General features: G+C 59.8%; 85 protein-coding genes, 2 tRNA genes, 2 pseudogenes and 1 riboswitch (1 of these 90 only partly in view). Of the genes and pseudogenes, 31 read left to right on the top strand and 58 right to left on the bottom strand.

Annotated features, from left to right (window positions below; all coding sequences use genetic code 11):
• A partial coding sequence (locus GVI59_RS11705) for an efflux transporter outer membrane subunit (RefSeq protein WP_242013067.1) occupies positions 1–1,523 on the bottom strand: 1,523 nt, incomplete at its 3' end.
• A 179-nt stretch (positions 1,524–1,702) separates the two neighbouring features.
• On the opposite strand from GVI59_RS11705, the gene GVI59_RS11700 reads away from it, so the two are divergent.
• Both GVI59_RS11700 and GVI59_RS11695 read left to right on the top strand, forming a co-directional pair.
• Complete coding sequence (locus GVI59_RS11700; protein ID WP_173574393.1) at positions 1,703–2,341, top strand: TetR/AcrR family transcriptional regulator; 639 nt, start codon at positions 1,703–1,705, stop codon at positions 2,339–2,341.
• Between the two features lie 162 nt (positions 2,342–2,503).
• Positions 2,504–2,896 (top strand): YidB family protein, encoded by a 393-nt coding sequence (locus tag GVI59_RS11695; protein WP_173574392.1) that lies wholly within the window; start codon positions 2,504–2,506, stop codon positions 2,894–2,896.
• 126 nt (positions 2,897–3,022) lie between these two features.
• Here GVI59_RS11695 and GVI59_RS11690 read toward each other — a convergent pair whose 3' ends face one another.
• The 5 genes from GVI59_RS11690 to GVI59_RS11670 all read right to left on the bottom strand — a co-directional run bounded on the left by GVI59_RS11690 (position 3,023) and on the right by GVI59_RS11670 (position 8,668).
• The gene (locus GVI59_RS11690; protein WP_173574391.1) at positions 3,023–3,877 is read right to left on the bottom strand and encodes an aldo/keto reductase; all 855 of its coding nucleotides are present in this window, start codon (positions 3,875–3,877) and stop codon (positions 3,023–3,025) included.
• 326 nt (positions 3,878–4,203) lie between these two features.
• The gene (locus GVI59_RS11685; RefSeq protein ID WP_173574390.1) at positions 4,204–4,650 is read right to left on the bottom strand and encodes a DNA polymerase III subunit chi; all 447 of its coding nucleotides are present in this window, start codon (positions 4,648–4,650) and stop codon (positions 4,204–4,206) included.
• Between the two features lie 8 nt (positions 4,651–4,658).
• Positions 4,659–6,125 carry a leucyl aminopeptidase gene (locus tag GVI59_RS11680; protein WP_173574389.1) on the bottom strand — a complete coding sequence of 489 codons (1,467 nt, stop codon included), beginning with the start codon at positions 6,123–6,125 and terminating at the stop codon, positions 4,659–4,661.
• Between the two features lie 154 nt (positions 6,126–6,279).
• Positions 6,280–7,323, bottom strand: coding sequence for an MYG1 family protein (locus GVI59_RS11675; protein WP_173574388.1), 1,044 nt, complete (start codon positions 7,321–7,323; stop codon positions 6,280–6,282).
• A gap of 187 nt (positions 7,324–7,510) precedes the next feature.
• Complete coding sequence (locus GVI59_RS11670) at positions 7,511–8,668, bottom strand: MFS transporter (protein ID WP_173574387.1); 1,158 nt, start codon at positions 8,666–8,668, stop codon at positions 7,511–7,513.
• A 404-nt stretch (positions 8,669–9,072) separates the two neighbouring features.
• Here GVI59_RS11670 and cysQ point away from each other — a divergent pair, with 404 nt between their 5' ends.
• The 12 genes and pseudogenes from cysQ to GVI59_RS11610 all read left to right on the top strand — a co-directional run bounded on the left by cysQ (position 9,073) and on the right by GVI59_RS11610 (position 22,963).
• Entirely contained in the window at positions 9,073–9,864 is a 792-nt protein-coding gene (gene cysQ / locus GVI59_RS11665; RefSeq protein ID WP_173574386.1) for a 3'(2'),5'-bisphosphate nucleotidase CysQ, read from the top strand.
• Between the two features lie 181 nt (positions 9,865–10,045).
• The gene (locus GVI59_RS11660) at positions 10,046–11,080 is read left to right on the top strand and encodes an L-threonylcarbamoyladenylate synthase (RefSeq protein ID WP_173574385.1); all 1,035 of its coding nucleotides are present in this window, start codon (positions 10,046–10,048) and stop codon (positions 11,078–11,080) included.
• Positions 11,077–11,619: a hypothetical protein gene (locus GVI59_RS11655; RefSeq protein WP_173574384.1), complete on the top strand. Its 543-nt coding sequence runs from the start codon at positions 11,077–11,079 to the stop codon at positions 11,617–11,619. The genes GVI59_RS11660 and GVI59_RS11655 overlap by 4 nt, the downstream gene beginning before the upstream one ends.
• Positions 11,620–11,869: 250 nt before the next feature.
• Positions 11,870–13,297, top strand: a complete 1,428-nt coding sequence (locus GVI59_RS11650) for an FAD-binding oxidoreductase (protein ID WP_173574405.1) — start codon at positions 11,870–11,872, stop codon at positions 13,295–13,297.
• A 231-nt stretch (positions 13,298–13,528) separates the two neighbouring features.
• Positions 13,529–15,046: a replicative DNA helicase gene (locus GVI59_RS11645; protein WP_173574383.1), complete on the top strand. Its 1,518-nt coding sequence runs from the start codon at positions 13,529–13,531 to the stop codon at positions 15,044–15,046.
• Positions 15,047–15,369: 323 nt separating this feature from the next.
• The gene (locus GVI59_RS11640; RefSeq protein WP_173574382.1) at positions 15,370–16,113 is read left to right on the top strand and encodes a nuclease-related domain-containing protein; all 744 of its coding nucleotides are present in this window, start codon (positions 15,370–15,372) and stop codon (positions 16,111–16,113) included.
• A gap of 298 nt (positions 16,114–16,411) precedes the next feature.
• On the top strand, positions 16,412–17,212 hold the full coding sequence (locus GVI59_RS11635) for an SDR family NAD(P)-dependent oxidoreductase (RefSeq protein WP_173574381.1): 801 nt from the start codon (positions 16,412–16,414) through the stop codon (positions 17,210–17,212).
• 531 nt (positions 17,213–17,743) lie between these two features.
• Positions 17,744–18,688 carry an alpha/beta hydrolase gene (locus GVI59_RS11630; protein WP_173574380.1) on the top strand — a complete coding sequence of 315 codons (945 nt, stop codon included), beginning with the start codon at positions 17,744–17,746 and terminating at the stop codon, positions 18,686–18,688.
• Between the two features lie 375 nt (positions 18,689–19,063).
• Positions 19,064–20,809, top strand: coding sequence for an oleate hydratase (locus GVI59_RS11625; RefSeq protein WP_173574379.1), 1,746 nt, complete (start codon positions 19,064–19,066; stop codon positions 20,807–20,809).
• Positions 20,810–20,819: 10 nt separating this feature from the next.
• Positions 20,820–21,172: pseudogene (locus GVI59_RS19050) on the top strand (transposase); the annotation flags it as partial.
• 91 nt (positions 21,173–21,263) lie between these two features.
• The gene (locus GVI59_RS11615) at positions 21,264–21,800 is read left to right on the top strand and encodes a heme NO-binding domain-containing protein (RefSeq protein ID WP_173574377.1); all 537 of its coding nucleotides are present in this window, start codon (positions 21,264–21,266) and stop codon (positions 21,798–21,800) included.
• The gene (locus tag GVI59_RS11610; RefSeq protein WP_173574376.1) at positions 21,797–22,963 is read left to right on the top strand and encodes a GGDEF domain-containing protein; all 1,167 of its coding nucleotides are present in this window, start codon (positions 21,797–21,799) and stop codon (positions 22,961–22,963) included. The genes GVI59_RS11615 and GVI59_RS11610 overlap by 4 nt, the downstream gene beginning before the upstream one ends.
• 177 nt (positions 22,964–23,140) lie before the next feature.
• On the opposite strand, the gene GVI59_RS11605 is transcribed toward GVI59_RS11610, so the two are convergent.
• The 5 genes from GVI59_RS11605 to GVI59_RS11585 form a co-directional block, all read right to left on the bottom strand.
• Positions 23,141–24,451, bottom strand: a complete 1,311-nt coding sequence (locus GVI59_RS11605) for a c-type cytochrome (RefSeq protein ID WP_173574375.1) — start codon at positions 24,449–24,451, stop codon at positions 23,141–23,143.
• A complete protein-coding gene (locus GVI59_RS11600; RefSeq protein ID WP_173574374.1) occupies positions 24,448–26,226 on the bottom strand; it encodes a GMC family oxidoreductase in 1,779 nt (592 codons plus the stop codon). The genes GVI59_RS11605 and GVI59_RS11600 overlap by 4 nt, the downstream gene beginning before the upstream one ends.
• A 65-nt stretch (positions 26,227–26,291) precedes the next feature.
• Positions 26,292–27,023, bottom strand: coding sequence for a gluconate 2-dehydrogenase subunit 3 family protein (locus GVI59_RS11595; RefSeq protein WP_173574373.1), 732 nt, complete (start codon positions 27,021–27,023; stop codon positions 26,292–26,294).
• Positions 27,024–27,097: 74 nt separating this feature from the next.
• Positions 27,098–29,131, bottom strand: a complete 2,034-nt coding sequence (locus GVI59_RS11590) for a lysylphosphatidylglycerol synthase domain-containing protein (protein ID WP_408736618.1) — start codon at positions 29,129–29,131, stop codon at positions 27,098–27,100.
• A 94-nt stretch (positions 29,132–29,225) separates the two neighbouring features.
• Positions 29,226–30,881, bottom strand: a complete 1,656-nt coding sequence (locus tag GVI59_RS11585) for a lysine--tRNA ligase (RefSeq protein WP_173574371.1) — start codon at positions 30,879–30,881, stop codon at positions 29,226–29,228.
• 143 nt (positions 30,882–31,024) lie between these two features.
• On the opposite strand from GVI59_RS11585, the gene GVI59_RS11580 reads away from it, so the two are divergent.
• The 5 genes from GVI59_RS11580 to bfr all read left to right on the top strand — a co-directional run bounded on the left by GVI59_RS11580 (position 31,025) and on the right by bfr (position 37,686).
• Positions 31,025–32,578: a DegQ family serine endoprotease gene (locus GVI59_RS11580; protein WP_173574370.1), complete on the top strand. Its 1,554-nt coding sequence runs from the start codon at positions 31,025–31,027 to the stop codon at positions 32,576–32,578.
• A gap of 152 nt (positions 32,579–32,730) precedes the next feature.
• Positions 32,731–33,093 (top strand): winged helix-turn-helix domain-containing protein, encoded by a 363-nt coding sequence (locus tag GVI59_RS11575; RefSeq protein WP_173574404.1) that lies wholly within the window; start codon positions 32,731–32,733, stop codon positions 33,091–33,093.
• Between the two features lie 71 nt (positions 33,094–33,164).
• On the top strand, positions 33,165–34,721 hold the full coding sequence (locus GVI59_RS11570; RefSeq protein WP_173574369.1) for a glucan biosynthesis protein: 1,557 nt from the start codon (positions 33,165–33,167) through the stop codon (positions 34,719–34,721).
• Complete coding sequence (gene mdoH, locus GVI59_RS11565; RefSeq protein WP_408736617.1) at positions 34,697–36,862, top strand: glucans biosynthesis glucosyltransferase MdoH; 2,166 nt, start codon at positions 34,697–34,699, stop codon at positions 36,860–36,862. The genes GVI59_RS11570 and mdoH overlap by 25 nt, the downstream gene beginning before the upstream one ends.
• A gap of 338 nt (positions 36,863–37,200) precedes the next feature.
• Positions 37,201–37,686 carry a bacterioferritin gene (bfr, locus tag GVI59_RS11560; protein WP_010667055.1) on the top strand — a complete coding sequence of 162 codons (486 nt, stop codon included), beginning with the start codon at positions 37,201–37,203 and terminating at the stop codon, positions 37,684–37,686.
• A 110-nt stretch (positions 37,687–37,796) separates the two neighbouring features.
• Here the strand turns inward: bfr and GVI59_RS11555 are convergent, their stop codons facing one another.
• The 3 genes from GVI59_RS11555 to GVI59_RS11545 all read right to left on the bottom strand — a co-directional run bounded on the left by GVI59_RS11555 (position 37,797) and on the right by GVI59_RS11545 (position 41,491).
• Positions 37,797–38,432, bottom strand: coding sequence for a hypothetical protein (locus GVI59_RS11555; RefSeq protein ID WP_173574368.1), 636 nt, complete (start codon positions 38,430–38,432; stop codon positions 37,797–37,799).
• Positions 38,433–38,757: 325 nt separating this feature from the next.
• A complete protein-coding gene (locus tag GVI59_RS11550) occupies positions 38,758–40,929 on the bottom strand; it encodes a ComEC/Rec2 family competence protein (protein ID WP_173574367.1) in 2,172 nt (723 codons plus the stop codon).
• Positions 40,930–41,050: 121 nt separating this feature from the next.
• Entirely contained in the window at positions 41,051–41,491 is a 441-nt protein-coding gene (locus GVI59_RS11545) for a hypothetical protein (RefSeq protein ID WP_232878598.1), read from the bottom strand.
• A gap of 172 nt (positions 41,492–41,663) precedes the next feature.
• On the opposite strand from GVI59_RS11545, the gene radA reads away from it, so the two are divergent.
• Positions 41,664–43,061: a DNA repair protein RadA gene (gene radA / locus GVI59_RS11540; RefSeq protein WP_173574366.1), complete on the top strand. Its 1,398-nt coding sequence runs from the start codon at positions 41,664–41,666 to the stop codon at positions 43,059–43,061.
• Between the two features lie 100 nt (positions 43,062–43,161).
• Here radA and GVI59_RS11535 read toward each other — a convergent pair whose 3' ends face one another.
• From GVI59_RS11535 to GVI59_RS11490, 10 genes and pseudogenes are all read right to left on the bottom strand, one after another.
• A complete protein-coding gene (locus GVI59_RS11535) occupies positions 43,162–43,977 on the bottom strand; it encodes an OmpA family protein (protein WP_173574365.1) in 816 nt (271 codons plus the stop codon).
• 113 nt (positions 43,978–44,090) lie between these two features.
• The gene (locus tag GVI59_RS11530) at positions 44,091–44,918 is read right to left on the bottom strand and encodes an inositol monophosphatase family protein (protein WP_173574401.1); all 828 of its coding nucleotides are present in this window, start codon (positions 44,916–44,918) and stop codon (positions 44,091–44,093) included.
• Positions 44,919–45,010: 92 nt separating this feature from the next.
• Positions 45,011–45,577 carry an elongation factor P gene (gene efp / locus GVI59_RS11525; protein ID WP_010666201.1) on the bottom strand — a complete coding sequence of 189 codons (567 nt, stop codon included), beginning with the start codon at positions 45,575–45,577 and terminating at the stop codon, positions 45,011–45,013.
• Between the two features lie 398 nt (positions 45,578–45,975).
• Positions 45,976–46,049: transfer RNA gene (locus tag GVI59_RS11520), tRNA-Pro, on the bottom strand.
• Between the two features lie 369 nt (positions 46,050–46,418).
• A pseudogene (locus GVI59_RS19540) lies at positions 46,419–46,644 on the bottom strand (MerR family transcriptional regulator); the annotation flags it as partial.
• 65 nt (positions 46,645–46,709) lie between these two features.
• Positions 46,710–47,003 carry an integration host factor subunit alpha gene (locus GVI59_RS11510; protein WP_099348530.1) on the bottom strand — a complete coding sequence of 98 codons (294 nt, stop codon included), beginning with the start codon at positions 47,001–47,003 and terminating at the stop codon, positions 46,710–46,712.
• 93 nt (positions 47,004–47,096) lie between these two features.
• A complete protein-coding gene (locus tag GVI59_RS11505) occupies positions 47,097–48,062 on the bottom strand; it encodes a beta-ketoacyl-ACP synthase III (protein ID WP_173574363.1) in 966 nt (321 codons plus the stop codon).
• A 114-nt stretch (positions 48,063–48,176) separates the two neighbouring features.
• On the bottom strand, positions 48,177–49,277 hold the full coding sequence (gene plsX, locus GVI59_RS11500; protein WP_173574362.1) for a phosphate acyltransferase PlsX: 1,101 nt from the start codon (positions 49,275–49,277) through the stop codon (positions 48,177–48,179).
• A gap of 78 nt (positions 49,278–49,355) precedes the next feature.
• Positions 49,356–49,559, bottom strand: coding sequence for a 50S ribosomal protein L32 (gene rpmF, locus GVI59_RS11495; RefSeq protein WP_010666207.1), 204 nt, complete (start codon positions 49,557–49,559; stop codon positions 49,356–49,358).
• 151 nt (positions 49,560–49,710) lie between these two features.
• Positions 49,711–50,286, bottom strand: a complete 576-nt coding sequence (locus tag GVI59_RS11490; protein ID WP_173574361.1) for a YceD family protein — start codon at positions 50,284–50,286, stop codon at positions 49,711–49,713.
• Between the two features lie 213 nt (positions 50,287–50,499).
• On the opposite strand from GVI59_RS11490, the gene GVI59_RS11485 reads away from it, so the two are divergent.
• A complete protein-coding gene (locus GVI59_RS11485; RefSeq protein WP_173574400.1) occupies positions 50,500–51,024 on the top strand; it encodes an outer membrane protein assembly factor BamE in 525 nt (174 codons plus the stop codon).
• 78 nt (positions 51,025–51,102) lie between these two features.
• On the opposite strand, the gene GVI59_RS11480 is transcribed toward GVI59_RS11485, so the two are convergent.
• Genes GVI59_RS11480 through def form a run of 5 tightly spaced genes read right to left on the bottom strand, consistent with a single transcriptional unit; the run spans position 51,103 to position 54,988 of the window.
• Positions 51,103–52,467, bottom strand: a complete 1,365-nt coding sequence (locus tag GVI59_RS11480) for a sensor histidine kinase (protein ID WP_173574360.1) — start codon at positions 52,465–52,467, stop codon at positions 51,103–51,105.
• An 8-nt stretch (positions 52,468–52,475) separates the two neighbouring features.
• Positions 52,476–53,216, bottom strand: coding sequence for a response regulator (locus GVI59_RS11475; protein ID WP_173574399.1), 741 nt, complete (start codon positions 53,214–53,216; stop codon positions 52,476–52,478).
• A 4-nt stretch (positions 53,217–53,220) separates the two neighbouring features.
• Entirely contained in the window at positions 53,221–53,778 is a 558-nt protein-coding gene (locus GVI59_RS11470; protein WP_173574359.1) for a MarR family transcriptional regulator, read from the bottom strand.
• Positions 53,775–54,437, bottom strand: a complete 663-nt coding sequence (locus GVI59_RS11465) for a ubiquinone biosynthesis protein COQ9 (RefSeq protein ID WP_173574358.1) — start codon at positions 54,435–54,437, stop codon at positions 53,775–53,777. The genes GVI59_RS11470 and GVI59_RS11465 overlap by 4 nt, the downstream gene beginning before the upstream one ends.
• On the bottom strand, positions 54,434–54,988 hold the full coding sequence (gene def, locus GVI59_RS11460; RefSeq protein ID WP_173574357.1) for a peptide deformylase: 555 nt from the start codon (positions 54,986–54,988) through the stop codon (positions 54,434–54,436). The genes GVI59_RS11465 and def overlap by 4 nt, the downstream gene beginning before the upstream one ends.
• A 231-nt stretch (positions 54,989–55,219) precedes the next feature.
• Between def and rpsU the strand changes: the two genes are divergently transcribed.
• From rpsU to trxA, 3 genes are all read left to right on the top strand, one after another.
• On the top strand, positions 55,220–55,423 hold the full coding sequence (rpsU, locus tag GVI59_RS11455; RefSeq protein WP_010666215.1) for a 30S ribosomal protein S21: 204 nt from the start codon (positions 55,220–55,222) through the stop codon (positions 55,421–55,423).
• A 143-nt stretch (positions 55,424–55,566) separates the two neighbouring features.
• Positions 55,567–55,767, top strand: a complete 201-nt coding sequence (locus tag GVI59_RS11450; protein WP_173574356.1) for a hypothetical protein — start codon at positions 55,567–55,569, stop codon at positions 55,765–55,767.
• Positions 55,768–56,137: 370 nt separating this feature from the next.
• The gene (trxA, locus tag GVI59_RS11445; protein WP_173574355.1) at positions 56,138–56,464 is read left to right on the top strand and encodes a thioredoxin TrxA; all 327 of its coding nucleotides are present in this window, start codon (positions 56,138–56,140) and stop codon (positions 56,462–56,464) included.
• A gap of 352 nt (positions 56,465–56,816) precedes the next feature.
• Here the strand turns inward: trxA and GVI59_RS11440 are convergent, their stop codons facing one another.
• The 7 genes from GVI59_RS11440 to GVI59_RS11410 all read right to left on the bottom strand — a co-directional run bounded on the left by GVI59_RS11440 (position 56,817) and on the right by GVI59_RS11410 (position 69,140).
• A complete protein-coding gene (locus GVI59_RS11440) occupies positions 56,817–58,193 on the bottom strand; it encodes a glycosyltransferase family 4 protein (RefSeq protein WP_173574354.1) in 1,377 nt (458 codons plus the stop codon).
• 164 nt (positions 58,194–58,357) lie between these two features.
• Positions 58,358–59,497, bottom strand: a complete 1,140-nt coding sequence (locus GVI59_RS11435) for a hypothetical protein (protein WP_173574353.1) — start codon at positions 59,495–59,497, stop codon at positions 58,358–58,360.
• 111 nt (positions 59,498–59,608) lie between these two features.
• Positions 59,609–62,830, bottom strand: a complete 3,222-nt coding sequence (locus GVI59_RS11430; RefSeq protein ID WP_173574352.1) for a glycosyltransferase — start codon at positions 62,828–62,830, stop codon at positions 59,609–59,611.
• 6 nt (positions 62,831–62,836) lie between these two features.
• The gene (locus tag GVI59_RS11425; protein WP_173574351.1) at positions 62,837–64,651 is read right to left on the bottom strand and encodes a tetratricopeptide repeat protein; all 1,815 of its coding nucleotides are present in this window, start codon (positions 64,649–64,651) and stop codon (positions 62,837–62,839) included.
• A 158-nt stretch (positions 64,652–64,809) separates the two neighbouring features.
• A complete protein-coding gene (locus GVI59_RS11420; protein ID WP_173574350.1) occupies positions 64,810–66,258 on the bottom strand; it encodes an HlyD family type I secretion periplasmic adaptor subunit in 1,449 nt (482 codons plus the stop codon).
• Between the two features lie 3 nt (positions 66,259–66,261).
• Positions 66,262–68,385 carry a peptidase domain-containing ABC transporter gene (locus GVI59_RS11415; RefSeq protein WP_194299113.1) on the bottom strand — a complete coding sequence of 708 codons (2,124 nt, stop codon included), beginning with the start codon at positions 68,383–68,385 and terminating at the stop codon, positions 66,262–66,264.
• A gap of 323 nt (positions 68,386–68,708) precedes the next feature.
• Positions 68,709–69,140, bottom strand: a complete 432-nt coding sequence (locus GVI59_RS11410; protein WP_173574349.1) for a hypothetical protein — start codon at positions 69,138–69,140, stop codon at positions 68,709–68,711.
• Between the two features lie 244 nt (positions 69,141–69,384).
• On the opposite strand from GVI59_RS11410, the gene metH reads away from it, so the two are divergent.
• Both metH and GVI59_RS11400 read left to right on the top strand, forming a co-directional pair.
• Entirely contained in the window at positions 69,385–72,900 is a 3,516-nt protein-coding gene (gene metH, locus GVI59_RS11405; RefSeq protein WP_173574348.1) for a methionine synthase, read from the top strand.
• A gap of 306 nt (positions 72,901–73,206) precedes the next feature.
• On the top strand, positions 73,207–75,438 hold the full coding sequence (locus GVI59_RS11400; RefSeq protein WP_242013066.1) for a multicopper oxidase family protein: 2,232 nt from the start codon (positions 73,207–73,209) through the stop codon (positions 75,436–75,438).
• A gap of 191 nt (positions 75,439–75,629) precedes the next feature.
• Here the strand turns inward: GVI59_RS11400 and GVI59_RS11395 are convergent, their stop codons facing one another.
• The 5 genes from GVI59_RS11395 to GVI59_RS11375 form a co-directional block, all read right to left on the bottom strand.
• The gene (locus GVI59_RS11395) at positions 75,630–77,165 is read right to left on the bottom strand and encodes an amino acid permease (RefSeq protein WP_173574347.1); all 1,536 of its coding nucleotides are present in this window, start codon (positions 77,163–77,165) and stop codon (positions 75,630–75,632) included.
• A gap of 99 nt (positions 77,166–77,264) precedes the next feature.
• Positions 77,265–78,704 (bottom strand): FGGY family carbohydrate kinase, encoded by a 1,440-nt coding sequence (locus GVI59_RS11390; RefSeq protein WP_173574346.1) that lies wholly within the window; start codon positions 78,702–78,704, stop codon positions 77,265–77,267.
• On the bottom strand, positions 78,701–79,900 hold the full coding sequence (locus GVI59_RS11385; RefSeq protein ID WP_173574345.1) for an NAD(P)/FAD-dependent oxidoreductase: 1,200 nt from the start codon (positions 79,898–79,900) through the stop codon (positions 78,701–78,703). The genes GVI59_RS11390 and GVI59_RS11385 overlap by 4 nt, the downstream gene beginning before the upstream one ends.
• On the bottom strand, positions 79,893–81,305 hold the full coding sequence (locus GVI59_RS11380) for an NAD(P)/FAD-dependent oxidoreductase (RefSeq protein WP_173574344.1): 1,413 nt from the start codon (positions 81,303–81,305) through the stop codon (positions 79,893–79,895). The genes GVI59_RS11385 and GVI59_RS11380 overlap by 8 nt, the downstream gene beginning before the upstream one ends.
• Positions 81,306–81,604: 299 nt before the next feature.
• The gene (locus tag GVI59_RS11375; protein ID WP_173574396.1) at positions 81,605–82,327 is read right to left on the bottom strand and encodes a DsbA family protein; all 723 of its coding nucleotides are present in this window, start codon (positions 82,325–82,327) and stop codon (positions 81,605–81,607) included.
• A gap of 650 nt (positions 82,328–82,977) precedes the next feature.
• Here GVI59_RS11375 and GVI59_RS11370 point away from each other — a divergent pair.
• Complete coding sequence (locus tag GVI59_RS11370; protein WP_173574343.1) at positions 82,978–84,318, top strand: MFS transporter; 1,341 nt, start codon at positions 82,978–82,980, stop codon at positions 84,316–84,318.
• Positions 84,319–84,484: 166 nt separating this feature from the next.
• Here the strand turns inward: GVI59_RS11370 and GVI59_RS11365 are convergent, their stop codons facing one another.
• The 12 genes from GVI59_RS11365 to rfbB form a co-directional block, all read right to left on the bottom strand.
• Positions 84,485–86,851 carry a phosphocholine-specific phospholipase C gene (locus tag GVI59_RS11365; protein WP_173574342.1) on the bottom strand — a complete coding sequence of 789 codons (2,367 nt, stop codon included), beginning with the start codon at positions 86,849–86,851 and terminating at the stop codon, positions 84,485–84,487.
• An 808-nt stretch (positions 86,852–87,659) separates the two neighbouring features.
• Positions 87,660–91,040: an MFS transporter gene (locus GVI59_RS11360; protein WP_173574341.1), complete on the bottom strand. Its 3,381-nt coding sequence runs from the start codon at positions 91,038–91,040 to the stop codon at positions 87,660–87,662.
• A 358-nt stretch (positions 91,041–91,398) separates the two neighbouring features.
• The gene (gene crcB, locus GVI59_RS11355) at positions 91,399–91,812 is read right to left on the bottom strand and encodes a fluoride efflux transporter CrcB (RefSeq protein ID WP_173574340.1); all 414 of its coding nucleotides are present in this window, start codon (positions 91,810–91,812) and stop codon (positions 91,399–91,401) included.
• Between the two features lie 33 nt (positions 91,813–91,845).
• Positions 91,846–92,664 (bottom strand): universal stress protein, encoded by an 819-nt coding sequence (locus GVI59_RS11350; RefSeq protein ID WP_173574339.1) that lies wholly within the window; start codon positions 92,662–92,664, stop codon positions 91,846–91,848.
• A 193-nt stretch (positions 92,665–92,857) separates the two neighbouring features.
• Positions 92,858–92,935, bottom strand: a riboswitch (Fluoride riboswitch).
• 360 nt (positions 92,936–93,295) lie between these two features.
• A complete protein-coding gene (gene rho, locus GVI59_RS11345) occupies positions 93,296–94,591 on the bottom strand; it encodes a transcription termination factor Rho (protein ID WP_173574338.1) in 1,296 nt (431 codons plus the stop codon).
• A 183-nt stretch (positions 94,592–94,774) separates the two neighbouring features.
• A complete protein-coding gene (locus GVI59_RS11340; protein ID WP_173574337.1) occupies positions 94,775–95,335 on the bottom strand; it encodes a hypothetical protein in 561 nt (186 codons plus the stop codon).
• Positions 95,336–95,352: 17 nt separating this feature from the next.
• Positions 95,353–96,330 (bottom strand): magnesium transporter CorA family protein, encoded by a 978-nt coding sequence (locus tag GVI59_RS11335; protein WP_173574336.1) that lies wholly within the window; start codon positions 96,328–96,330, stop codon positions 95,353–95,355.
• Positions 96,331–96,957: 627 nt separating this feature from the next.
• Positions 96,958–97,875, bottom strand: a complete 918-nt coding sequence (locus tag GVI59_RS11330) for a glycosyltransferase family 2 protein (protein ID WP_173574335.1) — start codon at positions 97,873–97,875, stop codon at positions 96,958–96,960.
• Positions 97,876–97,978: 103 nt separating this feature from the next.
• The gene (rfbD, locus tag GVI59_RS11325) at positions 97,979–98,884 is read right to left on the bottom strand and encodes a dTDP-4-dehydrorhamnose reductase (RefSeq protein WP_173574334.1); all 906 of its coding nucleotides are present in this window, start codon (positions 98,882–98,884) and stop codon (positions 97,979–97,981) included.
• A complete protein-coding gene (rfbC, locus tag GVI59_RS11320; RefSeq protein WP_173574333.1) occupies positions 98,881–99,441 on the bottom strand; it encodes a dTDP-4-dehydrorhamnose 3,5-epimerase in 561 nt (186 codons plus the stop codon). Before rfbC ends, rfbD begins: the two co-directional genes overlap by 4 nt.
• Before the next feature lie 109 nt (positions 99,442–99,550).
• Positions 99,551–100,429, bottom strand: a complete 879-nt coding sequence (rfbA, locus tag GVI59_RS11315) for a glucose-1-phosphate thymidylyltransferase RfbA (protein WP_173574395.1) — start codon at positions 100,427–100,429, stop codon at positions 99,551–99,553.
• 51 nt (positions 100,430–100,480) lie between these two features.
• Positions 100,481–101,539 (bottom strand): dTDP-glucose 4,6-dehydratase, encoded by a 1,059-nt coding sequence (gene rfbB / locus GVI59_RS11310; protein ID WP_173574332.1) that lies wholly within the window; start codon positions 101,537–101,539, stop codon positions 100,481–100,483.
• A gap of 178 nt (positions 101,540–101,717) precedes the next feature.
• Here rfbB and GVI59_RS11305 point away from each other — a divergent pair, with 178 nt between their 5' ends.
• From GVI59_RS11305 to GVI59_RS11295, 3 genes are all read left to right on the top strand, one after another.
• Complete coding sequence (locus GVI59_RS11305; RefSeq protein WP_173574331.1) at positions 101,718–103,898, top strand: hypothetical protein; 2,181 nt, start codon at positions 101,718–101,720, stop codon at positions 103,896–103,898.
• Entirely contained in the window at positions 103,895–104,596 is a 702-nt protein-coding gene (locus GVI59_RS11300) for a histidine phosphatase family protein (protein WP_173574330.1), read from the top strand. Before GVI59_RS11305 ends, GVI59_RS11300 begins: the two co-directional genes overlap by 4 nt.
• 120 nt (positions 104,597–104,716) lie before the next feature.
• A tRNA-Gly gene (locus GVI59_RS11295) sits at positions 104,717–104,791 on the top strand.
• Between the two features lie 241 nt (positions 104,792–105,032).
• On the opposite strand, the gene GVI59_RS11290 is transcribed toward GVI59_RS11295, so the two are convergent.
• Positions 105,033–105,665 (bottom strand): glutathione S-transferase family protein, encoded by a 633-nt coding sequence (locus GVI59_RS11290; RefSeq protein WP_010516374.1) that lies wholly within the window; start codon positions 105,663–105,665, stop codon positions 105,033–105,035.
• Positions 105,662–106,231, bottom strand: coding sequence for a hypothetical protein (locus tag GVI59_RS11285; RefSeq protein ID WP_010516376.1), 570 nt, complete (start codon positions 106,229–106,231; stop codon positions 105,662–105,664). Before GVI59_RS11285 ends, GVI59_RS11290 begins: the two co-directional genes overlap by 4 nt.
• Positions 106,232–106,445: 214 nt before the next feature.
• On the opposite strand from GVI59_RS11285, the gene GVI59_RS11280 reads away from it, so the two are divergent.
• A complete protein-coding gene (locus GVI59_RS11280) occupies positions 106,446–107,372 on the top strand; it encodes a LysR family transcriptional regulator (RefSeq protein ID WP_010516378.1) in 927 nt (308 codons plus the stop codon).
• On the opposite strand, the gene GVI59_RS11275 is transcribed toward GVI59_RS11280, so the two are convergent.
• The 3 genes in view from GVI59_RS11275 to trbG are tightly spaced (each overlapping or abutting the next) and all read right to left on the bottom strand, a layout consistent with a single transcriptional unit that may run on beyond the window.
• A complete protein-coding gene (locus GVI59_RS11275) occupies positions 107,335–107,595 on the bottom strand; it encodes a DUF2274 domain-containing protein (RefSeq protein ID WP_010516380.1) in 261 nt (86 codons plus the stop codon). The genes GVI59_RS11280 and GVI59_RS11275 overlap by 38 nt on opposite strands.
• A complete protein-coding gene (locus GVI59_RS11270; RefSeq protein ID WP_010516382.1) occupies positions 107,592–108,794 on the bottom strand; it encodes a TrbI/VirB10 family protein in 1,203 nt (400 codons plus the stop codon). Before GVI59_RS11270 ends, GVI59_RS11275 begins: the two co-directional genes overlap by 4 nt.
• Positions 108,791–109,529 carry the 3' portion of a P-type conjugative transfer protein TrbG gene (gene trbG / locus GVI59_RS11265; protein WP_029329730.1) on the bottom strand. Its footprint extends 263 nt past the window's final position, so the window shows 739 of its 1,002 coding nt (coding positions 264–1,002); its start codon lies off the right edge, out of view; its stop codon occupies positions 108,791–108,793. The genes GVI59_RS11270 and trbG overlap by 4 nt, the downstream gene beginning before the upstream one ends.

The raw sequence follows: 109,529 nt of genomic DNA, 5'->3' as shown, positions 1-109,529 counted from the left end.
CCACCACCAAGAGCCCCATACAGACGAACAACATCAACCGATTCCTGCTCAATCCCGCCAGCCAAAGCCTGGGAACTCCCAAAAAAACGACGCTCCGAATCTAATACACGCAGAAAGCTGTCCATCCCGTGACGGTAACGCTCCAGGGTCAGTTCATAGGCGCGCTGGTCCGCCGCCTTCTTCGCCGCCAGCTGATCCGTCCGTTGCCCGTCCTTCGTGAAAGCGGTCAGGGCATCGTCCACGTCTTTCCACGCCGACAGCACCGTCTTGCGATACTGGATAGCCGCCGCCTTCTGGCTGGCCTTCTTCAGCTCAAGCTGTCCCGCGAGACGCCCACCCTGAAAAATTGGAATCGTAATGGTCGGTCCCACATTCCATGCTCGCGCATTCCACAAGCCCAGATCCCGGAAAGAGAACGACTGCATGCCGAAGCTCGCGTCGATCGTGACCCGTGGATAGAAATCCGCGATCGCCTGCCCCACTTCCGCTGTCGCAGCATGAAGCTCGTCACTGGCCGCGCGAATGTCCGGGCGGCGCTCCGCCAGTTCGGACGGCAGCCCCACCGGCACACGAGGCGGAACCGGCTGGAACTCCGTCGGCGTGGAAAGTTCCGCATCCAGACTCCCCGGCGGCGTTCCCATCAACAGACTGACCGCGTTGATCTCCAGCTTGGCTTCCTGCTCCAGCTGGGGAATCTGGGCCTGAATGGCCTCCAGCTCCGATCGCGCCTCTTCCTGATCAAGCTCGCTGACAAGACCATGCTGGTAGCGTGACGTGCTCAGTTCCAGCACACGCTGCGCATCGTCCCGATTGTGCTGCAGAATCGCGAGCTGCTTCTGCGTCCCGCGCAACGTCATGTAATCACGCGCCAGATCGGCCTCACGCGCGATCAGCAACGAACGACGCTGCTCAGTGCTTTCATCAAGATAGGCCTGAGCCGCCTCATACTGGCGGCGCACACGTCCCCAGAGATCGACTTCCCATGTCGCATCCACGCCATCGCGCCAGCGATCAAGCAAAGGAATGGTCGCGTTGCTGGCGTTCTGATCCAGAAGATCCCCTATCCCGCCGCCAGTGCTCTGAGCGATATGGGACACGATTCTACGGAGATTCTGGGAGCTGTACTGCGCCCGCGCATAGGAACCGGAAGCGCTCAGGGCCGGGAACCGCTCGGCTCCAGCCAGAACAAGCTGGGCTCTGCTTTCGGCCAGCTGGGCCGTGCCGCGCTGCACATCGAGGTTATCTGTCGCAAGCCGTTTTTCGAGGGATGTCAGCTCGGGGTCCTGGAAAACATTCCACCAGTTCACATCCGGCGCATCCGGAATCGTCACGCTGCCCTTGCTCCCCGCCTGCGCAATCTTCCACGCTGGCGGGGTCCATGTCTGGGGCTTCTTATAGTTCGGCCCGACCGCGCAGCCTGACAACAGAAGAACAAGACCGGTCAGAACCTGCTTCGATTTCGCCGTGCGCAACCACATAGATACTCTTACCCCCGCAGCCCATCGCAATACCGTGATGGACATTCTCCACTTCCCTCGGGCGGCCTCCCTCTGGCAGCCACCCTCGTCTGACGATCCCGTTTCGCCCCTGTCGCCAGCGGCGCTACCTTGACGCTGACCGAACCGATCGGTCAGCATGCACCCTATCGGCTTTCCCTAAGGCGTCAATCACGCCTGCATACCCCATGGCATTAGAGAAGATCATGAAAGACCAGGACACGTGCTCACCAAGACAGTCCGGGGATGCTTCATCCGCCAAACGGGAGCAGATCCTGAAGGGAGCCCACGAAATTTTCGCGGAATACGGCTATGAAGGCGCCAGCATGTCCGTCATCGCCCGCCATGCGGGCGTCTCGAAAGGCACGCTTTACAACTACTTCGACAACAAGGCCGAACTCTTCACCGCCGTTGTCAAACAGAAAGCGGAGAGAGATCTCCCTGCCGCCTTCCACCCGGTCAACGCCCATCTCCCCCCACGGGAGACGCTGCACGCTCTGGCCCGCTCGACCATCGCGCTCATCATCGCGCCAACCGCCCTCGCGCTTTATCGCGTCATTATTTCAGAAGCCCGGCATTTTCCTCATCTAGCCCAGACGTTCTGGGAACATGCGCCCGCCATCTGCATCGACACGCTGGCCAGATGGCTGACGGAGCGGACCGAAAAAAACGAACTCAATGTTCCCGATCCGATGTTCGCTGCGGAGCAGTTCTACACTCTGTGCCAGACCCGCATCGTCACACGTCGCCGCTTTGAACTGCCAGTTTCCACAACGGATGCCGACATTGACCGCATAGCGGACGCAACCGTCACCATGTTTCTGGCAGTTTATTCTGCAAGCTGAAATTTTTGTCATATGAGGATGGCGACTGAACTCCAGACGCCTCCATTCGTTCAGTGTTCAGACAGACAAGCGGCTCTGCATCCTGTCAGTACTTTACACAATAAATTCCATCCGACAGAAACAGTGACGTCCGCTTGCCGATTACGGTCAAAGGAGACTGTCATGACCAAGAGAATGGACGACAATCTGCCCGGCGGTCTGAATGACGCCGTTGATTTTCTGACACGCGCCCACAGCGACAACTCCGGGCTTGCCTCGGCAGTGAGCGAATATATGGGCAAGGAAGGCGCTCCCGGCATTCCCGAAGTTCGCAGACGCGCTCACGAAGCGGGCCTTGATGACCTTCTTCAGGGATGGCGCGACGCCATCAGCAAGACACCCGCCAGAAAAGCGGATATCAAAACGCTGATTCCGCAGGATGTCATAAGCAGATTCGCCAAGGAAACGGGTCTTTCACCGGACGCCGTGGTGACAGGTCTTGCCTCCGTCGTTCCCGGCATTGTCTATCGCAACGCAAAGCAGGCGCGTGAGAAACCAAAACCACTCGCCATGTAAAAACGCTGCCATATTCACGAAACGACTGACAGAGAGCCTTTCCGGCCTGAAGAACATTCTTCAGGCCGGAAACTGCCCTGCGTTACAGGGTGGGATCAGAGTCTTTCTGCTTTTCCCCTGCCCGTTTCATATAACTTCCAGAGGAACCTTCTTTCCGGGAGGGGGAAACGCCTTGTCCAGCGCAGCAAGGTCATCATCGTTCAATCTGATTTCCTGAGCGGCGATATTCTCAAGAAGATGCTTTTTCGACCCTGCCTTGGGGATGGCGATAAGGGATGGCTGACGCAGGACCCATGCCAGCGCGATCTGTGCGGGTGTCGCCGGTCCCTGACTGGTTGTGTGCTTTCGGGCAATTTTCGCCAGCACATTGTCCTTCAGCATCCCGCCCCCCTGACCGAGCGGTGAGTAAGCCATCGTCACCGCCTGACGGGTACGGTCTTCTTCCAGAAGATCGAATTCGATTCCACGATGGCTCAGGCTGTAAAGAACCTGATTGGCGACACAGTTTTCACCATGGTCGGTCAGCTCCACCTTTTCCATATCGTCCGTATCGAAGTTCGAGACACCCCAGCTTCTGATCATCCCGCGGTCACGTAATTTCTCGAAGGCTTCAAATGTTTCCTCAAGAGGAACGCTTCCCCGCCAGTGCAGAAGATAGAGATCCACGTAATCGGTGCGGAGCCGCTTGAGAGAGTCAGTGCAACTCCGAAGCACGCCTTTGGCGGACGCGTTCGAAGGCAGCACCTTGCTGACAAGAAAGACGTCGTCCCGCCGCTTCTCTATCGCTTCTCCGACGACGCTTTCAGAGCGGCCGTTACCATACATTTCAGCCGTATCAATCACGCGCAGACCGGCATCCAGACCGGCCTGAAGACTGGCGATTTCATCGCTCCGCAGAGAGACATCGTCTCCCATGTTCCATGTTCCCATGCCCAGCGCCGGGACCTCAATGCCACTCTTGAATCTGACCTTGCGTGTCATGACATGTTCCTTTCGGAGAAACAGCCTGCGACATTCATCATGCGGGATTTGCGCCCGTGTCGCAGCCTGCCGCTCGCAATCCGTTTTTATATTCTCTGGAAAGATACAACGCAGCAAAACAACAAATGATCCATTGCAGACGAAAAACTCTGTTGCAGAGCTGCTGGCTGGTTTTTACAAACCTTACTAAAAAGAAAAGTTTCCGGATGTTGTATTTTTTCGAAAAATCCATGTTTTCTAATGATTTTTCGGAAAAATCTTTACCAATAACTTTTTCTGTATTTCGAGGATGGTTTGCAGAACAATGCTTTGGCGCAACAAAACTCTCAGCGCGCCCTTGTCCAGCCTTTAGCTTCCTGTTTCCAGTAAGCCAGCGTGTGCCCGGCGTCACGTAACGCCACCCAGCGCACACGCGCCGCCGCGACAGCCGCCTCATCCTGTCCGTCGAACAGATCGAACACGCGCTCGAACGGCTCCAGAGAAAGAACCTCGTTCACGCCGGTAAGAAACAGAAAATTTGCCCCGTTAGGGACATCGTCACCCGCTGTAATCCACACGGGCTGACGTTCAGGATATTTCCCGCCCGTCGCCGCGTGAGGGAGCCAGACCGGCTCGGGCACTTTCCACAACGCCTCATCAAGAGCGGCAACCGCCTCCGGGTCACCGCATCTGACGACCGCCCTCCTGCCCGCATCCAGCGTCCGGCCAAGCAGCACCGGCAACGCTTCAAACGCCCCGGTGCGTGTCAGATGGTAGAAGCCGACTTCGGCCACCGGGTCCGTCAGCCTTCGAACTGACGCACGAACCGGTCAAGCAGACGCACGCCGAAACCGGAAGCGCCTTTCGGAGAACCGTTCTTCGCCTTCGTCGCCCAGGCCACGCCAGCGATGTCGAGATGCGCCCACGGCGTCTCACCCACGAAGCGCTTGAGGAACTGCGCCGCCGTGATGGAGCCACCCGCACGACCGCCCCCGATGTTTTTCATGTCGGCAATGTCGGACTTGAGCTGTTTGTCGTATTCCTCGCCCATCGGCATCCGCCACAGCTTTTCTTCGGTGGCGACGCCGGCGTCCGTCAGCTTCCCGGAAAGCGTGTCATCGTTCGAGAACAGGCCCGCATATTCGTGACCCAGACCAACGATGATCGCACCCGTCAGCGTGGCCAGATCGACCATGTAGCGCGGCGAGAACGTCTCACGCGCATACCAGAGCACATCGGCCAGAACGAGACGGCCTTCGGCATCGGTGTTCAGCACTTCGATGGTCTGGCCGGACGCGCTGCGCACCACGTCGCCGGGACGCTGCGCGTTACCGGAGACCATGTTCTCGACGACACCGATCAGACCGACCGCATTCACCTTCGCCTTGCGCCCCGCCAGCGCGGCCATCAGACCGGTGACAACGCCCGCACCGGCCATGTCCCACTTCATATCTTCCATGCCAGCGGCAGGCTTGATGGAAATGCCGCCGGAATCGAACGTCACGCCCTTGCCGACAAAGGCCAGCGGTGCGGAGTCATCACCAGCGCCGTTCCAGCGCATCACCACCATGCGGGGCGGATTGTCACTGCCCTGCGCGACACCAAGCATGGAGCCGAACTTCAGCTTCTCAAGCGCGGGAACGTCGAAGACTTCGACTTCGACGCCGAGTTTCTTCAGTTCCTCGGTGCGTTTGGCGAATTCAACCGGTGTCAGGACATTGGCGGGCTCGCTGACCAGATCGCGCGTCAGGGTTACACCCTTCGCCACAGCTTCCCAGCCAGCCCATGCCGCTTTCGCACCGGCCACATCCCTGGTCAGAATGGCGAGGGAAGCCAGCTTCGGCTTGTCGTCCTTTTTCTCCGTCGTGCGGTAGCGATCGAAGCGATACAGGCCGAGCGACGCGCCGAGCGCCACATGCACCGCCAGCTTCGGATCAAGCGCCGCAGTGGAGATTGCGCCCTGTGCGTGCATGGCCACTGCCTGCGCCGCCGTGCCGCCCGCCTGCTCGGCAGTGGTTTCGGTCAGGCTGTCCTTGTCGCCAAGCCCCACCAGCACGACGCGCTCCAGCTTCGCACCCGGAGCCAGCACCACGCAGGTCGCGCCGCGCTTGAATGTGAAAGACGCCGCTTCCGCCGCACGGGTCAGCGCCCCGCCGGTCGCCTTGTCCACAGTGGCGAAAAAGTCGGACCGGGCCGCATCGGCAAATTCCGGCAGCGCCAGAGCGCCACCTGTAGGGAGAGCGAGGTCGGAGAAGCTGATCTCTGTCACGTTGACGCCTTTTCCTTGTCTGACAGGCGCGACGACGGACCGGTTCCGCTGCCCCACCCGGAGCTATCCGCTGTTAGAGGTAGCGAGGGGGACGGTGGTTGGCAACGGCTGGCGTCGCCTCCCCCCATCTCCTGCGGATTTATTGAGCAGAAACTCAGGCAGGCTTGCCAGCCTTGAGTGCCTCGTCGATCTGCAACGCCAGCTGCGCCATTTTCAGTGCGCCTTCACGGCTACCGGCTCCGCAGATGAACCGGGCCGGATGCGCGAACACGGCGTCAGGCACACCCGACACTTTCGCCAGTTCCGATTTTTCCAGACCGCCCCATGCCTCCGGCAGGGAGACGCGCTGACCGAAATCTCCGCGTGTCGGCGGAATCGCCTTGACGTTCCACTGACCGTTATTGGTCGGCGACACCACGTAGACCACCGGCAGATCGTTCTCGAAGATCATCTTTTCGGTCGGCATGCCTGTGTCCATCAGCAGGATGCGCTTGTCCTCGGCTTTCGCATACGCCTCCATCACCCGACTGGCCGCTTTGAGGCTGGCGCGCACGCGGTCCATGGAATTGACCAGATGCGCCGCGACAGCACCGGCGGCATTGGCGAAACCGGTGGTTTCCTTCGTCTTTGCGACGTCTGCTCCATAAAGCTCGGTCGTATCCCACGGCGGGTTGCAGGCCGAGACGATGTCCGCCAGCGAGAGCTTGCCCATCTTGGCCACGCCGTTGTCATCCAGATCGACGGGAAGGATCAGCGACTTGTCGAGAGTCTGCCAGATCGACGCCACTTCGGCTTCACTGACCGGCTTCTTCAGGACCGTGCCGAGAATGTTGCTGATCGCGGCCTTGCCGTAATCCTTCCACAGCAGCCCTGCGGCGCTGTAGGGCGTACCATCCTCACGCAGCGGCTTGACCCGCATGTGGTGATCGTAGCGGCCCTTGGGGGGCGCATACTCACCACCGACATCAAACACGATATCCGCAGCCTGAATGTCTTCCGGGTTACGCGAGCGCACGAAGGTGAGGCGTCCGCCCTCGCCACCATTCAGCACGCGGTCGCGCAGATTTCCCTCCGGCTCAAGCGCGTAATGCAGAATCACATACCCCAGCGTCTCATCCGTGTGGAAATTCCCGGAGTGGGTCAGAGCCCGAACGGGGGAAGCCTGCTGATCCAGACCGATGGGAGTATGTTCTGACATGAAAAAATCCGCTGTAGCCGAAAATAGTTTTAGAACCTGATCCGTTCAGACCGCTTCCGTCCGAACCAGAAACAGTCTCTCAGATCATGGTCCGCGTGGTGTTTCCGCGAACCCGCACGTCGAGCCCGCACGTCGAGACAGTGCAAACCTGAGCGCCTCTCATGCCGCACGGGGGACCGTTGCACAATCAGCTTCGTGCGGAAATGACCTGCAACGTCAGCGCTCCTGCCGCCATCAACCCGCCAAACAGCGCAACCGCACTCCACCCGCCGATGACCCACGCCGCCGAAGCGCCCGCCGCGCCGGTTGCGCCGCCGAGAAACATCACACCCATGAAAAGCGTATTGAGACGGGAACGCGCTTCAGGCCGTAAGGCGTAGACAATGTGCTGATGCGAGACGAGCGCGCTCTGCACCGCGAAGTCCAGCAGGATACAGCCGACAACCAGCCCGGCCAGAGACAGCCACGCGCCAAAAAGCACCCACGACAGAAGCGTGAGGATGGTCCCCGCCAGAATGGCCCGATGTGGACCGTGCCGATCGGCAAACCGCCCGGCGAGAGGGGCCGCCAGAATCCCCACAGCCCCGACGATCCCGAACAGTCCTGCGGATTCTGCGCTCAGATTGAAACGCGGCTCCTGCAGGTGAAGCGCCAGAATGGACCAGAAGACCGAGAATGTTCCGAACAGCAGCGCCTGCGTGAAGGCCGCCAGTCGCAGGGCCGGAAACTCCCGCCAGAGATGCGCCAGAGACGCCATGAGGCTGGCGTAGCTGTGCTGCGTGTCGGGGCGGCTGTAGGGCAGCAGCAGACGCATGACCGCGCCAGCCCCCAGACTCAACGGCACGCCCAGCCAGAACATCTCACGCCACCCCGCGTGATCCGCCACGAATCCGGCCAGCGTCCGGCTGAGCAGGATGCCGCACAGCAGCCCGGACATGACCACGCCCACGACCGCACCGCGCCGTTCCGGTGGCGCAAGATGCGCCGCAAACGGCACGATCTGCTGCGCGACGGTCGCGGCGGCTCCGATCAGCAGCGAGCCAAGCAGCACGATCCCGGCCCCGGGGGCAATGGCTGTCAGTGCCAGCGCGGCAGCCAGCAGCACGAACTGCCAGACAATCAGTTGCCGGCGTTCCAGCAGATCTCCCAACGGCACCAGCGCGAACAGCCCCAGCGCATAACCAAGCTGCGTGGCCATGGGAACGAGCGCCGTAAGACTGCTCGGCATCGCCCGTTCCATGACGCCCAGCATCGGCTGATTGTAATAGATACTGGCGACGGCGAGACCGGTGGCGGCCGCCATGGCGAGAGTCATCCCGCGACTGGGGGAAGAAGAGGCGGTCATATGACTTCCTGAAAGGAACCGGGGCGTCCGTATAGCAGGCTGTCGGAACGATTTTACAGACAATCGCCCTGCCCTGTTCTTTTTGTGAAGAGGTTCAGAAAGCGGTCTTCCTCCAACCCATTTAAGAAATCAGGGTCAAGAGGGCTGCGTCATCTTGTGAGGTTCGGAGCGAAATCCTGAAAAGCCGATATACGCACCATCCCACATGGACAGGGACCGAACCAGTTTTCTCGCCGCCCGCCACTGAGCCGACGTCATTAAACAGAGACAACAGACAACGGACGCCGCGTCTGAAACGGCTGGGCCGCCGGACCGTTTCCTGCTCACACCACGAAGGACAGATTGAGACCGGTGGTCACCAGATAATCAATTGCGCCTTCACTTCTGAGGAGTAAGAAAGAGCTATGACGCTTTCCAACTCTCCGGTCTCTGACGCCGCGCTCCTCGCCCTCGCTCTCCGTCTCGCCCGTGAGGCCAGCGACATCATCAACGCCATCCGGGCCAAGGGCTTCGTGACCACCACGAAGTCGGACCGCTCTCCGGTGACGGAAGCCGATCAGGCGGCGGAGAAGCATATTCTGACAGGACTCCGCGCCGCAGCACCCCATATTCCGGTGATTGCGGAAGAAGAAATGGCGGCGGGCATCCGCGTGAAAGGCGGCACGGAATACTGGCTGGTCGATCCACTGGACGGCACGCGGGAATTCGCTGCCGGACGTGACGACTTCACGGTGAATATCGGTCTGGTGCGGGATGACCGGGCGGTGCTGGGCGCCATGGCTCTCCCCGCTTACGGGCAGTTCTACACGGGCGGCGAAGGGCTGGGCGCGACGCGCTACGATGCTGACGGCGAACATGCGATCCATGTCCGCCAAGCGCCGAAGGACGGGCTGGCGGTCCTCGCCTCCCGCCATCATGGCGATGATCCGGCGCTGGCGAAGTTTCTGGGCGAACGCCCCATCGCCTCGCTGGGCAATATCGGCTCGGCCGTGAAGTTTGTCCGCGTAGCCGAGGGCGTGGCTGATTTCTACCCGCGTCTCGGCCCGACAATGGAATGGGATACGGCAGCGCCTCAGGCGATTGTGGAAGCCGCAGGCGGAAAGGTCATGCTGCTCGATGGTAGCGGTCCACTTCGCTACAGCAAGCCTGGCTGGAAAAACCCGTTCTTTGTCTGCACGGGCGACCTTGACGACTGAAACGACGGAGCCGTCACGCTCCACCGCCAGCTTTCCTGTCGCAGGATGGCCCGATTGGATGACAACCATGGTCCCAGCAGGATGGGAAAAGAGCGTGCGCCGGGGTGACAGACGCCTGAAATCCAAACTGGCTGTCTGTCGCCATTCCATGATAAGTCGACAGCCTCATCTGAGGAGCCGTATGACCGACCGCCTTGTATCCGATGACGCAGAGCAGCCCGAGGGCCTGATCCGCGCCGCAGAGCTTCTGCGCGACGGTCGTCTTGTCGCGTTCGGAACGGAGACGGTCTACGGTCTTGGCGCGGATGCGACGAACCCTCTCGCCGTGGCCCGTATCTTCGAGGCCAAGAACCGCCCCCGGTTCAATCCGCTCATCAGCCATTTTCCAGGTGCTGATGACGCCTTCAGACATGTCGTCGCAACGCCGCTGGCCCGTAAGCTGGCAGAGCATTTCTGGCCCGGCCCGCTGACTCTTGTGCTGAAACGTCGTGACGACGGTGACATCTGCGACCTCGCCGCTGCCGGTCTGCCCACAGCGGCTGTGCGTGTTCCGGCGCAGAACACCGCGCTCGCGCTCCTGCGCGCTGTGGGACGACCGGTCGCTGCCCCCTCCGCCAATCCTTCCGGCGCGGTGAGCCCTTCTGACGCCGGGCATGTGATGGATGGACTGGCTGGTCGCATTGACGCCGTTCTTGATACCGGCCCGTGCGCCGTCGGCGTGGAAAGCACCATTCTGGACCTGTCCGATGACACACCGCGCCTGCTCCGTCCGGGCGGCGTTACTGTCGAAGATATCGAAGCCGTCATCGGCCCGGTGGACCGCCATCATGAAGCGCAGAAAGCGAACGCCCCCGTCGCTCCCGGCATGCTGACCTCGCACTATGCGCCCGGCCTGCCCGTGGTTCTGGACGTGCAGTCAGTGCAGCCCGCTGACGCGCTTCTGGCGTTTGGCCCCCCGCTGAACGGCGCACGCGTGACGTGGAATCTCAGTGAAACCCGACGTCTGGATGAAGCGGCCTCGCGGCTTTTCGCGGGTCTGCGTTATCTCGACCAGCAGGGAACGCAGGCCGGATGCAAAAGGATCGTCGTGCAACCGATCCCTGAAACGGGTCTCGGCCTCGCCATTCGTGATCGTCTCGGTCGGGCAGCCGCACCGCGTCCGGCTGCCGATGCCTGTCAGGACGCCCCCTCGACACAGGAGCATCACGTCGCATGAGCGACTCGTTTGATCCGAAAGAGCTGAAAGTCCTCTCCGATATTCTTGCTCTTGTACTGGAAGAACAGACCGGCCAGTCTGAAGCCGCTCTTTCCGCCCTGCGTGCGCGGGCGCAGCGCAACAAGATCACCGGCGGTGCGCTCAAGAACCTTTTTACAGCCATTGCGCCCAATCCTCCGAAACGGGCCAGCACGGCGTCCCCACGCCCTCGTGCTTCCCGTTCCGCAGCGGCTGGGGACGTTCAGCTGGAACGGCAGCGTGTGCGGGAGCTTTCAGAGAATCTGAACCGGCTCGACATGGAGCTCCGCAACGTGCGGGCGTCCAACGCGTCGCTGAAGGCCGAACTGTTTCTGACCCAGCAGGCCAGAGCTGAAACCCAGAGCCTGCTGGTGGCCGCGCAATCAGCCACGCATACCCGGTTCGGACTGATCGGCATGGTGCTGCTGGTCGGCTGTATTGCCGGGGTCGCGGGCGGCGAACTGTTTCACTCGCTGAAACCCGCCCCGCATCATGTCCCCAATGCCGTCTATCTTCACTAGAGGGCATGACACGCGTTATCTTGTCCGCATCCCCGTTGACGAGGGCGGTTTCATCTTTTTCTGGAAGAAAAGGATGCGCAAAGACTTTTGTTTATCAGGAAGGCAGTTTGCAGTCCGATTATGTCACCTTCTGATCTGATAAAGGTTTTTGGTTCTTTTTTCGAAAAAGAATAGGAAACAGCATTCATTTCAGTTCTGGTTCCTTCAGAACTGCGTAACACCCTTCAGGCCCATATCCGGACGAACCCACATGACCAGTCTTCCTCCCGCCCTGCTCGCCGCACTGGAAAAGGCCCTCGGCCCCGGCGGCCTGCTGACGGACGCCAGCGACATGGCCCCGTTCCTGACGGACTGGCGCTCCCTGTTCCACGGCAAGGCCTGCGCCGTCGCCCGCCCCGCCAGCACCGAAGCCTGTGCCGAAGCCGTCCGGCTGTGCGCGGAGCATAACGTCCCCGTCGTGCCGCAGGGCGGCAACACCAGCATGGTCGGCGGCGCGACCCCGGATGGGACAGGTCACGCACTGGTCATCGTCACCAGTCGCATGAACAGGGTGCGGGAGATCGACCCGATCGACAACACGATGGTTGTGGAAGCGGGCGTGACGCTGAAAGCTGCGCAGGATGCCGCGACCGCAGCCGGACTGATGCTGCCACTGTCCATTTCCTCGGAAGGCTCGGCCGAAATCGGCGGCGTGCTGGCCACCAACGCGGGCGGCAACAACACGGTGCGCTACGGCAACGCCCGCGAACTGGTGCTGGGCCTCGAAGCCGTGCTGCCGGACGGTCAGGTGCTTGATGTCATGCGACGCCTGCGCAAGGACAACACCGGCTACGCACTGCGCCAGCTTTTCATCGGCTCGGAAGGCACGCTCGGCCTCATCACTACCGCCATCCTCCAGCTTCAGCCGAAGCCGAAATCCGTCGAGGCCGCCCTCTGCGCCGTCGCGGACGCCAAGGGCGCGCTGGCCCTGTTCTCGGCCTTCCGCAACACCGAGCCCAGCGCCATTCAGGCGTTCGAGTTCATGTCCGGTCTGAGCATGAACCTCGTCAACACGCTGATCCCCGACGCCTCGCTGCCGCTGTCCGAACCAGCCCCCGCCTACGTGCTGGTGGAACTGGCCAGCCCGCGTGAGGGCGGCGCGCTGCGCGACCTGATGGAAGAAGTGCTGGGCAAGGCCTTCGAGGACGGACTGGTCAGCGACGCCGTTCTGGCGGAAAGCGAGACACAGCGTCTGGCCTTCTGGAAACTGCGCGAGGAGCATGCCGAGGCGCAGAAGCGCGCCGGCGCCTCCGTGAAGAACGACGTCTCCGTGCCGCTCTCCGCCATCCCGACCTTCATCGACCGCGCCACAGCAGCCTGCGAGACGCTGATCCCCGGCATCCGCGTCGCCCCGTTCGGCCATATCGGCGACGGCAACATCCACTTCAATCTCGTCCAGCCGGAAGGTGCGGATGGCAAGGCGTTCCTCGCCCGCGATCACGAGATGATGGACACCGTCGCCAACATCGTGAAGGAGCTCGGCGGTTCCTTCTCCGCCGAGCACGGCGTCGGGCAGCTCAAAACCTACATGATGCCAGCCTGGCGCGGCGGTGCCGAACTGGACATGATGCGCCGCATCAAGGGCGCGGTGGACCCGGAAGGGATCATGAACCCGGGCAAGATTTTCCCGGCGGCGTGATGCCTATTGCGTGGCGGTCGTTGCCGCCACCGGGGGCCTGCGGCCCTTTCGGGCTGCGGGCTCGATCCCGGGCAAATCACCAGAAACCTGTGTTTCTCCTCCGCGGATTACTGTGAAACAGCTTCTGAAACAAACTGGCTCAAGCGACACGATTTCATCTGATGTCGGATCAGCATTCCCGGTTCAAGACTGTGCGCTTCCGTCCCCGGATGATAAACAGGCGGGGTGAACATGATTGATGCCCCCGATTCCTCCGCTCCTCCCGCTGACGGCGCACTCCTTGGTGTTTCGCTGCGTCAGCCGCCCTCCAATGTGGACGCCGAACAGGCGCTCCTTGGCGCGCTGCTGACCAACAACAAGGCCTACGACCGGGTCTCAGACTTTCTGACCGGCGCGCATTTCGCCAACCGGGTGAACGGCGCGATCTATGACGCCATCGCCAAGCGTATCGAAGCCGGGATGCTGGCCGATCCGGTCACGCTGCGCGCCACACTGGAAAATTCGGGCATCCTCGATGAGGTTGGCGGACTTCCTTACCTCGCCCGACTGCTGACGGCGACGGTCGGCATCATCAACGCTGGCGATTATGGACGGGCGATTCAGGACGCCTGGATTCGTCGTCAGCTGATCGACATCGGCGAAACCATCGTCAACAGCGCCTTCGGGAGCACCGATCTCGGTGGACAGGACCAGATCGCCGCCGGTGAAGAACAGCTTTTCAGACTGGCCACCGACAAGGGGCAGGATGGCGGCTTCACGGGTTTTGACCGGGCGCTCGCCTCTGCCATCGAAACCGCCGAAAAAGCTTTCCGCAACGAAGGCGATGTGTCGGGCCTCACCTCCGGCCTGCGCGACTTCGACAAGAAGACCGGCGGGCTGCATCCGTCCGATCTGCTGATCCTCGCCGGCCGTCCCGCCATGGGCAAGACCGCGCTCGCCACCAAGATCGCCTTCTCCGCCGCCCGCGCCCTGCTGAACGCCGCACGGGAAAAGGGCGAAGGCGTGCAACCGGAAGGCGCTGTCGCGATCTTCTCGCTCGAAATGTCATCCGAACAGCTAGCCACCCGTATTCTCTCCGAGCAGGCTGAGGTCTCCGGTGAGCGCATCCGTCGTGGCGATATCGGGCAGAAGGAATTCGACCGGTTCGTGCGAGTCAGCCGCGAACTGACCCAGCTTCCGCTGGTGATCGACGACACCCCCGCCATCTCGCTATCGGCCATGCGTACGCGCTGCCGCCGCCTGAAACGGACCAAGGGACTGAGCCTCGTCGTGGTCGATTACCTCCAGCTCATGCGGCCCGCCGTCGGAACGCGCCCCGACAATCGCGTGCTCGAAATCTCGATGATCACGCAGGGCCTGAAAGCCATCGCCAAGGAACTGGAAGTGCCGGTCATCGCGCTCTCCCAGCTGTCCCGTCAGGTGGAAAGCCGCGAGGACAAGCGCCCGATGCTCTCCGATCTGCGTGAATCAGGTTCGATTGAGCAGGACGCCGACGCCGTGATGTTCGTCTATCGTGACGAATATTATCTCCAGCAGCGAGAACCAAAAGAAACGGCCTATGACTCGTCGGACAAATATCAGGCAGCTCTTGAAGACTGGGGCCGCAAGATGGAACTGGTCCACAATAAGGCGGAACTGATTCTTGAGAAGCAGCGTCATGGCCCGACAGGCACCGTGCAGCTTTACTTTGAAGGCCAGTACACGCGCTTTGCGGATCTGGATACGGTTCACGAGGATTATGGACGGTAAACAACAGGGGTTCCTGGGCATCCCTTTTTTCAAAAAGGGATGCCTTCTGAGGATTTTTAGAAAATCTTCTTTATAATTCTCCCAATGTTTGAATGAGGAATGCTTTACATCAAGCTGATTTTACCCAAAGTCATTCTGACTCCACGCCAGACTTGGTTGCCGCGCAAACAAAAACAGAATACTCACGGAAAGAATTATAATCTTTCTGGTGATATATGCCGGCTTTCATAGCATTACTGATCGCAGTTTATATAATATTCCAATATTTTCACCAGATTGTAGAAACTGGTCTCATCATCCTTGCGGGTTTCATCGCTTACAGGATGCTGACGAAGCTGTCAGCAAAACCCCCGACTCATAACAAGTCTTTTACCTCCTATAAGCCCCCGACGTCCTACTCTTCTCCACCACCAACTGAACCAGACGGAGACCTTCTCTCCGATCTCAGCGATGACGAACCTCCACAGGAAGCGTCCGTCCAGTCCGTTTCAGACGCTTTCGAAAATGAACAGGCCATTGCCAAAGGTCTGGAAGGCGAAAGACGGGTCAACCGCATCCTGCAAACACTCGGACGCCCCTATCTCTCCAACGTTTACCTCAGAGATGAACGGGGCACCCTCACACAGATAGATCATCTGGTAAAAATGCATTGGGGAATTGTCGTTATCGAAACCAAGACTTACGGTGGATTTGTTTCAGGCACAGCCAATCCCGACACATGGAAACAGAGTTTCAGAAAATTTGGAAGCCGGAAATATTATCTGTTCCAGAATCCTTTTCGTCAGAATTACCGTCACGTGTGTGTTGTGCAGCATGTTTCCGGACTGCAAAGGAACGTCTTTTCCCATGTCGTTCTAGCAGGTGACGCCCGAACCAGCCTTTTCATCCATAAACAGGTCATCCGCCTGCGCAGACTGAAGACTGAACTACAGAAACGACCAGAAAAGGCGCCTCACATAGACTACAAAGATCTCGATCTGGCATGGAACAGATTAAAACAGCAGGCAAAAGCCAATCGGGGGTGCGAAGCAGAACACCTTGCCTCTCTTCAGTCACGATCTTTCTGATCTGACTGACGCAACCCTTTAACGCGTCAGACGATTATACTGATTGTAGATACAAACTTTCAGCATATGGTTTGCATGTGTGAAGTAAACAGCACCACACCATGATCGCGCAACCTGCCTTGATGAATCATTCAGCAGGTCTCCAATTCGACAGAGTGACGGAGTGACGGATTCTCACGTCGTCTGACATCTGCCCATGCCAACATGCCGAGCCGCTGCATGTGTTTCCTTATGACAGCGAAACTCTATGCTGTAACCAATGGGTTTCGAATTTCCAATCCTGAGAAAAGGAACCGATATGAGTAAAGAGAAGCGTTTTGACGGACAGGTTGCTTTAGTGACTGGCGCCGCCGGCAACATTGGACTGGCGACAGCCAAACGTCTGGCGCAGGATGGCGCCGATATCGTGCTGCTCGATATTGCAGCGGATAAACTTGAAGAAGCACGGAATAAAGTCAGTGCTTTTGGCACGAAAGTTGAAACCGTGACATGCGATGTGACGGATTACAAAAGCGTCGAATCCGCGGTGATCTCCGCGGAAGACAAGATGGGTCCTATCGCGCTGCTCTTCAACAATGCGGGCTATCAGGGGACTTTCACCCCGGTGCAGAATTACGATCCTGAAGACTTCACCAAAGTCATTCAGATCGATCTGATCGGCGCATTCCATGTATTGCGCGCCGTATCGGCACGAATGGCGGCTCATCGGTTCGGGCGCATTGTCAACACATCAAGCATGGCCGGCCTGCAGGGGCCACCCAACATGGTGGCATATGCCTGCGCGAAGTTCGGCATCGTTGGTCTGACACAAACCGCATCGAAAGACCTTGCTCCACATGGTATCCGCGTAAACGCCATCGCGCCCGCTTTGATGGGACCGGGGTTCATGTGGGACCGTCAGGTTGAACTTCAGGCGAAGGCTGGCAGCCAATATTTTTCGTCAGATCCTAAAGAAGTCAGCGATGCGATGATCAAAGGCGTCCCGATGCGTCGCCTGGGCGATATACCCGAGATTCCCGGTGTTGTATCGTTTCTGATGAGCGATGATTCCAGCTACATGACGGGTGTCACTCTGCCGATTTCGGGTGGAATCTTATAAGCTCGCGCTTGGTTTTGAAATGAAGTGAAGACCTGATTTCTCTTTTTACCCGTTTTGGGCTGGTGGCGCTGATCTTCAAAAATAGCGGCACTCACCGATGGACATTGTCCAGCTGTAATTCAGCGCTTTTCTGATCTGGGCACAATGCGTGAGGATTATAGGCGTAAAAAGAAAGTTTTGGATGTCCCTTTTTAAAATGGGACATCCTCTGAAGCTTTTTATGACTTTCCAATTTTTTTGTGAGAGTTTTTCAATACAACCTATTTTATATAATAATATTCAGTTTCGTATATTTATACCTACAAAAAAATCATCCCAAGTCCAATAAGCAGGTGAGCTGTCCATTGCGACAACATCACTCCTACGCACCATCGATCATTTCCAAGGCGATTGCACAGTCTCCCGCAGCACATCAAGTAAAGCTCAAACTCCCAAAAACCGGGGCAATTCACTTTGTTGTAGGGGCACTGTCGCCCTCCACACCAGCTCCCTATGATCCTGCGATCCGCAAGAGAACTGGAGCCCTTCACGATGACTACCCTTGATCTGGTCGATGCGCAGCAGCGCGACATAGTGGCTTCATTTCCCACCTTCGATCCTGCACACGGCGATCTGAAGGATTTCCGCCGCGATCTGGTTGAAGGGACGACAGCTCTCCTACAATCCGCGTCGGTCGATTTTGAGGAACGGACGATTCCGGGGCCAGACGGCGCTCCTGATGTCCGTGTCATCCTGTTCCGCCCGTCCAAAACCAGCGGAACAACACCTGCCATCCTATATGTTCATGGCGGCGGGATGATCGCTGGCACACCGGACATGCAGGCCGGACTGCTGAGCCAGCGGGCGGCGGAAACAGGCGCGCTGATCGTCTCTGTCGATTATCGGCTTGCGCCGGAGACGCCCTTTCCGGGTGGGCTGGAAGATGTCTACGCCGCTCTGGTGTGGCTTCATGACCATGCGGGTGAACTGGGTGTCGATCCTGATCGCATCATGGTCATGGGTGACAGCGGGGGCGGCTGCCTTGCGGCAGCTACGGCGCTTCTGGCGCGAGATCGGGGCAAGATCAAACTGCGCGCCCAACTCCTGATTTACCCGATGCTTGATCTGCGCACCGGTGGAGCAGACGCCCCCTCTGATGATCCCAGGACAGGAGAGTTTCTGTGGACACGTGCCCAGAACCAGCATGCGTGGGCCGCCGTGCGTGGAGACCTGACAGCAGATGATGCGGGATTTGGCTATCTGTCGCCCGCTTTCATGAACGATTTATCGGGCCTGCCGGCAACATTCATCCTTACTGGCGCTCTGGACCTGTTTCGTGATGAAGATGTGACCTATGCGCATCGCCTGTGGCAGGCAGCCGTCCCGACCGAACTGGTTGTCTATGCAAATGCGGTGCATGGCTTCGATCTGCTTCCGTCCGCTCTTGCCCAGCGGGTACGTCACGATGTGGTGGAAGCTGTGCGTCGTCTGTTGTGATACGAACAAACCCTGAAAAGGGATAACTCCGTCCCTTTTTCACACAAAACGATATGCCATATTTCCAGCCTTCTTCAGCAGACGCACAGCTCATCATGGATGCCTGAATCGCCGTAATTCACGCAACCAGTGCTTGTCACAGCAGATGACCGTAACGCAGCTATCAGGGCATCCGAGGCGCGACGAGAACGGCTTGAGAGAGGAAGTCGAGGACTTTCGAAAGAAGCATATCTCCCATGACCGCCAATGATCGTATCCACGTGAATTTGACGCATATCAAAGACATCAATCGTCAAAAAGCTGCGTATATTCGGAAGAACTCTCTCCCCGTCATATCGATCGGGCCGTTATCGGCTCTGAAAGACACAGCACGCCATGAGATACGCCCACAGCAATTTCGAAGCCTTCGCCCGCCCCGCAAAGCCGGAAGGCGTGGAAAACCGATCTGCATGGATCATCGGCGGCGGACTGGGCGGCATGGCGGCGGCAGCGTTTCTCATCCGCGACGCCCAGATGACGCCTTCGAATATCACAATTCTCGAAGCATCGGATGCCGACGGTGGAGCGCTGGACGGAACTGGCGATGCCGAGACCGGCTGGCTGATCCGCGGTGGTCGGGAGATGGAAGAACAGTTCCGGTGCCTGTGGGATCTGTATCGTTCGATCCCTTCTCTGGAAGTGCCGGACGCCTCGGTTCTTGATGAATTCTACCACCTCAACCGCGTCGATCCCAGCAGCAGTCCCGTCCGGGCAATGTGCGGCAAGGGCCAGCCCCTGCCGGATCGGGACAGCCTGACGCTAACCGGAAAGGCGCGGCGGGAGATCATCGCGCTCATTCTCGCGGATGAGGAGAAGCTCGCGGGCAAGACCATTAGCGACATGCTGTCCACCGACTTCATGAAATCCAATTTCTGGCTGTTCTGGCGTTCGATGTTCGCCTTCGAGCCCTGGCACAGCGCGATCGAGATGAAGCGCTATCTCGCCCGCTTCGTGCATCAGATCCTTGGACTGAAAGACCTGCACACACTGAAATTCACCAAATACAACCAGCAGGAATCCCTGAGCAAACCGCTGGCCACATGGCTCATCGATCAGGGCGTCGTGTTTCGCCACGGTGTGCGGGTGACGAATGTCGCCATCGATATGTCGGGCGGGAAGAAAGTCGCAACCCATATCGACTGGCTGGAAAGCGACACGAAAGCAGGCGTCGATCTCAGCCCGGATGAGCTGGTTTTCGTCACCAACGGTTCCATGGTGGAAAATTCCAGTTGGGGCGACCATCATACCCCCGCGCCGATCGATACGACCATCAGGAACGGCAGTATCTGGCAGTTGTGGCGTAACATCGCAATGCAGGACCCGGCGTTCGGGCGTCCGGATGTGTTCTGCGGCGACACCACAAAATCCCGCTGGCTGTCTGCAACTGTCACAACACAGGATGCGCGCATTCCCGACCTCGTGCACAAGGTGACGGGTCGTGACCCATTCTCCGGACGCACGGTAACCGGCGGTCCGATCACCATTCAGGATTCCGCCTGGCTGATGAGCTGGGTTGTCAGCCGCCAGCCGCATTTCAAGGGCCAGCCAAAAGGCCAGATGGTGGCGTGGCTCTACGGACTGTTCAGTGATGTGCCCGGTAATTACGTCAAGAAATCGATGCAGAACTGCACCGGCGAGGAGATCACGCAGGAATGGCTGTTCCATATGGGCGTTCCCACCGACCAGATCGACGATATGGCGGCCAAGGGCGCGATCACGCATCCCTGCATGATGCCTTTCATCACGGCGCAGTTCATGCCGCGCTCACCGGGAGATCGCCCGAAAGTGGTGCCGGACGGCAGCGTCAATCTCGCCTTTCTTGGTCAGTTCGCCGAAACCCCGCGCGACACCGTGTTCACCACGGAATATTCCGTCCGCACGGCGATGGAAGCGGTCTATACGCTACTCGATGTCGATCGGGCCGTTCCGGAAGTTTTCGGCAGCGTCTACGACATTCGGATGCTGTTGCAGGCGGCGGCTGAATTGCGGGATGGGAAAAAGGTACCAGCCTCGGGCTTATTGCGTCATCTGACGGATGGAACGGAGGTTGATGATCTGCTGGAGCGTTATGGGCTGATTTGAGACCTGGTCCGAAGCGTTTTTCCGGATTGTGGATTTTGTGGTTTTCCGCCCTGATCTGGACAAGACTCTGGTCTCTGCGGAGAGGATCAAAGACAGTCGTCCGCTCTTGAGCCGGTGTTGATGTTCGGACTCCTGATGATCCAGACGCTGAACACTCTCTCCGACGAACAGACGGAATATCTGATCAACAATTGCCTGTCTTTCATGCGTTTTCTCTATCGCGGGCTGCCGGACCGTATGTCTGATCCCAAAACGATCTGACTGTTTCGTGAGCGTCTGACACAGATCGGGGCTATTGCAATTCTGTTCAGGCACTTAGACGCATCCCTGCGGAACGCCGGTTATCTGCCGATGTCAGGACAGAATACCGAGAAGATCGGTGCGCTTAACGGGTTGTGAAGACAATGGGATTACCCACATCGTAAATTGTCATCGCGGTCAGATCGGAAGCATCATGAAAGGCATAGTCTTCAATCTTCTGGAGGACGTGGTCAGCGAACAACTCGGCTTCGACACCTGGGAGTTCCTTTTGGAAAAGGCCGGGGTGGATGGTGTGTATAGTTCTTTGGGCAACTATCCGGATGAAGATATGCTGGCCCTTGTGAGCGCGGCGGCGCATCGTCTGAAGATCTCTGAAGGCGAGGTGTTGCGCTGGTTTGGTGAGCAGGCGATGCCCCTTCTTAAGAAAACCTATCCCGAACTGTTCGAGCAGTTCTCCACTGCGCGGACGTTCATCCTATCCGTCAACACAATCATCCATCCTGAAGTGAGGAAGCTCTATTCCGGAGCTCACTGTCCATATTTCCATTTCACGGAACAGCCGGACGGGGCGCTGGAAATGCGCTACCAGTCCTCCCGTCACCTTCTCGATCTCGCACATGGCTTCATTCTTGGAGCAGCCGATATCTGGCATGAAAACGTCTCCGTGGAGCGTTACCCACCCGGCTCCCCGAAAGAGAATGACATGACCATCCGCTGGCAGGGCCCATGAACCACCCGACAGCGGACGAAACAGACATCGACTACAAGACTCTCTACCTCCAGTTGCGCAAACGCTTCGAGAGGGAAAAGCGCATCCGTCGCGAGGCGGAGCAGATTGCCGAACGCGGTCTGCGCGAACTCTATAGCCTGAACAACCAGCAGAAACTGCTGGAGATGATCGTCAGCTGCGCCAATACGACCTCCTCCGCCACCCGTGTGCTTGAAGTTACGCTGGAGGAAACCTGTCGTCGCATGGGGTTCACGGGCGGCGTAGCGTTCATCCGACGCGAGGATGGGAATTATGACCGGGTTAATCCTACTTTGTGCTTCCCGGATACGCTTTCCTCACGGCAGGCGCTGCTCGACGCCTGCCGGGCTTCGCGACTGTTCGAAGCGGACGGGCTGGCCTTCCAGATCAAACGTCAGCAGAAAATCGTAAGCTGGGAAATCGACTCGCCCGAACATGCAATCGGAGCAGGCCTGCATCATGGGTTGGGCCTGCCTGTCATTGCAGGTGGGTCTGTCGATGTCCTCATCCTGTTTTTCTCATGCAAGGAAGTGAAAGCGGAAGAACCAATCGTCGGCCTGTGCATGAACATCGGCGGCCATATCGCCCGCGTGATTGAACGGGAAAAAGCCGAGCGTAAGCTTCGGTATGACGCGACTCATGACGCCCTGACCAACTTACCCAACCGTACGCTCTTCATTCGAACCGTCACCGATATTCTGGCGACATGGAAAACCACCGTCACGCCACCAGCGGTCTGTCTCATCGATCTCGATCATTTCAAACACATCAATGATACGGCTGGCCATCTGGTGGGTGACCGAGTGCTTTGTCTGGCAGCTCAACGTCTGAGCCACACGCTCGCGGACCATCCTGCGCATATGGTAGCCCGTCTGGGCGGCGATGAATTCGTGATCCTCTTTTACGGCGAAACATCACCTCATGAGGTCATAACCGCGACAGAAAAGGTGTGCGACGACCTTCGACGACCTTTCGAAATAGAAGAGCGTCCTTTGACCTCGACCGCCAGCATCGGCCTCGCCTTTTGGTCTTCGCGTTATGAAAACGTCTCCTGCATGCTGAAAGAAGCCGATCAGGCCATGTATGAGAGTAAAAGAGCGGGGGGCGGTCGTGTGACCCTCGCCCGCCCTGTGAACCCAGCCTGATAAAAGCTGCTCATCGTCAGTCATCGCCGATAAGGCTTATGGCGTCGCTCCTCTTATCGAAAAGCTCGAAAAACGACAGATCTCACCGGTTGCTCCGTCAAAGAGAAACCGACGCAATCCCGAATGTCGCGTTTCAAAGCCAAGTCCTGCCTCCTATTTACAGAACGAATCTCCCCCTCAATTAAGCGGCATCTTCGCCCCACCCGCTCCACTTCCTTTCGGCGTCCGCTTCCGCACTGCCTCCACATCCACCGCCGCCGCATCATTCCCCCATGCACCACGGATAAAACTCAGCACATCCGCCATCTGCTGCTCGGACAGCACATGCGCATAAGGCGGCATCACGAATGCGGAAGGCGCGTTATGTGAGGCAGGGACGATCGCCCCCTTGTAGAGCAGCGTGATCAGAGAGTCGGGCTGCTCGTCCATCACCACCGGATTTCCGGCAAGCGGTGGGAAAACAGAGGGATAGCCGCGTCCATCATCACGATGGCAGGCGGCACAGTGATCGACATAGACCCGCGCTCCGCGAGCGCTGACATCCCCACGCCGCAGCGCGGTTTCCGTAGCCGCGTCATACTTCCATACGGGGTCAGGTGTTTTCCGTGCCGGCAACGAACGTAGATAGCGGGCGATGGCGTGCAGATCATCGTCGGTCAGATACTGCGTGCCATGCTCGACGGCGTCCGCCATGCCCCCGAAAGCCGATCCCTCCGAAGCTCGGGCTCCACGCAGGAAAGCCACGATGTCATTCTCCGACCATCGTCCCAGACCGGTCCGATTGTCCTGACGTAGCGACGGCGGATGCCAGCCATCCACCGAACCGCCGCCTGACAGGTAAAGGTCGCCATCCGCTGCGGTAAGAGCCTTTTCCTGCAGGCTCAGGGCGCGCGGCGTGTGACACGCACCGCAATGCCCCGCTCCCTCCACGAGATAGGCGCCACGGGCAAGAACCGGGTCGGGAAAGGAGCGCTGCGTCGTCTTCGCCGCGGCCTGATGAGGCGCAGGCGAAAACATCCCGCGCCACAGGGTCAGCGGCCAGCGCATGGACAGCGGCCAGACAATCGTGCTGGCGGGCGGCGTCGTGGCCACCGGCTTCACGCCATAACGAAAATAGACGAACAGCGCATGGACATCCGCATCCGTCAGGCGGGCGTAAGACGGAAACGGCATGGCCGGATACATCGACGCCCCATCCTTCCGCACGCCTTCTCGGATGGCGCGGGAAAACTGCTCTTCCGTGTCACCGCCAATACCGTGATCCGGATCAGGCGTGATGTTGGGGCTGTAGATACGGCCCATCGGCAGGTCGAACGGCACTCCGCCCGCAAAGGGAGCCTGCCCCCTGACGGAATGGCAGGCTGCGCAGTCCGCCGCACGGGCGACATATTCGCCCTGCCGGATCAGGTCATCGGACGGCGTAGCAGCATGGGCTGACGCAACGGGCGGAAAGACAGCCAGACAGAGCGCGAAACGGAGCCCCCTCATACCCGCACCAGCGGGCCGGGCGATTTCAGATAGGTCGTGCGGATATGGTGCGCTGACCAGTAAGCGAGCGCCGCGACCATCCCGGTCGGGTTGTAGCCCATCCCCTGCGGGAAGGCGTTGGAGCCGATAACGAACACATTCGGCACGTCCCAGCTTTGCAGATAGCGGTTGATCGCGCTGGTGTTGGGATCGTCGCCCATCACCGCGCCGCCGCCCAGATGGGTCGTCTGATAGATCCGCGTGTCGAATGGCTTGCCGGGTTCCAGCATGCCGAGTTCGTATTTGGTGGCTCCGAGCGCCTTCATGATCGGCTCGATCTGACTGACCACATAGCGGTTCATGCGGATATCGTTGTCCTGCCAGTCGAACGTCATGCGCAGCAGCGGCTGGCCGTAAGCATTCTTCCATGTCGGATCGAGGTCGAGAAACACATCGCGATAGGCCATGTTACTGCCATGCGCGTCGATCGCCATCGCGTGCCGGTAAGTATCAACCAGCGCCTTCTTGTAGCCCGCACCCCAGCGCGGCGCGTCCTTGCCGCCACCGATCGTGGAGGCGGCGATCGGTTTGACACCCGCCTGATTGACCCAGACCGGGGAGCCGCCGACAAAGCCGTGCGGCCCGTGGTCAAAATTCATGCTGTTGAAATCGTCGATGGCCACGCCACCGCCGCCCGTGCCGATGAACTGATTGGTGAATGTGTTCTCCGGCAGCCAGGCGCGGGACGTGGTGATGGTCTGATAGACGAAATTACGCCCGACCACGCCTTCGTTCTTCTGCGCGTCATAGGGTTTGCCGACGCCCGACAGCAGCATGAGATGCACGTTGTGGAACTGGAAGGCCCCGAGCACGACAAGGTCCGCCGTGATCGTCACTTCCCTGTTCGAATCGAGATCGAGGTACGTCACACCCGTCGCCCGCGTCTTCGTGCTGTCGAGATCGACCCGCATGACATGCGCCCGCGTGATCAACGTAAAGTTCGGGTCTTTCCGTAGAACGGGAAGAATATTCACGTTCGGCGAGGCCTTGGAATACATGTAGCAGTCGTAACCGCTGCAATAGCCGCAGAAATTGCACGGTCCCATCTGCGCGCCATACGGATTGGTATATTGCCGGGACGCATTGGCGGCCGGCAGCGAATAGGGATGATACCCCGCCTCGCCCGCCGCCTTGCGGAAGAGATTGGCCGTATAGACGTCCTTCAGCGGAGGCAGCGGGAAATCATCGGAGCGGGACGGCGCGAACACGTTACCATTGCCGACGACCTTGCCGTTGACCTTGTAAGCCTCGCCCGATGTGCCGAACACCTTTTCGGCCTTGTCGAAAAACGGCTCCAGTTCGTCATAGGTGACGCCGTAATCCTGAAGATTCATCCCTTCCGGAATGAATTTCTGACCATAGCGGGCGATGACGCTGCTGCGCAGAGCAAGATCGTCGGGAGCCGCGCGGAAATGCACGCCGGACCAGTGCAATCCCGCTCCGCCCACGCCTTCACCCGGCAGAAACGCTGAAAGCTGGCGGTAAGGCAGCGCCGTCTGGCCGATTTTATTGCGGATGGTGACGGTGGTGCGCGACAGATCCTGAAACAGCCGATGGCGGATCGCGCCGCGCAGTTCGTCAATGGAGTCCGGATACGCGCCCTCGACCGCTGTCGCACGGTCCGGGCCTCGTTCCAGCATGACGACTTTCAGTCCCGCTTCCGTCAGTTCCTTGGCCAGAATCGATCCAGCCCACCCCGCGCCGACCACAATGGCGTCGGCGTTCTTCGTAGTCATGCGGTAACGGGCTCCGTTTTGTCAGGCAGGGGACGGGCGGGGGAAAAGGAACGCAGCGGCACGGATCAGGCTGTCTCGCCGCTGATCGACACGCTGCCCAGCGGATAGGCCGGGCCATACTGGTCCACCCAGTCCATGAAATCCGCGCGAGCGCCGGGGAAACCGAGCATCACCCACCCCCCCAGATGACGGTTGCCGCCATGGATCGGGTCAGAAAACGCGCCTTCCATCGTGTTGGTTCGCAACTGTTCGAAGAAAATGCCCGCCGTCAGGGTCTCGCCAAACATGATCGGCAGCTTTTCGAACGCTGTCAGCACCTCGATCTGGGTGGGATGATCCAGATCCGCAAAAGCGTTTCCGTGATGATCGCGGCAATAACGGTCTGCTCCCGCAATCCCGAGCCGGTAGATCTCGCGAGGCGCATAAGGAAGCTGATAGCCGAGATTGGCTGGCCCCTCCCTGAAAGGCCCGCTCATGAACCAGAGACCGCCGCGACCGTAGGGCGTGTCCATCTGGCGGTCGATGAAACCGACGACACCAAGAGCTTTCGCTCCCGGTCCGGTCTCGTCTTGTGGAAAAAGCTGCTCGGTCGCGGCTTCCAGAAAACGCCATTCATCAGGCGTGAAATAACGCGGCGTGTAGGTCTGCGCCGCTTCCGCCGCAATGGCCTGCCGCCAGTCAGCAAATTCGTCTGCTGTCCAGAAAGCGGCTGTTCCCGCGAGCGCCATGAGAAAATGCCGCCTGCTCATACCGGGTGGGACCGGCAGTTTCTTCGGTGTGTCGTTCTGAACACTCATGATGCCGCACACTGTCACATCCCTGACACAGAGTGCAAACCATCAGTCCGGAAAAGAAACGACCCCGCCGGGAATCAGTCGACCGATCTGGGTGGCTTGCGTCCTGCCCTGCGCCCGGTCAGAAGCGCCCTGACCAGACCGATCTGTTCGGAAGGACAGCTGACATACAGGCCGGGCATGCCGTCCAGCGGCCAACTGACCAGCCCGATATCGTCATAGATCGGCAGGAAGACTTCACCTGTTCCCCAGAACACAGGCTGAAGCCCCTCCTGCAACGCCAGATCGCGCAGACGCCAGATCACGGACGGCGCATCCGCGTCATCGCCCGCCGGATCACCCAGCCCAATCACAAAATTGCCGCGCCGCCGGAACGGGATGGCGGCTGTTCCGGTCTCACCGGCCACCATGCCATGCACGACCCCGCCCGGCACAGCCGGGATGGCGTGATCCAGACTGTAATACCACTCGGCGTTTTTCTCGTTCCAGGGCCGCACAATCACGCGGCCCGGACGGGCCAGACTGGCGATGACCAGCAGGGCGAGCGCTCCCGCCACCGTCACGATCCAGCGGGCGTGGCTACCCTCCGGAACAAAAAGCTGCCACCAACTGTCCGTCGCCTCGCGGTGCGTGCCGATGAGCAGCGCGCAGCCGATCAGTAGGATCAGTGAGAGGATCGTGGTGAAGGACAGGGGTTCACTCAGCAGACGGGCGTGCCGGTAATAGCAGCGGCGGAACGGTGCGACGAGAAACGCCGAGAAGCCGAGCACAATCGAAACCGCCGGTGCGTTGCCGCGCATGAACGTCGCAGCAGCAGCCAGCACCAGCACGAAGAGGGTCGCGCCCCATGCCAGCGTCACGCGCTGCGACAGTCCGACCGCCAGCGCGATCAGGGTCGCGCCCGCCAGAGTCAGGGCATAGCCGCCGACCTGACGCGAGACGAACATGATGATCTTCGGGCCGGCGAAAGGATGCACCGGATTGATGACCGGCAGGATCATCAGCAGCACACCGCACATGGCGACCACGCCGGTTGCGACCGCCACCGAGAAATCCGCCTCGCTCTCCCGCACGGCCTGACTGGGACGACGCGGCTTTGCCGCGGTCTCACTCTCCTCACGGCATTTCTTGCGCGCCAGAGCCGCATCGCCACGCAGGAACAGCTCGTGTGCCGCGAACATGCCTCCGGCCAGAAACAGCGGAATGATGTAGTAGAACAGCCGGAAGACAAGGATGACGCCGATGATCTGGGGCTTGGGCATATACGGCCCCAGCGCCAGCAGCATGGCGCTGTCGAACACGCCAAGCCCACCCGGTACGCTGGCCACCAGCCCCGCCGTATAGGAGGCGATGTAGATGGCCAGAAAGGACGTGTAGTCGATCGTGCCTGACGGCAGCAGCACCCAGGCGATCCCCGCGGTCGCCGCCATATCCGCCGCGGCCACAACTGTCTGGGCGATCGCCATCGGCGTGGATGGCAGATCGATTTCCTTGCCCCGGAAGGTGACCTTCCGCCATTTCAGACCGGCCAGAATATAGGCGAGCACGCCAAGCCACAGCAGCACGCCGATCCCGGCTGTCACCGGCGCGGGAATTCGACCGCCGAGCCCCGGCACCGCGCCCGGCTCCAGCAGCAGCACGCTGCCGATCAGAACGCCTGCGCCCAGCAGGTAGGTGACCGAGCAGAACGCGATGATATGCGCGATCGCAAAGGGCGGCAGGCCCCAGTTGCGGTAGAGCCGGAAACGCACTGCCGCGCCGGAGACCGCCGAGAAACCCAGATTGTGGGACAGCACGTAGGAACAGAACGCGGCGAAGGCGGTCCGGAGAAAGGAGACTTCCTTGTGCCCGACCTGAATGACGGCCAGCCTGTCATAGAAAGACAGGATGAAATAGGACAGGAAGGTGCAGGCCACGCCCGCCATCAGTGCGCTGTGCGGAATACCGCTGAGCGCCGTCCTGATGTCGGCCATGCTCAGCGACTGGACTTCCTTGCGGACCACCAGAATGGCCGCGATCATGAGAAGCAGCCCGAGCAGGTGCGGCAGATGTTTCAGCCAGCGCTTCCAGCTTTTCGGCTTGTCCTGAAGCGCCGGTGTGTCCTGCGCCATGGCCTCCACGCGGGAGACCATGGCTTCTTCGTCTTCCGGAGAGAAATGAGGCGGTTTTTCTCCGGGATTACGGGTCAGCGGCATGACGACGCCCTCAGGCTTCCGCGCTCCGCACCAGCGCCGCTTCAATCAGCGCAATGGTGCCCCGAACACCGTAAAGCGCGATGAAACCGCCAAAGCGCGGCCCCTCACTCTGCCCCAGCAGAACCTCGTAAAGACAGGTGAACCAGCTTCTCAACGGCTCGAACGCATGACGCTTGCCGATCTCGAAGACCAGATTCTGCAACACATCGGCGGACACCTCTTCACCCTCATAAACCTTGAGGGCTTCCGCCAGATCGGCCAGAGCCGCGTGTTCCTGTTCATTCGGCAAACGATAGCTCTTCGATGGCCGGACAAAGTCGGCGTAAAACACGATGGCGCGCTCAACCAGCGTGGCCAGCATCGGATGCGTCTCGGGAGAAACATTCGCGTCGTAGCGCTTGATGAAGCCCCACATCACGTCCGGCGTCTCGGCATTCGCCACGCTGGCGAGGTTCAGCAGCATCGCGAAGGACAGCGGGCTGCCGGCATGATCCGGAATGTGACCGGCATGCAGGAACCAGGCCGGGTTGGCGTAGAGCGCCAGACGATCGGCGTCCTGTGTCCCGCTGCCTGAGCCTTCGGCAACGCTCTTCTGGAGAGCCGAGGCTTTATCGACATGCGCAAGATATTCGTCAGCGGCCTTGGGGATCACGTCGAAGAACAGACGCTTCGCCCGCTGCGGCTGGTTGAACATGTACTGCCCGAGACTCTCCGGCGGCGCGTAACGCAGCCATTCCTCGACCGACAGGCCGTTGCCTTTCGACTTGGAAATCTTCTGACCGTGCTCATCGAGAAACAGCTCGTAGGTCAGGCCGGCGGGTGGCGCCGAGCCCAGAATACGGCAGATCCGGCCAGACAGACGCACGCTGTCGATCAGATCCTTGCCCGACATTTCATAATCGACGCCGAGGGCATACCAGCGCATGGCCCAGTCGGCCTTCCACTGCATCTTGGCGGCGCCGCCGGTCACGGGGGTCTCAAAGCGTTCACCGTTCTCGTCGGTCCAGAAGACCGTGCCCGCCGCCGGATCGACCCTGTCGATATGCACCTGCATGACATTGCCGGTCTTCGGGTGGATCGGCAGGACCGGCGAATAGGTCGCGCGGCGTTCCTCGCCCAGCGTCGGCAGGATCACGGCGCAGACTTCGTCATGCACTTCCAGCATCCGCTTCAGCGCGGCGTCGAAACGGCCGGACATATAATAGTCGGTCGAGGATGCGAACTCGTAATCGAATCCGAACCCGTCGAGGAAGGACCGCAGACGGGCGTTGTTGTGAGCCGCGAAGGAATCATGGGTGCCGAACGGGTCCGGCACGCGGGTCAGCGGCTTGCCGATATATTCGGCCAGCATCTCGCGGTTCGGCACGTTGTCCGGAACCTTGCGCAGCGCGTCCATGTCATCGGAGAACGCCAGCAGGTGGGAAGGCTTGCCTGTCAGCGCCGTATAGGCCTGACGCACCCAGCTGGTGCGGGCGACCTCGCCGAACGTGCCGATATGCGGCAGGCCGGAAGGACCATAGCCCGTCTCGAACAGCGCCGGGCGATCACCGCCTTTTTTAGCGACGTGATCGGCGATTTTCTGCGCCTCCTGAAACGGCCAGGCTTTGGGAACAGCCCCGTTCGGCAGGAGGGAATGGCCAGCAGGATTTACGTTTTGGTCAGACATGGTGCGGGAAGCTATGAACAGAGTCGCCTCCGGTCAATTCAAATCACGCAGGCGCGACCCACCGTAACACTGTCACATTGCCTCACGCTGCGTTATGGAAGAGGCATGTTTCGTTTTTTTTCCAGATAAAGAACGCACCTTTCATGCCCTTTTCCGGTCCTGCCCGTTCCCTTCTGCTCTCTTTCAGTCTGTCTGTTTCGGTGTGCTCAGCCGCCCTGTGCGTATCGGGCGCGCCTGCTCATGCAGACTCCGCACCAGCCCCCATGCCTCAGGTCACAACCGACGCCCACGGCGTGCCGGGCAGCTTCGCCGATCTCGCGGACCGTCTGCTTCCCGCCGTGGTCAATGTCTCGACCACCCAGACCATGAAGGGCGATTCGGACGACGAGGATGAAGGGGACGAGGAAGGTCCGCAAATTCCCCAGTTCCCCCGCGGCTCGCCGTTCGAGAAATTCTTCCACGACTTCATGAACCGTCAGAACGCCCCCAACGCGCCGCCGCGCAAGATGCAGGCGCTCGGCTCCGGCTTCATCATCGACCCGACGGGTTACGTGGTGACCAACAACCACGTCATCCGCAAGGCCGACCGTGTCACCGTTACCCTTCAGGACAACACCGTTCTTCCGGCGAAGGTGATCGGCCATGACGACCGCACCGATCTCGCGCTGCTGAAGGTCACGTCACCGCATCCACTGCCCTTCGTGTCGTTCGGCGACAGCGACACCGCCCGCGTCGGCAACTGGGTGCTGGCCATCGGCAATCCGTTCGGTCTGTCCGGCACGGTGACGGCGGGTATCGTCTCCTCGCGTGGCCGTAATATCGAGCAGGGGCCTTACGACAACTTCATCCAGACCGACGCTCCCATCAACAAGGGCAACTCCGGCGGACCGCTCTTTGACATGCACGGCGCGGTCATCGGCGTGAACACCGCCATCTACTCCCCCTCCGGCGGCTCGGTGGGTATCGGTTTCTCCATCCCGTCCAACGAGGCGCGCGGCATCATCGAACAGCTGCGCAAGACAGGCCACGTCTCACGCGGCTGGATCGGCGTGCGGATTCAGGATGTCACACAGGAAATCGCCGATGGTCTCGGGCTGAAACCGGCGCGCGGCGCGCTCATCGCAGGCGTGGACTCCAAGGGACCGGCAGCAAAGGCGAAACTTGAGACCGGCGACGTCATTCAGGCCCTGAACGGCAAGCCGATCGAGGGTCATGCCCTGCCCCGCCTGATCGCCGACCTGCCGGTCGATTCACAGGCCACGCTCTCGGTCTGGCGTCATGGGAAAATGCAGGATCTTGCCGTAACCATCGGCACTCTCCCCGAACCAAAAGAGGCGACCCATCCGGATCACGCAGAGAAAACCGGCAACCATCCAGCCGACAAGTCCGCCGATTTCAGCGGTTTCGGCCTGAAGGTCTCCGGTCTGACGGAAGCGAACCGGAAGAAATACCGCCTTTCCGAGGACCAGAAGGGCGTGGTGATCACCAGCGTCACGGATGGAGGCGCTGCGGCTGAGCGCGGCCTCAAGGAAGGGGATGTAATCATCGAAGTCCAGCAGGTCGGAGTGAACTCGGTGACTGATCTGCGCAAGGGCATCGAGACGGCGCAGAAGGAACAGCGCCATTCCGTTCTTCTGCTGGTTCACGACATGGACGGGCTGCGCTGGGTGCCTTTCCCGCTGGATAGTGCTCACTGAACCGGTGAGACGCGGACGGGCGGAAAACGATAGACGCCATTTCATCCCTGACGGCCTTCCGGTCGGGGAATTTGCTGCGTATGATCAGTTTTCCGTTATCCGTCCGGCGTTATCCATCCGGCGATTTCTGCAAACGCGACTGAGGATCTGACATTGTGACTGAGCTACGCCTGACGCTGAGGGTGGATGTGGATGGTCATCCCGCACTCGGACACGGCAAGATCCGTCTTCTGGAACATCTGGAAGAAACCGGCTCGATATCGGCGGCAGGCCGGGCGATGGGCATGTCCTATCGGCGCGCATGGCTGCTGATCGACGCCCTGAACAACCAGTTCAGCGCCCCTCTGGTCGCCACAAAACCGGGCGGCGGCGGCGGCGCTCACCTTACGGAAGCCGGGCAGACCGTCGTCCGCTGCTATCGCGCTGCTGAACAGGATGCGGCGGCCGGGGCAAAGGCGGCTCTCGATGAGCTTGCCGGCATGGTCCGTCGCCCTCAAAAAGCCTCACGTTCGTGACAATCGAAACAGACTGGTACAATAGCTGACAGAGCATCAGGTCTGTCTCTAAAACCGGGGGAACAAGAAGCGTGTCATCATCCGTCTTCCGCCGCGATCTGCTTCGTGCAGGCAGCGGCGTCGCATTGGCCGCCCTTACAACAGACTTTCTTGGCAGACCGGCCCGCGCCGCGGATGCCCCTCCCGCACCGCCCGCTCCCACACCATTCGACAACGGCACTGTTACACAGATCGCCCGTCGTCTGGCCGCCAGGCCTTATAGTGCGCCGGAACAGTCGCTCCCGAAGCCTCTTTCGAACCTGACGTTCGACCAGTTCCGTTCCATCGAATTCCAGCCGGACCAGGCGCTCTGGCACAACGACAATCTGGCGTTCGATGTCGAGTTCTTCCCGCGTGGCTTCCTCTATCCCCAGCGCATAGAAATGCATGAGGTCGTGGACGGAAAATCGGCCCCGGTTCCCTATAACCCCGACATGTTCCGCTACAGCGATCCGATGCTGCGGGTGACCGACAATCTGGGATTTGCGGGTCTCCGTCTGCGCTACGCCATCAACACGCCCGGCGTGATGGAAGAATGCGCCGTATTCCTTGGCGCTTCCTATTTCCGGGCCGTCGCCAAAGGTCAGAATTACGGTCTGTCCGCGCGTGGTTTCGCAGACGGCACTGGCGACCCGAAAGGCGAGGAGTTCGCGCTCTTCCGCGCCTTCTGGCTTGAAAAACCGCAGGCAGGCGTGGACTCTGTCGTCATTCACGCGCTGCTCGACAGCCCGTCCGTGACCGGCGCGTTCCGCTTCACCATCCGTCCCGGCGAGACCACCATCTTCGACGTGCAGTCCACCTTCTTCCCGCGCGTGAAGATCGAGCAGTCCGGCATCGCCGCCCTCACCGGCATGTTCTATTTCGACACCAATGACCGCACCCATGTCGATGACTGGCGTCCTGCCGCGCATGACAGCGAGGCGTTGCAGATCTGGACCGGTTCCGACCAGCAGCTTTACCGGCCGCTGCGCAATCCGCTGGATCTCCAGTTTTCCGCGTTCAGCGACATCTCCCCGCGTGGTTTCGGACTGATGCAGCGTCGCCGCTCCTTCCACGACTTCGAGGATCTCGCTCTCAACTATGAGAAGCGTCCCTCCCTGTGGATCGAGCCGATCGGTGACTGGGGCGCGGGTTTTATCGATCTGGTTGAAATCCCGACCCCCAACGAGGTGAATGACAACATCGTCTCCTTCTGGCGTCCCAAGGAGCCGATGCAGGCAGGGCATGAATATGCCTACACCTATCGCATGTACTGGGGCTGGGACGAGCCGTTCCCGACGGAGCTTGCGCGGATCGGCGCGACCCGTGTCGGCGCTGTTACCGACCACAAGGAAGCGCGGTTCTTCGCCATCGACTTTACCGGCGGTCCTGTTGCGAACACCCCACCGGACGCGAAATTCCATCTCATTCCGCAAACATCCGCGGGAACGATCAAGAACGTGGTCGTCGAGCCCAATCCCAACACCAATGGCTGGCGCACCACGTTCGAATTCTATCCCGGCGATGCGAAGCTCGCGGAGATGAATGTCGTTCTCGCCAATGACCAGGGACCTGTCTCAGAACAGTGGGTATATCGTTGGACGCCATAACCGACGCTCCCGGCGTTATCTCCTCCGCCGGGTTCCATGCACTTCCACCCGAGTCCCCCATGCCCATGGAGACGCAGGATCTCCATGCCGCACCCGATCTGCATGGTCGTGAACGCGTCGCTCCGACAGAGCCTCCGCTTGTCTCCCTCCGGAGACTGGCCGTTATCGGCACAGCGCTGGCCCTGACGATCTACGGTGCGTACCAGACCCACCTCGTGCTCGACGCCAACGGGTTCTCGGTGCTTGGCGTCATCATGGAAGTGCTGTTCATCCTGCTCTTCACATGGATTGCGCTGGCCTTCACCTCCTCCATCGCGGGCTTCTGGTCGCTGATGACAAGAGGCGGTCTCGGCCTTGGCATCCACGCGGATGGCCCGCTTCCTGCGCTGAATACCCGCGTCGCGCTGCTGATGCCGACCTACAATGAAGATCCGCACCGCGTGATGGCCGGTCTCCGCGCCATTTACGCCAGCCTTCAGGAAACTGGACGCGCGGACGCGTTCGACATCTTCATCCTCTCCGACACCACCAACCCGGATGTGTGGGTCACAGAGGAAGCCGCCTTCCTCGCCCTGCGGCGGGATACGGGTGACGACAGACACATCTTCTATCGTCGTCGCGCCAAGAACATCGAGCGCAAAGCGGGCAATGTCGGCGAGTGGGTCCGTCGTTTCGGCGGGGCCTATCCGCTGATGGTCACGCTGGACGCGGACTCCGTCATGGACGGACGGACGCTGGTGCAGATCGCCACCGCGATGGAACGCAACCCGCAGGTCGGCCTGATCCAGACACTGCCGATCATCGCGGGCGGCACGACGCTTTTCGCCCGGATGCAGCAGTTCGCAGGCCGGGTCTATGGTCCGCTGATCGCGCACGGCATCGCCTGGTGGCACGGGGCGGCCAGCAATTACTGGGGACACAACGCGGTCATCCGCACAGCGGCTTTCGCGGAACAGGCTGGCCTGCCGCATCTGCCGGGACGCAAGCCGTTCGGTGGTCACATCCTGAGCCATGACTTCGTGGAAGCGGCGCTCATGCGGCGGGGCGGCTGGGCCATCCACATGGTCCCTGCCCTGCTCGGTTCTTATGAAGAAAGCCCGCCGTCACTTACAGACGTGGCCATCCGTGACCGCCGCTGGTGTCAGGGCAATCTCCAGCATTACAAGGTCATCCCGACCAAGGGACTGCACTGGCTGAGCCGGATGCACATGATGATCGGCATCGGCGCTTATGTGACCTCGCCGCTGTGGCTGGTGTTCCTGCTTGTCGGCATCCTGATCTCGCTTCAGGCGCGCTTTGTCCGGCCGGAATATTTCGGTGACACCAAGACGCTTTATCCGCACTGGCCGCAGGTCGATCCTGTTCGCGCGAAATATGTGTTCATCGCCACGATGGCCATTCTGCTTGCGCCGAAACTGTTCGCCTACATCGCCCTGCTTTTCAACAGAACGACGCTGAAAGGCTGTGGCGGCGCGATCCGGACAGCCTGTTCCATTCTGGTGGAGACCCTGATCGGCGGCCTGATCGCTCCGATCGCCATGCTGATCCAGACAGGCGGCGTGATCTCCATTCTCAGCGGGCAGGATTCCGGCTGGAATGCGCAACGCCGTGACGATGGCGGCGTCCCGTTCAGCGTCATCGTCAAGGGCTACTGGCGCTATACGCTGTTCGGCCTGATCCTCGGCACGGCGGCATGGGCTGTCTCCATCTCCCTGTTCCTCTGGATGACGCCCGTTCTGCTCGGTCTGGTGCTGGCCATCCCGCTCGCTGCCCTCACAGCAAGCCGTGACGCCGGACAGGCCCTGCGCCGCGCGGGACTGCTGCTGGTTCCGGAAGAAACGCAGACGCCGGACGTGCTGCTGAAGGCCGCCGCCGCGATGCAGATCCCCGCACCGAACTGTCCGGAAGATGCTCTGGAGGCGCTGTATTCTGATCCGGCCCTGCTGGCGGCTCACCGCGCCATGCTGCCTCCGCCACGCAAACCGGGCGATCCGATTGACGCGGACCGGCTTGTCGGACTGCTGAAACTTCAGGAAGCCCGGTCTCTGACCGATGCGGAAGCGGCGCTGACGCCCAAGGAAAAGGCTGCGGCGCTGGGCGATGCGACCGGGCTGGATCGGCTGGTCACGTTGCCTCGCTGACACGATGATACTCTCCTGTGCATCCCCGGAAATGCACAGGAGCTGAAGCGCCCGGTCGCGGCGATACACGATTCATGCCCGGTGCAAGTATCCGCCTTTTTCAGCGATCAGATTCCTGAAAGCCACATATTCACAAAACAAGTGAACGACCTGGCCTTCCCTGACGGCCATTCCCTTGAAATCATAGACATTTCCTCCTGCATCCATTCAAAACATCAGATGAGAATGCAAGTCACTTCTCATATCACCTTGAAAAATAAAGGATTTTTCTTGCCAGCCGATAAAAATCGGGTGTAAAACCATCTCATATCCAACAACACCACAGATATGAGGCACCCATGGCCATCAAAGACCCGAAGGTTATCGAACACCTGAACATCCAGCTCACCAACGAGCTGACGGCGATCAACCAGTATTTCCTGCACGCCCGCACACTGAACCACTGGGGCGTAACCCTGCTGGGCAAGAAGGAATACGAAGAGTCCATCGAGGAAATGCGTCACGCCGACTGGCTGATCGAGCGCATCCTGTATCTCGGCGGCCTGCCGAACGTGCAGCGCTACAACACCATTCTGATCGGCCAGAGCGTCAAGGAAATCCTTGAATGCGACCTGAAGCTGGAAGAAAAGGCCCTCGGCGACCTGCGTGAAGGCATCGCGTATTGCGAGAGCGTCCGCGACTACGTCTCCCGTGACCTGCTGCTCAAGATCCTCGACAACGAGGAAGAGCATGAAGACTTCATCGACCGCCAGTTTGACCTGATCAAGCAGGTCGGCATCGAGAACTACATCCAGCTCAACTCCGGCCCCGCCAACGAGGGCTGAGAGTAATCTCAGAAGCCATCCGGTCCCGCCTCACTCCGCATGGAGCGGTGACGCGACCGGGATACATTCCAACAGGCCGGGGAGAGCTTTCTTCCCGGCCTGTCGGCTTTTCAGGCACCCGCCGGAAGTCCGTGTCTGCGTTCCATGACCGGCCAGAGCACCTGCCCCACCGCCATGTCATTGTTCCGCCAGCGGGACAGCGTCACCAGAGACGCTGCCGCCACCGGTCTGCCTGCCTCTGCGACAGGATGCGTCCTCTGCACAGGCCGGGCTTTTCCGGGCTGCGCCTGTCCGTCGGGCGTCACGTCATCCCGCACACAGGCCCGGCTCAGCAGCCAGAAGCCCGCCGACGCCAGACAGGCGCCAAGCTGCACCATCGCCGTCGCAAAGGATGTTACGACGTGATGCTGGGGAAAAACCCTGTTCAGCACAGCCTTCATGCCGCGTTCATCCCCTTTCTGGGCGAGGGCGGCGGCGTCAAGCAGGTTCATTTCTGTCAGGCTGACAGACCCGCATTCCCGCATACGCACATCCAGAGGATTCATGCCAAAACCTGAGCACCGGTCCAGAGCATGTCGGAATGCAGAACCCAGCGCCTCAAGATCCTGGCGGAAGAACATGTCGCCCCAGCCTCCTGTTCCAAGGCGGCAGCATGGGCGTCCTGGGCCTGCGAGATACCGCAGCATCCACACAGCTACCCGTTCGTCACCGGAAAGTTCAGTCAGAGTATCGGAAGTCGCGTTCATGGCACCTTCGGACCCGGGAGGTCCGCCTCCTGTCTTGCTGAACTCTCTTTAATTGAGAACCATTCTTAATTGCAATTAAAAACCGCACAGTTTCCGGTAAAATCTGCATACGCCTACCCGATCAGACATCCTGAAAAGCGGGCCGGGCCTCAACAGAATTTTCTGTTTCAAAGAAAAATGCAGCTGAAACGCTATGATAGGGCACACGCCGAGGGAGGGCGAAGTTCGTATAAGCCGGACGTTTGCAAAGACGCTCCTCAGGATTTTGCCTCGAACGCCGCAAACAAAGCCCCCCTGCACCATGACGGCTGCCTGAACCTGACGATTAACGCTCATCCTCTTTCGCCAAAGGCAGATTCGGCACTCCATGCCGCCCCGGCCGCATGACCCAGAGCCGGTCGCCGCTCCATTGTCGGTCAGATACGGTCTTCACGCCCGAATCCGTCATCCGGACCGCCACGGCTCCCTCCCGCCAGACGGTGAACCGATCAATGGTCGGCACGCCCTGACAGGATGATCGCGCCGGAGACACCGCCACAAAGAGATCCATTCCCTGACAGACCTCCGAAGGCAGGATGGCCTGACCATCCGTCGTATCCTCCACGCGAAGCAGAACGGAATGTTTCCCACGCGTGAGAACACAGACGCCCGAGGCCCCGTCCTCGCCGCAGGTAAGGTCGCCACTCGCTGTCTCGCCATGCAGCGGCAGGCTGACAACCGGTCGCGCGAAAGCCTGCTCCAGCGCCCGTCGTTCAAACCAGGCGTTACGGGACTGACCGCTCATCAGCAACTGATCGCCCTCACGCACTGCAACAAGCCCGCCATCGGGTGTGATGACCACGTCCGGCAAGGAATGAAAAAAGGGCGTCAGGAACCCGACAAGCATCGGGGCAATGCCGAGCAGCCGCCATTTCCGACTCCACAGACACAGCCAGCAGAGACCGAAAAGAAACAGCGCCAGTCCCCAGCCGGGCGTCATCGGCACGGCGATTCGGGCTGCAGGCCAGCGGGCGACCGTGTCGGCGAGCCAGATGACGCCGTCCACGCCCCAGCCCATGACATCCAGCGCCCAGCGCTCAAGATGCAACGGCATCAGCAGAACAGCGAGCAGCCCCGCAGGCATCACCCAGAGCGCCGTCATCGGCACGGCAAGCAGATTGGCTACGACAAAGAACGGCTGGATCTCGCCAAAATGCGCCATGGAGACAGGAAGCGTAGCCGTGCCCGCCAGCAGACTGGTCAGGGCAAGCGTCGTGACATGCACCAGAAAACGACGACTCACCGTTCCCTCGCCGTGCAGTCGCCTCAATGGAACCCGCAGCACTTCATAGCCCGCAATCAGCGCCATCACCGCCGCGAAGGACATCTGGAACGGAACGCCCAGAATGACCGCCGGTCCCGTCAGCAGCAGAACCGTCGCCGCGACCGCCAGTCCCCGCATGGAGGCGGCGTTCCGCCCCGTGACAAGCGCCAGCACGACCAGACAGGCCATGATCAGACTGCGCAGGGCGGGCAGATGCATGCCCGTCATCAGCACATAGACCATGCCGCCCAGCAGGCCGCAGATCACCGCGATTTCCTTGCATGGCCAACGAAGCGCCGTCCATTCAATGGAGGCGAGACCGTAACGGACAGTCGTGACCACAAGCCCCATCACGATGCCCAGATGCAGCCCCGCGACCGCCAGAAGATGCGACAGACCGGATACCGAGAACGCCTCACGGTCTTTCGCAGCGATGCCTCCCGACAGACCGACCAGAAGCGTCGAGGCGATCGCGCCATCCGATCCGGGCAGCACGACGGCGATACGGGCGGCGATCGCCTCCCGCATACGCTCGAGGGCTGTGGTGGCCGCGATCTTTCCATCCTCATCAGCCAGTGTCGCAGGACCCAGCGCCCGGCCGGTTCCTGCCTGCTTCCCGAACCACGCTTCCCGTTGCAGATCTCTTGCACCCGGCATGACAGGAAAAGGCGGCGCTTCCAGCAGAGCCCTGATGCGCAGGTCATTTCCCGGCCCGAAGACCAGCGGATCATCATCGCGCAATCGGATACGCAACGTCCGCTTCAGGGGAGCCATGCCTTCGTCAAGCCATGTCTCGAAGCGCACCTCCGATAGGGTGACCCGCCGTCCGCCCGGCGCACCCTCCGCACGGGCAGGCAGCATATCCACGGCCTGAACATGACCGGTGAGGATGACGGCGCGTCGGGGCAGTTCCGGCATGGGGGACGCACGATGGTTCTCACCCCATGCCGCCAGAAAACCGAGGCTCAGGCACAGCAGCACGCAGCCGGACACCCGCCCATCCAGCCGGCGCCAGCCCAATATGAGGAGAGGCGCAGAAAGAAGGCAGCCACCCAGAGCCCACCAGACAGCAGGTTCCGTGAGCGGCTGGAAATAGGCGAGCACGCCGAGGGCGATGAAAACCGGCAACCACAGCGGCAGCCTGTGACGTTCCGTGAGAAGCAGCGTCTGAAAACGGGTCAGTACGCCCTTCACCGGCTCGCTACTCCTGAAACAAAAAAAGCCCGCACTCTATGTGCAGGCTTTTACGCTGGCCGCCAAGATGTGCCGGGAAAACGCATTCCACCGTCAGCACAGTTCGACAGGCTTCGCCGTCTCAGGGTTTGATGCGACGTCCCTCGGACGCACCGAAAAAGACGTAATGCGCGAAGAGATCTTCGGAATATCCCTCAAGATCGGGGTTGGCTGCGAGATAAGCCTTGCCGTCAAACGCCGCGTTGGGATTGCGACCTTCACGGAAGCCGTTCATCTGATAGTGTGTCGCCGGGTCGATGCCTGCGCCAGCCACGTCCGGATAGGTTTCAAGATACCATTCAGCGTCGAAATACAGAGCTTCCGGCACGGGAGCGACCTTGACTGGAACGACGACCTCAGCGGGCGTTTCCACGACTTCGACTTCAACCTCTGAGAGAAGGTCTTCCTTGCGGGCACGACTTTTTCTCGGTGCAGCCGCTCTGACCGGAGCCCTGGCGGGCTTCGTCGCTGATGACCGTGTTTTCCCTGCTTTCGCTGCCTTCATCACACTGGCTCGTGCCACGAATTTTTCTCCTTGGTTCACCGAAGCCTGTAAATCGGCCTAATAAGACGGGAATTTAACAATCTGGTCAGGAATGACAATGCAACAGGTTCCGTGAATTGCGTTAAAAACGTTAAAAATAGAACTGTGACGATTTATGTTTCTCTCTCTTCATTTCGGAATGTAACTCTCCTTGGCCAAGCAACCTCTCCATCGCTTCGTCTGCCAGTCCTGTGGCGCTGTTTATCCAAAATGGTCCGGAAAGTGCGAAGCCTGTCACGAATGGAACACCATTGTTGAGGAAACGGTCGAACCGACTGCTTCCCGCGCCAGCAAGTCGAAACGGCGCCTGACCTTCTCCGGTCTGGAAGGCAGCGCGGAGCCACCGGCGCGGATCGGAACCAGTATTGCCGAACTGGACCGCGTGCTTGGCGGCGGACTTGTCCCTGCCTCGGTCGTTCTGGTGGGGGGTGATCCCGGCATCGGAAAATCGACGCTGCTGCTTCAGACGGCCTGCCGGCTTTCGGCAACCGGTCAGAAAGTGATCTATATTTCAGGCGAAGAAGCCGTCGAGCAGATCAGGATGCGGGCCAGACGGCTTGAACTGCACGCGCCGACACTGGAACTGGCCGCTTCCATCAATGTGTCCGACATTGCCGCCACCCTTGAAACAGACACACCGCCCGGTCTGGTCATCATCGATTCGATCCAGACCATGTGGCTCGACACGATCGAAAGCGCGCCGGGCTCCGTCGCGCAGGTCCGGGCCTGCGCCTTTGAACTGATCCGCCTTGCGAAAAAGCGCGGCTTCGCGCTCGTTCTCGTCGGTCATGTGACCAAGGAGGGCGGGCTGGCCGGTCCGCGTGTGATGGAACACATGGTTGACGCCGTGATGTATTTCGAAGGCGATCGGGGGCACCAGTTCCGTATCCTCCGCGCAGCAAAAAACCGTTTTGGCGCGACTGATGAAATCGGCGTTTTCGCCATGACCGACCGCGGCCTTGTGGAAGTTCCCAATCCTTCCGCGCTCTTTCTGGCCGAGCGGCATGGCAACATTGCTGGCTCCGCCGTGTTCGCGGGTCTGGAAGGCACGCGTCCGGTCCTGCTGGAAGTTCAGGCGCTTCTGTCTCCCAAGGCGGGGGACGGCAGTCCACGCCGCGCCGTGGTCGGCTGGGATACGGGGCGGCTGTCCATGTTGCTGGCCGTGCTGGAAGCCCGGTGTGGCCTCAAGCTCTCGGGCATGGACGTCTATCTGAACTTTGCCGGCGGTCTGCGCGTCACAGAGCCCGCAGCCGATCTGGCGGCGGCGGCGGCCATTATCTCCGCCGCGACAGGCCAGCCGACCAGCGCGGGCTCGGTCTTCTTTGGCGAAATCGGTCTTTCCGGCGAAATCCGACAGGTGCCTCAGTCTGATCTGCGGTTGCGGGAAGCCCAGAAACTTGGTTTCAGCACGGCTGTTTCACCAAGACGCGTGGCGCGGGGAGCCGCCCGCACAAAACCGCCTGCCGGTCTGGAACTACAGGAGTTGGGACACCTCTCCAGTCTGGTCGCGGCAATGGGCGGCAGCGGCGCGGCGACGCCCGAAGAATGAGATCAGCCCGGACACAGAAGAACCCGCCTTAAAGACCGCCAGTCGCCAGCATGTCTGGCACAAGGGACCTCTGGTTCCTTGCGGGGGCGGACAGAGCTTCTTATTTTTCCGGAGGGGCTTCATCAGAACGGCGGATATCAGCCCGGTCCGCAGGCGTTTCGATCCCTGTCTTGTTCGGCAGACCGATCACACGGACATAAATCCGCGTTGACGGAATCCCCGCATTCATCAGCACAGCCCGGATAACCAGTCCACGGCTCAGCGACATACGACGCGGACGGGACAGATCATTGGGCACACCGCTGGCCGTCACATCGACAAGCGCCCTCACATCAGGATGCTCTTTCAGCATGTTGGCGAAAGCCAGAATACCGTTTTTCGTTTCCTGATTGAGCTGGTCCGAATCCGCACCGAACGTCACCCGCAACCCACCGCTGATCGGCACAACGTCGCCCTTGGCGTCTTTTGACGGCTGAGGATCGGGCGGGATCGGGAAAGGATGCAGTTCGACCGGAATCACAAGGGGCGTCAGCACAGGCGGCGGCGGTGGAGCGGTAGGAATCGTCGCTGCTGGCGGCGGCTTGGCGGGTTTCGCCGCAGAGGGAGTCGCCCCGGCCGTTGTGGTGGCGGGAGGCGCGCTCTGCGTCTCCGGTTTGGTCGCTGCTGGAGATTTCCCGGTTTTCTGGGCGGGCGTCGTCTGCCTGTGGACAGGTTTCCTTGCCGGAGACGCTTCGGTTTTAGGCTTTTCCGGCGCTGCGCCGCCGAGCGCACCCAGCGCCGAGGTGTCCGTGGTGATCTGCGCGTGCGCTGTCTCAGCCACACCGGTCGCCATCAGCCCCGCAACCGCCAGCATGCCGGTCATCACCAGCAGGCGACGACCATCGGGCTTATGAAAAGACTTTCTCAAACCGCTCATGCAAAAAGGCCTCAGGACAACGTGAACCGGATGATCCTGCGGCGAACACTGCATACCCCGGGACCACGGAAAACCGCCTTCGAGGATCGACTCGAAAAGTGGCAGACGAAAGATCAGGCGGCGGTCAGACCATCCGCCACAATTTCCCGCAGCTTGCCGTGCATATGCCCATTACCGGCCACGATCAGCACATCATCGGGAAGGTCATTGAGGTCGTTGCCATCCGGGTCCGTGCAGTGACCACCCGCTTCACGCACCAGCAGAGCGCCAGCAGCACAGTCCCACGGCTTGATGCCGAATTCCCAGTATCCTTCGTAACGGCCCGCCGCGACCCATGCCAGATCAAGCGCCGCCGCACCAAAGCGACGGATACCCGCCACCTGCGGCATGAGCGTGCCCATGACGCGCGCGAACGGCAGGCGACGCTTCGGGGACACCTTGGCGAAAGGAATGCCGGTCGCAAACAGCGATTCCAGCATGTCACGGCGCGCAGACACGCGGATGCGCCGGTCGTTCAGATATGCGCCAACGCCTTTCTCCGCCCAGAACATCTCGCCCGCGGCCGGGTTGTAGACGACAGCCGCGACCAGTTCGATGGAACCGTCCGGCAGGCGGCGCTGAAGACCGATGGAGATCGCCCAGTGGGGGATGCCATGCAGGAAGTTGGTCGTGCCGTCGAGCGGATCAACCACCCAGCGCCACGTCCAGTTGTCACCGCCCGATTCGCCGCTCTCTTCCATCAGGAAGGCGTAGCCGGGGCGGGTCCGCTCCAGCTCTTCCTTCAGCGTGCGCTCGGCGCGCAGATCGGCCTGCGACACGAAGTCACCCGGTCCCTTGATGCTGACCTGAAGCTGCTCGACCTCGTTGAAGTCACGCAGAAGACGCTTCGCTGCCTTTTCGGCGGCGGCCTGCATCACGGTCATTACGGGAGAAAGACGCATCGCCACGACATTTGATCCTGTAGGAAAGCGGAAATTGGAACCGCCGGGATTGGAAAACGCACCCGGCGATGGTCAGTGTCGGACGAAATCCCTCAGGACTTCGCACGCTCCACATAGCTGGCGTCATCCGTGCGGACCACGATGCGCTCTCCCGCCTCGATAAACGGCGGCACCATGGTCTTGACGCCATTGGACAGCTTCGCAGGCTTGTAGGACGAGCTGGCCGTCTGGCCTTTGACAACCGGGTCAGCCTCGATGATCTCGAGCGTCACCTGCGGCGGCAGCGTCACGGCAACCGGGTCGCCTTCGACGAGGTTCAGGTTCAGCACCATATTGTCCTGAAGGAACGGCGCCTGATCACCCAGCAGTTCGACCGGGATCATGAACTGCTCGAACGTCTCCGGGTCCATGAGAACCAGCGTTTCGCCGTCGGTGTAGGAATAGTTGTATTCCTTGTCCTCGGTGATCAGACGCTCGACCGTGTCGGCAGTACGCCAGCGCTCGTTGGTCTTGTTGCCCGTCTTCAGGTCACGCATTTCAACCTGAATGAACGCGCCGCCCTTGCCTGGCGTGATGATCTGCTGCTTGAGAACCGTCCAGCGACGGCCGTCATGCTCAATGACCTGGCCCGCGCGGATCAGGTTTGCCTGCTGTTTCATAACTTATCCCTGAAGAAGGAAACACTGGGGATCAAAGGCGGGCTTCTACCTCCCGGACGGTCGAAGAGCAAGGTCAGACCGGCGGTATTACCGCCTGACAGCTTTGCCGAAAGGGATTGCCGGAGAGCATCCCGCATCCCTCAGAGGCTCACCGTTGCGCATCCAGTGATCCAGAAATGAGAAAACCCACAGAACCGCGATCGCTACCAGGCGCGCCCAAAACCCGCGCTGGCTTCTACAGGTTTCAGTCAGACACGCCATCCGCGGGCTGACATCGCCGCCTGCACAGGCGGGACACTTCCCTGCACGCCGATGCCCGGCGGGCATGACCGATGATCAGATCTCATCATATTTTATGGAAGTGTTTCTTACTGACGATTTACCCAGACAGGTAAATATCGGGCAGGCGGGATTCGAACCCACGACCCCCAGTCCCCCAGACTGATGCGCTACCAGGCTGCGCTACTGCCCGTCAGTAATGAACGGCCACTCTCTAGCAGGCTTGCCGACCCTCCACAAGAGAGGTTCGACAGCATCCCGTCAGCAGAATGCAATCTGCCGTTTCAATCAACCGTCAGGCTGGCTTTTACCTCAGCCAGACGGTGCAGAATATCTTCGAGACTTTTCCGCATCCGGTCATGCTCGCTCTCCAGACGCTCGTCACGCACGGTCACCGTGACAATCTGCGGCTCCGGCTGCACGACGGGAATGGATGGAGATACTTCCGTCTGTGGCGCTTCGTCCTGGGGTTGAGACATTTCCGGCGCTGAAACCGCTTCAGACACGGAAGGATCGGCAGTCTTGCCGCTGACTTCCTCTTCCAGCCCTTCCGGTCCCTTTTCGCGAAGGACGCGCTGGACACCTTTAATGGTGTAGCCCTTGACGTAGAGCAGCGTCGCGATCCGCCGGAGCAGATCGACATCTTCCGGCCGGTAATAACGACGTCCACCACCCCGCTTCAGGGGGCGAACCTGCTCAAACCGTGTTTCCCAGAAGCGGAGCACATGCTGGGGCACCTTCAGCTCATCAGCCACCTCGCTGATGGTCCGGAAGGCCAGAGGCCCCTTACGCCCGCGAATCTCGTCGTCGGTTTCCTGCGTGTCCGGCGCGGTCTCCAGACTTTCTTCGATGCTCATTCAGACGCACCGTTGACCGCGGCCCGCAGAATATGGCTGGGGCGGAAGGAGATCACCGACCGGGGGAGAATGGGAATCTCGACTCCGGTCTTGGGATTCCGGCCGCTACGCTGGCCTTTCCGGCGCACCATGAAAGTGCCGAAGCCGCTGATCTTCACCGACTCCCCGGATTCAAGCGCAGTCGCCATTGTTTCAAGGACGGCTTCCAGCAACGCCACGGACTCACTCCGGGACAGGCCGACTTCCGTATAGATGTGTTCCGCCAGACTGGCGCGCGTTACCGTGCTCATGATTACAGGGTAACATGCTGATACGGGCCGTCAATTATATCGTGCAGGAGAAAAACCGTCCGTCAGATGAATTGACGGGCGGGACGATCGTCCTCAGATCCGGACCAGCGCCGATCCCCAGGTCAGCCCGCCACCCAGCGCTTCCATGAGCACCAGATCGCCCCGCTTGATCCGTCCATCACGCATCGCTTCATCCAGCGCCAGCGGAATGGACGCCGCCGAGGTGTTGGCATGGCGATCAACGGTCACCACCACTCTTTCCATCGGCATCTTCAGCTTGCGGGCTACACCCTCGATGATCCGGATATTGGCCTGATGCGGCACCAGCCAGGACACATCGGACGCATCGAGACCGGCGCTCTCGAGCGCTTCATCAACCGAAGACGCCAGCTTCGCCACGGCATGGCGGAAGACTTCCCGCCCATTCATACGCAGGTGACCCGTGTGGTCAGGCCGTCCAACAGCGCCGTCAACATACAGAATGTCGCCAGTTGCACCATCGGCGTGCAGATGTGTGGAAAGAACGCCGCGTTCGCCGGGGTCGTCACTCGCCTGAAGCACAACGGCTCCAGCGCCATCACCGAACAGCACGGCTGTCCCACGATCGGACCAGTCCAGAATACGGGAATAGACTTCACTGCCGATGACGACGACGCATTTCGTGTTGCCTGCGCGAATGAAGGCATCAGCCGTGGACAGCGCGTAGATGAAGCCACTGCAGGCAGCGGCAATGTCGAATCCGAATCCGTTCGTCACGCCAAGATCAGCGAGAACGCGCACCGCTGTCGCCGGAAACACCTGATCGGGCGTCGAAGTCGCCACAATGACGGCGCCCACATCCATGGGATCAATGCAGGCAAAATCCAGCGCACGCTGGGCCGCCCGGGACGCCATATAGACCGCGTTTTCACTGCCGCTGACGATATGCCGCTGGCCAATGCCGGTTCGACCACGAATCCATTCATCCGACGTATCGAGACGCTCGGAGAGCTCGTCGTTAGTAACAATTTTCTCAGGGAGATAGCTGCCAACGCCAACCAGCATGGAACGTATCGTCATCCGGCACACCTTCAGGACACGGGGGGCAACAATAACCCTCGCCCGTTGTCTTCAGTCACAGAAACCACGTTAAAATCACTGAAAAACGATCAGAACAGACCACTGAGCCTGCCGTCATGCCACAGGCTGACGTTCCGCATCGGCAAGAGACCGACTGGTCGTCAGCGAGGACATGTTCCCCAGACGGGCACGAATGCCTTCATTGAAATGGTGCGTGACCATGTCCATCGCCACATCAACAGCAGAAGCAAAACCTTCCGCGTCCGTACCACCATGTGACTTCACAACCACGCCGTTCAGACCGACAAAAACCGCGCCATTATAGCGGCGTGGATCCAGCCAGTCCTTCATGCGCTCCAGCGCCGGGCGCACCAGAAGATAGGCCAGACGGCCAGCCAGACTGCTGGTGAAAACCTGCCGGAACAGACCGGACGCCATTTTCATGGTCCCCTCGCCTGTTTTCAGCGCCACGTTTCCCGTGAAGCCGTCCGTCACGACAATGTCTGTCGTGCCAGCCGTGATGTCATGCCCCTCGACAAAGCCGTGAAACTGTCCGGCAAGCGGGCTGTCCCTCAGCACGTCAGCGGCCTGACGCAGCTTTTCGTCACCCTTCAGCTCTTCCGCCCCGACATTCAGCAGGCCGATCGTGGGAGCAGGCAGGCCGAGCACAGCCTTGGCGAAGGCTTCGCCCATGACGGCGAACTCGACAAGGTTGCGCCAGTCGCATCCCACATTGGCCCCCAGATCCAGCATGACGACATCGCCCTTCATGCTGGGACTGATGGCCGCCATGGCGGGACGGGAAATACCGGGAAGAGTCTTGATGACGATCTTGGCGAGAGCCAGCATCGCGCCGCTGTTTCCGGCCGATACGACACCCGTCGCTTCGCCGCCAGCCACAGCATTCATGACCACACGCAGGGACGAATCCTTCAGCCGCAGCGCAGCCGTAGGTTTCATGTCCATGCTGACGGCGGCTGACGCATGCCGGATCGTGCAGATGGCGGCGGCCTTCGGATGCCGGGCGAGAAGCGCCCGCAGACGTTTTTCGTCACCAACAAGCAGCACCCGGGCTCCCGGATGCCGATCCGCTGCGATAGCGAGACCCGCAACAACCATTTCAGGACCGCCATCGCCTCCCATCGCATCAACAGCGAGGGAAAACGGTTCCGGACTCTGAGCAGTGTCTGCGGCGGAATGCTCCACTTCGTTCATGAATGCGATCCGGCTTTCATGAACAAAGTGCGCCTTGCCTCATCAGGGATACCGCCTGTCACGTTACCAACACCGCAATCAGGCGCGAACTGCAACTTTCAGGGCCTTACCGGCTGCAATCACTTCGCGGCCATCATAATGGCCACAGTGGCTGCAGACGTGATGTGGGCGCTTCAGTTCGCCGCAGTTGCCGCACTCGGCATGGGCTTCGACCGTCAGGGCCTGATGGCTGCGACGCATACCACGGCGGGAAGGAGACGTTTTTCTTTTAGGTACAGCCATGGGTCCAAGCCCCTCCGAAATGATGGCATCCCGGAACCGTCACAAGACGGAACCTGGACATAACTACAATTGAGGGCGGGGCTCTACCAGACCAGCAACGGTTCCGCAAGGACCGATCGAAAACTGACAGGCACGCACGGCACGCAGACGTTCAGGAATCGTCGCGTTTCAGCCTGGCCAGCGCGGCGAAGGGATTGGGTCGCTCCTCTGCCTCACCTTCTTCTTCCTGCAAGGAAATATCATCCTCGGTCAGAACAGCGGCAGGCCGCGCCACGCCCGTTTTCCGCGGATACGGGTCAAGCGTAAGGGAAAGCTGCTCGACCGCCGCCTCGCCAAGATCAATCACATCCCCGTCGTAGGGAACATCGTCGATCTCATCCAGCTCGCCATTTTCATCGAACGATCCATCATGCTCGGACGCCGGCACGAATCGAATGACGAAGCGCTCGGCGATCACATCCTCGAACACTTCCAGCGTCAGCACACAGAGCTGGCTGAGGCGTGCGGTCATCGAGCCTGTCGCCTGCACTGTATGTCCTGTCCGGGTGAACAGTTCATACCGGCATGTCAGGCTCGCCACGTCCGGCAGGCCCAGCCGCCGGGCAATTCGGGCACATTCGGCTTCGGTCGCGGTCACCGAGATTTCCCGGGGAGAGTCGGCGGACGCGCCACGCAATGTTCTCACAAGAACGGGGCGGGAAAATTCGGAAACTCCGGAGGCAGTCACTCTATACAGTCCTTTCCCGACACAAAGTCCGATGATAGCGCCTTTAGTGTGGCAGAAAACACTCTATCGGACACCCGTTCCTTGTGCTTTAACGATAACAATATTTACTGGGTCCATTCGTGGAGAGAACAGACTACCGTCATGTCAAAACGCCAGCCTTTCTCCCGGACCGAATCACGCCCAGCCACAGGCCGTCGTCGCAGACAGGCCCTCATGGCTCTGGGTCTGACGGGGGGGCTGTTCGTCCTCTCCGGCTGTTCATTCATCGAAAACTCGCCCATGCCGCGCGGTTCGCTTATCGAGGCCGACGATTACAACCAGCTCAAACCGGGCGTAAGCAATCGCGCCGATGCGCTTGATCTGCTTGGCTCGCCGACCTCCAAGGCGACCTTCGACGATAATACCTGGATCTATGTCTCGATGATGACGGCGCCGACCCCGGCGAACTTCCCGCACGTCACGAAGCAGCAGGTTGTCGTCCTGAATTTCGATCAGGCCGGAACACTCCGCTCCCTCAGGACGCTGGGACCGAAGGACGCCAAACATCCGGGCATGGTCGGCGACAAGACCCCGACACCGGGCACCAAGATCAATATCCTTCAGGAAATCATCGGCAACGTCGGACGCTACAACCCGATGCAGGGCATGATGAACAACAGCTCCTTCGGTGGCGGCAACAACGGCATGGGCATGAGCAATGGTCCGGGTCATGGCGGCGCGGGCAACAGCCTGCCCTGATCCGGATCGGACGATTCTCCGCACGGAACATCACCCACTTTTTTCGTGAGTCGTGCTGAACGAAAATCGATCATCCGCTCAGCGCGGCAGGGTGATACGCACGTTCAGGCCGCCCCGCTGGCTTTCTCCCAACTGGATATCGCCGCCATGCGCCCGCACGATGTCTCGGACAATCGTCAGTCCCAGCCCGGTGCCGCCCTTTTTGCTGGTTGAAAACGCACGGAACACTTCCTCCCTGCGCTCCGGTGGAATACCCGGTCCATCATCGTCCACTTCGATGATAATGCTGCGTCCTTCCTGACGTCCTGAAAGCCATATGGCGGCATTGAGACGACGGGCATTCTCCAGAATGTTGCTCAGCATGCGCCGCATCGCATCCGGACGCGCCTCGATGACCAGACCGGGCTCGCAGGTCACTGCGCGCACCCGACCACCTGCCCGCACGATGGCGGCCGCAACATCGTCCAGCAGCACGGCGACATCCAGCTTCTCCGGGGCTTCGGCGCCTTCCCCTCGGGCAAAGGAGAGATAACTCTCGATCAGCCGCTCCATTTCGGCGACATCACCGATCATGTCATGCACGTCATCCCGCAGGAGCCCGGCATCCACCACACCGGACTGAGGAAACATGGCGAGAGAAAGCCGGAGTCGGGTCAGGGGCGTTCTCAAATCATGCGACACGCCCGCCAGCACGGCGGTGCGCTGCATGACGAATCGGGAAATCCGCTCCTGCATACGGTTGAACGCCACGGCGGCCTTCCGGACCTCCCGGGCTCCTTCCGGCCTGATGGGCCCGACATCCCGCCCCAGACCGAACTGCTCGGCAGCTCTCGCCAGACGTCTCACGGCCCGCACCTGATTCTGCATGAAGAGCGCCGCCACGGCGAACAGCAGCAGCGAGCTGCCCAGCGCCCAGAACACGAAAAGCCAGATCTGACCGACATCCAGCCGCTTGCGCGGCGCGTCGATCTTCATCACTCCGTCAGGCAGCTGGATCAGGATAAAGACGTGACGCTCATCCGTCAGCCAGTCCACAAAAAACGGGTAGGAAATGAAGGCCTGAAGCGTGCGGACCAGATCTTCATCCATAGGCCCGACGACATGGGTCGAACCGAATTTCGTCAGCTTCGCATTCTGATGCCATTCCACGGAAAGCTGCGTGCGTGCTCGAACCTGCTTCGTCACCCAGGCCCGGTCGGCGCGTGTCTGGTAGCGTTCCAGAAAGTCCAGCGACAGGCTGATTTCGGAAACCACGCTTTCGGACATACGCCGCGACATCACATGCAGATAATTGCCGTAGAACAGTTCCAGTGCGATTCCCTGCGTGACCAGCAGGGGGATCAGCACAATCAGCAGGGAGCGGCCCAGAAAGGAATTGGGCAGCACACGCCGCACCGACCGGTCGAGCCGGCCATCACCCCAGAATGTGCGCCATCCGCGCATGACCGGCGTCAGATTCCCGGCTTCAGCATGTAACCCTTGCCGCGAAGCGTGTGCAGATAACGTGGTTCACGCGGGTCCACCTCGATACGCCGCCGCAGACGGGTAACCTGCACGTCAACGGCACGCTCCCCGATTTCCGCCATATCCAGTGCATTCGCGATGTCTTCGCGCGACAGGACCTCGTTGGGATGGCGGGACAGAACCGCCAGCAGGGCCGCCTCGCCACCCGTCAGATGCACGACACCTTCGGGCCCGGAGAGAATGCCTCTGTTGGGATCGAATTCGAGCGTCCCGAGCCTGACGATTCGCAGATTATCAGACGGCGGCGGTGGCGCATGTTTGCGCAGATGGGCTTTCAGACGCAGCAGCAGTTCGCGCGGCTCGAACGGCTTGCCCAGATAATCATCCGCTCCGGCCTCAAGACCGGTGATGCGATCCTCCGCCTCACCACGGGCCGTGAGAAGCAGGATGGGAATGTCCAGCCCCTGCCCGCGCAGGGATTTTGTCAGCTCCAGCCCGTCCTCGCCGGGCATAGTGACATCCAGCACCAGAGCATCCGGCAGCATGAAGCCCAATGCCTGTCGCGCCTCGGCGGCGGAAGCCGCGCCGGTGACCCGGAAGCCGTTTTCCTTGAGATAGCGCTGGAGAAGCCGCCTCAGACGGGCGTCATCGTCCACCACCAGCACATGTGTCGTGCTGTTGTCCTCTTCAGAAATCAGAACAGCGTCGTCTCTGCCGGCTTTCTGCATCGCCTCACTGGCCATCCCGTCGTGCTCCCTTCACTGTTTCTCTGGTCTGCCTTTCGCGCCGCGCGAGAAAGGCGCGGCTATCCTCGGACAGCATTCCCTGCAGGACCTGCCGGAAACCCTGCACGGCATTGCCTCCCGCTTCCCGATAGGCCGCCACCATGCGTTCGCGCTGCACAGCGAAAAGCTGCGCTTCGATTTCCGCGCCTTCGTCGGTCAGGAAGAGAAAGCGCTGACGACGGTCCTGTCGTCCCTGTTCAGTCCGGACGAGGGCGCGTTCCTGCAGTTCGGTCAATGTGCGTGCCAGACTCTGTTTCGTGACACCCAGAACGCCCTGTAGCTCCCCAACCGTCAGTCCCGGCTGGAACGCCAACATTTGCAGGGCGCGGTGCTGGGCCACGCCAAGACCGAACTGCGTCAGAACCGGTGAAGCCGCCTGTCCCATATCGAGCCAGACCAGCAGCATCAGCTCCTGCGCGAGCCTGATCTGCTGCTCCCGAAGGAACAGGACGCCATCGCCTGCGACGGCCTCGCCGCCGGTCCGGGCTTCGACGAATCGTTTCACGCTGTGCGCAGACCCTTTGGTCGGAACAGACGCTGTTTCAGCTCACCCAGACGCCGTGTGCGGGCCAGTCCGGCATCAAGGATCTGCTCCACCCTGCCGCGATCCGCGCCCCCCAGCCATGCCAGAAACGTCGGAACATAAATGCCGGTGAGACTGATTCTTTTCGTAGCCCATGTCACACCGCCCGACATGTCTTCCGAGGCATCCCAGATGGCGTTCACTGTGCGCGACAGGATACGGGCCGATGTTCTCCCCGCGCAGGGTGAAAGCAGCACTGTCGCAGCACGGCGCTCCGCAGCACGATAAGGCTCCAGAATGTCCAGTCGCTCCAGAACAGCCCTGCGGACTTTCTGACTGAGACGGGGACACTCGCCCTCATCAATGGCCAGCAGCACACGCTCGGTCATTTCCCGGTCAACCAGATCGGCCCAGGCCTCAAGCAGCTCGGTGCGACCGCCGGGGAACAGGAGATCGGCGTCCGGTCCCGCCACTTCCTTCAGGACGGTCAGCGTCCAGCCCTTTTCGCCAGCGACTGCGGCCAGCGCTTTCAATGCCTGATCCCGTTCCACAGAATGCTCAATGGATGGCGGCGTCATTCCCTGAAGCAGCCCGTAGCCCGCACCTGCTGCAAACTGAAGAATTCTATCCCTGCCACTCATTGCTCACTGCGTCCCAAAATAATGTCCGGCGTCAGAAACCGGCTAGCTTCCGTATCAAAGCCCATCAGACCGAGGTCTGTCATCCGCATGGGGTAAAGAACGCCATCCAGATGATCCCCCTCGTGCTGGATCACATTTGCGTGGAATCCCTGTGCGATCCCGGAAACGGGCGCACCTGTCCGGTCGAGTCCCTGATATCGAACCCGCGCATACCGGGGAACCCAGCCACGCAGACCCGGAATGGACAGGCACCCTTCCATTCTCAGACGGATGTCTTCGTCGATCGGCTCAATCACCGGGTTGACCAGCACCTGTATTCCTTCCGGCGACTGTTCTCCCTCCTCCAGACGGGTGGGCGGCACGTAATAAACGAAAATTCTTTTCGAAACATGCACTTGGGGAGCGGCAAGGCCGACGCCACCGGCGTCGCGCATGGTCTCGATCATGTCGTCAATCAGGGTCTGCACGACCGGATCGGCCACGTTCTCCACCAGTTCGGCCGGCTTCAGCAGGACCGGATGTCCCATCCGTGCGATCTTCAGTAATGTCATGCTCACCCTCTCCAGAACCGTCCGGCAGGATACGCCGCATTGCGATGTGACAGAAACGTCGTTCTTTCCGGGCGATGGTCCACGGATTCGTTTGTCTTTTCCTGCGGGCGTGTGTTAAGGACGCGGCCAACTCAGAGGCGAGGCTTCCGTGCGGAGTCGCGCTCACCCTATAGAAACTCATGAACCCAGCATGACCGAGGTCAGCAGGTTCTTTCGGGAGACGACCAGCCAGTGCAGGTTCTCGTTCGCGACAACAATGTCGATCAGGCTCTTAAGGCACTCAAGAAGAAGATGCAGCGTGAAGGGCTTTTCCGTGAAATGAAGCTCCGCCGCCACTATGAGAAGCCTTCAGAGCGTCGCGCTCGTGAAGCAGCGGAAGCTGTGCGTCGCGCCCGCAAGATGGAGCGCAAGCGTATTGAGCGCGAAGGCTTCTAATCGAGCCCCGCCTCTACGCGAGACAAACCGGCTTTCTCAGGGAAGCCGGTTTTTTTGTGCCCGGATTTCCGCGAGAGCTTTCACCATACATTCACTCTTCCCGTTTTGAATGCAGCGCACCACTGCATCCAGACGAGATTCCAATGGCCGACCTGAGTGATGAGGATGAAAGACTTCTACAGCAGGAAGCTGGCCTCTCTCCGGAAACCATCCGGACAATCGCAGCCCTCGGCTTTACGCTGACACGCACAGCCTCTCTTTTAAGCTACATCAAGGAATTGGCTGACGAAGCTGAGCAGCGCAGTTCCACGCCGCGTGAAACGGGTGATATTCCCGAGCGCTGAACCGTCCACGTCGCAATGTGAGTGCTTGCGGTATTGCCATGACTCTCCCTAACGTGGGGCACTCTTGTCAGTGAGCTGTTTATGCAGCTCGTGTGAGGGGAAGGCGTAGCCCCGGTGTTTTAATTGGCATCGTTCTTCCAGACCTTGGCACCATGTCACCAGACGGCCTTTCGATCCTTTCCTTTTCGTTCAAGTCCGAAGAGACCACAGGAACAGGTCCCATGATGGGCTTCGCAGCAAAGCCCCCGTGAAACAGTCATTCCAGCAGAGAACACCCGGCGGAACCACCCAAGCTTCAGGAAGAAGGGACTTGACCTGACGCCAACTCCCCCCAACTGTTCAGACACACCTATTACCAAGGACGACGTACATGAGCGAAAACACCGTTGCGGTCAGCGACACCACTTTCGAGACCGATGTTCTGAAGGCTTCCGGGCCGGTTCTGGTCGATTTCTGGGCAGAGTGGTGCGGTCCCTGCAAGATGATTGCACCGGCACTGGATGAAATCGGAGCGGAGTTCAAAGGTCAGCTGAAGGTGGCCAAGGTCAACATTGACGAGAACCCTCTCACGCCAAACACGTTTGGTGTCCGCGGCATCCCGACCCTGATCCTGTTCAAGGATGGCAAGCCGGTGGAAACGAAAGTCGGCGCGCTCCCCAAGAGCCAGCTGAAAGACTGGGTCAAGGGACTGGTCTGACCATCTCACCAGGCCGGGGAGTTTCTCTCCGGCTTTTTTCTGGGCTTTTATCTGACCCACCCCAAGGATTGGCCTGACCGAACAACCTCCGGCGACCTTCAGGGGAACACCCTGCCTGCAAAGCATTTTCTGCCGGAAAATCAGATGCAGCGAATTGCATCATACGTTTCTGAGCACACGGCCTGCACCAGCAAAGGATCAGGCAGCCCCTTGCCCATTTATTTTAACAGGCCGGGATCAAAGAGGCCGTGTCCCATTGCAGAATTCGGCATAAAACCCCAGACCTCTGTATTGACCAAGTATAGATACATAATAAACGCATCTTTACAGAGCAGGCGTGACAGATGCCGTCTCAGGTAGGCAATAACGTCTTTGAGCGGGATTTCGCTGATGAGGCCGTCTTCCCCGCAATCGTGCCTGATCTGGATTTCCTCGCAGCTGCTGCGCTCTGTTGGGCCGGTTTGCGTGAACCACGCTTACGGGGAGATGGCGCAGTATCGGCAGAGGGTGAAAGTCCACTGACCTGCTCAATCAGATCCTCATAACGCATGAGATAATCGTTAAGGCAAAGCGTGGTCTCAGCCTGAGCACGGACGGCTTCCCGTAAAATCTTCGCCTGTTTGCCATTCTCCAGCAGCGTAAGGACAGCATCAGCAATCTTCTGAGGCTCAAGGAATGGCGCAAGCAGACCAGTCCGCCCATCCTCAATGAATTCGCGGACCGGGTCCGTGTCACTTCCCACAATCGCACAGCCCATCGCCATGGCTTCCCGCAAGGACCATGACGCCACAAACGGATAGGTCAGATAGACATGCGCGTCAGACCGCTTCAGAAGCGCGCGGAATTCATCGTAAGTCACCTTGCCGACAAAATGGACGCGATCAAGGTCAATCTGTCCCTGAAGTTCGGAAAGCATGTGTTGCCGCCAGGTCGAACGCGCCAGTCGGGCACCGTAACTGACACCATCACCGCCGACCATGACAATGCGGGCCTTTGGACATTCCTTCAGAATACGCGGCAGCGAACGCATGAACACATGGAAACCACGATAGGGCTCCAGATCCCGGGCGACATAAGTCACCAGACGATCCTTGGGGGAAATCGTCACATCCTTGATGTGCAGCGTGTGCCGGGCTGCTTTTGGGTCAGGACTGCACAGATCGAGATCGACGCCTTCGCGCAGTACGGAAATCTTGTCGAGCGCCCAGGACGGATAGGTGCTGCGCTGGAACAGCGTCGGAGTCTGACCCCAGCCGGGATTGTTCAGCGCCACCAGATTGACGGCATTCTTGGCTCTGATGCGTGGCAGCATGTCTGGCACTGTGGGAAATTCAGGATCGAATCCGACATCAAATCCATCGGAATGATAGAAAAACTCGAAATAGCCGAGAATTGGAGATGTCGGGAAAATATCATGAAGATTGAGAAGTTCACCCCAACCATGGTGGCCGATGATGATATCGGGAATGAAACCGAGATCTTTCAGTGTTGAAGCGGCCTGCGCAACAGCGTCAGCCCGGCTGAGAGCCATGGCGAATTCACGGGCGCCGGGGTGGGTTGCGTCCGGCGGAGAGGCCGGTTTCCGATAAATGACGCGGCGCACTCCCGAAATGACATTCTCGTTGTTCTCGCTGATGAAAACGACTTCATGCGCGCCTGATCGGATCAGATGACGGACAATATGCAGGAACTGTCCGGGAAAATTCTGGTGAATAAAAAGAAATTTCAAGACAGATATCCATTTGCAAGAAGGGTCGGCGATCCGTTCCTGATATTGGCCGACACGACTGGAATTTGCTGACAGAGGTCCTCAAATCAAAAACTGACCTCATAACGGAAACAGGACTGGTGCATGTGAGGAGCAGAAATCCCACTCCTCACATGCAGGCGGCGTCAGCGGCGGCCCGGCTTGCGCTGTGTTGAAGTTTTTGCCGATCTTGCCGAAGCTTTTGTTGTTTTCGGCTGTGTCTTGGGGGTTTTTGCCGAAGAAACCCTGGCTGGCGCAGCAGCTTTCACCGCCGGTTTTGCGGATGCTCTGGCGGCAGGCCGTCCGCGCTTCGCCGGCTTCCTGACCGGAGCAACATCCTCTTCTTCCTCTTCAAGAAGAGCGAGGTCTTCCTCAAGCACATCTTCCAGTTCTTCAGCTTCACGCAGGGCCGCAGCCATCGCCGGATCACGGGGGATGATCGTAACCCGGAAGGCTTCCAGAGGAGCCAGGCTGTCAGATTCAGCCGTCTCATCTTCACCGACCGGACCAATTTCCGTGCCATCCGTGAAGGAAGCCTCAAGCTCGCAGAGATACTCCTCCGCAGCATCACCCTTCAGCCTCACGCGCAGGCCAAGAATCGGCAGCGCCATGCCGCGGCTGCCACAGTATTTGCCACCTTCCGTCCAGGGAGAAAGCCAGCCTTTACCAAGAACAGCCTGATATTCGATGTCTTCGGCCGCAATCAGCTTGCTGGGAGAGATACCGAAACCCTCGATCCAGTAGCGGCTGCCTGGCTTGCCCATCCATTCGCCAAGCATGGCCCCAACATCACCCCGGCGCTGGATGTGCGCACCGACCTCGAACTGCTGCCCCCGCGCCGCAGCGACACCCGTCGGCGCCGGAGAAGGAATATTGGCGACCGCGCCCTGACCCTGCTGCGGAGCAGCCGCGCTGTATGCGGCGGCGACGGGAGCACCCGCCGCATCGCTGAGTCGAACAACCTGAAGACGCGGCGCTTCGTGCGGACTGCCAGCTTCCTGATAGATCGTCACCAGAACCTGCGCCGGCCCCTGCGTGACGCGGATGAGCGCAGCGTTATTCTGACCGCCAAGCCAACCTGTATCGTCAAAGGTCGAGATTGTGACAGCGCCATTCACAAGCGGCGGCTGTGTGAGGCGGACGCCGGGCAGGCCGCGCGGGCTGGGCGGCTCCTGGGACGGCACATGGAAAACGCAGAATAATCCCTGATCAAGTGTCATCAGGTGCCCTGACACTTTCAGGTCGACGACACGATTCTGATTCTGGGACTGGCCACTCTGGGACATAAATTCGTTCCGTAGGTTGTTCTGAATAAGATTTCAGCTATTCCGGGGATATTCTGCCTTACTAAAGCAAGCAGAGAAGGCGGCAATTGATCTGTGTTTGAATATAACTCTTCACGATGACCTTTCGCCTGAGTGCTGACAGAGAGATATCAATATCACGTTAAGCTGCTCTGCCGATATACCAAGCGGCAGGATGTGGCCTCTCCCTGTTGTCCGTATCCGGTCTGCAACAGCTCCCAGATCGAAAGCGGCCGCATTCAGACCCGCCTGCCATGTCACGCCCAGCGCGAAGCACCATGTTTCGGGCCATACCGACGGAATAAATCCATAATCCGGCTGCTGCGCCCGAATCAGCGCAGTCGCTTCCTCTTCCTGATAAAATCCTGTGACATAGACATGTCCGGTTTCCATGAGGGACGCATCGTCAGGCGTATGGCCGACAATCACGTATTCTATGGGGCGCCCCTGCTCACGGGCTTCCCGAGCGGCAGCCAGCAGAACGTCATAACCTTTTTCCTTCCCGATGGCCCCAACCACGCAGACCCGGAAGCGTCCGGGGGTACGCGGCAGACCCATGACGGATTCATGAAAAGACGATGACGAAAAAAGCCGACTGTATCGCGCCAGTGTCAGATCAGGACGGTCATCTTCAAGAGGAGCAATAATCGGGGCAAGCGCGGGAAAATGCCGTCTCATCCGTTGCGCCGTATCGTCGGACGGGACGATCACCGAGCGCGCCGCCTCCAGCTCACGCGCCGACCGCGCGACATACTGGGCAACCGGCATGTCATCATCAACACTGCGGCCCAGAGTCGCCACGCAGTCCTCGCAGGCGGCGTCATCCGGCTCCCCGCAGTAGCGGCGAGTCCTGCCTACAAGGGAGATACGGGGGCAGAACCAGATGTAGTCATGCACATACACATCATAGGGAACGCCAAGCACGGAGGCGATTTCCCGCATGGCCATGTGATGGCCGCTGGCGTGATGCCATTCGATATGATCGACAGGGTCCGCCGTCAGCAGGCGGAGCAGGCGCGACCATTCCGCCGGCAGGCTGAAACGCAGATTCGGAAAAGAAGCAGAAAGAAGATCGTTCCCGTTCGGTCCTCCCTCGATTCGACAGCCTCCCTTGACCGGACGAATCAGAACTGGCCGAACCCCACCTGCTTTCAGCGCGGCTACCCGCTGACGCACGACCCGTTCGACGCCCCCGCCATAATCATGCGTCACCATCAGCACCACAGGCGGTGTCTCACCGGAGGCGGTTTCACGGGAATACAGACGCGCCGCCCGACGCCAGCGCAGGAGATCGATTTTCCGTCGCGCCTCGAACAGCGGATCGGCAGCCACGTGCCCGGCGATCAGTGCGTTGTAATCGGGATAAAGCCGGTTGAGCAGGGCAAGATTGCGCCGGAGCAGGCCGGTACGGGTGGCTCCGAACGAAACTGATCCCACATGCGCAACATATGCTCCGGGAGCGGCGACATTCCGCCATCCGGCCTGAGAGGCGCGCAGGCAGAAATCGTTTTCCTCGCCATAGCCCTGAGCGAACAGATCGGCACGCAGCAGACCTGTCTGCTCCAGACAATCGTGACGGATATAGAGGCAGAACCCGTGCCCTGTCGGAATATCGACGGCCACGCCCTTGTTGGCGGACCGGGCGAGTTTCATCAGGATGGCGGTCTGGTCAGGCGTGGGTGTCGGGTTTGTCTCGACCACATTCGGATAGGACAGAATGGTTGCGTCGTTCGACAGCGGCGTGACCGTACCGATATCCGGCGCACTCCAGGCAACGGCTCGCAATTCCTCAAGCCAGTCGCTGGCGACAAGCGTGTCACTGTTCAGCAGCACGACATCACGGGCGCGGGCCTGACCGGAAAGAGCCGCCTCCAGACCGAGATTGGCTGTGGCGACAAAGCCCCGATTGACCGGATTCTCCTTCACGGTGACGCGTGTGTCTTTCGCAAAACCACGCAGCATGGCCACCATATCCGGCTCCGGCGACGCATCATTGATGACCAGAATTCGGGGGCTGGTGCGGGTTGCGGCAGGCAGCGACGCCAGCACGCTTTCAAGACAGGCCTTTGTGCCTGGCACATCCCGGTAGACCGGAATGACGATCAGCACGGCGGCGCTGGAGCGACTGGCGCTCCTGGATTCTGTCGTGGCAGGCGTCGACGCAGCACCGGTTGAACGGAGCGTCTTGCGAGAAGCCTGTTTTTTGCCTCTGGAAACTGGACGCGCATGTCCCGCCTCAAGCGGACTGCCTGTCAGATCACGCCCAGTCTCATCGACGATTCGAATCGGACCAGAAGGTAGATCCTCGCCTGACAGGGCGATCTGTCGGAACCGGGACAACGGAATATCGGAGCTGGCGTCCGGTGAGAAATCCTCCGCCGTAAAGCTCATGAGCTCGCGGTCTGTGACGACCTCAATAACGCGCAGGGAAGGCGCCCGATCCGGGTTGGCCGGATGCCACACCCATCCGACAACGCCCTCTGCCGTCGCTTCAACCAGTCCTTCGACCCGCATGGCCACGGAAGGACAAAGCGGGCTGCCCGGTAGCGAATGGCCATCCCACAGAACGTCCAGACGATCCGTGTTCCAGAAATCATCCAGCATGTCCGGATACAGCAGGCCGGTTTCATCCCGTAGAACCGGGCAGATTTCTCCGTCGGCAAGGACAGTCAGCCGGTCGGACACCGGAGCGGGCTGTTTTTTACGACGGGCCGGGCGATGGCCATCACTGGCCGCAAGCAGGCGACTTATGTCCCCCCCCACCCTGATGGTGCCCTGATCGTCCAGCCCGCACCAGCCGGGACAGCCTGCCGCCGCCATGATCCGGTCCGCCAGAATCCCCATGTCTTCTGTGCAGACATGATGCGAGAGCGCTTTTTTCAACGCACCGACCGCCGCTTCCGCCTGCCCCTGTCTGAAGCAGGCGGCGGCGAGCATGCACCAGAGCCGCGCCACGTCATGGCGAGCAGTCAAAGCCTCAAGAAGAGTGATCGCTCCCGTCCCATTGCCGCAGGCCTGTCGGACCACGGCGAGAAGAAGCATCACATTCGGACTGTCGGACGCCATCCGGTGGGCACGTTCCAGCCATCCGAGCGCGCCTACCGTATCGCCGGCCTTCCAGCAGGCTTCACCCCGGTCGAACGAATTCTGGGCCTGCTCACACGCCCATTTTTCCCAGTTCTCCCGGTCCTGCGGCGTTATCAGGCCCGCTATGGTCGCATCGTTGTCATCCGCAATCTCTGCACTCAGAGCTTCCGCCGCCGCCGTCCGGGAAGAAGACCGGGCGCGACCTCTGACTGTCGAGCGTCTGGCCAACGATCCCTAACCAACGGCCGGATGAGAGTCGGCGGGATGAGAATCCGCTTCAGAAGCAACAGGCTCTTCCGGCTTCGCTTCCCGCAGCGGGAATTTCAGCTGCGCCATGTCTGCACTGGCCTGCGTCAGACCGGCTGCCTCAGCCTTGCGATACCAGATCAGCCCTTCTTCCATGTCGGGCTCCCCGACAAGACCACGCGTCAGGTAACGCCCCATCATCAGCTGCGCGCCGACATGCCCGCGTTCGGCCGCCTGCCGGAACCATTCAAGAGCCTGCTGCCGGTCTTCGGGAATGTCATGTCCTCCGCCCAACATGGCGCCCAGCGCGAACATGCTGTTGGCGTTACCCTGCTTGGCGGCCCGTTCGAACATGGTGAACGCTTCCGCGTGATCCGCAGGACCACCCTCACCCGCAACCAGCATCTGTGCGTAATGATGCTCGGCATCCGCCATGCCCTCGACCGCCGCCTTGCGAATCCATTCGCGCCCTTCTTCGGGGTTGGCGGTGACACCGCGACCGTCGATCAGCATCCGGCCGTACCAGTACTGTGCGTTGATGATCCCTTCAGCCGCCTTGCGCATCCAGTGCGCCGCCTGCTCCTCATTCCGTTCCGTGCCGACGCCCTCGGCGAGGCAGACTCCGAAATTGAAGGCCGCGATCAGATCACCCGAATGGGCCGCCTTTTCATACAGCGCCCGGGTCGCCTGCCTGTCCTCGGCTGTGCCACCCCCCATCAGGAGCAGATTGCCCAGATCGGCGGAACTGGCCGAATCCCCTTTTTCCGAAGCATAGCGGAACCACTTGGCTGCCTCATCCTCATCGCGAGTGATGCCGGCTCCCGTGAGATACAGCATCCCGAGAGCGCGGGCGGAGGCGGCATGGCCGCCCTCTGCGGCGCGACGGTACCAGTTCGCCGCTTCCAGATAATTGGGAGACAGATCATCGCCACGCGCATGGATGTCGCCCAGCAGCGCGCAGGCTTCCAGATCGCCAGCGAGCGCAGCCTTACGCAGCCACGTCTCGCCTTTCGAGGTATCCTTTTCAATGCCGCGTCCCTCAAGGAGGGCAAGCCCATAACGGGCCTGCGCGGAGCGGACATTATGGGCAGCCGCCTTACCGTAGCACTCGGTGGCTGCAACCGGGTCCTGAGGCGCGCCCGCCCCCCGCTCATAGGCGATGCCCATGAGATAGAGGGCCGAACCGACATTGGCGTCGGCTGCAATCTTGAGATGCTCGATCGCCTCGGCAAGCTCCGCATCCGACTGGGCGGAATGCAGTCCTGCCAGTCCGAGACCCAGATGTCCCTGCGGACTGCCGCCCTCGGCGGCCCGCTTGTACCAGACAAGGGATTCTTCCGGATTGCGAAGGTCTTCCGGCCCCGTGTTAAGCACATAGCCGTAAAGCGCTTGGGCGTCCGGATTCCCGGCATCCGCCGCAAGTTTCGCCCAATGCGCCGCCCGATGGAAATTGGGCTGCCCGGTCACATTCTGCGCAACGTCCGTCAGATTGAAGGAATCGTTCTCGACAGCTTCCGGCAGACCGACCAGATACAGCGTCGCGAGTACGAACTGTGCTTCAATCCATTCAGCTTCCGCCGCCCTGCGGAGCCATCGGCCACCTTCCACCAGATCACGTGGAATACCGATGCCATCGAGATAGAGACGGGCGAGACGGAACTGCGCCTCCGGCATGCCCGTCTGGGCAGCGGCGCTGATTTCGGCAAAGCCCCCCGCGAAATCCTCGGCTTCAATAAGCTGGAGACCATACTGAAGCCGCTTCTCGGGAGAGCGGCGGGTAAACAGGCGTGAAAGCAGACTCAAGAGCAGTCCTCCCCGGGCGTGGCTGGATCGGCAGAATACCGCTGGATGATCATCATGTGCGACAGCCCGCACAGACTGTCAGATAAGCCGCTCCGGATAGACAGGCCCCGGTCGTGAGCGGTGAACGACCGGAGCAGGCAGACAAGATCAGATATCCGTTATGGCTCCCTCATGCCATCGGTGACCAGAGGCATGATGCTGTTGAGCAGGAACTGCATCACGGTGCGCTTGCCCACCTGAATGTCCGCTGTCACGGGCATGCCTGGGTGAGGATGGAAGAAGGACGGCACGCCATGCAGTGTGTACCGGTCTACGCGGAGACGAACACGGTAATAGGCCTGTTGCGCCGCGCTGGGGTCCGAGGACTGTGACTGAGATCCACCACCGCCGCCACCTGCGCCACCCTGCGCACTGAAGGAGTCGGCGCTGATTTCACGAACCGTCGCGTCGGCTCCACCATACTGGGCGAAGGGGAAGGTCGCGAATTTCAGCAGGGCCTTGTCGCCCAGCTGCACGAAGCCGGCTTCCGAACCGTTGAGATGCGCCTCGACCTCCAGACCGCTGCCGACCGGCACCAGCGTCATGAGTTCGTTGCCGGTCGTGATGACCGATCCGATCGACATCTTGGCGATTGTCAGAACGATGGAATCTTCGCCGGCAACCAGCGTCGTCATGCTCTTGCGGAGTCTGGCCTTGCGGTAATTGCTTTCCGCCTCGGAAAGATGGCGCTGCCCATCACTGAGATCGTGATAGATCTGGGCTTTCCATGTCTCGATGTAGTTCTGTCGCTCGGAAGCCAGCGCACGGATCTTGCTGCGGGCGCTGGCGGCCTGCTGCTGCGCTCCGATCTGGGACCGTTCATTCTCCATCAGTTCGCTCTGCGCGCCCAGTGTGGAGAGACGGCTGCCCACCTGATCCTGCTGCAGACGCAGGCGCATGGTGTGAACATCACGAGCGACCTTGGCCTTGGCGCCGAACATCGCCGCATTGGCCAGAAAACCCTGAAGGTCACTGGTCTGCGAGGCGATCTGTTCCTGATAATTGTTCACCTTCGCGTCGAACTCGGCCTTGCGGCGCAGGAACGTCGCAGCCTCCTGCGTTGTCGCCGGGTTGCTCGGGTCAGGCACGTAATCACGGCCTTCCGCTTCGGCGCTCAGACGATCCACTTCAGCGGAATAGCTCTGGCTCAGTGCCCGCATATTCTCGATATCGGCGTCGCTGATGGTCGGATCGAGATGGGTGAGCACCTGTCCTTTATGGACGAAGTCCCCCTCATGCACGTCGATGCTGCGGATGATCGACGTTTCCAGCGGCTGGACCACGAGGGTCTGCTGGGTCGAGACGATCTTGCCGGGCGTCGTCACCACGCGATTGAGCGGAAACACGCTCATGATGATCACACTGGCGAGCGTAAGGCCGCCAATCAGCCACGTAATGTACTGGGCGGTCGCCGTGGGCGGCATGTTGACCAGCGCAGCGCTTGGTGAATGGAATTCAAGCAGCGCCGGAGGCAGGTCATTCGGAGCAAAAGGGTCTGTCGCTTCTGGAAGGAAGTCCGGGGATTTCTCTTCATCACCGGAAGCGGGCACAACGTCCTGTTGGGTCATCGGTCACTCTCCTTCCGCGATCAGCGGAGCATCGGCGGGGGCACTGGGACCGGATCGCCCTTCCGTGTGGCGGTTCTGCTGCATCCAGAGGGTCCGGTAAATCGTGCAGCGCTCGAGAAGAATCTCATGAGGGGCGATATCGACCACGCGCCCGCGATCCATTACCAGAATCATGTCACAGTTCACCAGAGAGGACAGACGATGGGAGACGATCACCATCGTGCGTCCCTTGCCGATCCGCTCCAGATTGGCGTTCACCAGCGCTTCACTCTCGGGATCGAGCGCTGAGGTCGCCTCGTCGAGAATCATCAGCTTCGGATCGCAGATCACGGCGCGGGCGATGGCGAGACGCTGACGCTGACCACCGGAAATGTTGGTCGAGCCTTCTTCGATCCAGGTATCGTAACCCGCGGGCATCCGTTCGATGAACTCTTCCGCACCCGCAAGACGGGCGGCGCGCACGACATCGTCGATGGTCAGGCCGGGACGACCGGCTGTAATATTCTCCCGAATCGTGCCACGGAACAGGAAGTTGTCCTGCAACACCACGCCGAACGAGCGACGCAGATGGGTCAGGTTGATTTCACGCAGATCCACGCCGTCCAGTTTCAGGTAACCGGTATAGGACCGGCTCACACCCTGAAGCAGTCGGGTGATGGTCGATTTACCTGAACCCGAACGCCCCACCAGACCCAGCATCGTTCCGGCCGGAATCTCGAAGCTGACGTCGTTCAGGGCCTTCGCCGTGGACCCCGGATAAACGAAGTTCACGTCAAGAAAGGACAGGGCTCCCTTGATGCGCGGACGCATGCCGGTCGTCAGGGCCTTGGTCTCTGTCGGCTGGTTCAGCACCGTGCCCGCTTCCGCGAGCGAGGCGGTGACCTCGTTCAGGTCATCGAGCAGCTTGGCGAGATTCGTCAGCGGAGACGCCACACGACCACCGAGCATCATGAAGGCGACGAGCGCACCAGCCCCCACGGACGCAGCGTCCGTCAGCACAAGATAGGCACCGACAAGGATCACACCACGGTTGATGAACATTTCCAGCGGCATGCTGAGGCTGGTCGGCCAGTTGGACATACGTCCAACATCCAGCTTGGCCTGCACCACGCCCGCCGTGCACTCATCCCACTCTTCCTTGCGGGACGTCTCAAGAGCGAGGGTCTTGATGGTCCGGATACCGGCGACGGTTTCATACATCACGCCGGAACGCTTCATCTCGGCCTTGATGAGCTTGCCGATCTGGCGACCGACAGGTCCCATGAAGACGACAACCAGAAGGCCGATGAGCCCCGAAGCCGCGATGGTCATCCAGGCCAGTGTCGAGCTCAGATAGAACAGGAACGGCAGGATGACGACCAGCGTGAACATGTCGAGGAAGGTCGACATGAGACGGCCGGTCATGAAGTCACGGACCTTGTAGATGGCCATGACACGACCGATGACGTTACCGGCCTGCTCACGCTCGAAGAATTCGAGGGGCAGCGCCAGCAGACGGTTGAACAGATGCAGCGAAATCCGGGTGTCGATACGCGTCGTCAGAACGAGCGTCAGTTCGCGCCGGCCGTAGGACAGCAGGACTTCATAGAAGGACAGAACCAGCACGATGGCGGTGATCGAGACCAGCGTCGCCATGGAGCGGTTGTTCACCACGCGGTCGATGACCTGCATGACGATGAGCGGCGGGAAGATCTGCAGGATACTGAGCGTCATCGAGGCGATGGCGATATCACGCAGCGACTTTTTCTCGCGCAGCACCATCTTGGCGAGCCACGCCGCATTGATCGGCGCGTCGGCTTCTGACTGGTCCTTGCGACGCTTGATCAGCAGGATATCGCCGGTCCAGACCTGATTGAGCCGCATCTCGTCGACCGGAACCGGCGCGACGCCCTCTCCGGCCATCGGATCGCGCAGCCAGACGATGCCGCGGGCGGCGTCGGCGTTCACCATCAGCGCAGCAGATCCGTCGCGGAACATGAGAACGATCGGCGGCGAGTTGCTCATCTTGACGAGGTATCGCCACTTGATGTTCATCCCCTTCGCCACGGCGCCCTGATCGGTCAGCCAGCGAACGAGCGTTGCCGGAGAAGGACTGCTCTCACCCGGTTCGCCGGCGAAATCCCGCATATCCAGTTCGAGACCGTGAAAGCGGGCTGCGGCGATGGTGGCTTGCAACCGGATAATGGAAGGCGCCGGTCTGTCGGTCTGGGGATTGGGAGTGCCGTTCGCGTTATCGACTGAAGCCACAGATCGTCCTCTATAAAACGTGCCCGCGTTTCACTGTGCAGGAAACGCTGAACGGCCTCTACCACACAAAACGTGTGACCGCTGCCCTCGATATGCCGTGCGGATGATTTCCTGTCTCCCGGAAATTTAACTTCCGGAAACTAAATCGCATTGTTCCACAAAATCATTGAAGGCGTATTACCGCCAGAAAGAATGATTTTTGGTTACTGCTCCACCTCGATACTGAACATATTTCCCAGAAACGGGCTGCTTTTCAGTCCTTCGGCCACGGCATGCTGCTGTTCCGGGGAAACAACGAGAGCAATGTGGCGAAAGAATGTACAGTTTCCCCGCGCACGTTCCTGAATGAGAGAAAGCAGGCGATTGACCAGCACCGGTCGGCCCACGCAACAGGCGCATGAACTGTCATGACGCGCCAGCTCACCAGTCGTAACTGACGTCACACCAGGAGAAAATGATGTTTTTTTGACCGACAGACCTGAAAAACGACGGTTTTCAGGAGCGGGCCGCTCAACCTGCGCCCATCCTTCTCCGGGAAGCCTCTCGCCCGTTGTGTCGAGCAGAAAAGTCGTACGACGACGCTCCTCTGCCCACAACGCTGATTTGGCCGGTTCGGTGATGGTCAGGGGAATCAAGGTGGGTCATTCTGTAATCAGGAAAAATATCCTGCCGCAGGGTAAGGTATTCCGCTCTCCGTTTCAAATACTGTCAGACATACAGTGACTTGGGACAGCGTCCTGTCCGGTTTGCGTCACTGGCCGAACCCGGATGCCTCACCGAATGGTCGTTTCTCTGGACAGGACCGGAGCCCTCTGGAATAACCGCCGTCCTCTCCCGTATCACGCGGGTTGCTTCCTCCGAATATCCGGTAGTCCATAAATGACCTCCTCAAGCTCTTCCCGTCCCCCGCTGCTCGAAGCCCTGCAGGAACAGGTGTTGCTGTGTGACGGCGGCATGGGATCACGCGTGCAGGCGCTCGATCTTGAAACCGAGCGGGACTACTGGGGACAGGAGAACTGCACCGAGATTCTCAACCTGTCGCGTCCGGAACTGGTGCGCGAAATCCATCGCGGCTACTTCGAGGCCGGGGCGGACATGGTGGAGACCAACAGCTTCGGCGGGTCTCCGATCACGCTGGCGGAGTTCGATCTTCAGGACCGCGCCCGCGAGATCAACCGCATTGCGGGCACGCTGGCGCGTGAGGCCGCCGACCAGTTCGATGACGGGCGTCATCGCTACGTGCTCGGCTCCATCGGTCCCGGCACCAAGCTGCCTTCTCTGGGCAACATCGATTACGACACGCTGGAAGCCGGTCTGGCCGAGCAGGGACGCGGGCTGATCGAGGGTGGCGTCGACGCCTTCCTGATCGAAACCTGTCAGGACACGCTCCAGATCAAGGCGGCCGTCAACGGCATGAAGATCGCCCGCGCCGAGATGGGCGTGAACACGCCGATCTTCGTACAGGTCACGGTCGAGACCACCGGCACGCTGCTGGTCGGACCGGACATCGCCGCCGCCGCGACGGTGGTGGAGAGCCTCGATGTGGATCTGATCGGGCTGAACTGCGCCACGGGTCCGCAGGAGATGGCCGAGCATGTCCGCTGGCTGGCCGAGAACTGGCCGCGCCTGATCTCGGTGCTGCCGAACGCAGGCCTGCCGGAGCTGGTCAACGGCCAGACGCACTATCCGCTCAGCCCGGAAGAGATGGCGCTGTGGATGGAGCGCTTCATCATCGAGGACGGGCTGAACATGATCGGCGGCTGCTGTGGCACGTCCACGCCGCATATCGCGGCGCTCGACGCCATGCTGCGGAGCCGTGCGCCGTCCGGAAAGCATCGTCCGGCGCCGACGAAGCGCAACCCGACATGGGTGCCGTCCGTCGCCAGCCTCTACAGCCAGACGCCGCTGCGTCAGGAAAACGCCTATTTCTCCATCGGCGAGCGCTGCAACGCCAACGGGTCGAAGAAATGGCGTGAGCTTCAGGAAGCGCATGACTGGGATGGCTGCGTGGCCGTCGGGCGTGAGCAGGTGGCGGAAGGGTCCAACTCGCTGGATGTCTGCACGGCCTTTGTCGGGCGTGACGAGAAGGCGGAAATGGACGAGGTCATCCGCCGTTTCACCTCCTCGGTAAACGCGCCGCTGGTGATCGACTCCACGGAAACGCCGGTCATCGAATCGGCGCTGAAGCTGCATGGCGGCAAGCCGATCATCAACTCGATCAATTTCGAGGATGGCGAGGCGATTGCCCATGACCGCATGAAGCTGGCCCGCAAGTTCGGCGCGGCTGTCGTGGCTCTGACCATCGACGAAGTCGGCATGGCGAAGACGGCGGAAGACAAGCTCCGTATCGCCACGCGGCTGGTGGAATTCGCGTGTGACCAGTACGGTCTGCCGCAGTCGGATCTGCTGATCGATCCGCTGACCTTCACCATCGCCACCGGCGTGGAAGATGACCGCAAGCTGGGTCAGTGGACGCTGGAAGGCATCCGCATGATCCGGGAGAAATTCCCGGACATTCAGATCATCCTCGGTCTGTCGAACATCTCCTTCGGCCTGAACCCGGCAGCCCGCGCGGTGCTGAACTCCGTGTTCCTCGATCACGCCGTGAAGGCGGGCATGACGGGCGCGATCGTGCATGTGTCCAAAATCCGTCCGCTGCACCTGATTCCCGCCGAGGAAGTGAAGGTCGCGGAAGACCTGATCTTCGACCGTCGTGGCGAGGACTACGATCCGCTTCAGAAATTCCTGTCGCTTTTTGAGGGACGGAAGGCGGCGGATGTCGCCAAGAAGGCGAAAGCCGAGACCGCGCCGGAGCGTCTGAAGGACCGCATTGTCGATGGTGACCGCAAGGGGCTTGAGGCCGACCTTGAGGAAGCCATGAAGGAGATGCCGCCGATCGACATCATCAACAACGTGCTGCTCGACGGCATGAAAGTGGTGGGTGAACTGTTCGGCTCCGGCAAGATGCAGCTTCCGTTCGTGCTTCAGTCCGCCGAGACGATGAAGGCCGCGGTTGCGTGGCTTGAGCCGCATATGGAGCGTGTCGAAGGGCAGGCGCGCGGCACGATCGTGCTGGCGACCGTGAAGGGCGACGTGCACGATATCGGCAAGAATCTCGTGGACATCATCCTGACCAACAACGGCTATCGGGTGGTCAATCTCGGCATCAAGGTGCCGGTAGCGGACATGATCGAATCCGCCCGCGCCGAGAAGGCCGACGCGATCGGCATGTCCGGGCTTCTGGTGAAATCCACGGTCATCATGCGCGAGAACCTTCAGGAGATCGACCGGCAGGGGATCGAGCTTCCGGTCATTCTCGGGGGCGCGGCGCTGACCCGCAATTATGTCGAGGACGACTGCGCCGCCGCCTATGGCACGCATGGTCGTGTGGCCTATGCCCGCGATGCGTTCGACGGCCTCTCGCTGATGGACGTGGTCGCGCAGGGCAAGTTCGACGATTACGCCGCCGCCATCGCCAAGCGGCGTGAAGGCAAGGCGAAACGCTCCACGCCGCGCACGCCGGAAGCCGCCGAGGAACGCGGATTCGGGCCGGTGGATGTGGTTGCCGCGCAGGCGCGTCGTCGGCGCGTCACGAAGGACGAGCCGGTCATCACGCCGCCGTTCTGGGGGCCGCGCGTGGTCGAGGCCGAGACCAACGCGGTGCTGCCGTTCCTCAATGAACGCTCACTCTATCAGTTCCAGTGGGGTTTCAAGAAGCAGGGCCGCACGCTGGAGGATTTCCTCAGCTGGGCGCGTCAGGAACTGCGGCCCGTGCTGCGTCGGATGCTGACGCTGTGCGAGGCGGAAGACATCCTCAAGCCGCGTGCTGCTTACGGTTACTGGAAGGCCGCCGGTCAGGGGAGTGACCTGATCCTGTTCGCAGAAGACGGGCAGACCGAGGTGGCCCGCTTCACCATGCCGCGCCAGCCACGTGAGAACGGCGAGTGCATCGCCGACTTCGTGCGTGACGTGGATGACGCCGAGCGGGACGTGATCGGGTTGCAGGTGGTGACGGTCGGGCAGAAAGCCTCCGACATGGCCCGCGAGTGGTTCGAGCAGAACCGTTATCAGGACTATCTCTATCTGCACGGCCTGTCGGTGGAAGTGGCCGAGGCAATGGCGGAATACACGCACAAGCGTATTCGCGCCGAACTCGGTTTTTCCGGCGAGGACGCGCGCGACATGGACAAGCTTCTGTCGCAGGGTTATCGCGGCTCGCGCTATTCGTTCGGCTATCCCGCCTGCCCGCGTCTGGAAGATCAGGAACCGATCCTGAAACTGCTGGATGCGGAGAAGATCGGTATATCGCTGTCGGACGGCTATCAGTTGCATCCGGAGCAGTCGACTTCGGCGCTGGTGATCCTGAATCCACGGGCGAAATACTTCACGGTGTAAGTATTCGTCCGGCTTATCGGAAGACTGCCTGTAAACAGTCTTCCGATGACAGGATATTAAACGTTTTCTGGGTGACGCCTTTTTAAAAAGCGCTGTTCTACAAGGCTTTCCGGAAAAAGCTTCACCAGAAACCTTCTTATAATTTCATGATGTATCACGCAGGGTCTTTTAATAAGCGACCATCCGGAACAGTCGTGTCATCAGAACATCATCGAACTGTCACTCTGCGTCACAAATGATGGATTTAAACCCCCTGCTGGGAATCGCCTTTAACAATCAAGGTGATGAAATCGCTGTGGGTTTCTCATGTCGTTGCAAAAACTCTACTGTACAGGGGTGCTGGCCAGTTCCGCCCTGTTCTGCCTCCCATCTGCGCCAACTCACGCGCAGATCATGTTTCCTGAAGTAAAAGACCGGGATTTCCCTGCTTTCAACCACGCCTTCAGAGAACCATCCCATCCCGGTTTCTGGTCGTCGCATCTGCGGGAAACACAGTCGAACTGCGGAGCCGACACGGTCAGACGTTCCGGCACGACAGTCACGGCCGATCTGACACTGGCCTATTCACACAATCACATCTGGAATCCACAGGAAAACGCAAACGACCCCGTACGGCTGCGCTCCTATAACGGCTGCCTCGCCGCACCGACGATCGTGGTCTCGCCGGGCGATGAACTGCGGATCAATCTTCAGAACAACCTTCCTGTCGATCCTGCTTCAGACTGTCCAAAAACCCTGAATACGCCAGCATGTTTCAACCGGCAGAACCTGCATCTTCACGGCATGCACGTCTCGCCGGAAGGTCATGCCGACAATGTCATGCACACAGTGATGCCCGCAGGCGGCACATGGGATTATCGTTACGCCATCCCTGCGACTCATGCGGCCGGAACATTCTGGTATCACGCGCATCAACACGGCGCGACATCGATCGGCGTGGCGAGCGGTGAAGAGGGGGCGCTGATTGTTCGGGGCAGACGACGCTATGCAGACCGCTCCCGGAATGGCGGGGTCGTGGACATCGACACGGTGCTCCATGACCGTTACGGAACGCCAGTTGCCGAACGCATCATGCTGTTCGAGCAGATCCCCTATGGCTGTTTCAGTGATGCGACACACAGGACCCTGCTTCAGGACAGCGCGACAGGAAGCTGGACCTGCCCGAAAGGCGCCGAAGGCGGTGTGGAGAATTTCCGCAGCCAGTTCATCAGCAGCCGCCCGAATGCCGACGGCACCAGTCGTGACGCATGGATGCTCTCCGGGCGCTACACCCTTGTGAACGGAGAGACGCAGCCTGTCCTGCATGTAAGGACAGGCGATGTGGAACGGTGGCGCATGATCGCCGGAGGCGTGCATGACACGCTCAACGTGCAGATTGTGAAAGCACGTTCAGGAGACAGCGAAAAACACCTCAGGCTTCCGCGTTACGCCCGACAGTCCGGCTCGGAAATGACCTGCGATGGAGAAACAGTAGGGCAGTATGAAATCGCTGCGGACGGGCTGACCCGACAGAACATCTCACGCAAGGACATCAATTATCTCTATCCCGGCCAGCGCAGCGACGCGCTCGTGACATTCCGTCAACCGGGGCTTTACTGCATTGTCGATCAGGGTGGCGACACGCTGAACACGATCGTTCCGCGAAGGTCGCGCCCGCAAGGCAAATCCCCATCCGTGATCGCCGTCGTGTCTGTTGATGATGGCGACATGGTCCATACGGAGCGGCAGAGCGAGACAACACAGATTCGCCGCTTATTGCAGGAAGGTTCGGCAGGTCTGCCCGCGTTTGTAAAAGCGCGCCTCGTGCGCTTCGATCTTTCCGATTTCGCTTACTTTCCGGAAGGAATGACGCCGGGTCAGGATCTTTCCGATCTCTCCATCACCCGTCACCCCACGGCTTTCTTTGGCTCCCTGACGATGCCACTGGCCTCCGGTGCGGTCCTGCCTCCGGGTCAGGCCATGCCGGACACGAGCATCAACGGCATGATCGGCCTTGTCCAGAATGAACTGGTGACGGTCGACGGCACGAGCGCGTTACCATTCAGCATGGACCCGACCCATATTTACCATGTGCATCTTGGCGACGTGGATGAATGGCGGATCGGCGCTCGCACCATGGGGACCGGCACCGCCGCCGGGCAGCATGTCTTCCACATTCACGTCAATCCCGTGGAGATCATGGATATCATCGACGACAATACCGGTGAGTCGATCTTCATGTCGGGCGGTCGCTGCAAGCTGAAATATCGCCTGAAGAATGAAAATGACGCAGACGACACGGATTACAGCCCCGAATTCTGTGACCAGTATCACGTGTTTCGAGATTCACTCTTTGTGAAGCCGGGTTTCACAACAGTTGTGCGCACGCGCTACGAGGATTTTACCGGTGACGCGATGCTGCATTGCCACATTCTCGATCATGAAGATCAGGGAATGATGACTTACGTGTCGATTGATGGGGATCAGCAGAAGCAGATGAGTTCCATGCCTGCGGAAGAAATGTCCGCCATGGAACATGAACACTCCGGAGCAATGTAAGAACGCATCGAAGCAGAAAGGACCGGAGCCAACCGGTCCTCCTCTGTTTTGCCTTGCGGACCACGACGATGGTGGTTTCGCATCCGCGTCTTTCACACCACAGGACCAGACAGTCCCGTGGTCATTCGGTCAGACGAAAAAGACTGACCGAATCCAGAAATCGTCTCCGCAAAAACGGGGAAAAGAAAAACTCAGGTTCTGGCGCTCAGTTCCTCGGCAATCTCTTCCTCCAGCATGCTGTCTGTTGCTGTCGGCGCAAGCCCACCCAGCGGCGGCCCCTTGAAGCGCTTCTTCTCGACGAGGAACCACCCGGCCAGCAGCACGACGACAATACCCACCACATAGCTGATCAGAATGTCGTTGGGCGGCTGGATACCGATCCAGACCAGCATCAGCGAGCCCAGAACCGTTATGACCGCGAACGGTGTGGACAGCGATCCCAGACGGAACGGCCCTGTCATCACATCGCGCTTGCGCTGCGCCAGAATTCCCGCGCCGATCGGCATGGCGTAGGAAACATACAGGAAGATGGCGCAACCTGCCGCCAACGCCGCGAAGGCGGAAGAGTAGAGCGTCACGGCGCAGGACAGAACCGCCACCAGCCAGATGGCCGGAACCGGCGTGCGGTAGGTCGGGCTGACATAGCGCCACAGCTTGGAGCCCGGCAGTCCGCCGTCACGACCGAAAGCGAACACCATGCGGGACGTGGAGGTCATACCAGCCAGCGCGCAGAGATAGTTGGCGACGACAATCATCACATACATCAGACTGCGCAGCCAGCTCGGCACGGGAAGCTGTGCGAGCAGGTTGAAGAACACATCGCCGCCCTGAGAAGCGGACGCAGTCGGATCAGGCATGGCGAGCACGAAGGAGCAGACCATGATGAAACCGAACAGGCCTGAAATCAGAACGGCGTTGATCATGCCACGCGGCACGACATTCCGTGCGTCGATCGTCTCTTCCGCCACATGAGCCGAGGCGTCAAAGCCTGTGATGGTATAGGCCGGAAGAATCAGCGACAGGCAGAACGCATAGATCAGACTGTCGGAGTGAGGGAAGACGTCGCCACCCGCAGCGCCCGTGTTGTTCACGATGGTGAGCAGCCGCTCCCAGTGGAAACCCGGTGCGCAATACAGCATCATGACGGTCAGCAGCACAGCTGCGAACAGGATCAGATAACCGGAAAAGTCCGTCAGGATCTTCGTGATCCTGATGCCGACATGATTGAACAGCGCCTGTGATGCCGCAATCAGGGAAACACCCACGATCTGGTGCCCGTAGCCCCAGCCCGAGACATCCACACCGAAAATATTGCCCAGGATCAGCTGTGTGAACAGCGTGTAAGCGCCGACATTCACGGACGCCAGCACGAAGATCAGGCCAAGCAGATTCACCCACGCCGTAGCCCAGCCCCAGCCGCGCCCCCCGAGGATGGACGACCAGTGATACAGACCGCCCGCAGTCGGATAGGCCGAGGCAATCTGCCCCATGGAACAGGCGACGATGGTGGCGAATATCGTTCCCACAATCCAGCCCACGGCGACGCCAAAGCCACCAAGCGATGAAAAACCAAGCTGGAACGAAGTGATGCCGCCAGCGAGAATACAGATGATGGAAAAGGAAATGGCGAAGTTGGAGAAGCCTTTCATGCTCCTCGAAAGTTCCTGGGCGTAACCCATGGAGGCGAGTACGCCTGCGTCCTCGTCACTATGGTTGTTGGTCTCCATTGAGAGATCCTCTGCTGTTCATGTCCCGGCATGTCGGCCGTCGTCGGGGCATGATGACCCTGATTACCGCATTATCATGACGATATCGCAATGATGCAATCAGCTTTTTGCACAGCGTTCGATCGCCTGCCGGGTCACATGATCAAACGTGGCCTGCCAGCGCGCCTCCGCCCCATCCGGTCGGGGAGTAACCACCCGCCAGCCAGCCTCGCTCGCCTGCGCTGGCTGGCTTCCCTCACCATCCAGCCAGAAGCGGCCGAGCCCCGCCGCCGTGACATCGACCTGTTCCGGCACATGCACCGAGGCCCCCAGACAGTTCGCCAGAAACTGGGTGAACCAGCGGTTGCTCACCAGCCCGCCATCGACGGAAATCCGGGTCGCAGTCTGCCCGCTTGCCGCAGCAAACGTCTTCACAAGCTGCACCGAACGAAACGCGATGCCTTCCAGAACGGCGCGCGCCATGTCCGCCGGACGCGTATCCAGTCCAAGCCCGACCCAGCTTCCTCGCGCGTCCCTTTCCCACCAGGGGCACCCCAGTCCCTGCAAGGCAGGCAGAAAGAACAGACCTTTTTCCGCCGCCTGCGCCGCTTCGAGCGCTTTCTCATCCGCGCAGGAGAAATCCGGACCGAGACTTTCCACCCAGTTGACCGCCGCTCCCGCCGTCAGAATGCCGCCCTCCAGCGCGTAGACGGCAGACCGCCCTGCAAACCGCCATGCCACGGTGGGAAGCACGCCGCCCTCCCCGCCTGCACAGACGCCCGCAGCACCCAAGGCCAAAGCAAAAGCGCCAGTCCCGAACGTGATCTTCACATCACCGGGATGCTGAAGTCCGTGCCCATACAGGGCCGCCTGCTGATCCACGGCGCTGACCCGGACAGGGATATTCCGGTCACGCAGCAGCCCGAACGCACCGACCGTGGGCCGGATGGACGGCAGGCACTCCATGGGAACGTCAAACAGACGGCAGAGGGTCTCATCCCACTCACACGTCCGCAGATTCATCAGCGAAGTGCGCGAGGCCGTGGAGACGTCAGTGACGAAAACACCACACAGGCGATCGAGAAAGAAGGCGTCGCTGGTGCCGAAACGCAGTCGTCCCTGCTCCCGCAGAAGGCGCGCCTGCGGCACGTGATCCAGATACCAGCGCAGACGGGAGGCCGAAAAATAGCAGTCCAGCGGCAGGCCGGATCGCGCCTTGATGTCCGGCTCAAGCCCCTCCTCTTTCATGCGCGCCACAACATCAGCGGTCCGCGTATCCTGCCATACGATGGCGGGGCCGACGGGCACACCCGTCTCGGCATCCCATGCCACGACGGTCTCGCCCTGATTGGCCAGAGCCAGCGCATCGACAGGTCCGGCCTCCGCGATCAGTTCCTCAATGTGACGCAGGATCTCTTCCGCATCGTGCTCGACCAGTCCCGGCGCAGGCAGGAACTGCTGGTGCGAACGTCGGCCCACCAGTTCCATCCGTCCGTCGCTCCAGACCCGATAGGCCTTGGTGCCGGTCGTTCCCTGATCAATGGCGAGGCAGCTTTTCATTTCTCCACCTCCAGCCGGAGTTGGGACATACCCGCCAGCGCGGCGGCAGAGACGCGCAGCTCCACCCGTCGTTCAGGCAGCACATGAATGTGCCTCTGCGCGACTGCCCGCCCTTCCTGATCCGACAGGCGCAGCACGCCCCGTTGCAGCGTCTCCATCCTCGCATGCAGAACGATCCTGCCCCGTGGCGCGGCATACAGACGCTGCGGCCAGACGCTGGCCACACCCTCTCCACATGTCACCGGCACGGCGGAAACGAGGTCCGGCAGTCTTCCTTCCAGTGCGCGCAGGATCATCCGTGCGGCGGCGCGACCTTCCAGTGCGGCCTGACCGGAATGTTCCACCGCCCGCAGCACATTGCCCGCGGCAAACACCTGAGGGTCCTGCGTGCGGAAGGTGGAATCAATCGTGGGGCCACGGGTGCCACTGTCCAAAGGCAGACCGGATGTGCGGGCCAGAATGGCATCCGGCACGAATTTTCCTGTGAACACCACGCCATCGCAGGCCAGCGTCCGCCGCTCGCCATCCTGCTCGATGTCCACACCTTCAACCCGCTCGCCACCAAGGATCGAGACCAGCCGCGTGTTCAGAAGAACGGGCGTGCCGTACACCATCGCCGCCAGTACATCAGCCGGACGCCGGGCGGTGATGCGTGCGTTTTCCTCGATCATGGCGACAGGCTTCACCTGCCCGTGCCGCGCCGTCATCAGGGCGGAAAACGACACCAGCTCACTGCCTATGATGACCGGATTCTGGAATGGGCGCAGGCCCTTCATCACCATTTCCTGAAACGCGCCGGTTGTGGTCACGCCCCAGGGCCGTGTGCCGGAAACAAGCCTCGGACCACGCGGGGTCTCCCGCGTGCCGGTCGCCAGCAGAATGGCCCGCGCCCGCCACGTTTCCAGCCCGCGTTCCGTGGACACATGCACAACGCCACCGGGTTCGATCCCCGTTACGGTCGTATCGGTGAGGATCGGCACACCCGCCGCTTCCGTCAGCGCACGGGCGTAGCGCGGTCCTTTCCACATGCGTCCGAAGTCCAGCATGCCGAACCCCAAATGCCCGCAATAACGGGGCAGCCCTCCCGGCTCACGCGTGCGTTCCAGCACGGCAATCTTCTCGACACCCGCACGCTTCAGAACACGGGCAGCGCTGAGACCGGCAGGCCCCGCGCCGACGATCAGCACATCATACATCGCGGTGCCCCTCCCCGATCGGCGTGACCAGTCCCGGCAGGTGTGCCTCCGCGAGTTCCATGACCCGGCGTGTGCAGTAAAACCCCTGACAGCGGCCCATCATGCAGCGCGTCCGGCGTCGCAGGCCGCCCAGCGTTCCGGCAGGAAGCACTTCGTCCTTCAACGCGGCCTCGATCTCCCGCTCCGTGACACGCTCACAGTGACAGGCGATCGGCCCGCGCTGCGGCTGCATCCATTGACGCGGCAGTTCCTCGACCAGATTGGGCATCTGCGGCAGGGCCACATCCTTCAGCGGCGCAGGGTCCGCGAAACTGTCGCGGTAGAGCGTCACAACATGCTCGGCGATCCCCAGCGCACCGGTCAGACCGGTCGAGCGGATGCCGCCCACGGTGATCCACCCTTCATTCTTCAGGGCTTCGATCTGATAGTCGCTGAACTGCGTGGCAGGGCGCAGGCCCGCATAGGTCGTGGTGACATCGTGTTCGCGCAGAGCGGGAATGATCCGGAAAGCAGCTTTCCGGAGAGCTTCAAGATTATCGTGATCGACTGTCGGAAATTCGCGTTCCTGCTGCGGCTCGGCGGTCGGCCCGACAAGGACATTTCCGAACACCGTACGCGTGACGACCACGCCTTTCGTGAGCGTCGTCGGCACCGGCAGGATGATCGTGCGGAACAGATCATGCGCGGTCTTGTCGAAGACCACGAACTGTCCCTTGCGGGGCGTGATCTGGAACGGCGAAGGTCGTACAATCGCTTCGACCAGATCGCCATAGTTGCCGGCGCAGTTGATAACCGTTCGGGCCTGCACGGCTGGTTTGCCCGCGATGTCCAGACGCCAGACGCCTTCCTGTCTCACACCGCCTTCAACCCGCGCCCGTCGCATCAGTGTGCCGCCATTGAGGATCGCCTGTCGCGCATAGGCCATGGGCGCTGACCACGGATCGATCAGATGCTCGCCCTCGACCAGCACCGCACCGCGCACATCACCCGCCAGCGCGGGTTCCCGTTCCCTCGCCTCGCGGGCGTCCAGACGTCTGACCGTCACGCCATTGCGGGCCGCCTTCTCGATGATTTTCGGAAACTGCGCGAGATCGTCCTCTGTCCACGCCACGACCATGGCGCCGGATTTCACTACGGACAGGTTCATGTCGGCGCAGATGTCACGATACAGGGCGTACCCCCGCTGCACGCAGGCTGCTTCCAGCGTGTCCGGTGTGGCGTCGAAACCGGTATGGAGAATGGCGCTGTTGGCCTTGCTCGCGCCCTCCAGCAGATCACCGCCTTTTTCCAGCAGCACGGTGCGCGCGCCGGCCAGCACGCAGGCGCGGAAAACAGCGCAGCCGACGACACCTCCGCCGATGATCGCTATGTCATAAAGGCTGTCACCAGCCATTGTCTCCGTCATACATCTGTCCAGAAAAGCTGCGCGATTGTCATGCGCGGATTATGTTTCTCCATCGCAACAAGATCAAGACAGGTGGGGCATCGTCCGAGACAAACGCACGATGCGCCCTATCAAACCAGACAGAAAAGTTTTCAGACTGACGGCAGGCTGTGCCGCCATGCTTTCAATCGTGGCTGTCAGGAACTGACGGCGCTCATCGCCACTGATGGGAGCGGCGTGATCCAGCTCTGGAACAGGCCGCCTCTGGCCAAGGAAACGTCCAGAGAAGCGGGACCGGAACAAAATCCGGTCCCCACGGATTATTTTGCTTTCCGCGCAGCCGCAATGGCGGCCTTCAGGTCGGCTTCAGACGCCGCGCCCGGAATGACGGTCTTCTCGCCGATGATGAAGGTCGGCGTGCCATCGACGCCAACCTTGCGAGCCAGCTCGAGATTTTCGTTGAGCAGGCTGGTGACGTCCGGACCTTTCATGTCCGTCTCAAGCCGCGACACATCAAGCCCCACGGATTTGGCGATGGAGCGGATACGATCCATGGACGGCGGCTGGCTGTCCAGCATCAGAGCGTGCTGGAACCTGAGATAGGCGTTCTGGCGGGCAGCAGCCAGCAGCGCCCGGGCTTCAAGCTGGCTGTTTGGCCCCAGCACCGGAATCACCTTCTCGACAAAACGGAGGTCCGGATCTTCGGCCACCAGCCTGTCGATCACCGGCAGGACCTTACGGCAGTACGGACAGCGCGGGTCGTAGAATTCAACGACCGTCACGGAACCCTGCGGGTTGCCCAGCACGACGTCCGTGGTGGTGGCGGTGAACTTGCCGGCGTTTTCATGCACGGCTTTCAGGCTGGCCGCCTGCTGCGCCGCTTCGCCCTGAGCGCGCATGGCCGCCACGGCATCCGCAAGGATGGAGGGATCCTGTTTCAGGGCTTCGCGCACGATATCGACGATCTCTTTGCGCTGGGTAGGCGTAAAGCCGCTATCCGCACGGGCGGACAGGCTACCGAACAGGGAGGTGGAAGCCAGCACGGCGAGCAATGCAGTGCGGACCCGGAAGCGTTGGTTGCGTATCATGCGGCGGAGTGTAGCGGAGAGGCAAAGCGGTGTGAACGGTTGCACTCGGGAGCGCTTTCCGGCGAGACTGGACGACAGCGGTTTTTGCTGATTGAATCTGCTTTGTGTACATCAAAGTTTTTCTGCGGCGATTTCGAAAATTTTGAGTATGTTTAAAATTCTACATATATATAAATGATCTTTTGTAATATAATTTTATATTGATTTGATCCGTTCAGAAAAATCATGATGTTCTCGGGATTATTTTTACGGGAAACCCCGTGGAATTCACGGCATAAATACAACGAAAATAAAATATAAAATCAAATAGTAATTTTATGAATTATTTTTCATGTTTAAAGTATATTTATAAAAATATCTCGTGATTAAGTAAATATAATCATCTATACTTATAAAAAACAGATTGAAAATCACGCTCTGTTTCTTTAAAAGAAGCCGCCTGAGCGTTGAATGTACTTACAGGGAATGTCTCTGATCCGTACGTTAACATAAAATTGCGGCGTCATCTTCATGGTGTCAGCTATCACACACGCCTGCACCCAGGGTTTCAATCCGGCTGTGCCGTTTAGCCCGGTGAATTGAAAACTTCATAAGGAGAAAGCGTTTTGTCAGGGACAGTCCCTCAGACATCTACGGAACCGCGCGGTATCGCCGCGCGTCTTGGTATTCCTCAACCCCTGCTGTTCGGTTTTATCGGCCTGCTGCTTTTCATGGTCGGTGACGGTGTGGAGGCAGGATACCTCGATACCTACATGCTTCATCACGGCCATACGCAGGGCGACGTGAACCTGATGTTCACCACCTATGGCGTGACCGTCATGATTTCGGCTTGGCTGGCAGGTCCCCTTTCCGATCTGTACGGACCGCGCCGCACCATGTGGGCCGGACTTGTCATGTGGGCCGTCCTTGAAGTCGGCTTTCTGGCGCTTGGGCTCGGACCTGACAATCTGAGCATGACGCTGCTGTTCTACACGCTGCGTGGCTTCGCCTATCCGCTGTTCGCCTATGGTTTTCTGGTCTGGATCGCTGCTGCGACACCGGCCCGCATGCTCGGTTCCGCGGCAGGCTGGTTCTGGTTCTCCTTCTCGGCCGGACTGCCGACGCTCGGCTCCCAGTTCGCGCGTTACACCATCCCCTATATCGGAGAGCTGGCGACCTTCTGGTGCTCGCTGGGTCTGGTCATTCTGGGCGGTCTGATCGCTCTGCTGTTCGTTCGTGAGCCAACAGGATCGAAGTCCCTGCTCCCGGCAGGCGCAGACAAGAAGAAGGCCTTCTTCGGTTCGATCAGCATCACGTGGCGTGAGCCCAAGACTCTTGCCGCCGGTATCATCCGCACGATCAATACATCGTCGGAATACGCCTTCCTTGCGATCATGCCGGCTTTCTTTGTCGATGAGCTGCACTTCTCGCAGGCCCAGTGGCTTGATCTGCTGTCCCTGATCTTCCTCGGCAATATCCTGTTCAACCTTGCCGCGGGCATGCTGGCCGACAAGCTCGGACATCGTTTTGTGGTGGCTGTCGGTGGCTGTGTCGGCTGCTGCCTCACCATTCCGCTCTTCTACTATGTGCCGCTCTGGTTCCCGGGCAACTTCCCGCTCGCCGCTCTCGCAGGCTTCATCTATGGCGGCACGGTCGCTGCGTTCGTGCCGATGTCCGGCCTGATGCCGCTGATCTGCCCGAAGGAGAAGGCCGCAGCGCTGTCCATCCTCGGCCTTGGCGCTGGCGCCAGCACCTGGGTGGGTCCGGCTGTTGTCGGGATCTGCGAGTCCTGGTTCGGCATGGGTCTTGAAGGCGTGATCTGGAGCTTCTCCGGCCTGTATCTGGCGGCTGGCGCGCTGACTCTCTGCCTCCGCGTTTCACCGGAAGCCCGTCGTCATACCGAGATGCTGGAAAAGAAGCAGGACCTTCGCGACCGCGAAGCTTATGCGATGGAACACGCTATCTGAGAGAGCGCGTTCAGCATCACTGACTGATGGTTCTGGAAACCATCAGTCAGGGTTGAAATGGAAAACGGCATCGCCCCCATGGGAGCGATGCCGTTTTCTTTTGCATGGAACAGTCTGAAGACCACTGACGGATGAAGCAGGCGCTCCACCCATCAGAGTGCTGTAATCAGAATCTGTGCCGGCCCATCATGGGATCTTCTTCCCTGAAATCATGCCCCATATCCTCATGACGGTGATGGGATGGCTGTGGACGCTGACCTGCATGGCCGCCCCCCATGGCCGGATCGGAGACAGAATCCTCGCCGGTTTCAATACGGCCGGCAATGCGGCGCTTGAAGGATGCGGACGCGCTGCATGTGATCGTGAAATCATACCAGTTGCCATTATCCTCAACCGGCCACCGCAGTTCGCTGGAGCCGCCGGGCGCAACGCGCACGCCATTCGGACCATCGACCCTGTAGGCTTCCGATACCGCCATGAAGGAACAGGCGTGATGACCGTGATTGTGCAGCTTCACAAGAATTTCGGCTCTACCACGCGTTTTGTAAGCAACCTCGATCTCCGGAAGGCTGCCGTTGCCCAACTCGGTGATATTGCCGGTGAACTCGCGGTGATAGCCATTAGGGCCGAGCACCCAGAGATTATAGCTGCCCTTGTCATCCGCCGTCGGTGTCCAGACACCGCTGAGAGCCTTCTGGGCTTCCACAACATAACGACGCGGCACCAGATCAAGGTGATTGCGGTCATAGACGTGGAAAACGGCGCCCGCGCCATCACAGCTTGTGTTGGTGAAGCGAAGCGTGACAGTGCCTTCGCTCACATCAACCCGTGACGAGACATGCAGTTCGTAAGGAAGAGCACGGGACGGGCGGGTGCCGGTCGCCTGTTTCGGCAGGGTGGATGCCGTCGTGGCAGCCGGAACAGCAATCGCGGCTTCCGCCTTCTGGGCGGTAGCCAGACTGTCCGCATCATCCTTGGTGCTGCGGCCTGACAATGTCGGGATCGCCCGCTTGTTCGGGTTCACGAAGTCAAAGCACGAGGTCAGATCGCCACAGATTGCACGACGATAGTCACTGATCTGAGGCTCCGTCACACCGAAACGCTTCTCGAGGAACATCAGCGTCGAGGTATGGTCGAAGACCTGAGAGTTCACAAAACCGCCGCGGCTCCATGGGGAGATCGCCCACAGGGCGACACGCGGACCGGGTCCGTAGGGACGGCCGTCGATCGCAGGCTGGCTGGACGTAGCTGGCGTGTAGTTGTGATATTCCACAGCCATGGCGTCATCGCTGAGCGTGCTGCCACCGGCGAGGGTGCCATCAGCATTATGGGAAGGTGCGGACGGAGGCGGCAGATGATCAAAGAAGCCGTCGTTCTCATCGTAGTTCACGAGCAGAACCGTCTTGCTCCAGACTTCCGGATTGGACGTAAGGGCGTCGAGCACTTCCTGAATATACCATCCACCCTGTGTCGGGCTGGAGGGGGACGGATGCTCACTGTAGGCTGAAGGCGGGATGATCCATGAGACTTCCGGCAGCGTACCGTTCTGGATATCGTCACGGAAGGTCTCAAGAAAACCGTAAGGCATCGTGTTGCCGAAGCCCTTGGCGAGCGGGCTGAGCGCATCGTCAATGGTGGCGTCATAGAACGGACCTGCGGCTGTCACATCCTGATTGATGTCTTCTGAGGCGACATACAGCGGACGTCTTTCAGCAGGCATCTTTTCGATGGCGGCACGCCAGTGACGGAAACCCATCATCTCGTTGCAACCGAAATTGTCGATCAGGCTCTGGTAAACCTTCCAGCTGACGCCAGCTGATTCCAGACGGTCTGCATAGGTTGTCCAGGTCCAGCCCGTCGTGGACGCGCCAATGTCGTTGCCACCGTTGAACTGATTGTTCAGCGCGGCCACGTTGACACGGCTGCCATCGGTGGGGCTGACGCCGTTCGGACCGTTGGTGCCCGTCCAGTAGAACAGACGATTGGCGATTGTTCCCGTGTGCATGCCGCAGTGATAGGAATCGCAGAGCGTGAAAGCATCCGCCAGCGCACGATGGAACGGCACTTCCGATGTCTCGTAATAGCCCATCGACAGCGGCGTCTTGGCCGTCGGCCAGGAGCTCATGCGGCCATTGTCCCAGGCAGCCTGTGCGTCCGACCATGTATGCGGCGTGCTGCCAGCCCGCAGGGCATTGCCCTTTGTCTCATCAAGATGATACGGAATCAGCGTGCTTGTGACACTGCTTTTCGTATAGTTCTGATAGAAGATGTTGGCGCCGTTGGAAGTTGGAATAGGGAAGCGGTCACCATAGCCGCGCACACCTTTGAACGTGCCGAAGTAACTGTCGAAGGACCGGTTTTCCAGCATCAGCATCACAACGTGCTTCACGTCCTTGATGGTGCCCGTTCTGTTGTGTGCATCAATGGCGAGCGCACGACGAATGGCGGGCGGGAAGGTGGAAAGGGTCGCCATAGCGGCAGCTGAGCCGAGCGAAGATCGCAGGAAATTCCGCTTTGATATGTTGATCGTCATGATGGAAGAGGAACCTCGAGTCCGAGTAAAGCATCGCTGCTTGTTGAATCGACAGGAGCCACGGAAATAAATCATTCAAAAAAATGCAATAAAACTGTAAATATCTTGCATAAGTTCGCTTGAATGACCATTTCACCAAGTCGTCCTGCGCGCCTTTTAGAAACTATCTTCAACAATACTCAACTGATTTTTAATGACGTTTTAAGGTCAGTGAAAGGTGTCCACACCAAGGTATGTTTTATTTTATAGACGAGTTGATTATCGATATTATTTTGCTGAAAACAGCTTCATCACCCGCTTTTTGAGGCTGGATTACCGGATGGAGCCTCTCAACGATCATCCACATGTCCTAATGGACAGAGCAGAGGCGTGACTGGTGCTTTGCCGGCGCTTCTCAGTGGAAATAACATGATCAGTGACAAGTCCGGCAATCCGGCAGATCATCCGAAAGAGGTGAACAGGAACGGACATTGAATCTGCGCGACTGTTACCATTTTGGTTATGTAGCCGACGTTTATAAGATTCCTGATTTTAACAGACACCATCAATAAAGATGGGCGATGGCCAAAATAAAAACATAACTTTTCATCCCGATTCCCATCGACAGATCCACGAGCTTTCACGATTTCCCAAAACAGACAGTGCATCAGCTCGGATGAGTAAAATCAGAACCTGCTGCTCAGTCAGAATGGCTTTGCAGGCAACATGCACAGCAACAGCCGTTTTTTACGTCATTCCTCCCGAACACTGGCGCGACCATCAGCCTGTCTTATATTTCTCACTCCAGCTTCACGCCATCGGTTCGGTATCATTGAGGCATTTCAACTTCCGACATCATCAGAGCCTGCGCTGCAACAAAATCAGGCTTTCCTGAGCCGAGAAGAGGAAGTTTCCGGACAATACGGATTTCCGCCGGAATCATGATGTCCGCAGCACCAGCCTCCCGGGCTAGACTCACAAGAGCCGATCGCGCGGCGTCAGACTGCTCGGTCAGCAGGATGACCCGCTCTCCCTTGCGCGGATCAGGCACAGCAACCGCTACAGATAGCGCCTCCGGCCAGACGCGCATGGCAAGGTCTTCGACGGCGGCCAGAGACACCATCTCACCACCGGGTTTCGCGATACGCGAGGCGCGTCCGACAATGGTCATGTGACCGTCACTCCCGATCGAAACGATGTCTCCCGTGTCGTACTCACCATCGGCTGGCGGCTGAAGCACACCGGGCTGACCGGTCAGGAGATAACCCGCCATGACATTCGGTCCTGAGAGGATCAGCCGTCCAGCGTCCGGCATGCCATCCACCGATTCCAGCACCGCCGCCATCCCCGGCACCAGTCGCCCCACAGTGCCTGAACGGCTGGAGTCCGGCGTATTGAGCGCCACGACAGGCGAACACTCCGTCACGCCATAACCTTCGAAAATGCGTAGGCCGAAGCGCTCCATCCAGAGTTCGCGGACAGACTGCTGCACTCGTTCGGCGCCGGCGACCACCAGTCGGACGGAACGGAAATCTGTCGGGGCCGCCTTGCGCGCATAGCCCCTGAGAAAAGTCGATGTGCCGAACAGGACGGTGGCGTTCCAGAAATAGGCAATCTTCGGGATGACGGCATAGTGCAACGGCGACGGATAGAGAAAGGTCGGAATGCCCGACAGGAGAGGCAGAAGGAAACCGCCAGTCAGTCCGAACGCGTGGAAAAGAGGCAGCGTGCAGAGCACACGGTCCGCCGGACTGAACCCGATGCGTCCCGTCACCTGCGCGATGTTTGCGAGAATGTTGCGATGGGTCAGCACAACACCTTTCGGCGTGCCTGATGAGCCGGACGTAAAAAGAACCACAGCCGGATCATTCGCCTCACGTCGGACATGTGCCTTTGCAGGAGCAAGTCGGGCTTTCACAGCGCCGCGCAATTTCTGCGCCAATCCGATTGATCCCCGCAGATCTTCCAGAAACAGGATGTCAGGCATCGGGTCGAGTGCTTCAAGCACAGGAGCAAGCCGGGCTTTTTCAACAAACGCGCGGGACGTGACAATTGTGGTGATCCCGGCGGACAGCAGCGCCGCACGCAAACCTGCCGCTCCCGCTATCGCATTCAGCAGGGCCGGAGTGAACCCTCGCGACCACAGACCAAACAGGCAGACAGCCGCCGCATTGGAGGTCGGCAGCAGCAGGCCGACCGGACGGGCCGGATCAAGACGGGAAGAAAGCGCCCCGCCAAGAACCTCTGATGCTGTCAGAAGCTTTCGCCATGTCATCGCACCCGAAATCGGGTCCTCAATAGCAAGGCGGTTCATGCCATACGTTCTGGCCGCACGACCTGCCGCCTGCAGGAGCGTGCCATCGGCCGGCGTCGTAAGATACACCGCCTCTTCCATCATATCGCGCAGAGCGGCGGTCAGCGCATTGCGACGGGCCCGACCAAAGAGATCATCGGAAACATCTAGTCTGCGCGGTGGGAAAAGAGTGATCCGAATTTTGGGAAACCACGCTTTCGGAGCCTGCTCACGGGTGAGGCGACTGAAACCCGTACGTTCCGCCCCCTGAATACGCATGGCGACCACAGGAGCATCGGCACGATCCGCGATCAAGGCGGCTCCGCTCTGGACACCCATCAGCGAACCTGTGACGGTAATCCGGCCTTCGGGAAAAATGACCAGCGCAGCACCATCTTCCACAACCTGCGCCATGGTGCGGATTCCAAAAGGATTACCGCTTTCCACGGCAACCGTGGGCACGAACCGCAGAAGCATCCGGACCCACCACAATCTGGAAATACGCACATCGATAGCGAAAGTCGGCTTGTGTGGAGCGACGGCGACGACAAGCGCCGCATCCAGCCAGCTGACATGGTTGGGCGTGATCACCGCCTTCTCACCGGGAACAGGGTAATTTTCCTCACCCCGCACTTCCACCCGATAGAGAAGGCGAAAAAGACACCAGAGAAACTCACCCGGCAGATTTCGGGTCAGAGTCCGGGCAAAAACAGGCGCGAGCAGAAGTGTGGCCACACCGATCACAAAAAACGGGATGATTTCGCTACCATGCGCGGCTGATTCGCCATCCAGGCGCTGGGTAAAGGACAGCAGCAGACTGGCCACCGTCATACCGATGGCGGCCAGCATGTTCATGGCCGCCACAACCCGGGCGCGGTGTTGCGGATTGGCCCAGATCTGAACGGCGGTCTGGGTTGGCACGGCGATCAGACCGCCTCCAAGAGCGGCCAGAAAAAAGCAGACCGGCACGACAGAAAACGGCATATGAGCCGGATGGGACAGGAAAAATCCTAGCACGATCATCGCCAGTCCCGAGAGAACGGCGCCAAAAGAAACCGGCAGCAGGATGGTCCGGCTACCGCACAGAAAGGCCGCCAGAGCGGACCCAGCGGCGATTCCGATGGCAAAAAGCGCCAGAAAGACGGCGTTCCATATGGGGGTCAGCCTCAGCACATCGCGTGTCACGGGAGACAGGAGTGACAGCATGATCACGCCCATGACCCAGAACCAGGCGGAGGCCAGCGCCGCACACCAGGAGCGGCGGTCCGCACGCAGTTCACGCAGCAGGGTGGCTCCCGAGGCCAGAATATTCCACTGCACGCGCAGGTCCGGAGCAGCAGGTGGCGTTGCGGGAATGGCCCGCGCACTCAGCCACGAGACACAGGCCAGTCCGATAACGCAGAAACCGGCCGCGCTTGCTCCGATCTTTCCGGTCAGCACCGTTCCGACAACAGAACCGATCAGAATGGCGGCGAAGACGGCTCCCTCGACCAGCGCATTGGCGGCAGGCAGACGCTCTGCTTCGATCTGGTCTGGAAGGATGCCATATTTCACGGGAGAAAAAAGTGATGCGACCACTCCGAAGGCCGCCAGAGCGCAGAGAACGACAGGGATGTTCTCGGTCATCAACCCCGCCGCCGCCAGAAAGGCTATGGGGATTTCCACCATTTTCAGGATGCGGATCAGCCGGGCCTTGTCCATCCGGTCCGCAAGTTCTCCCCCCAGCCCGGACAGGAAGGCGGAGGGCAGAACAAACGCAGCGGCAGCAAAGGCCACGATCCACGGCGCTCCACCTGCGACCGTCCAGAGCACCAGCGCGGCCAGGGCGTTACGCAGCAGCGTATCACCGAGTGACGAGGCAAACAGGCTGATGAAAAGTGGAAGAAAGCGACGCTCTGTCAGAAGAGAAGCGGTCATGTACCGGCTCCGGAGAGGGGTGAATCTGTTCGCGGGGGTCACTTAATGAACATCGTTCATTTTTGATAAGGCGACCGACCATCCTTGGCAATACATTTTTGAACAATGTTCATGAAAAACCACCTCCTCCCCGCTGAAACACATCGTGCGGGCGTCCGTTCCGCAGACATCTTTCTACAGCGACTGATGCAACGGGTTCCCCTGCTCCCTTCTCTGTCACAGGCCGCCTCATGCCTGCATGGCAAAACGGGCGTCTGAACGGCATTGACTGGCATGATCTGGAAGTCTGCAAGAAAAACGCGCTGCAAGCGTTGCTCCGCAAAAGGACGATGCCACCGTTTTCATGAATGATTCCGATTTAACTGGCAGCGGAGTGACCGGCATTGAGAGCCTGTCCGGCAAAATACCCTGCCGAGACAGAAATCATGCAGAGCGCGACAGACAATCCAATATTCAGAAGCGCACGTTCAGGAGCGCCATTGCGAAGCAGGTCCAGTGTCTGGAGGCTGAAAGAGGAGAAGGTGGTGTATCCCCCACAGATCCCCACCATGAACACCAGTCGGGCCGTGTCGGAGACCTGAAGACGCCCTCCTCCTGCGGTCAGTGCAGCAAAGAAGGCGATGGCGAAGGAACCGGTCACATTGATCAGGATGGTTCCCCAGGGGAGAGACTGACTCCAGCGCGCCGTAGCAAGTCCGACCCAGTATCGCAGCAGCGTTCCTGCGGCTCCACCCAGCGCAATCAGGATCGTCGGCAGTATGGTTGTGGGCATATCCTGTTCTGTCTCCGGTCTGGAAAATCTGTTTCAGTGATGGGTAAGAATGGGAAGCGTGTCGTACGCAAGAATGTCCCGCGTTGCGCCACCAAAAAGCCATTCGCGAAAATGCGAGTGGGTATAAGCTCCCATAATCAGCAGGTCGCCTCCTGCGGAGAGCGCACGTTTTCTGATTTCCTCTCCGGCGCCGGCAGAAGGAATCAGAAAACGGTCTACAGAAACAGGAATGTTTATGGAACGAAGCGCCTGAACGATAGCTGGCGTTTTTTCTTCATTCTCCTGCACTTCACCAATAATGAAGGTGATGTTGGAGGCCTGCTCCAGCAAAGGGCGCGCCTGAATGAGAAGGTGCTCCAGACTGGATGACGGATGCCAGGCAATCACCGGATGGGCGGCCATCGTCTGGCTGCGGTGCTGGGGCGTGATGAGAACGATCGCTCGGGCGTCATAGAGAGCGCCATCGAACGCCTGCCTGACACAGTCAGGATCGTCGGCAAGCGGCCGCCCCAGAACTGTCAGATCAGCTTTTTCCGCCTGTTCGGCGACAATCGTGCGCGGGGCACCTGAGATTTCACACCATTCAACCGCTGCCGGTGGATGTGAGGATACCTGCCATTCTTCAAAAATCCTGTGCAGAGCAACGGACCGGTTCGTTACGTCACGCTCGAAACGCTCTCTGTCGTCGACACCGGGCATACCTTCATCCGGAGACTGGAACTTTGGATCGACCGCGAGCCGTGGATGAAGAACCCTGATGGTGGAATCAGGAAATCTTTCCGACAGAAGACCTGCGTTCGCCAGTACGAAGGGCGCTGTCTCAGGACGATCAAGAATGACGAGAATGCGCATGGCTACTCTCCCTGTGAATCAGAAGACTGGGCGGACACGCGATCATCTCTGTGTCTGCGTTTTAAAATACGCTCCAGGCTTCCCGGAATGAAGACACGACTGTGCGCAGCCTGCCCGGACAGGTCTTGTGCATGGCGGTTTCTGGAAGAAAGATGACGCATGATTCTGAACAGACTCCTCCCTCGGTGCTTTTTGCGAGGTAGGAATCATCAGTCCTGACGGACGGTTCGACCTTCAAAATGGTCTGGCAGAATCCATTGCCTGATTTATCGAGTGTGTGAGCCTGACCGTATTTCGTCAAGCAATGGCGTGCCGCACGACGGGACGACAGTCACAGGTCTGCATTTTGCTCGGCAAGACTGCGGGAGTGATTCCAGCCTGTCTTTTCAAGAGTAGCGTTTCTTGAGCTTTTTGAAAAAAGCTTCACCAAAAACTTCTTTTTGATTTTCCAGCAAACAAACAGATCGGCAAAACAGGATGGAATCAAAGGGAGTGTGGCCTTTGCAGGTCCGGCGCAAAGCCCTGAGAAACCGCCAGACTCTCATCTGAGCACAACAAAAAAACACCGCCCCAGAGAGGCGGTGTTCCAAATATCAGCACGTCGAGACGCTGAAACGACAGACTGAAAGAATCAGTTATTCATCGCTTCAAAGAAGTCATTGTTCGACTTGCTGTATTTCAGCTTGTCGAGCAGGAACTCCATGGCGTCCATCGTGCCCATCGGCGCGAGGATACGGCGCAGCACCCACATCTTGGAGAGCGTGGCGCGATCGACCAGCATCTCTTCCTTACGCGTGCCGCTCTTGGTGATGTCGATCGCCGGGAAGACGCGCTTGTCAGCCAGTTTGCGGTCAAGGATGAGTTCGGAGTTACCCGTTCCCTTGAACTCTTCGAAGATGACTTCGTCCATACGCGAGCCGGTGTCGATCAGCGCGGTCGCGATGATGGTCAGCGAGCCGCCTTCCTCGATGTTACGTGCTGCACCGAAGAAGCGCTTCGGACGCTGGAGGGCGTTGGCGTCCACACCACCGGTCAGCACCTTGCCCGATGAAGGCACAACGGTGTTGTAGGCGCGGGCCAGACGGGTGATCGAGTCGAGCAGGATGACCACGTCGCGCTTGTGCTCGACAAGGCGCTTGGCCTTCTCCAGCACCATCTCCGTAACCTGCACATGACGCTGCGCCGGTTCGTCGAAGGTGGAGGCCACAACCTCGCCGCGCACGGAGCGGGCCATGTCGGTGACTTCTTCCGGACGCTCGTCAATCAGCAGAACGATCAGGAAGACTTCCGGATGGTTGGCGGAAATCGAGCTGGCGATGCTCTGGAGCATCACGGTCTTACCGGTGCGTGGCGGCGCGACGATCAGCGCGCGCTGGCCCATACCGATCGGCGCGACCAGATCGATGACGCGGGACGTGAAGTCACGCTGCGTGCCCTTCTTGCCTTTGGTCGCAGGCGGCTCGACTTCGCCCTGCCCTTCGACTTCCATCTGCAGGCGGCGCTCGGGATAGAGCGGCGTGAGATTGTCGAAGTTGATGCGATGACGGACCGCTTCGGGCGGCTCGAAGTTGATCGTGTTGACCTTCAGCAGCGAGAAGTAACGCTCGCCGTCGCGCGGGGCGCGGATCTGGCCTTCAACCGTATCGCCCGTGCGCAGGCCGAAGCGGCGCACCTGAAGCGGAGAGATGTAGATGTCATCCGGACCGGGAAGATAATTGGCTTCCGGAGAGCGGAGATAGCCAAAGCCGTCCGGCAGGATTTCAAGTGTTCCTTCGCCGTAAATCGCCTGGTCATTATCGGCCAGCGTCTTGAGAATGGCGAAAAGAAGCTCCTGCTTGCGAAGAGAGGAGGCGTTCTCCACGCCGAGTTCTTCGGCATAGGAAAGAAGATCGGCCGCAGATTTGGCCTTCAGTTCAGCGAGATGCATACAGAGTGCGCCTTGATGTGGCAGGCAGATACCGGGAGGGGTCAAGGTTTTCGCAGGCTTACCACCGTTCGGTGTAGCCCCGGAATATCACGACGTTTATCGTGTCCGATGGCGAAATCCTGATTTTAAGGAACGCACCGGCAAGGAACTTACCGGCGGTGTTTTCCGAGTAGACGCGTGTTTTTATTCTGTCAAGGGATTTGTTGCGCCAGTCGTCAGTTCTGATGAGGAACTATGTGCAGCTGGTGTTAGCGCTGCTCTGAAGCCAGTTTTTGTTAACCAATACTGCCCCACCGAGACGTCAGGAGAAAGCGCGTTCAGTAGCTGTGCATTAAGCGGAGCAGGAGTCAGGCGCGTTCTGATGCTCCCGGACAACGTCTCCTGCTCGCATGAGCCGCTGAAGGTCATGATGCGGTCAGGAAAAACTACCTTGAAAGAGCAGGAAGCGCTGCGCTCTGGCGTGGCTGGCGAGATGCCTCCCTGAAGCGTACCGACCCGGACCGGGCGCAGGGACGCATCAAGTTCAGCGAACTCCCCCGTGAAGGAATGGGTATCCATGTAATGAAACCCGACAAGAAGACGCTTCGGCTCTGTGCCGGACAGCCCGCCGTACTGCTGCGGTTCGGCCGTCATCCGATCGAGGAGAAGTGTCGTCTCCTGCGGCTTTTCCGCCCCGGAAGCCAGTGCAGACGTGCCGGTAAAGGCGCAAAGGACAAGGGCCGGAAGGAAGAAAAATCTTAACATGTCGAGGCGCCTCCGGCTCATCTGTTGTCTGTCTTGAGCCAGCCGATCCGCCAGAACCAGAGCAGCGGCAGGATAACGGAAACAAGCATGGCGGCCAGCGAATACCAGTATCCATACGCCCAGTTTAACTCGGGAATATCCTTGAAGTTCATCCCGTAAATACCGGCGATCAGTGTCGGGGCGACACCGATGAAGCTGACCACGGTCAGGATCTTCATGCCGTCATTCTGCTCGATACTGATGAAACCCAGAGCCGCATCAAGCAGAAACTGAATCTTGTTGGAAAGCTGGGAGACAAAATCGGTCAGGGACGTGACGTCGCGGCTGACCGTCGCCAGACGGGCGGCAAGGCCGTGCGGGAGCGTGTGCTTGCGGTTCTCGCTGATGAAGATCGAGATCCGGTCAAGGCCGAGCAGACTGTCACGTATCAGTGAACTGAAATCCTCGGCATGCCCCACGCGCCGCAGAATGGTGCGCTGCCATGAGGCCAGCCGCGTGTTGCCTTTGGGGTCATATCCGGCGAACACATCCCGGGACAGCTGATTCAGGTTCAGCCCCACATGCTCAAGAACGTCAGCCAGACGGTCCACGATACATTCGAGAATCATGACCAGACTGTCGTCACTGCTGAGACTGGTCTTGGCTTCCACGACCTGACGCGCGGCATTGTCGAAGGAGGCGTAGTCCGAAAAGCGGACGGTGACGAGCCGGTTGGGGGTCAGCACAAAGCCGATCGGAGAAGAGTAAAGGTCCGTGTCCGTCCGTCGCACCAGCGGAAGCGACATGTAAACGGTGTCATCGTCGGTATGCAGTCTGGAAGAACTTTCAATCTCCTCCAGATCGCTCCGCTGCGGAATGATTTTGCCGGTCAGATGAGCCGCCAGATCACGTTCGGTGTCTGTTGGGTCAACCAGATCAAGCCAGACAGCGCCACTGGCATCCGCCTCAGTCACGACAGCGCAGGCTGGCTGGCCGTTCCTGTGAGCCAGAAACATGAAAGCGCTCCTCTGGTTGATCCTATTCTGTGTGCGTTCTGGCAAAAAGCGGCGTCAGGAGCAAATATCCGGACCGGCGAGGAGAGGAGCAATGACCGTCAATATCTCTGCCGGGATGACGGGAATCTGTCATAATGTGTCTGTTGTGAGGGCGGCAGAGCAGAAGCGCAGTTGCGGCCTTAAAACCCTATCTATTTGATACTACTTATAAAAATAACCATAGGTTACGCCATAGCGTCCTGCGACGAAAGAAAATCCGGATCGGCGTCATCATGGTTTGCAAAAAATGTTTCGATGCTTGTTGATGACAGCCTGCTACAGGCTATCCGCGCAAAAGCGGATACGATGCTCATCACTGAATCGCGCCATCCACTTTGGGGCACCTGGAGACTTTATACGTCCGGGCAGGATAGCTTTACAGGACTTTGTCCCGAACTCCACAAAGAGACGCAGCCCTCTTGATTCCGGCTTGTTAAATAAATGGATAAAGAGATTTCTCTTCAGGATCTTCGCTTATCGTGAAACAGACATACCTTTTCTGGAATCATGGCATGTGAAAACAGGATAGAAAGTTTTCACAAAAACTACATATCCAGCATGAAAGGGACGTCTGATCTGATACGCGTTTCAGGAACCCGGAAGCCTGCCTGAATATTGACCGTCTCGTCCCAACAGTCCGTCGAAAAGACCACGTAACATCAGATAGCTTCTGCGGCGGCGCTGATCGGCGAACAAGGAAAAACCGAGAAGGAAGACAGGCACGCGCCTGATGAAATAAATCCGCCATGCGACATCAATATAGCAACGTCTGGCGACGAGTATCGAATTGCGAATGACGTAATAGTCCCGAATCGGACTGTGAACTGTGATGTTTTTCCAGAGTATCTTCTGTCTTCCTGACCCGATCGTATGAGTCATGATGTTCCGGTTATGTAGGAAGTGCCGGAATCCCTGCGACTTGGCGCGCAATCCCCACTCAACATCAACCAGATCGATGAAAAGGCCCGCGTCCATCAGGCCGGTGTGACGCAGCGTGGAAACAGGAATCAGAGAACCGGAAGCGATGATGAAATCTGCTTCAGCAACAACAGATTTTCCTATGCGGGCTCGTGTCTGTCGCAAACGAAGTCCATGGCTGCGCCAGACGCTGCCGAGACAATCGTCATGCGAATCACGGAAGAAATTTCCGACCGCGCCCACCCGTATGCCACGCTCCTCAAGACCTTGGCATAAAGTGACCAGGTTGCGGGCTGTGCCATCAGCAAGAATGGTGTCCTGATCGAGAAGCAGAATATAGTGAGCCTCTGCCTCCATGCCGTGTCTGATGCCGACATTCTGCGCGGCCGCCAGTCCGATATTCTCCTGAAGGGCTATGAAGGAAAGGCCGTGCTGTGAGGCTAGCGCCCGGACAGCATCCGCATTTCCTGAACCATTGTCGATGATAACCCCGCCATCGACCTGCCCCGCGAGCGCGGTCAATCCGGTTTCCAGAAGAGGAATGTCCGGATTGTACGTGACAATGACAGCCCAGATATCACAACTCATGAAGAATTCCGGATCATTTCCAGCTCCGGAGAACCAGACAAAAACCGGTCACTGTCAGACATCTACAGTGACCGGGGCTGAACAGTTAAAAAGCAGACTATTTTCAGGCAGGCTTATGCGAAAACAGCGTATCGACCGTACGTGTGACGCTCTGACGCCAGTCTGGCATCTTCACCCCGAACACGCTGTTCAGCTTGCTGTTATCCATACGCGAATCAGCCGGACGCTTGGCGGGCGTCGGCCAGTCTTCGGTGCGGATGGCCGCAACTTCCGGCATCTTCTGACCATGACGCGCGGCGTTTTCGAGCGCGGCGACAGCCAGTTCGTGCCATGTGGCCTCGCCCGTGCCGCAGGCGTGATAGATGCCCGCATACTGATCCTTCCAGCCATCACGCTCGATAAGCGCGATAATGGAGAGGATCGCCTCGGCCAGATCGTCCGAACTGGTCGGATTGCCGCGCTGATCACCAACCACCTTCAGGGCCGGATTCTTCGCACCCGCATTGATCATCGTGCGGACGAAGTTCTTGCCGTGCGCGGAATAAACCCACGAGGTGCGCAGGATGATGGCTTTCGGATCAGCCGCCAGCACCTTCTGCTCACCTTCGGCCTTCGTGCGTCCATAGACGGTTTCCGGAGAAACCGGGTCGCTTTCCAGATAGGGAGCGCCCTTGTCACCGGAGAACACGTAATCCGTGGACACATGGATGAAGGGGATGTTGCGTTTGGCGCAGGCGGCGGCCAGCAGAGCAGGACCTGTGCAGTTGGCGGCATCCGCGCCGGCGACTTCCGTCTCGGCAAGGTCGACAGCCGTCCACGCGGCGGCGTTGACCACAGCGGCAGGCTTGTGCGCGTCCAGCAGGGCTTCAATGGTTTCCGGCTTCGCGAAATCGAACTCGGGACGTCCCACGCGATCAATGCGCGGGCCGCCGAGATTGGCCAGAGACGTCGCGAGCTGTCCGTTACCACCCGTGACGAGAATCGGACCTTTGCCTGAGGTGTCGGTCATTTGTATTCGAACCACCCTTTTGCTGCGGAGAACTCGGGAGCTTCCAGATCCTTATCGGACAGCACGGCTTCTTCCGGCTTGATCGGCCAGTCGATCGCCAGTTCCTTGCTGTTCCAGATCACGGCACGCTCGGATGCCTTGTCATAAAGACCTGTGCATTTGTACTGCACCTCGGCATTTTCCGTCAGGGTGCAGAAACCGTGCAGGAAACCGGGCGGAATCCAGAGCTGTGACCAGTTCTCTTCGGACAGTTCCGCAGCAACCCACTTGCCATAGGTCGGGGAGCCCGTGCGAGCGTCAATGGCGACATCCCAGATCGCGCCCTTGGTGCAGCGCACGAGCTTGCCCTGTGCGTGCGGGTCGAGCTGGCAGTGCAGACCACGCACAACGCCTTTCTGGCGCGACAGACTCTGATTGTCCTGCACGAACGGAAGGGTGATCCCGGCGTCCTTCATGCGGTCAACATTGTAGGTTTCGGAGAAGAACCCGCGATTGTCAGAGAATCGCGGCGGGGTGACGAGAATGACGTCAGGGATAGCCAGACGCTCGACCTTCATAGACTCTACTCCATAAAAAACGGGCCATGACGGCCCTTTGAAACAATCGCGGTGCCGCAGCGGTAAACCTTCCCCCTTGTCCGTCTGTCGGGCAAGGGGGAACAGGGCTTCAGCCCTGATCGCCGTGGTCGGCCAGTTCCTTCAGCAGGCGACCGAGCTCGGTCTTGCCCATTTTCGCTGCGTGGGTGCGAAGCTGGTCCGCAGTGATGTAGCCCATACGGAACGCCACTTCGCCCGGCGAACCGACGAGCATGCCCTGACGCGCCTGAATGGTGTGAACGAACTGACCGGCCTGCATGAGGCTTTCCGGCAGTCCGGCATCAAGCCACGCACAGCCGCGACCAAGACGATCGACCTGCAGCGTGCCTTCCTCAAGGTAGAAACGGTTGAGGTCTGTGATTTCCAGTTCGCCACGGGCGGACGGTTTCACCTTGCGGGCGAAATCATACACGCGGTCATCGTAGAAATAGAGGCCGGTGATCGCCCAGTTCGATTTCGGCTCCGGTGGCTTTTCCTCAACCGTGAGAGCCTTGCCGGTCTCGTCAAAGCTGACCACGCCGTAACGCTCCGGATCACGGACCTGATAGGCGAACACGGTCGCGCCTTTCTCGATCTTTCCGGCTTTCTGAAGCAGGGCGGACAGGTGATCGGCGAAGATCAGGTTGTCACCGAGCACCAGAGCACACGGACTGCCCTTCAGCCACTCGCCTGCGATCAGGAAGGCCTGCGCGATACCATCCGGAGTCGGCTGTTCACGATATTCGAAACGAACACCGAACTGCGAGCCGTCGCCGAGCAGACGCTTGAACTGCGGCAGATCGGCGGGCGTGGAGATGATCATGATGTCCCGGATACCGGCGAGCATGAGCGTCGTCAGCGGGTAATAGATCATCGGCTTGTCGTAGACCGGCAGCAGTTGCTTGCTGGCGGCGAGGGTCATCGGATACAGGCGCGTGCCTGAACCTCCGGCCAACAGAATACCCTTCATGTTGGTCTCGACTGGTGGTGCTTTACTCATGATTATGCGCTTCCGGAGGGTTTATTTCTTGGCCTGACCGAGACGTTCGCCTGTGTAGCGACGTGAACGGATGGATTCCCACCAGTCACGATTGTCGAGATACCACTGAATGGTCCGACGGATGCCGGATTCGAAATTGTGCTTGGCTTTCCAGCCCAGTTCGGTCTCCGCATGCGTCGGATCGATTTCGTATTTGAAATCGTGGCCGGGGCGATCGGTGACGAAACGAATGAGGCGTTCACGCGGGCCGGCCGGATCGGGGACAAGCTCATCCAGAACGGAGCAGATCGTTTTCACGACCTCGAGATTCGTGCGCGGCTGACGGGCGCCAATGGCGTAGGTCTCGCCCGGCTTGCCGACTTCAACCGCCTTGACCAGCGCTTCCGCGTGATCTTCTACGAACAGCCAGTCACGGACGTTCTCGCCCTTGCCGTAAACCGGCAGCTCCTTGCCCTCGATGGCGTTGATCGTCACCAGCGGGATCAGCTTTTCCGGGAAATGCCAGATACCGTAATTATTGGTCGTGTTGGTCACGAAGGTCGGCAGACCATAGGTGTGGTACCATGCGCGGACCAGATGATCGGAGGACGCCTTGGAGGCGGAATACGGGCTGCGCGGATCGTATGGCGTGGTCTCCGTGAACGGAGGGTCATCCAGTTCCAGCGCGCCAAAGACTTCGTCAGTGGAGATATGGTGGAAGCGGAAAGCCTTGCGGGCCGTCTCATCCAGCGTCTGCCAGTAGCCACGGGCGGCTTCAAGCAGCGTGTAGGTTCCGACCACATTGGTCTGGATGAACACGCCTGGGCCGTCGATGGAACGGTCAACATGGCTTTCAGCAGCCAGATGCATGACAGCGTCGGGACGGAAGTCCTCGAACAGCTTTGCAAGGGCCGAGCCATCGGTAATGTTGACCTGAGCGAACTGATAGCGATCTGACGAAGCAACGGCTGCTACCGTTTCCGGTGACGCGGCGTAAGTCATGCAGTCCACATTGATTACCGAATGTTCGGTAGCGCCGATAATATGGCGCACAACTGCGGACCCGATAAATCCACATCCGCCAGTGAGAAGAATACGCATCAAATCATCCCGTTTCGAGTGCCTTCCAAGGGGCAATACAGCCTATAGCGAAGGCTGGCCCATACCGCCAGCACGACACGTCACGCATCTGTTACAACAGACAATACGCCTGAGTATCGGATTAACCATAGTTATGGCACTCTTGATGTTCATTTAACGGCAACAGGATGCACACATATTGGCACACTCGTCCGCCATCGCAGTTTTTCACTTCCTGAAACGGCCAGATCTTCGTTGTGTGGCGGAAGAAACGCGTGTCGAAATTGTGGCAGGAAGATGCGCTTCCTCCTTCGCCATCAGCGGCAGCACGATGGACGGAATGCGACTCACTTTCCCTGACCAAACCCTCCGGACAGGACCGGCATGGGTCATCCGTCATGGTCTGGAACTGACGCTGCTCCTTGAAGGCATTCTACACAGGGAAACGACGACACCGCCTCCCTTCCCGCTCCTGCTGCGGGCCAGTTTTGCCGCAGCCCGAACGGCGGCGCTGTTCGAAGCGCTTGATGAAGGCGCGGGCCAAAGCGCTTCCCCTCCGGCCTGGGCTGGTCTTATGGGGGGTGATCAGCCGCCCTCACTGACCGCTCTCATGGAGATATGGGAAACGCTGGAATCCCACCTCCCATCCGAGGCGAAAAGAGCTGCGACGCCGTCTCTCCCGCTCTTTGAATCGCTTTTCTCATGGCTGACAAAAACATGGTCCCTTATCGGACCGCTGGAAGTTCTGATGGCGGCAGGGGGCGATGCGCGACTCCAGCTTGATCCGCGCAACGGCCTCAACCATTACGGCTGCTCGCATCGACCGCGCCCCTGGGCCGCGACATTCGCCTCTTCCACCGCCTCCTCCGTTTCAGAGCGCGGTTTTGCCGCAGCGGAGCGAATCCGGATTCGGCTGCAACGGGCGCTGCTATACGATTGTAGCCATTCAATGCTTCTTGAAACGGCAGGTAACGTGCGTCACAGGCTGGCGCAGTATTACGGACTGCCGGATGGCGAACGGGTCATCCTCGCGCCATCAGGAACCGATTGCGAACTCGCGGCGCTGGCCATCGCGGAAATGAATCCGGCCCGCAAGCCGATCACCAATATTCTCATTGCGCCGGAAGAAACCGGGCGGGGTGTCCCTCTGGCAGCGGCAGGACGTCACTTTGCGGCCGATACAGCCCGCAGTCCGCACGTTCCCCGTGGCCAGTCCATCGCAGGCTTCGGTCCAATCGGTGAAGATGCCGTCGAGGAAATCCGCCTGCGGACTCCGGACGGAAGTGAAGTGGACGAGGCCATTCTGACGGAAGAATGCCGGGTCCATATGGAACGGGCGATCCGGGCGGGACGCCATGTGCTGCTGCACCAGCTGGACCTGTCCAAGACCGGCCTTCTGGCTCCCAATGAAACGGTGCTGGAAGCTTTCTCACGCACGTTCGGGCAGGATTGCGACATTGTCGTGGATGCCTGTCAGGCCCGCCTGATGCCTTCCCGGATCGGTGGCTGGGTCCGTGCCGGACGCGCTGTCATGATCACAGGCTCAAAATTCTTCACGGGACCGCCCTTCTGCGGCGCGCTCCTGCTGCCGGAGACATGGAGAACACGACTCGATCATGACGTGCTTCCCACCGGGCTGAAAGCCTATGCCGGGTGCGGCGAATGGCCTGAATGCAAGGCCACCCACGGCCTGTCGGAGGTAGTGAATCACGGTCTCATTCTCCGCTGGGCGGCGGCGCTGGCCGAGATGGAGGCGCTGACCAGCATTCCCTCGCTGGAGGTACGGTGGCGTCTTGAGCGGTTCCTCTCCGGCGTCAGGGAGGCGATGGCGCACTGCCCGGATGTGCTCCTGCTGGATACGCCGACACCTGTACGGACTTCCCTGCCGGACTCGTGGGATGACATGACCACCATCCTCAGCTTTCTGGTCCGCGCTCCGGGTCTGGGCGCAACAGATGAATTCATTCCACTCGAACTTGAAAAGGCCCGCCAGCTCTATCACTGGCTGAACGCTGATCTCAGACCGGTTTTCGGTCCTGATGAGCCGGAGCGTAAAAGTGAGGTGGCAGGTCTGCTCTGTCATATCGGACAGCCCGTTGCGGTGCCCAGCAAGGCGCTGGATGGGAAAAAGGCAGGCGCCCTGAGAATTTCAGCCGGCGCCCGTCTTGTGTCCGGCGAGCCGATTCACGCAAATCTGAGCACGGAAGTCCGACTGGCGCGGGAAATTGCCGACGCTCGCATGATTCTCGCAAAAATTTCCCTGATTTGTCATCACTGGGAACGGATTGCGCGCTATGACCCGCTGCCGACCTACGCGCCTGCCACCCTGCCCGTTCCGGCCCCGGCGCGCAGCCTGTCACAACAGAATGGAGAGAAATGATGGCTTCAGCCGTCCTGGACGCATGCCCCGAGGAACAGAAAAATCAGGGCAATTTTCTCGATGCGCCCCGGCTTGAAAAAGGTGTCACCCGCTTCTGGCTGATCCGTCACGCTCTCGTGGAACAGAATGCCCGCGCCATGATGTATGGCACGATGGATGTCCCGCTCTGCCCGGAAAGCCTCGTGGCGCAGCAGCCGATGTATGAGGCGCTGGCCCGACGCCTGCCTTCCGACGCGCTCTGGTTTGTCACGCCCCTTTCCCGCACCCGGCGCACGGCGGAAGCCATCCAGAATGCGGGCTATGGCGAACGTCCCCTGACGGTCGAACCGGGATTTCTCGAGCAGGAACTGGGCGAATGGCAGGGTTTGCCGCATGCCGAGTTCCCGAAAAAACTTGAGCATGAGCCGCATTATTTCTGGCCGCTTTCAGGCGAGGAACGGCCTCCGGGCGGAGAGAACATGGTCGATGTCTGCCGACGCGTCGGGCATACGCTGAGCACGATGGCGGCGCACCATGCGAAGCGTGACATGGTCGTCGTCAGTCACGGCGGAGCGATCCGGGCGGCGCTGGCGCATGCGCTCAAGATTGACGCGGATACGGCGCTGCATTTCTCGATTCAGAATCTCTCGCTCACGATTCTGGAATGTCACGACGGAGTCTGGAGAGTGGTGACAGCAAACGAGCTTCCCGGAATCTGACGGGTTTTTGCTGGTCTTCCGCGGCTGGCGTTTCGGTGCAGAAAAATTTGTGAAAAATCTGTGCCGAAGGGCTTGCGCAGCGCGGAAGCCTGCTTTAAATCACCGCTCATCGCAGACGAAGCGGGCGTAGCTCAGGGGTAGAGCACAACCTTGCCAAGGTTGGGGTCGTGGGTTCGAATCCCATCGCCCGCTCCAGATTTTCCAAGGAAAATCAGGCGGTTAAAGACGTTCCTTCGGGACCGTTTTTTGTTTACAGTGTGCCGTAGCACAGGAATGTAAGCATTTTGTAAGCAGCCCGGAGCAAATCGGGGGTGGCTACGGCGTAGCGTGCCGAATCCCGTGGCACACATCGTCAGGATGTTCGGGCGGGTGATGTTCATAAGTAGAACAGCGCTCTTGAACGAGATGCCGGCTAACAAGAGTATGGCAAAGGCCGTCATGCCTGTGCTCCTGGCCGTTTCGCGATGCTCGTGACCCATGCATGCAGGGCGGAGGCCTCGTCTGGCAATGCCAGCTTCAGTCGGCTACGGGCGAAATCCAGCGTGACGAACGCGGTGATGTCAGCGATCGAGAAGGCATTGCCCGCGACATAGGGTACATCGCGCAGCCGGGTGTCCAGATCGGCCATGAAATCGGCCAGCCTCTGACGGCCGCGCGCGGTAAGCTCGGGGATTTGCGCATAGCCGTGTGGTCCGACCAGTGCGCGGCCCGACAGTCCCGGCAGGCTGTTCCGTACGGCTTCCATCGCGGCAAGATAGCCGTCGATCTCCATGCGCCGGTCCCACATGCCGATGATGGCGCGTTGTTCTCGCGTCGCGCCCATCAGAGGGGGATCGGGATGCAACTCCTCCAGATAACGGCAGATGACGGGCACCTCGCTGATCGCGGTGCCGTCGTCCAGTTCCAGGACGGGAACGGTGCAGGAGGGGTTAAGGAGGCGGAACGTGGGCGCGAACTGCTCGTGCTTCGCCAGATCAACTGTAACGATAGGAATCGTCAGCCCTTTCTCGGCGATGAAGAAGCGCACACGCCGTGGATTGGGGGCGGTGGGGTAGTCGTAAAGCTTCATGGCAATGCTGCGCGCGGGTGATGAGAGGGCGGAGACTCCGACTGTTCCCGGATGGTCGCGAGCATGCGGCGGCGGATCAGGCCGCTGACCGGGCGGATCAGATACCAATAGGGCGTGAAGCGACGCCTGGCCCGGTCCATGGCGCAAAACACGCGGGTTTCCGTCACCAGCAACTGGGTACCGTGTGGTCCCGGCTGGATGGAGAAGCCCAGAGCGAGCTTGCAGACGTCATCATGGCAAGGGGTGAGAAAAGCGTCCGTTGTGGGAATGTCGCACAATCCGTAATCCGCCCGCCAGAACGCGCCGACGAGGCCGTAGACCAGGGCGGCATCGCCTCGCCGTTCCAGCAGCGTGAAGTCGGTGAGGTCCAGATTCCGTTGCCGCGCATGGCCTAACAGCCGGGCGGGCATTTCGCGCAGGCGGATGGCGGCACGAACCAGCGGATCGTCCTGATTCCGCCATGCAGCCACCGCGTTCATGATGCGACTGGCCGGGGCGGAGATATCGACACTGTGTCGCTCGCTGAAATCGAAGCGCGGGATGAATTCGTCCAATAGGTTCATCATGCTTCCATTTCTCTTCGGCGAGGTGGTACATTAGCGCACTATGCCACAAGAGCATTTTGCACCGCAGCGCGGATATTGCGATGGCTTCATGGCGAAGGCAGAGAGTAACGTCATAATATATCGTGAACGAATTATTGTTGCAGACTTGAAAGCACAATGACTGGATTTTGGCAGGTCATGCCGAAGGTCTTCAAAAAATCGGGATAGACAGAAAATGTCGGTTCGGCGACCACCTCTCGATCTGCGGGAATTGCTGTTCGTGCGTGTCATCGCGAGGGAGGGAAGTATCCATGGAGCCGCACGGGCGCTGGGAGGCAAACAATCTGCCGTAAGCCGGTCCTTGCGGTTACTGGAAGAGCGACTTGGCGTCTCCCTTTTTCGACGCACGTCGAGCGGTGCCCGGCTCACCCCGGCGGGAGTTGCCTTTCTGCGAGAGGCTGAGAAGTTGCTCGATGGAACAGTCGGACTGTACGAGCGCACGCGGCGTTGGAGCCGGGGCGAGACCGGCGTCATCTCCGTGGGCGTCCAGGGCAGCATCCCACCCGGCCGGATCTCGGCGATACTGGAGTCGTACAGCCTTGCGCAACCCGGTATCTCCTTCACTTATCGGGATAATGCGAAAAAAGAACTGTTCCAGGCCCTGGAACAGGAGGAGATCGACCTCGCGATAATGACGCTGCCCCTGCCCGGCAGCATGGTGGCCACCGTCCCGCTCTGGAGCGATCGTGTCGTTGCGATCATGTCGGCCGAACATCCGATCGCACAGGTCGGAACCGCGTCATGGGCTGAGTTGCATGATGGAATCTTTCTGATCGGCAAGGATGATACCGGCGAGGAACTGCTCGCGCTCTTGATGCGCAAGATGCGGCAGGCGGGATTCGTGCCGGTGACACGTCAGGAGGCGGTCAGAAGCCTGCGGGTCGTCGCATTGGCAGCGAATGGCAGCGGCATCGCTCTGTTGCCGGATGCCTGGCTGGGTTTTCTGCCCGCTGCCATCCGGGAGCGGATCGCGGTAGTGGAAGTCATCGACGGGGACGGATTTTCCCACTTCGCCTATGGCGCGGCTTGGCATCGTGAGCGCTGCCCACCGGCCGCGAGGACAGTCATCCGTTTTCTGGAGCAGCAGGCGACTGCGTTTTAACGGGTGCCCGCCGTGGCTCCTGCCGGAGCTTTCGGAACGCGCGGTCGGAGGTGATAAAGCCACGGATCATGTGCGGTACGAGACGGGCCGGATCGACGGACTGGCCGTTCTGGCTGACCAGGGCAGCATAAGCGACGAGATCGCGATGCAGGTCCGCAGGCAGGTCCACGGTGACACGGACCGGCTTCTCGTCGGGAATTTCGGTGATGCGCAGCTTCGTCATGGAGCCGGTTCCTTTGGGTGCCAGGGTTTCAGGACAAGGTCGCGATTCAGGATAAGCGTGAACGGCAGGCCCGGGCGGTCTGTCAGCGTCGGCTGAATATTCAGGCTGCGATCAATCAGCCGGTTGCCGACCATAGAAAACCCGTTGCTCGCGCCGGAGCGGATGGCCTGCATCAGGTTGTTCTCGTTCCATGACGTCCCGGCCTCGGAGCCCACGCTGAGGAGGGTCGTGACGAGGGCCGCCTTGAACAGTTGCCCCCAATGATTGTTCACCTCATCGGACAGGCCAGACTGGCCGATGGCGTCGCCACCGGGCAGCTTTTCCAGGACGAGGCTTTCGCCATTCGGATAGATCAGCCGCGTCCAGATGATCTGGGTGCGCTGCTGCCCGAAGGAAATGCCGCTGTTATAGGCTCCGAACAGGGTGCTACCCTGCGGGACGAGCAAGAACCGGCCTGTCGGACTGTCATAGACGTTCTGGGTCACATGCCCCACGATCTGGCCGGGCAGATCGGAACTGATCTTCGTGTTCAGCGCGCCGGCAATGACGGTCCCGGCCTGGAGCATATAGGGCGAGGCGGGAGATACGATCCGGTCCGGGCTGACCGTCGCGCGATCCGGCTGACCTGCCAGAAAGGCGCGATTGCCGGTCTGCTGGTCGGGGCCGGTCGGTGATGCCTGTGCTCCGGGAGCGGTGGCCATGACCGGAATCGTCTGCGCAGCCTGGCCCTCCCGCGCCTCGATCTGCGCGAAGAGCCTGCTGGTGCGTGCCGCCTCGATCTCCTGATCGCCACGCCGGTCTCCCATGCCGGAAACCGGTCCCGCGCGACCGTTCCGCTGTGCATCGAGGATCGGCTTGCCGAGATCGCCGGGCAAAGGCGGCCCGAGTTTCGGGGTGGCGGTATAGTCATTGGGGAGTGCGGCCAGCCCGTCGGCCGAGGGGCGGGTGTCGGTGTCCTGTGCCCCCTGGAGCGGCCCCTTCTGCGCACCATTTTGCAGCGCGTAGCCCAGCGCAAGACCGATCGCGAGCATCCCCGCACCACCCAGCGTCCAGATGACGGGGCGCGAGAGCCGGACCACCGGCGGACGCTGCGCGCGCAGCCGCAGATCGGGAGAGGGCGGCGGGGATGATGGTCCTGTTCCGCTTCCGCTTGTGGTGGCTCCCGTATTCCCTTCCGGGCGCTCTTCCGCGCCGCTCATGACTTCCTGCCATCCGTGCGCACGATCCGTACCCGCTGCTCGGAATGCCTGTCGCCCAGCCGCAATTCGGCGGCGGCAAACAGGCGATCGACGATCATCCAGTTCTGCCGGACGCGGTAGTTCACCAATTCCGGCCCGCCATCGGCCCCCAACACGAACAGCGGCGGCAGTTCGCCCTGCCCGATACCGGACGGAAACGCGATATAGACCTTGTGGCCATCGTCAAACGCCCGGCTGGGCAGCCAGGGCGGCGTGCCACCTTTCACCGGCTGAATAGCGTAACGGAAATTCAGCGCATTCAGATCCAGCCCCGCATCCACCGGGGCTGCATCATCGGCGTCGCTGTCCTGCCGATGCAGGGCAATCAGGTCGTCCTCGGGATAATCCCAGGACACCGACGCCATATAGGTCGTGGGTGTCGCCCGCAGTTCGGCAAGGTAGCTCCTCCGGTCGGTATTGACGATCAGATTGGTGATGAGATCCGGTCGCGTCGGCTTGACCAGGATATGCACGCGCCTGGTCGTGCCCGCGCCACTGGTGGTATCGCCGACGATCCAGCGCACGGTATCACCCACCGCGACCGGGCCGGTACCCACCAGTTTTTCACCCGGCTGGAGCATAACGTCGGTGATCTCGCCGGGCGAAGCATAGACCTGATAGAGCGCTCCCGCGCTGTAGGGGTAAACCTGCACCGCGTTCACGTAACCGGCCCGCGTCGGCTGGATGCGAGCGGCA

This window comes from Acetobacter sicerae (assembly GCF_011516765.1).
Lineage (GTDB): Bacteria > Pseudomonadota > Alphaproteobacteria > Acetobacterales > Acetobacteraceae > Acetobacter > Acetobacter sicerae.
This window is presented reverse-complemented; position numbering and strand designations above follow the sequence as displayed.

Excerpts from the sequence above, each read along its gene's own strand:
- GVI59_RS11645 (WP_173574383.1), top strand. The coding sequence starts at position 13,529 with ATGATTGATGCCCCCGATTCCTCCGCTCCTCCCGCTGACGGCGCACTC.
- GVI59_RS11615 (WP_173574377.1), top strand. The coding sequence starts at position 21,264 with ATGAAAGGCATAGTCTTCAATCTTCTGGAGGACGTGGTCAGCGAACAA.
- GVI59_RS11625 (WP_173574379.1), top strand. The coding sequence starts at position 19,064 with ATGAGATACGCCCACAGCAATTTCGAAGCCTTCGCCCGCCCCGCAAAG.
- GVI59_RS11535 (WP_173574365.1), bottom strand. The coding sequence starts at position 43,977 with ATGAGCGGTTTGAGAAAGTCTTTTCATAAGCCCGATGGTCGTCGCCTG.
- GVI59_RS11675 (WP_173574388.1), bottom strand. The coding sequence starts at position 7,323 with ATGTCAGAACATACTCCCATCGGTCTGGATCAGCAGGCTTCCCCCGTT.
- GVI59_RS11385 (WP_173574345.1), bottom strand. The coding sequence starts at position 79,900 with ATGTATGATGTGCTGATCGTCGGCGCGGGGCCTGCCGGTCTCAGCGCT.
- GVI59_RS11270 (WP_010516382.1), bottom strand. The coding sequence starts at position 108,794 with ATGAGCGGCGCGGAAGAGCGCCCGGAAGGGAATACGGGAGCCACCACA.
- GVI59_RS11340 (WP_173574337.1), bottom strand. The coding sequence starts at position 95,335 with ATGTTAAGATTTTTCTTCCTTCCGGCCCTTGTCCTTTGCGCCTTTACC.
- GVI59_RS11600 (WP_173574374.1), bottom strand. The coding sequence starts at position 26,226 with ATGACTACGAAGAACGCCGACGCCATTGTGGTCGGCGCGGGGTGGGCT.
- GVI59_RS11690 (WP_173574391.1), bottom strand. The coding sequence starts at position 3,877 with ATGACACGCAAGGTCAGATTCAAGAGTGGCATTGAGGTCCCGGCGCTG.
- rho (WP_173574338.1), bottom strand. The coding sequence starts at position 94,591 with ATGCATCTCGCTGAACTGAAGGCCAAATCTGCGGCCGATCTTCTTTCC.
- GVI59_RS11335 (WP_173574336.1), bottom strand. The coding sequence starts at position 96,330 with ATGTTTCTGGCTCACAGGAACGGCCAGCCAGCCTGCGCTGTCGTGACT.
- plsX (WP_173574362.1), bottom strand. The coding sequence starts at position 49,277 with ATGAACGAAGTGGAGCATTCCGCCGCAGACACTGCTCAGAGTCCGGAA.
- GVI59_RS11635 (WP_173574381.1), top strand. The coding sequence starts at position 16,412 with ATGAGTAAAGAGAAGCGTTTTGACGGACAGGTTGCTTTAGTGACTGGC.
- GVI59_RS11595 (WP_173574373.1), bottom strand. The coding sequence starts at position 27,023 with ATGAGTGTTCAGAACGACACACCGAAGAAACTGCCGGTCCCACCCGGT.
- GVI59_RS11640 (WP_173574382.1), top strand. The coding sequence starts at position 15,370 with ATGCTGACGAAGCTGTCAGCAAAACCCCCGACTCATAACAAGTCTTTT.
- GVI59_RS11360 (WP_173574341.1), bottom strand. The coding sequence starts at position 91,040 with ATGACCGCTTCTCTTCTGACAGAGCGTCGCTTTCTTCCACTTTTCATC.
- crcB (WP_173574340.1), bottom strand. The coding sequence starts at position 91,812 with ATGCCCACAACCATACTGCCGACGATCCTGATTGCGCTGGGTGGAGCC.
- GVI59_RS11450 (WP_173574356.1), top strand. The coding sequence starts at position 55,567 with ATGGCCGACCTGAGTGATGAGGATGAAAGACTTCTACAGCAGGAAGCT.
- GVI59_RS11580 (WP_173574370.1), top strand. The coding sequence starts at position 31,025 with ATGCCCTTTTCCGGTCCTGCCCGTTCCCTTCTGCTCTCTTTCAGTCTG.
- GVI59_RS11285 (WP_010516376.1), bottom strand. The coding sequence starts at position 106,231 with ATGATGAACCTATTGGACGAATTCATCCCGCGCTTCGATTTCAGCGAG.
- GVI59_RS11290 (WP_010516374.1), bottom strand. The coding sequence starts at position 105,665 with ATGAAGCTTTACGACTACCCCACCGCCCCCAATCCACGGCGTGTGCGC.
- rfbB (WP_173574332.1), bottom strand. The coding sequence starts at position 101,539 with ATGCGTATTCTTCTCACTGGCGGATGTGGATTTATCGGGTCCGCAGTT.
- GVI59_RS11415 (WP_194299113.1), bottom strand. The coding sequence starts at position 68,385 with ATGCGGGATTTCGCCGGCGAACCGGGTGAGAGCAGTCCTTCTCCGGCA.
- GVI59_RS11350 (WP_173574339.1), bottom strand. The coding sequence starts at position 92,664 with ATGCGCATTCTCGTCATTCTTGATCGTCCTGAGACAGCGCCCTTCGTA.
- GVI59_RS11475 (WP_173574399.1), bottom strand. The coding sequence starts at position 53,216 with ATGCAGAAAGCCGGCAGAGACGACGCTGTTCTGATTTCTGAAGAGGAC.
- GVI59_RS11590 (WP_408736618.1), bottom strand. The coding sequence starts at position 29,131 with ATGGCGCAGGACACACCGGCGCTTCAGGACAAGCCGAAAAGCTGGAAG.
- GVI59_RS11485 (WP_173574400.1), top strand. The coding sequence starts at position 50,500 with ATGGCTCTGGGTCTGACGGGGGGGCTGTTCGTCCTCTCCGGCTGTTCA.
- GVI59_RS11555 (WP_173574368.1), bottom strand. The coding sequence starts at position 38,432 with ATGAACGCGACTTCCGATACTCTGACTGAACTTTCCGGTGACGAACGG.
- rfbC (WP_173574333.1), bottom strand. The coding sequence starts at position 99,441 with ATGAAGGTCGAGCGTCTGGCTATCCCTGACGTCATTCTCGTCACCCCG.
- GVI59_RS11400 (WP_242013066.1), top strand. The coding sequence starts at position 73,207 with ATGTCGTTGCAAAAACTCTACTGTACAGGGGTGCTGGCCAGTTCCGCC.
- GVI59_RS11365 (WP_173574342.1), bottom strand. The coding sequence starts at position 86,851 with ATGACGATCAACATATCAAAGCGGAATTTCCTGCGATCTTCGCTCGGC.
- metH (WP_173574348.1), top strand. The coding sequence starts at position 69,385 with ATGACCTCCTCAAGCTCTTCCCGTCCCCCGCTGCTCGAAGCCCTGCAG.
- rfbA (WP_173574395.1), bottom strand. The coding sequence starts at position 100,429 with ATGAAGGGTATTCTGTTGGCCGGAGGTTCAGGCACGCGCCTGTATCCG.
- GVI59_RS11435 (WP_173574353.1), bottom strand. The coding sequence starts at position 59,497 with ATGTCCCAGAGTGGCCAGTCCCAGAATCAGAATCGTGTCGTCGACCTG.
- cysQ (WP_173574386.1), top strand. The coding sequence starts at position 9,073 with ATGACGCTTTCCAACTCTCCGGTCTCTGACGCCGCGCTCCTCGCCCTC.
- GVI59_RS11280 (WP_010516378.1), top strand. The coding sequence starts at position 106,446 with ATGTCGGTTCGGCGACCACCTCTCGATCTGCGGGAATTGCTGTTCGTG.
- GVI59_RS11380 (WP_173574344.1), bottom strand. The coding sequence starts at position 81,305 with ATGACGGAGACAATGGCTGGTGACAGCCTTTATGACATAGCGATCATC.
- GVI59_RS11275 (WP_010516380.1), bottom strand. The coding sequence starts at position 107,595 with ATGACGAAGCTGCGCATCACCGAAATTCCCGACGAGAAGCCGGTCCGT.
- GVI59_RS11695 (WP_173574392.1), top strand. The coding sequence starts at position 2,504 with ATGACCAAGAGAATGGACGACAATCTGCCCGGCGGTCTGAATGACGCC.
- GVI59_RS11465 (WP_173574358.1), bottom strand. The coding sequence starts at position 54,437 with ATGAGTGGCAGGGATAGAATTCTTCAGTTTGCAGCAGGTGCGGGCTAC.
- GVI59_RS11420 (WP_173574350.1), bottom strand. The coding sequence starts at position 66,258 with ATGACCCAACAGGACGTTGTGCCCGCTTCCGGTGATGAAGAGAAATCC.
- rpmF (WP_010666207.1), bottom strand. The coding sequence starts at position 49,559 with ATGGCTGTACCTAAAAGAAAAACGTCTCCTTCCCGCCGTGGTATGCGT.
- GVI59_RS11510 (WP_099348530.1), bottom strand. The coding sequence starts at position 47,003 with ATGAGCACGGTAACGCGCGCCAGTCTGGCGGAACACATCTATACGGAA.
- GVI59_RS11585 (WP_173574371.1), bottom strand. The coding sequence starts at position 30,881 with ATGTCTGACCAAAACGTAAATCCTGCTGGCCATTCCCTCCTGCCGAAC.
- bfr (WP_010667055.1), top strand. The coding sequence starts at position 37,201 with ATGGCCATCAAAGACCCGAAGGTTATCGAACACCTGAACATCCAGCTC.
- GVI59_RS11530 (WP_173574401.1), bottom strand. The coding sequence starts at position 44,918 with ATGCGTCTTTCTCCCGTAATGACCGTGATGCAGGCCGCCGCCGAAAAG.
- GVI59_RS11660 (WP_173574385.1), top strand. The coding sequence starts at position 10,046 with ATGACCGACCGCCTTGTATCCGATGACGCAGAGCAGCCCGAGGGCCTG.
- GVI59_RS11605 (WP_173574375.1), bottom strand. The coding sequence starts at position 24,451 with ATGAGGGGGCTCCGTTTCGCGCTCTGTCTGGCTGTCTTTCCGCCCGTT.
- GVI59_RS11630 (WP_173574380.1), top strand. The coding sequence starts at position 17,744 with ATGACTACCCTTGATCTGGTCGATGCGCAGCAGCGCGACATAGTGGCT.
- GVI59_RS11300 (WP_173574330.1), top strand. The coding sequence starts at position 103,895 with ATGATGGCTTCAGCCGTCCTGGACGCATGCCCCGAGGAACAGAAAAAT.
- rfbD (WP_173574334.1), bottom strand. The coding sequence starts at position 98,884 with ATGACCGACACCTCAGGCAAAGGTCCGATTCTCGTCACGGGTGGTAAC.
- trxA (WP_173574355.1), top strand. The coding sequence starts at position 56,138 with ATGAGCGAAAACACCGTTGCGGTCAGCGACACCACTTTCGAGACCGAT.
- GVI59_RS11670 (WP_173574387.1), bottom strand. The coding sequence starts at position 8,668 with ATGACCGCCTCTTCTTCCCCCAGTCGCGGGATGACTCTCGCCATGGCG.
- GVI59_RS11480 (WP_173574360.1), bottom strand. The coding sequence starts at position 52,467 with ATGCGCGGATGGCGCACATTCTGGGGTGATGGCCGGCTCGACCGGTCG.
- GVI59_RS11330 (WP_173574335.1), bottom strand. The coding sequence starts at position 97,875 with ATGAGTTGTGATATCTGGGCTGTCATTGTCACGTACAATCCGGACATT.
- def (WP_173574357.1), bottom strand. The coding sequence starts at position 54,988 with ATGACATTACTGAAGATCGCACGGATGGGACATCCGGTCCTGCTGAAG.
- efp (WP_010666201.1), bottom strand. The coding sequence starts at position 45,577 with ATGAAACAGCAGGCAAACCTGATCCGCGCGGGCCAGGTCATTGAGCAT.
- GVI59_RS11395 (WP_173574347.1), bottom strand. The coding sequence starts at position 77,165 with ATGGAGACCAACAACCATAGTGACGAGGACGCAGGCGTACTCGCCTCC.
- GVI59_RS11650 (WP_173574405.1), top strand. The coding sequence starts at position 11,870 with ATGACCAGTCTTCCTCCCGCCCTGCTCGCCGCACTGGAAAAGGCCCTC.
- GVI59_RS11700 (WP_173574393.1), top strand. The coding sequence starts at position 1,703 with ATGAAAGACCAGGACACGTGCTCACCAAGACAGTCCGGGGATGCTTCA.
- GVI59_RS11505 (WP_173574363.1), bottom strand. The coding sequence starts at position 48,062 with ATGACGATACGTTCCATGCTGGTTGGCGTTGGCAGCTATCTCCCTGAG.
- GVI59_RS11390 (WP_173574346.1), bottom strand. The coding sequence starts at position 78,704 with ATGAAAAGCTGCCTCGCCATTGATCAGGGAACGACCGGCACCAAGGCC.
- GVI59_RS11655 (WP_173574384.1), top strand. The coding sequence starts at position 11,077 with ATGAGCGACTCGTTTGATCCGAAAGAGCTGAAAGTCCTCTCCGATATT.
- GVI59_RS11610 (WP_173574376.1), top strand. The coding sequence starts at position 21,797 with ATGAACCACCCGACAGCGGACGAAACAGACATCGACTACAAGACTCTC.